Annotated in this window: 93 protein-coding genes, 2 tRNA genes, 1 pseudogene and 1 riboswitch (1 of these 97 cut by a window edge); of the genes and pseudogenes, 38 read left to right on the top strand and 58 right to left on the bottom strand. The window is 64.5% G+C overall.

Annotation, left to right across the window (positions count from 1 at the left end; all coding sequences use genetic code 11):
* The 4 genes from ACVWZ7_RS19655 to ACVWZ7_RS19640 all read left to right on the top strand — a co-directional run.
* A protein-coding gene (locus ACVWZ7_RS19655; protein WP_456508826.1) for a hypothetical protein crosses the window boundary here: on the top strand, nucleotides 1-539 show its end. Its footprint begins 1,198 nt before the window's first position; 539 of the gene's 1,737 nt are visible here — the last part of the coding sequence; its start codon lies beyond the left edge, outside the window; the stop codon is at nucleotides 537-539.
* A 67-nt stretch (nucleotides 540-606) separates the two neighbouring features.
* A complete protein-coding gene (locus ACVWZ7_RS19650) occupies nucleotides 607-852 on the top strand; it encodes a hypothetical protein (RefSeq protein ID WP_456508825.1) in 246 nt (81 codons plus the stop codon).
* A gap of 366 nt (nucleotides 853-1,218) precedes the next feature.
* Nucleotides 1,219-1,428, top strand: coding sequence for a hypothetical protein (locus ACVWZ7_RS19645; RefSeq protein ID WP_456508824.1), 210 nt, complete (start codon nucleotides 1,219-1,221; stop codon nucleotides 1,426-1,428).
* Nucleotides 1,429-1,436: 8 nt separating this feature from the next.
* Nucleotides 1,437-1,676 (top strand): hypothetical protein, encoded by a 240-nt coding sequence (locus tag ACVWZ7_RS19640; protein WP_456508823.1) that lies wholly within the window; start codon nucleotides 1,437-1,439, stop codon nucleotides 1,674-1,676.
* A 192-nt stretch (nucleotides 1,677-1,868) separates the two neighbouring features.
* Here the strand turns inward: ACVWZ7_RS19640 and ACVWZ7_RS19635 are convergent, their stop codons facing one another.
* On the bottom strand, nucleotides 1,869-2,216 hold the full coding sequence (locus ACVWZ7_RS19635; protein ID WP_456508822.1) for a hypothetical protein: 348 nt from the start codon (nucleotides 2,214-2,216) through the stop codon (nucleotides 1,869-1,871).
* Here ACVWZ7_RS19635 and ACVWZ7_RS19630 point away from each other — a divergent pair.
* The 6 genes from ACVWZ7_RS19630 (at nucleotide 2,207) to ACVWZ7_RS19605 (ending at nucleotide 8,491) form a co-directional block, all read left to right on the top strand.
* A complete protein-coding gene (locus ACVWZ7_RS19630) occupies nucleotides 2,207-2,359 on the top strand; it encodes a hypothetical protein (protein WP_456508821.1) in 153 nt (50 codons plus the stop codon). The genes ACVWZ7_RS19635 and ACVWZ7_RS19630 overlap by 10 nt on opposite strands.
* 833 nt (nucleotides 2,360-3,192) lie before the next feature.
* Complete coding sequence (locus tag ACVWZ7_RS19625) at nucleotides 3,193-4,665, top strand: hypothetical protein (protein WP_456508820.1); 1,473 nt, start codon at nucleotides 3,193-3,195, stop codon at nucleotides 4,663-4,665.
* A gap of 383 nt (nucleotides 4,666-5,048) precedes the next feature.
* A complete protein-coding gene (locus ACVWZ7_RS19620; protein WP_456508819.1) occupies nucleotides 5,049-6,692 on the top strand; it encodes a hypothetical protein in 1,644 nt (547 codons plus the stop codon).
* A gap of 994 nt (nucleotides 6,693-7,686) precedes the next feature.
* On the top strand, nucleotides 7,687-7,890 hold the full coding sequence (locus tag ACVWZ7_RS19615; RefSeq protein WP_441426953.1) for a hypothetical protein: 204 nt from the start codon (nucleotides 7,687-7,689) through the stop codon (nucleotides 7,888-7,890).
* The gene (locus ACVWZ7_RS19610) at nucleotides 7,887-8,048 is read left to right on the top strand and encodes a hypothetical protein (protein ID WP_456508818.1); all 162 of its coding nucleotides are present in this window, start codon (nucleotides 7,887-7,889) and stop codon (nucleotides 8,046-8,048) included. Before ACVWZ7_RS19615 ends, ACVWZ7_RS19610 begins: the two co-directional genes overlap by 4 nt.
* Nucleotides 8,048-8,491, top strand: a complete 444-nt coding sequence (locus ACVWZ7_RS19605) for a hypothetical protein (RefSeq protein WP_456508817.1) — start codon at nucleotides 8,048-8,050, stop codon at nucleotides 8,489-8,491. Before ACVWZ7_RS19610 ends, ACVWZ7_RS19605 begins: the two co-directional genes overlap by 1 nt.
* 354 nt (nucleotides 8,492-8,845) lie before the next feature.
* Here the strand turns inward: ACVWZ7_RS19605 and ACVWZ7_RS19600 are convergent, their stop codons facing one another.
* Nucleotides 8,846-9,685 carry a protein NO VEIN domain-containing protein gene (locus ACVWZ7_RS19600; RefSeq protein ID WP_456508816.1) on the bottom strand — a complete coding sequence of 280 codons (840 nt, stop codon included), beginning with the start codon at nucleotides 9,683-9,685 and terminating at the stop codon, nucleotides 8,846-8,848.
* Between the two features lie 191 nt (nucleotides 9,686-9,876).
* Here ACVWZ7_RS19600 and ACVWZ7_RS19595 point away from each other — a divergent pair, with 191 nt between their 5' ends.
* The 4 genes from ACVWZ7_RS19595 (at nucleotide 9,877) to ACVWZ7_RS19580 (ending at nucleotide 13,037) form a co-directional block, all read left to right on the top strand.
* Entirely contained in the window at nucleotides 9,877-10,737 is an 861-nt protein-coding gene (locus ACVWZ7_RS19595) for a hypothetical protein (protein ID WP_456508815.1), read from the top strand.
* Between the two features lie 161 nt (nucleotides 10,738-10,898).
* Nucleotides 10,899-11,540 (top strand): hypothetical protein, encoded by a 642-nt coding sequence (locus ACVWZ7_RS19590; protein ID WP_456508814.1) that lies wholly within the window; start codon nucleotides 10,899-10,901, stop codon nucleotides 11,538-11,540.
* Between the two features lie 409 nt (nucleotides 11,541-11,949).
* Entirely contained in the window at nucleotides 11,950-12,168 is a 219-nt protein-coding gene (locus tag ACVWZ7_RS19585) for a hypothetical protein (RefSeq protein WP_456508813.1), read from the top strand.
* An 83-nt stretch (nucleotides 12,169-12,251) separates the two neighbouring features.
* Nucleotides 12,252-13,037, top strand: coding sequence for a hypothetical protein (locus tag ACVWZ7_RS19580; protein WP_456508812.1), 786 nt, complete (start codon nucleotides 12,252-12,254; stop codon nucleotides 13,035-13,037).
* Between the two features lie 253 nt (nucleotides 13,038-13,290).
* Here ACVWZ7_RS19580 and ACVWZ7_RS19575 read toward each other — a convergent pair whose 3' ends face one another.
* From ACVWZ7_RS19575 to ACVWZ7_RS19550, 6 genes and pseudogenes are all read right to left on the bottom strand, one after another.
* Complete coding sequence (locus ACVWZ7_RS19575) at nucleotides 13,291-13,800, bottom strand: hypothetical protein (protein WP_456508811.1); 510 nt, start codon at nucleotides 13,798-13,800, stop codon at nucleotides 13,291-13,293.
* Nucleotides 13,801-13,959: 159 nt separating this feature from the next.
* Entirely contained in the window at nucleotides 13,960-14,355 is a 396-nt protein-coding gene (locus tag ACVWZ7_RS19570; protein ID WP_456508810.1) for a hypothetical protein, read from the bottom strand.
* 734 nt (nucleotides 14,356-15,089) lie between these two features.
* Nucleotides 15,090-15,275, bottom strand: a pseudogene (locus tag ACVWZ7_RS19565) (Helicase associated domain protein); the annotation flags it as partial.
* A gap of 245 nt (nucleotides 15,276-15,520) precedes the next feature.
* A complete protein-coding gene (locus tag ACVWZ7_RS19560) occupies nucleotides 15,521-15,847 on the bottom strand; it encodes a helix-turn-helix domain-containing protein (RefSeq protein ID WP_456508809.1) in 327 nt (108 codons plus the stop codon).
* A gap of 3 nt (nucleotides 15,848-15,850) precedes the next feature.
* Nucleotides 15,851-16,900 (bottom strand): SHOCT domain-containing protein, encoded by a 1,050-nt coding sequence (locus ACVWZ7_RS19555; RefSeq protein WP_456508808.1) that lies wholly within the window; start codon nucleotides 16,898-16,900, stop codon nucleotides 15,851-15,853.
* Nucleotides 16,901-17,711: 811 nt separating this feature from the next.
* Nucleotides 17,712-18,599 (bottom strand): zinc-ribbon domain-containing protein, encoded by an 888-nt coding sequence (locus tag ACVWZ7_RS19550; protein WP_456509156.1) that lies wholly within the window; start codon nucleotides 18,597-18,599, stop codon nucleotides 17,712-17,714.
* Nucleotides 18,600-19,406: 807 nt separating this feature from the next.
* Between ACVWZ7_RS19550 and ACVWZ7_RS19545 the strand changes: the two genes are divergently transcribed.
* The gene (locus tag ACVWZ7_RS19545) at nucleotides 19,407-19,577 is read left to right on the top strand and encodes a hypothetical protein (RefSeq protein WP_456508807.1); all 171 of its coding nucleotides are present in this window, start codon (nucleotides 19,407-19,409) and stop codon (nucleotides 19,575-19,577) included.
* A gap of 146 nt (nucleotides 19,578-19,723) precedes the next feature.
* On the opposite strand, the gene ACVWZ7_RS19540 is transcribed toward ACVWZ7_RS19545, so the two are convergent.
* From ACVWZ7_RS19540 to ACVWZ7_RS19530, 3 genes are all read right to left on the bottom strand, one after another.
* Nucleotides 19,724-20,764: a TniB family NTP-binding protein gene (locus ACVWZ7_RS19540; RefSeq protein WP_456508806.1), complete on the bottom strand. Its 1,041-nt coding sequence runs from the start codon at nucleotides 20,762-20,764 to the stop codon at nucleotides 19,724-19,726.
* Nucleotides 20,761-22,881, bottom strand: coding sequence for a Mu transposase C-terminal domain-containing protein (locus ACVWZ7_RS19535; protein WP_456508805.1), 2,121 nt, complete (start codon nucleotides 22,879-22,881; stop codon nucleotides 20,761-20,763). Before ACVWZ7_RS19535 ends, ACVWZ7_RS19540 begins: the two co-directional genes overlap by 4 nt.
* Before the next feature lie 295 nt (nucleotides 22,882-23,176).
* Nucleotides 23,177-23,938, bottom strand: a complete 762-nt coding sequence (locus ACVWZ7_RS19530; protein WP_456508804.1) for a hypothetical protein — start codon at nucleotides 23,936-23,938, stop codon at nucleotides 23,177-23,179.
* On the opposite strand from ACVWZ7_RS19530, the gene ACVWZ7_RS19525 reads away from it, so the two are divergent.
* The 4 genes from ACVWZ7_RS19525 (at nucleotide 23,937) to ACVWZ7_RS19510 (ending at nucleotide 31,477) form a co-directional block, all read left to right on the top strand.
* Nucleotides 23,937-24,140, top strand: a complete 204-nt coding sequence (locus tag ACVWZ7_RS19525) for a hypothetical protein (RefSeq protein ID WP_456508803.1) — start codon at nucleotides 23,937-23,939, stop codon at nucleotides 24,138-24,140. The two genes, ACVWZ7_RS19530 and ACVWZ7_RS19525, sit on opposite strands and share 2 nt — an antisense overlap.
* Nucleotides 24,141-26,064: 1,924 nt before the next feature.
* Complete coding sequence (locus ACVWZ7_RS19520) at nucleotides 26,065-27,093, top strand: DUF3800 domain-containing protein (protein WP_456508802.1); 1,029 nt, start codon at nucleotides 26,065-26,067, stop codon at nucleotides 27,091-27,093.
* Nucleotides 27,094-27,659: 566 nt separating this feature from the next.
* Nucleotides 27,660-29,738 (top strand): GTPase, encoded by a 2,079-nt coding sequence (locus ACVWZ7_RS19515; protein ID WP_456508801.1) that lies wholly within the window; start codon nucleotides 27,660-27,662, stop codon nucleotides 29,736-29,738.
* Nucleotides 29,735-31,477 (top strand): GTPase, encoded by a 1,743-nt coding sequence (locus tag ACVWZ7_RS19510; RefSeq protein WP_456508800.1) that lies wholly within the window; start codon nucleotides 29,735-29,737, stop codon nucleotides 31,475-31,477. The genes ACVWZ7_RS19515 and ACVWZ7_RS19510 overlap by 4 nt, the downstream gene beginning before the upstream one ends.
* Nucleotides 31,478-31,816: 339 nt before the next feature.
* Here ACVWZ7_RS19510 and ACVWZ7_RS19505 read toward each other — a convergent pair whose 3' ends face one another.
* The 4 genes from ACVWZ7_RS19505 to ACVWZ7_RS19490 all read right to left on the bottom strand — a co-directional run bounded on the left by ACVWZ7_RS19505 (nucleotide 31,817) and on the right by ACVWZ7_RS19490 (nucleotide 37,294).
* Complete coding sequence (locus ACVWZ7_RS19505; RefSeq protein WP_456508799.1) at nucleotides 31,817-32,266, bottom strand: hypothetical protein; 450 nt, start codon at nucleotides 32,264-32,266, stop codon at nucleotides 31,817-31,819.
* 314 nt (nucleotides 32,267-32,580) lie between these two features.
* Nucleotides 32,581-32,718, bottom strand: a complete 138-nt coding sequence (locus tag ACVWZ7_RS19500; RefSeq protein ID WP_456508798.1) for a hypothetical protein — start codon at nucleotides 32,716-32,718, stop codon at nucleotides 32,581-32,583.
* Between the two features lie 551 nt (nucleotides 32,719-33,269).
* A complete protein-coding gene (locus tag ACVWZ7_RS19495; RefSeq protein WP_456508797.1) occupies nucleotides 33,270-35,561 on the bottom strand; it encodes a GmrSD restriction endonuclease domain-containing protein in 2,292 nt (763 codons plus the stop codon).
* Nucleotides 35,558-37,294: a DUF262 domain-containing protein gene (locus tag ACVWZ7_RS19490; protein ID WP_456508796.1), complete on the bottom strand. Its 1,737-nt coding sequence runs from the start codon at nucleotides 37,292-37,294 to the stop codon at nucleotides 35,558-35,560. Before ACVWZ7_RS19490 ends, ACVWZ7_RS19495 begins: the two co-directional genes overlap by 4 nt.
* A gap of 372 nt (nucleotides 37,295-37,666) precedes the next feature.
* Here ACVWZ7_RS19490 and ACVWZ7_RS19485 point away from each other — a divergent pair, with 372 nt between their 5' ends.
* The 8 genes from ACVWZ7_RS19485 to ACVWZ7_RS19450 all read left to right on the top strand — a co-directional run bounded on the left by ACVWZ7_RS19485 (nucleotide 37,667) and on the right by ACVWZ7_RS19450 (nucleotide 56,465).
* On the top strand, nucleotides 37,667-37,987 hold the full coding sequence (locus ACVWZ7_RS19485) for a hypothetical protein (protein WP_456508795.1): 321 nt from the start codon (nucleotides 37,667-37,669) through the stop codon (nucleotides 37,985-37,987).
* Between the two features lie 131 nt (nucleotides 37,988-38,118).
* Nucleotides 38,119-42,342: a BREX system serine/threonine kinase PglW gene (gene pglW / locus ACVWZ7_RS19480; RefSeq protein ID WP_456508794.1), complete on the top strand. Its 4,224-nt coding sequence runs from the start codon at nucleotides 38,119-38,121 to the stop codon at nucleotides 42,340-42,342.
* Nucleotides 42,339-45,905 (top strand): BREX-2 system adenine-specific DNA-methyltransferase PglX, encoded by a 3,567-nt coding sequence (gene pglX, locus ACVWZ7_RS19475; protein WP_456508793.1) that lies wholly within the window; start codon nucleotides 42,339-42,341, stop codon nucleotides 45,903-45,905. The genes pglW and pglX overlap by 4 nt, the downstream gene beginning before the upstream one ends.
* Nucleotides 45,902-49,681 carry a DUF6079 family protein gene (locus ACVWZ7_RS19470; protein ID WP_456508792.1) on the top strand — a complete coding sequence of 1,260 codons (3,780 nt, stop codon included), beginning with the start codon at nucleotides 45,902-45,904 and terminating at the stop codon, nucleotides 49,679-49,681. Before pglX ends, ACVWZ7_RS19470 begins: the two co-directional genes overlap by 4 nt.
* Complete coding sequence (gene pglZ / locus ACVWZ7_RS19465; RefSeq protein ID WP_456508791.1) at nucleotides 49,678-52,434, top strand: BREX-2 system phosphatase PglZ; 2,757 nt, start codon at nucleotides 49,678-49,680, stop codon at nucleotides 52,432-52,434. Before ACVWZ7_RS19470 ends, pglZ begins: the two co-directional genes overlap by 4 nt.
* A complete protein-coding gene (gene brxD / locus ACVWZ7_RS19460) occupies nucleotides 52,427-53,779 on the top strand; it encodes a BREX system ATP-binding protein BrxD (RefSeq protein ID WP_456508790.1) in 1,353 nt (450 codons plus the stop codon). The genes pglZ and brxD overlap by 8 nt, the downstream gene beginning before the upstream one ends.
* Nucleotides 53,776-55,908 (top strand): DEAD/DEAH box helicase, encoded by a 2,133-nt coding sequence (locus tag ACVWZ7_RS19455; RefSeq protein ID WP_456508789.1) that lies wholly within the window; start codon nucleotides 53,776-53,778, stop codon nucleotides 55,906-55,908. Before brxD ends, ACVWZ7_RS19455 begins: the two co-directional genes overlap by 4 nt.
* A 260-nt stretch (nucleotides 55,909-56,168) precedes the next feature.
* The gene (locus ACVWZ7_RS19450) at nucleotides 56,169-56,465 is read left to right on the top strand and encodes a type II toxin-antitoxin system Phd/YefM family antitoxin (protein ID WP_456508788.1); all 297 of its coding nucleotides are present in this window, start codon (nucleotides 56,169-56,171) and stop codon (nucleotides 56,463-56,465) included.
* A gap of 131 nt (nucleotides 56,466-56,596) precedes the next feature.
* Here the strand turns inward: ACVWZ7_RS19450 and ACVWZ7_RS19445 are convergent, their stop codons facing one another.
* The gene (locus ACVWZ7_RS19445) at nucleotides 56,597-57,331 is read right to left on the bottom strand and encodes an NUDIX hydrolase (RefSeq protein ID WP_456508787.1); all 735 of its coding nucleotides are present in this window, start codon (nucleotides 57,329-57,331) and stop codon (nucleotides 56,597-56,599) included.
* 107 nt (nucleotides 57,332-57,438) lie between these two features.
* Between ACVWZ7_RS19445 and ACVWZ7_RS19440 the strand changes: the two genes are divergently transcribed.
* Nucleotides 57,439-58,500, top strand: a complete 1,062-nt coding sequence (locus tag ACVWZ7_RS19440) for an SPFH domain-containing protein (protein ID WP_456508786.1) — start codon at nucleotides 57,439-57,441, stop codon at nucleotides 58,498-58,500.
* Nucleotides 58,501-58,509: 9 nt separating this feature from the next.
* Complete coding sequence (locus tag ACVWZ7_RS19435) at nucleotides 58,510-59,409, top strand: hypothetical protein (protein WP_456508785.1); 900 nt, start codon at nucleotides 58,510-58,512, stop codon at nucleotides 59,407-59,409.
* Nucleotides 59,410-60,173: 764 nt separating this feature from the next.
* Here ACVWZ7_RS19435 and nrdF read toward each other — a convergent pair.
* The 8 genes from nrdF to ACVWZ7_RS19395 all read right to left on the bottom strand — a co-directional run bounded on the left by nrdF (nucleotide 60,174) and on the right by ACVWZ7_RS19395 (nucleotide 69,537).
* Nucleotides 60,174-61,148 (bottom strand): class 1b ribonucleoside-diphosphate reductase subunit beta, encoded by a 975-nt coding sequence (gene nrdF / locus ACVWZ7_RS19430; RefSeq protein WP_091253615.1) that lies wholly within the window; start codon nucleotides 61,146-61,148, stop codon nucleotides 60,174-60,176.
* Nucleotides 61,149-61,237: 89 nt separating this feature from the next.
* Nucleotides 61,238-63,358: a class 1b ribonucleoside-diphosphate reductase subunit alpha gene (gene nrdE / locus ACVWZ7_RS19425; RefSeq protein ID WP_456509155.1), complete on the bottom strand. Its 2,121-nt coding sequence runs from the start codon at nucleotides 63,356-63,358 to the stop codon at nucleotides 61,238-61,240.
* Nucleotides 63,359-63,420: 62 nt separating this feature from the next.
* A complete protein-coding gene (gene nrdI / locus ACVWZ7_RS19420; protein ID WP_456509154.1) occupies nucleotides 63,421-63,843 on the bottom strand; it encodes a class Ib ribonucleoside-diphosphate reductase assembly flavoprotein NrdI in 423 nt (140 codons plus the stop codon).
* A gap of 147 nt (nucleotides 63,844-63,990) precedes the next feature.
* Nucleotides 63,991-64,236, bottom strand: coding sequence for a glutaredoxin-like protein NrdH (gene nrdH, locus ACVWZ7_RS19415; protein WP_018773329.1), 246 nt, complete (start codon nucleotides 64,234-64,236; stop codon nucleotides 63,991-63,993).
* 456 nt (nucleotides 64,237-64,692) lie between these two features.
* Nucleotides 64,693-65,931, bottom strand: a complete 1,239-nt coding sequence (locus ACVWZ7_RS19410) for a class I SAM-dependent methyltransferase (RefSeq protein WP_456508784.1) — start codon at nucleotides 65,929-65,931, stop codon at nucleotides 64,693-64,695.
* Nucleotides 65,928-67,349, bottom strand: coding sequence for a class I SAM-dependent methyltransferase (locus ACVWZ7_RS19405; protein ID WP_456508783.1), 1,422 nt, complete (start codon nucleotides 67,347-67,349; stop codon nucleotides 65,928-65,930). The genes ACVWZ7_RS19410 and ACVWZ7_RS19405 overlap by 4 nt, the downstream gene beginning before the upstream one ends.
* The gene (locus ACVWZ7_RS19400) at nucleotides 67,346-68,077 is read right to left on the bottom strand and encodes a DUF1365 domain-containing protein (protein ID WP_456508782.1); all 732 of its coding nucleotides are present in this window, start codon (nucleotides 68,075-68,077) and stop codon (nucleotides 67,346-67,348) included. The genes ACVWZ7_RS19405 and ACVWZ7_RS19400 overlap by 4 nt, the downstream gene beginning before the upstream one ends.
* Complete coding sequence (locus ACVWZ7_RS19395) at nucleotides 68,074-69,537, bottom strand: NAD(P)/FAD-dependent oxidoreductase (protein WP_456508781.1); 1,464 nt, start codon at nucleotides 69,535-69,537, stop codon at nucleotides 68,074-68,076. The genes ACVWZ7_RS19400 and ACVWZ7_RS19395 overlap by 4 nt, the downstream gene beginning before the upstream one ends.
* A 351-nt stretch (nucleotides 69,538-69,888) precedes the next feature.
* Between ACVWZ7_RS19395 and ACVWZ7_RS19390 the strand changes: the two genes are divergently transcribed.
* Both ACVWZ7_RS19390 and ACVWZ7_RS19385 read left to right on the top strand, forming a co-directional pair.
* Nucleotides 69,889-70,809 (top strand): LysR family transcriptional regulator, encoded by a 921-nt coding sequence (locus ACVWZ7_RS19390; protein WP_344366151.1) that lies wholly within the window; start codon nucleotides 69,889-69,891, stop codon nucleotides 70,807-70,809.
* Nucleotides 70,810-70,859: 50 nt separating this feature from the next.
* Nucleotides 70,860-71,081, top strand: coding sequence for a hypothetical protein (locus ACVWZ7_RS19385; RefSeq protein ID WP_344366155.1), 222 nt, complete (start codon nucleotides 70,860-70,862; stop codon nucleotides 71,079-71,081).
* 14 nt (nucleotides 71,082-71,095) lie between these two features.
* Here ACVWZ7_RS19385 and ACVWZ7_RS19380 read toward each other — a convergent pair whose 3' ends face one another.
* The gene (locus ACVWZ7_RS19380) at nucleotides 71,096-72,505 is read right to left on the bottom strand and encodes an aldehyde dehydrogenase family protein (protein ID WP_456508780.1); all 1,410 of its coding nucleotides are present in this window, start codon (nucleotides 72,503-72,505) and stop codon (nucleotides 71,096-71,098) included.
* Nucleotides 72,506-72,604: 99 nt separating this feature from the next.
* On the opposite strand from ACVWZ7_RS19380, the gene ACVWZ7_RS19375 reads away from it, so the two are divergent.
* A complete protein-coding gene (locus tag ACVWZ7_RS19375; protein ID WP_344366161.1) occupies nucleotides 72,605-73,111 on the top strand; it encodes a DUF2004 domain-containing protein in 507 nt (168 codons plus the stop codon).
* Between the two features lie 165 nt (nucleotides 73,112-73,276).
* Here the strand turns inward: ACVWZ7_RS19375 and metE are convergent, their stop codons facing one another.
* Both metE and ACVWZ7_RS19365 read right to left on the bottom strand, forming a co-directional pair.
* On the bottom strand, nucleotides 73,277-75,610 hold the full coding sequence (gene metE / locus ACVWZ7_RS19370) for a 5-methyltetrahydropteroyltriglutamate--homocysteine S-methyltransferase (protein WP_456508779.1): 2,334 nt from the start codon (nucleotides 75,608-75,610) through the stop codon (nucleotides 73,277-73,279).
* A 44-nt stretch (nucleotides 75,611-75,654) separates the two neighbouring features.
* Nucleotides 75,655-76,656 (bottom strand): methylenetetrahydrofolate reductase, encoded by a 1,002-nt coding sequence (locus ACVWZ7_RS19365; protein ID WP_344366166.1) that lies wholly within the window; start codon nucleotides 76,654-76,656, stop codon nucleotides 75,655-75,657.
* 427 nt (nucleotides 76,657-77,083) lie between these two features.
* Between ACVWZ7_RS19365 and ACVWZ7_RS19360 the strand changes: the two genes are divergently transcribed.
* Complete coding sequence (locus tag ACVWZ7_RS19360) at nucleotides 77,084-77,287, top strand: hypothetical protein (protein ID WP_456508778.1); 204 nt, start codon at nucleotides 77,084-77,086, stop codon at nucleotides 77,285-77,287.
* 38 nt (nucleotides 77,288-77,325) lie between these two features.
* Here the strand turns inward: ACVWZ7_RS19360 and ACVWZ7_RS19355 are convergent, their stop codons facing one another.
* The 20 genes from ACVWZ7_RS19355 to ACVWZ7_RS19260 form a co-directional block, all read right to left on the bottom strand.
* On the bottom strand, nucleotides 77,326-78,528 hold the full coding sequence (locus tag ACVWZ7_RS19355) for an ROK family transcriptional regulator (RefSeq protein ID WP_456508777.1): 1,203 nt from the start codon (nucleotides 78,526-78,528) through the stop codon (nucleotides 77,326-77,328).
* Between the two features lie 168 nt (nucleotides 78,529-78,696).
* Nucleotides 78,697-79,872, bottom strand: a complete 1,176-nt coding sequence (locus ACVWZ7_RS19350) for a class I SAM-dependent methyltransferase (protein WP_456508776.1) — start codon at nucleotides 79,870-79,872, stop codon at nucleotides 78,697-78,699.
* A 49-nt stretch (nucleotides 79,873-79,921) separates the two neighbouring features.
* On the bottom strand, nucleotides 79,922-81,049 hold the full coding sequence (locus ACVWZ7_RS19345; RefSeq protein ID WP_456508775.1) for an NAD(P)-binding domain-containing protein: 1,128 nt from the start codon (nucleotides 81,047-81,049) through the stop codon (nucleotides 79,922-79,924).
* 29 nt (nucleotides 81,050-81,078) lie between these two features.
* Nucleotides 81,079-81,438 carry a zinc ribbon domain-containing protein YjdM gene (locus ACVWZ7_RS19340; RefSeq protein WP_344366179.1) on the bottom strand — a complete coding sequence of 120 codons (360 nt, stop codon included), beginning with the start codon at nucleotides 81,436-81,438 and terminating at the stop codon, nucleotides 81,079-81,081.
* Nucleotides 81,439-81,523: 85 nt separating this feature from the next.
* Nucleotides 81,524-82,321 (bottom strand): amino acid ABC transporter ATP-binding protein, encoded by a 798-nt coding sequence (locus ACVWZ7_RS19335; protein ID WP_344366185.1) that lies wholly within the window; start codon nucleotides 82,319-82,321, stop codon nucleotides 81,524-81,526.
* Nucleotides 82,308-82,973 (bottom strand): amino acid ABC transporter permease, encoded by a 666-nt coding sequence (locus ACVWZ7_RS19330; protein WP_344366187.1) that lies wholly within the window; start codon nucleotides 82,971-82,973, stop codon nucleotides 82,308-82,310. The genes ACVWZ7_RS19335 and ACVWZ7_RS19330 overlap by 14 nt, the downstream gene beginning before the upstream one ends.
* Before the next feature lie 36 nt (nucleotides 82,974-83,009).
* Complete coding sequence (locus ACVWZ7_RS19325) at nucleotides 83,010-83,831, bottom strand: amino acid ABC transporter substrate-binding protein (protein WP_344366189.1); 822 nt, start codon at nucleotides 83,829-83,831, stop codon at nucleotides 83,010-83,012.
* Nucleotides 83,832-84,058: 227 nt separating this feature from the next.
* A tRNA-Ala gene (locus ACVWZ7_RS19320) sits at nucleotides 84,059-84,134 on the bottom strand.
* Nucleotides 84,135-84,288: 154 nt separating this feature from the next.
* Nucleotides 84,289-84,361: transfer RNA gene (locus tag ACVWZ7_RS19315), tRNA-Ala, on the bottom strand.
* 167 nt (nucleotides 84,362-84,528) lie between these two features.
* On the bottom strand, nucleotides 84,529-84,930 hold the full coding sequence (rsfS, locus tag ACVWZ7_RS19310) for a ribosome silencing factor (protein ID WP_091253659.1): 402 nt from the start codon (nucleotides 84,928-84,930) through the stop codon (nucleotides 84,529-84,531).
* A gap of 181 nt (nucleotides 84,931-85,111) precedes the next feature.
* Nucleotides 85,112-86,296 (bottom strand): hypothetical protein, encoded by a 1,185-nt coding sequence (locus ACVWZ7_RS19305; RefSeq protein ID WP_344366194.1) that lies wholly within the window; start codon nucleotides 86,294-86,296, stop codon nucleotides 85,112-85,114.
* 7 nt (nucleotides 86,297-86,303) lie between these two features.
* Nucleotides 86,304-87,059, bottom strand: a complete 756-nt coding sequence (gene nadD / locus ACVWZ7_RS19300; protein WP_344366197.1) for a nicotinate-nucleotide adenylyltransferase — start codon at nucleotides 87,057-87,059, stop codon at nucleotides 86,304-86,306.
* 13 nt (nucleotides 87,060-87,072) lie between these two features.
* The gene (locus ACVWZ7_RS19295) at nucleotides 87,073-87,312 is read right to left on the bottom strand and encodes a hypothetical protein (protein ID WP_091253668.1); all 240 of its coding nucleotides are present in this window, start codon (nucleotides 87,310-87,312) and stop codon (nucleotides 87,073-87,075) included.
* 80 nt (nucleotides 87,313-87,392) lie between these two features.
* Nucleotides 87,393-88,787: a glutamate-5-semialdehyde dehydrogenase gene (locus ACVWZ7_RS19290; protein WP_456508774.1), complete on the bottom strand. Its 1,395-nt coding sequence runs from the start codon at nucleotides 88,785-88,787 to the stop codon at nucleotides 87,393-87,395.
* Nucleotides 88,788-88,813: 26 nt separating this feature from the next.
* Nucleotides 88,814-89,989 (bottom strand): glutamate 5-kinase, encoded by a 1,176-nt coding sequence (gene proB, locus ACVWZ7_RS19285; RefSeq protein WP_237563565.1) that lies wholly within the window; start codon nucleotides 89,987-89,989, stop codon nucleotides 88,814-88,816.
* A complete protein-coding gene (gene obgE, locus ACVWZ7_RS19280) occupies nucleotides 89,979-91,565 on the bottom strand; it encodes a GTPase ObgE (RefSeq protein ID WP_456508773.1) in 1,587 nt (528 codons plus the stop codon). The genes proB and obgE overlap by 11 nt, the downstream gene beginning before the upstream one ends.
* A gap of 116 nt (nucleotides 91,566-91,681) precedes the next feature.
* Nucleotides 91,682-91,945 (bottom strand): 50S ribosomal protein L27, encoded by a 264-nt coding sequence (rpmA, locus tag ACVWZ7_RS19275; protein WP_009372867.1) that lies wholly within the window; start codon nucleotides 91,943-91,945, stop codon nucleotides 91,682-91,684.
* 61 nt (nucleotides 91,946-92,006) lie between these two features.
* Nucleotides 92,007-92,315: a 50S ribosomal protein L21 gene (gene rplU / locus ACVWZ7_RS19270; RefSeq protein WP_018773353.1), complete on the bottom strand. Its 309-nt coding sequence runs from the start codon at nucleotides 92,313-92,315 to the stop codon at nucleotides 92,007-92,009.
* Between the two features lie 356 nt (nucleotides 92,316-92,671).
* On the bottom strand, nucleotides 92,672-94,309 hold the full coding sequence (locus tag ACVWZ7_RS19265; RefSeq protein WP_456508772.1) for a bifunctional hydroxymethylpyrimidine kinase/phosphomethylpyrimidine kinase: 1,638 nt from the start codon (nucleotides 94,307-94,309) through the stop codon (nucleotides 92,672-92,674).
* Nucleotides 94,292-94,389, bottom strand: a riboswitch (TPP riboswitch). Its footprint overlaps the gene before it by 18 nt.
* Before the next feature lie 145 nt (nucleotides 94,390-94,534).
* Entirely contained in the window at nucleotides 94,535-97,699 is a 3,165-nt protein-coding gene (locus ACVWZ7_RS19260; protein WP_456508771.1) for an Rne/Rng family ribonuclease, read from the bottom strand.
* 473 nt (nucleotides 97,700-98,172) lie between these two features.
* On the opposite strand from ACVWZ7_RS19260, the gene ACVWZ7_RS19255 reads away from it, so the two are divergent.
* Nucleotides 98,173-98,844 (top strand): vitamin K epoxide reductase family protein, encoded by a 672-nt coding sequence (locus tag ACVWZ7_RS19255; RefSeq protein ID WP_116768431.1) that lies wholly within the window; start codon nucleotides 98,173-98,175, stop codon nucleotides 98,842-98,844.
* A gap of 102 nt (nucleotides 98,845-98,946) precedes the next feature.
* Here ACVWZ7_RS19255 and ndk read toward each other — a convergent pair whose 3' ends face one another.
* The 4 genes from ndk to ileS are packed head-to-tail and all read right to left on the bottom strand — an operon-like array spanning nucleotide 98,947 to nucleotide 104,602.
* Nucleotides 98,947-99,360 carry a nucleoside-diphosphate kinase gene (gene ndk / locus ACVWZ7_RS19250; RefSeq protein ID WP_091253679.1) on the bottom strand — a complete coding sequence of 138 codons (414 nt, stop codon included), beginning with the start codon at nucleotides 99,358-99,360 and terminating at the stop codon, nucleotides 98,947-98,949.
* Nucleotides 99,361-99,412: 52 nt separating this feature from the next.
* Nucleotides 99,413-99,889 carry a DUF4233 domain-containing protein gene (locus ACVWZ7_RS19245; protein ID WP_456508770.1) on the bottom strand — a complete coding sequence of 159 codons (477 nt, stop codon included), beginning with the start codon at nucleotides 99,887-99,889 and terminating at the stop codon, nucleotides 99,413-99,415.
* A gap of 3 nt (nucleotides 99,890-99,892) precedes the next feature.
* Nucleotides 99,893-101,251, bottom strand: a complete 1,359-nt coding sequence (locus ACVWZ7_RS19240) for a bifunctional folylpolyglutamate synthase/dihydrofolate synthase (protein ID WP_456508769.1) — start codon at nucleotides 101,249-101,251, stop codon at nucleotides 99,893-99,895.
* Between the two features lie 3 nt (nucleotides 101,252-101,254).
* Nucleotides 101,255-104,602 (bottom strand): isoleucine--tRNA ligase, encoded by a 3,348-nt coding sequence (gene ileS / locus ACVWZ7_RS19235; protein WP_456508768.1) that lies wholly within the window; start codon nucleotides 104,600-104,602, stop codon nucleotides 101,255-101,257.
* Between the two features lie 444 nt (nucleotides 104,603-105,046).
* Here ileS and ACVWZ7_RS19230 point away from each other — a divergent pair, with 444 nt between their 5' ends.
* Nucleotides 105,047-106,126, top strand: a complete 1,080-nt coding sequence (locus ACVWZ7_RS19230) for an endonuclease/exonuclease/phosphatase family protein (RefSeq protein ID WP_456508767.1) — start codon at nucleotides 105,047-105,049, stop codon at nucleotides 106,124-106,126.
* A 55-nt stretch (nucleotides 106,127-106,181) separates the two neighbouring features.
* Here the strand turns inward: ACVWZ7_RS19230 and ACVWZ7_RS19225 are convergent, their stop codons facing one another.
* Together ACVWZ7_RS19225 and ACVWZ7_RS19220 are read right to left on the bottom strand one after the other, a co-directional pair.
* Entirely contained in the window at nucleotides 106,182-106,970 is a 789-nt protein-coding gene (locus ACVWZ7_RS19225) for an SDR family oxidoreductase (protein ID WP_456508766.1), read from the bottom strand.
* A 27-nt stretch (nucleotides 106,971-106,997) separates the two neighbouring features.
* Entirely contained in the window at nucleotides 106,998-107,387 is a 390-nt protein-coding gene (locus ACVWZ7_RS19220) for a DUF488 domain-containing protein (RefSeq protein ID WP_456508765.1), read from the bottom strand.
* 50 nt (nucleotides 107,388-107,437) lie between these two features.
* Between ACVWZ7_RS19220 and valS the strand changes: the two genes are divergently transcribed.
* On the top strand, nucleotides 107,438-110,056 hold the full coding sequence (valS, locus tag ACVWZ7_RS19215) for a valine--tRNA ligase (RefSeq protein ID WP_344366237.1): 2,619 nt from the start codon (nucleotides 107,438-107,440) through the stop codon (nucleotides 110,054-110,056).
* Between the two features lie 97 nt (nucleotides 110,057-110,153).
* Here the strand turns inward: valS and ACVWZ7_RS19210 are convergent, their stop codons facing one another.
* Nucleotides 110,154-110,447, bottom strand: coding sequence for a putative quinol monooxygenase (locus tag ACVWZ7_RS19210; RefSeq protein WP_116768438.1), 294 nt, complete (start codon nucleotides 110,445-110,447; stop codon nucleotides 110,154-110,156).
* 309 nt (nucleotides 110,448-110,756) lie between these two features.
* Between ACVWZ7_RS19210 and ACVWZ7_RS19205 the strand changes: the two genes are divergently transcribed.
* Together ACVWZ7_RS19205 and ACVWZ7_RS19200 are read left to right on the top strand one after the other, a co-directional pair.
* Nucleotides 110,757-111,236 (top strand): DUF6325 family protein, encoded by a 480-nt coding sequence (locus tag ACVWZ7_RS19205; RefSeq protein WP_344366243.1) that lies wholly within the window; start codon nucleotides 110,757-110,759, stop codon nucleotides 111,234-111,236.
* Nucleotide 111,237: 1 nt separating this feature from the next.
* Complete coding sequence (locus tag ACVWZ7_RS19200; RefSeq protein ID WP_167467810.1) at nucleotides 111,238-111,393, top strand: hypothetical protein; 156 nt, start codon at nucleotides 111,238-111,240, stop codon at nucleotides 111,391-111,393.
* Between the two features lie 443 nt (nucleotides 111,394-111,836).
* Here ACVWZ7_RS19200 and ACVWZ7_RS19195 read toward each other — a convergent pair whose 3' ends face one another.
* From ACVWZ7_RS19195 to ACVWZ7_RS19180, 4 genes are all read right to left on the bottom strand, one after another.
* Nucleotides 111,837-112,454 (bottom strand): mycothiol-dependent nitroreductase Rv2466c family protein, encoded by a 618-nt coding sequence (locus ACVWZ7_RS19195; RefSeq protein ID WP_456508764.1) that lies wholly within the window; start codon nucleotides 112,452-112,454, stop codon nucleotides 111,837-111,839.
* A gap of 70 nt (nucleotides 112,455-112,524) precedes the next feature.
* Entirely contained in the window at nucleotides 112,525-113,814 is a 1,290-nt protein-coding gene (clpX, locus tag ACVWZ7_RS19190; protein WP_091253704.1) for an ATP-dependent Clp protease ATP-binding subunit ClpX, read from the bottom strand.
* Nucleotides 113,815-113,945: 131 nt separating this feature from the next.
* A complete protein-coding gene (locus ACVWZ7_RS19185; RefSeq protein ID WP_116768458.1) occupies nucleotides 113,946-114,605 on the bottom strand; it encodes an ATP-dependent Clp protease proteolytic subunit in 660 nt (219 codons plus the stop codon).
* 38 nt (nucleotides 114,606-114,643) lie between these two features.
* On the bottom strand, nucleotides 114,644-115,282 hold the full coding sequence (locus ACVWZ7_RS19180) for an ATP-dependent Clp protease proteolytic subunit (protein WP_116768441.1): 639 nt from the start codon (nucleotides 115,280-115,282) through the stop codon (nucleotides 114,644-114,646).
* Nucleotides 115,283-115,343 lie beyond the last annotated feature (61 nt).

Below are 115,343 nucleotides of genomic sequence, written 5' to 3'. Positions count from 1 at the left end.
GGTCCGGCATCCAGACCGCTGCCAACGGGCTTGCCGCAGCAGCAGATACGGCACTCAATCTCAACGGCTACACCATCGTCGTTACCTACCCTGCCGCCCCCGCTGCCAAGCCCTCACCCATTCCCGGATTCCCCGCCACACTCAGCGGTAAATGGTGCACCCGCGCCGGGCCGCCGGACTGCTTCAGCGATGCGGAAACCAAGGCTAAGTACCCGGACGTACGGGTGAGCGATCAGCACCCGGCCGACGGGGCTACCGGGGCTGCCGGGGCTGCCGGGGCCACGGACTTCCACCTGTGCTTCCAGATGGACCTTGGCGACACCTGCAGCATGGCCTCAAGCATGTTCCTGCGCTACTACCCGGCCGGGGTCGAGTGGCATTGCGCCAAAGAGGCGGCTGCCGGCATCTACCACTTCCCTGCCTGCGATCCCGACTACACATCCGCCCACGATGTCTCCCAGCCCCGGCTCGTCCGTCTTCCGAACCACCAGCAGAATGACAACTACTTCGACACACCACCGATGTACCGGGTCAAATAGCCGGGCCCGGGATGAAGCCGGGCAGTCCCCGCCGCCGGTTCTAGTACGTCCGCCGCTTCTGGGGTGCATGGTCGGCAAAGCGGCCGCGCTGGCCATCATGGAGGATCCGATGTGGGAACGACACGTCAGCGACTTCCTGACCCTTGCCAGCGTCCTGCGCGCATCCGATCTTCGCGGGGTCGTCTATGGAAAGGCCGACAGGGAGCATCTGGGCAACATGCTTGGCCGGCTGGCCTCGGAACCGCATCTCATCGGGTTCGTCCCTGAAGGCGGCCCCGGGGTCGAACGGCTGCGTATATCGCTGCGGCCCTGACAGCTCAGTTCCGAAGGCTTGCGCCGGCGTGCAGGTTTACCCACTCGTCCAGCGATTCAGGGTAGGCCAATGTCGTCCCCATTCCCGTCCGACGGGTCATTGTCCACGGGTACGAATCGTCGCCGGAGGCAAACTGGTTTCTCTGGCTCAGCAAAGTTGCCCCAACCGCCGGTCGGCTGGGTACACGCTTTTTCGAACGTGTCCCATCGGTAATCAACTAGATCAGCACGCGGTCAGCGGTCCTGTACCTTCATCCGAACTAGGTGATTGAGCTGGACTCTAGACGGCCAGCCCGCCAATAGTGAGCATGTTCCCGCAGAGACGCGAGTCAGGCCCTCCGCGCGGGCATGGCGTACTGTTCGGAGTGTGAGGCCTGAAGCCCGCCACTGGCCGGCCGTCGAAGTCGACGTCTGGGACCGGATCCGCTCCGAATTCGGTCTGTCGACCCAGGAAGAGTTCGAAACGCATGTCGAGACGCTCTACAACGACGCCGCGCCGTTCATGAAGCGGGCGGTGCGGGTTTTCGTCGGTGATGAAACACTCTGCCCGGCTTCCAGGTCGATGACAAGGGCCTGAACCCTACAGTGCTCGCCCTGTTTGAGCAGGCGCTGGAGCTGCAGGTCCCGCATAACGTTTTTGCGGCTTGGATGGTCACTCCCCTGCGCGCGGGCACCCAGCGACCGGTCGACGGCCTAGAACACCCCACCATCCTCGCCGGCGCCCTGGACGATTTCGCACGTGGCAGGCCCTGGGTGCCGCCTTGGGCGTCCGCGGGGCCCGAGCGGCGCCGCCCGGCCGCCGGACCGGACCAATGGGGCACCTAAGTACCGGACCGCGACTAGCCAGGGCCTTTTCGCGGCCCGTAGCGGCCCTACCCACCCGATCCCCTCGGCACCCGGCCCGGTGAGCGTTCCGGAGCCGCTGGGCGCCAACAGGACAGCCGGGGGCTTTCGTCCCTCCCGTCCGGGTCCGCGGCTCGGAAGGCCGACTGAGATGTCAGCGGACCGGCACCTCCGCTAACCGGCCGTGCTGCAAGTATCCCGGACACGTCGCTCAGCGAGCTGGTACTCGTCCAGCAGGCGCATGGCCTCCGCCTGGTCTCTGTCCCTGACCGCGGCCTGGAGGTAGTTGGCGACAAGCGTCAAGTCGCTCTTCAGCGAGTCCGGGGCATTGGAGGCCAGATCGGTGAACTGACCAGTGACTTTGTTCCGGTCCATGGTCAAGGCAGCGCCGGGAACTGAGAAGACAACCGACAGGTCCTGGTATTGCTTGCATACGTCCTTGGCGCTCATCGGTGCCGAACAACCGGTCAGCGCCAGCACTCCTGCGGCCGCCGCGACGGGGGCCAGTACGCATGTTTTCAAAGTTCTCCCCCCAGAATCACGACGCGACTGCGTACCGCCCAGCGTACTGCCAGATTGGAGACCCGCTGCTGGCGCTCGGCAACTGCTGGGCTGCCGCCAACGAAGACATCGACGAGGCCGGTGCGTCCGCGTTCGGCGCCTAGTGGGTCGGGCCGATCACCGCAGCGGCGCTGTGTGTCCGGTCCAGGTGCCGCCGTCCCAATACTCCTGGACATCGCCACGCGGGTAACAGCCGGCGGCGGAGCGGGAATCGACACCGGCTGCCGGGAGGCATCGTCCTTGCCAACTTCGGCCCGTCTCATTCACGTGAAGCATGCCTCGCATTGGAGGGCATCCCCGCCTGGAGGAACAGCAGCAACTTGCCTGGAAGTTCCTACCGGCATGATCGCCGGGCGCGAGACCCGGTCCGCTGGCCGTGGCGGGAGAATGGCCGTCAGGAAAACAAGTAATCAGCACGCTGGCCTCGCGACCTCTTTCTCCCTACTCTTGAGGCAGCCAAACCCCCGCGGGCGCACTTGATCCCGCATCCGGGGTAAGACGCAGACGCGGTCGGGATTAAGAAGGAAATATGCGCCCAGCCCGAAAAGGAATCGTCTTTGAGCGCCTCGCCTTCACTGCGCCCGACCTAGCCGGCGCAGTGAAGGCAGCGATACTCATAACGCCGACGGGTGGCGCGCGGGCAACGCCGGTTCCGCACCCGTCGGCACGTGCGGCCCCACATAGGGTCCGCGCGCCCCCGGCGTTCGTTGTTACAGACCGCAGTAAGCGCCTGTAACAACAAGGCGCCTCAAGCTGATTCGAAGCGAGAAGGTGGGGGTAGTCAAGGCCACTGCCGGTGACCTCCCCCCTGTCGAACCCGGGGTGGCAAGCTCCCTGGATAACACGGAGCTGGTCGCCTTACGTGAACAGCTTGACTCCCTCAAACTGAGGTAGCCATCCCGCCTATGCGGTGCGGATCTGGGAGATAGAAGAGCAAATGAAAGTCACCAAGAAAACTGTTTTCCTGACAGTCGGCGGACTAATGGTCTTGATCGGCTTCATCCAATTGCGAACACCGCACTATGTAAAGGATGAGGGCGGGATGTTCGTGCTGCTTCTTGCCGGCGCGGTTATTGCGCTTTTTGGCGCCAAACGCGGGCCGGCCGGAGCGATTCGGGATGAATTCGACGGCTGGGGCAAGAGCCTTCCTGAACAAATCGGTAGTGTCGAATTCCATGGGACCACATTTGTAGATGGCGATGGCATGATTGCTGCCGCCAGAAAGACCGCTGCAACGCTAAGCGAGGCGTCCAGCAACTTCCGGGTCGAGGACGTCCATACCGATGGCTTGCGCATGAGCATCCGGGGGCCCGGCGGCATCGTCACACAAATGTCATTCGCCATTTCATGGAGGACGGACAACGACGGTAGTTCGAGGATTGACATTTCCGTGGGCCAGTACCTAACGAAACAAAGCACCATCTATGGGTTCATCCCGACAGGGCGGAAGCGGGTCATTGCGCTACCTGCAATGCGGCGCTTCCGGGATAGCTACGTCCGCGAACTGGGGGCATCCCAGACTACTCCGGGGTCTCCAGCTATAGCCGGAAGCCAAACGGCATGGGATCTGCTTCAGGAAAAGGAGGGGGGCGCCCAGTGCGATGACTCGATCGGGTTCCCGCCTAGTCCGGAGCACGTTCCTTCGGCGCACGAGGCATCCGCAGAGGCGACCTCACAGGAGTCCTTTGAGCCATCACTACCTGCTCCCGAACGCTACGAATCGGGTGAACCAACCCTCGACTCCCACAAGGTTGAGGACTATTTCGCTCACACGTCGGGGCAGAAACCGCCTCGAAGCCGGGAGCCAAAACCGGCCTTCAACTTCTCCACGATGAGCCGGAGGACTATCGGCATCACCGCCGGAACCAGCGCCTTTGCTGTTCTCATCCTCGGCATCTTTCTGGGTGCCAACTCGGGGAGACTCTCGGCGCAGGACTCGGTCCCGGCTGCCACCCCAGTTTCCCAGCCGACGGTTACATCCACCGACCAGGCGTCTCTCGAGCCCCCAGCTCCGGCAACAGTAGTCGCTGCACCGCCCTCGGCTCAGCCTGCACCGCCGTCCCCTACTCAGCCTGGGGATCTGGGGCTTACGTCGCCCTTGCGGCCTGTCGATTGCACAGGAAAATTCGCTGTCTTTTACCACTCGTCGATAACACCATCGGCCTATTCACAGGACGTACAAGCCAATCTGGCAAGCCATCCCGGGTCCAAATACCTGCTAACCCTCGGCAGTTGCTCGTCCCTCTACCAGATGTCGAACAAGGGCACGATGATCTACGCCGTCTACGGGGGACCGTTCGATACTTTGGCGCAGGCATGCGTGGCCGCTTCACGGTTTCCCGACGAGGCTTATGTCAAAGTGCTGGACAATTCGACGCCGCCTGACCAAGCTGTGCGGTCCTGCTCATGAGGATCAAGAGTCGTCGATTCTGCGTTGAAGGGGCGCCCTCGAAAGCGTGCGTGGCGGCTTCCCGGTTCCCGGATGAGTCGTACGTGAAGATCATGGACGGCGCCACAGCGCCTGACCAGGCCATGCCTCCCCTGCCAATGAAAAGAAGTAGCGAGCATCAGCGACCGCGGAGCCATGGCTGCTCCCGTCTCTGGATAAATATGACCTGCCTAGCCGTGGCGTGCAGTACGGGGACGCTGGCCGCCTGTACCGGCACCCCTGCAAAACTTAACGCTGAAATCTCCGGGACAGCTTCCGTACAACCCGCTCCTAGCCCTGAAACCCCTTCTGCTCAGGCAAAAGCAAGCGTCAGCTTTCCTGGGGCATCGGGAGTGGAAGCGAGCGTGACGAACCATCCGGAAACACCGGAGATGAAAGATGCGCTCCCGGCCCAATCGTCCCTAGGTCAAGTGGTTGACCTAGACATGAAGACCGGTGCGTTCCCCTCATCGGGCGCGGATCTAACCTTCACCTTGAACGATCCACTGCCGGCAGACAAAGTTGCATTCATCGCCAACTGGGACGCCGGCAGCCAAACCTGGATTCCTTTAGCCAGCGAGACGTCCCCGGATGGAAGGTCAGTCAGGGCGAGATTAAGTCACTTCTCAACCTACGGCTTGTCGTTCTGGAGTAATCTCACGGGGAAGCTTTTGGGCGTCCGTACCAATCCTCCGAACTGCCCCGCACCTCCGGCGCCCCCGAGCTGGGACGACAACTCTGCACCGCAGTACTTCGACGACATCAACGGACCCATCCTCTGGTGTGCCGGCGCAGATCCTGCTAACCCGGACGACCTCGAGATCAAGCTCAAGCTGAACAGAGGGGCGGCAGCGGCCATCACGACTGCCATCAAACCAGTGTGGACGCACAGTGACCTGTGGCAGGATGACACCCCAGAAACCTGGACCCAGATGGTTTTGGCTGTCGGCCTCCAAACAGGCGGACCCAACCCCTTGGTTGACACAGCCGACAGCTACTTCATCCAGCCCACGGGCGAGTACACGTTTCGCTTTGCCAAAGCCGACGTCCTCAACTTTTGGCATGCGGACCGGACAAAGCCGCTGATACAAGTCGACGCCACGATCCCGTACGTTGTCGCAGGTTTGCTTTACGCACAAGCCTCGGACCTCTCAGCCATTCCGGCCCTGCCCTTGGTCACAACCCTGATGGCGCTGAACCAGTGCTCATCAGAGATTCTTAGCACAGGAGTCGACCTCCACTTATCCGCTTCGTCCCAAAAGGCCCTGGCTTCAAAAATCCCCGGACTAATGGCCACGCTTGCAACATGCATGGCTAGTCAGATGGATTCTATCGTTGAATCCGTGGCGAAGTACTGGGCCAAAAACAAGCCGGCGTCGTCTTTACCATTGCTAGAAAAGAGCGCCCGCTTTGCGGGGAAGGGCCTCATGGCAGCGGCGCGTCTCTATGCGTTGCTGCAGGCTCTGGCCCCCGTCGCAGACGCGCTGACAGACTTGCTGCTCGACCCGATCGCACGGCAGTTCATCTTCCAGCCCAGCGACCAAGCGCTCAAGGATTTTTTGAGGCCAAAACCAACTGCGACGGGAGCACACCCGGAAAACGTCGAAGGAAACCAGATCATACTCTCATTGGTAGCCCCAACAGGGCAGGTGGTTGTTCCGTCTGTAATCACCAAGGGCCAGATAGTCGGGGTTACGGCGACAGGTCAAATTTCGTACGGGTACGAGGGAACCTCAGGATGCGCGGGCAATGCCATTACTGATCCAGACGGAAACCGTAGCGTGAGTGGACACGCTTGCACTCCGAAACTAGACCAGTCAGCACCGTTACCGACAGCACCAATCGGGGCTCTAATCGCGAGAGTCGGCACGAGCGGACCGTGGAACCTGATCGGGTCCAAGGGATCGATAACGGCGGCGGCATCTGGAAACCTGTACCTTGCGTATAACGATTCGTACCTCCCAGATGACTCCGGCAGCTACACGCTGCAGCTCCGTTTGCTTCGATGACGGAGACACACAGTCACGAAGTTCTCAAGCGCCTGCAACCCGAGAAGTAAGAATGGCAGCAAAGCCACGACGGCACAGAACGCTCAGGGTCGAGGAAATCGACACCTCTAGACGACCGGAAGCGCTGCACGGGACCTTGGCAGACCCGAGACGCCCCCCAAAAAAAATACGCTCTCCGGGGAAGTCCTGCCGGTCCGTCCCTCCGCATGGTGCGCATCACGACTGACACAGGCAGTCTGAATCAGACAGTGCGGCGTGGGACGTTCGTCCGCCGGGTCCAGACTGTGCGGCCGGACCTTATTCCATCGCAAGGAATGGATCTGACATCTCCAGTCCACGGTACATCGCTTGGATACTTCTGGTTCAGACTGCAACTGCAACAAGCCGGTGGCCAAGTCGAACGAGTGCACGCTTTTTGGTACGCGCCCCATCGAGGGTCTTCTAGCTCCGCACGCAGAAGGGCTTGGGCACCTTCGCCGAGGCCGCGCACCCGTCGCGCCGATACAGGCCGATTCACTTCGGCAACCACACCGAAGCGTCCTTGGCACTGCCCGTACGCTAAGCAATCATTACCGAGCCCGCCCCGGACCTGCAGGTGGCCCGACGGTACGAGGCCGCCTCCTGGGTTCTGGAAGATTACGCCGACCTCGAAATCATGGACCACCCCCTCTGCACGGAAGACCACTGTCACCCTCGGCCAGCTCGGTGACCCGCGCCTGGCGCTGGGCAACTGCTGGGCAGCGACCAACGAGGTAATCGAAGAGAACGGTCCATCCGCTTTTGGCGCCGAATGGGTGGATGAGGTCACGATCGCCCGCAGTATCGGTGGCCGGCACGTCGCCATCTTGGTCGCCGACGCCGACGGATGGTGCGTCGTGGACTGCACGGCCCACTCGGTCAGGATCGACCCACAGGCGAAAAGTGGCCTTACGGGCTTCCCGCATCGCCTTCCTGCATCATGAGGTGAGAGCGAAACGAATGAGAGGGTACCGACATGCAATACTTCATCAACGAACCCATGCCACGCATCGCCCGCCACGACGAGGCCAGCGGCGTGACCGAGGTCTACAACTCCGCCAAGAAGGCGTGGGTGGTGTCCGACACCGTCTACGGCGACATCCTGATGAGCGGCGAATGGGACTTGTCGACCAAGGCCGAGGCCGACGACGCCGTCACCCGCAGGGACGCCAACACATGATGTCCCGGAACCTTACATGGGGTGAGCTGCGCGCCATCCACGTGGAGGCCGCCCAGACCGGCGACGTCCGCTCCGATGGCCTGCTCGCCGACACGGAGTTCGCCAAACTGGCGGGCCCCGATGACGAGCTGGTCTACCCGCCCGAGGAGAACAAGTAATGCTCACCCCAGAAGTGTCCCGGGCCGGGGCGGTCGCCGTGAACGCGACCGAAGACTACACCGAGAGTGAGAAACTGCGCGATGTCCTCATCGCGCTCGATGGGAAGCCGGAAACGATCGGCCGCGACCAGCTCGCCCCACGGCTCCGAGCGACCCTCGGGCTGTCGAGCCCATATCTTCACGCGCAACCGCAATCACCAACACCACCATTGAACCAGACTGAGACTATGGCAAAACCACCTAACGCAATACCGATCGCCCTGGCAAGACCGGGCGGAGACACTATGGCTGAAGTGGTGGCCGGAATCGTATCTCTGGCCGATTCCATCATCGGCACCTCGGCTACGGACGAGGACATAAGTGACGCCTTGCGCGACTACGGCGAACCGGACACATCCGAGAATGTCGCTGCCGTCCGTTCCGCTTTGAGCAGGAACGACTGACACCGCCTTCTTTAGCGCCGGCCTGGTGAGCTGGCTGATCAAAAGAGCGTTGTGTCTCGGAGTGCCAGTTGGCGCCCCCGACGGAATTCAGTGTCCGACAAACGGCCCGACTTCAGTGACTCAGACTGCGAAGAGCAAGACAAACGGGATCGGGTGGGTAATGACGTCCCCGACGCCCAGCTCTCTAGCCGGGATCGAGGCGCTGACCACGACGTCGCCCGGTTATGGTCCGAATTGGTTCCAATCAACGGGGCACCATTGTTCGGGTTCGCCACGGGTGGGCCAGAGTGCTTCCGGCAAGGGGCCGGGCAAGTAGAGTCTGTGCGACTCTACGGGGACCCGGACCGGTCGTCATTACGCCGGGTCGCGGGGCAGTCGCCAGTCGAAGTCACGGGGGCGCAAGTCCTGGTCGTCCGGGCTAAAGGGAAGAACGCTGAACTTGCCCGACCCGCGATCCACGACGCCGTCCACCAGCTTCATGTCAGACCAGACCCCCATGACGCATGCACCGGGGTGCTGCCGCGCGTGATTGACCTCGTTGCGGGTGACGATGACGGAATCCCCTCGGCTCTGGGTGCCTTTGGCTTCGAGGTAGATCCGCTCCGTTCCCTTGTCGGCCACAGCGTCGTAAGGGCGGTTCTGCCGGGTATCGGTGACAGCCCAGGAGCGGTCCCGGAAGTAGCTCATCAAGCGATCCTGGGCAGCATCCTCTATCGCTTTGCGGACCTCAGCGTCCATCTGCAGCCCTTGGCCCGCGGCGCCGGGTCGATCCTCAGTTTCAGTATCCAGCACCACCGATGAATCTGCCTCTATGGGCTCGGCAACGTCAAGGGCCGGGTCATACTGAATGGCGTTCCTGCTCGAGTACACGACCTGCGTTCGCATCAGGGCTTCCCGAACTGGGTGCCCCGCTGGCAGGACGCGGCCGAACAGAGCCTTCTTCGGTGGTGTCGTGCCGGGAAGGATCTCGTATGCCGGTTCCTCAAGTTCCGCGACCAGGACGACCCGGCCCTGATAGTTGAGCGCTGCCCAGCGCTCCGCGGCAATTCTCTCTGCCAATAGTCTCCAGTCCCCGCGGTTGTTCTCCCAGAGTTCGGCTGCTGTCGCCCCGGGGTCGTAGCCGTACCACGAGCGTCCAAGCGGATCATCCGTGTCTGCAGTCTTTCGGTCGCTGAGTTTGATGTGGATAACCATAAATCGAGTATCACCGAACGGAGCCCGGGAACTGTGCACGGCGGCGTCATGGTCGGACACAGCAGCCCGGACATCCCGACCCGCCTTGGTAGAGTCAGGGCCGCGGCAGGCGCCGCCAGGACGATAGGGGGTCGATGGGTTTCGTGACCTGGTTGCGGCAGCGAGGGAAGCGCAAACCTGGATGGCCAGCGATGGCACTCCAGCAGCAACCGACGGAACGGCGCGTCATCTTCCTTTCGATTGGCTACAGTGCCTGCGTGGAGGTCGCGGGTACGACTAGCTTTGCCAAGGATGCCGTTGAAGACCTTGCTGCCCGGGAGGGCCTTGGTGAGCGCGGCTATTACCAGGGAAGTGCCCAACTTCAACGCGAGCCGGAGAACCCGGTCAACCCGCACGCCGTTTCTGTCATCGTGAATGGCGAGAGGGTCGGCTGCCTCCCCTCCTACGCTTCTGAGGACGTGCACCTGCCGGTGGGTGTCAGCCAGCCAGTGCCCTACCAGCTCCACATCCTGCGGGAGCAGAAACTCCGAGCCAAGGCGTACGTGTGGCTTGGTGACAGGGAGCCCGAATGGTCCTACTCCAAGGAGAATCCGCCGGCGCTGACCTCCAGGGAACGGATCGACAGCGCCCACACCGGCCGGTCTGAGATGGTCCGGGAAGCGCTGGAGGGCGGTGGCGCGCGGGCGGCGCCGTTCCGGCGGGGCATGGTCGAAGGTGTCCACTACCTGGAGCTCGTTGAGCCAATCAAGCAGTTGAAACGTGAAGGCCGGCTCGAAGAGGCTCTGGTCCTTTGCTACAAGGCCATCGAGGGTGCCGAAGGCGATGCCGGCGACGGCATTCCGGCGCCCTGGTACACCGAGCAGGCAGCCATCGTCCACCAGAAGCTCCACCAGCGGGACGAGGAGACCGCGGTGTTGAAGAGGTGGCTGACACGGTCGCCGAAGACCCTCCGGGAAGAAGTGGTATCGCCGAACGCCTGGCCAAGCTTGAAACAAAGTAATGCCCGCCGGGGTGCAAGGACCTGCCGGCCGACAGCCGAGGGCCTGGAGTGAGGCCACCAGGGCGCACATGGGCCAGCAACGGCTGTCGGTTCAGTCAAGGCCGAAGAGCCCTCCGACGCCTCTCAGGATCTGGCTGAGCTTGGCCACCACTGGCTGGCGGACACGGTTTCCTGACCGCATTAGAGAACCACCCGATGTGTGGGGAGACCGGCATGGAGCTCTCCGACGGCAATGCGGGGCTAGGATTCATCGAGGCACCAACAACCGACGATGAAAGCAGGACCGTGACGACTACTCTCCCGGGCACATGGCGGGAACCGCACCGCAACGTCGAGATTCCTTTCCCACAGGCCATCGACGAATGGGCGGATGCTGCAGTTCTGGCCCTGGAAGAAGTGGCCACCACGTACGGCGCCCACATCACCTACAAGGAACTGGCCACCCGGCTCTTTGACGCAACCGGAATCCATACCCGCATGCTGGTCCAGAACATGAGCGCACGGCTGCTAAACCGGGTGATCCACCTGTGCCTGGAACAGAACCGGCCGGCCTTGTCATCGCTGGTCGTCACGGCAACAGACGGGACCGTGGGCGCCGGCTTCGACGAGGTGCTGCGCGCCTCCGGCAAGGAAATCCCGGCTACCAGCCTGGACCGCGAACGGGCCGCGGCCGTGGAACGCCTAGCGTGCTACCGGGCCTACGGCGACGTGCCGGCGGACGCCGAGCCGATGCTGACCCCCAAATACGAGGCGCAGGTGAATCCGGTGGTGAAAGCCACGCCGCAGCCGAAGCCGGTTTGCCCGGTGCATGGGATCCAGTTGCCTGCCACTGGTGTCTGCGACGACTGCATCTAAGGAGAATCTAGGCAACTTCCTGTCCATGCATGTACGACGCGTGGTTGCGGGGGTGTAAACCGTGTTGCCCGAGGGAATCCGCTCACCGCACGACCAAGAAGCCGAAGCAAGTACCGACGATCAACGCGGACGGCCACGAGTAGTGGAATATGACAGTGAAGTGGTCGAGCATCCGGACCTTCGCTCCACTCCTAAGGCAGTGAGCGATCGCGGAGCAGGGCATCAAGGACGGCGTGCCGTTCGCGGCCATCGTGAACGGCAAATGCGTCGAGTGCACGGTGTACATTCCACGGTCCGTGGCCTGTGACGGTGTGGCGCTGCAGCCCGCCGACGGCTGACCCGCCAATGTCTACGCATGTTTCACGGCAGAGGCATGCACCGGACCGGTCCTGCCGATAGCAGTCCCGTTTTGCACACCGAATACCAGGCCCGCCCCACCGCCGCACCTCCGAACAATGGAGAAACCATTGATCGCCCTCGCAGTGAATGGGCCAACACGTCCGCCAAGAGCCGCCTCGTCCGCGGGATCATCGTGGGCGTCGCCCTGCTCGTTCTGGCGCTGTCCCTGACCGGTGTCATCGACATCGCGCCCGTCCAGACCGGCGTCACGTCCATCAAAAAGGGCTAATCAGCCGCCTCAGGTAAGGCCCCGCCGGAGCAATCCGGCGGGGCCTTACCGTGTCCCGACGGCCCTGCACCTAAGATCAAGTCATGGGGGATGTCTGGAGGCTGCGTATCGGATGGCTGATTGCCGCCGTCCTCGCGGTCATGGTTGTTGCCGCCGGAGTGTTTGTTCTGCCCGGGCTTTGGCCGGACAGGGCGACAGAGTACCGACCCGCGCCATCCGCCACAGCCGCGGCCCCGCCGTCCACGGCGGATCCGGCCCCCGCCGCGGCATCCATCTCCACGGCAGCCGCCGCCCCGCCGGTCAGTACACCAACGTCTTCGGCTGATGCTCCGTCCTTTGCGGCAGTCCCCGTTCAGCTGCCGCCTGTGGTGCAGGCCCCGGCCTCAGCGGCTTATAGCCCGCCCGCGAAGGCCCCTGTCCGAAGCGCGCCGCCGCAGCCAACCCCGGCGCCCGCGGCCCCGGAGTGCCCGGCCGCCGGCCGGGTGCTGATGCGGCTTAACTCGGTGGCCGTTGGCCCCAGCCCGTTCGGAATCATGGGAACGGCAGGTCTTAACTTCAGCGGCGTCTTCGAAAACACCGGGGACGTTCCGGTCTACATCCAGAGGGCCCAGCTGTTCGTCTACACGGGGGTGAGACCCCAGCAGGACCCCGCGGCAGACGTCACCTTTTTCAACGGCGGCATGCTCCCGGCCCACGGCACGCTGGCGTTCAAGCTGTACCCGGTCATGGACGAGGGCGGCGGCGCGGCCAACGGGCTGCAATGGCACGTGGCCGCCGACAACTACGGTGACGTCCAGTACTCCCTCGCCGACTCGGCCGACGGAGCGGACTGCGGGCCGGTGCCCGAGGGCAGGGCCCTGACCTGGTGAGGCCGGCCTCCGGCCCGCAGTTAGTGCCACAGCGATCCGCGGCTAAGCGGGGGGCTCCTTCCCCCTTGCCCAGGCGGCCTTTGGCGTCCCGGTTGCGGAGGCAGAGACCTACGCCCAATTAAGAGGAGGTTCCGGATTCTATGCGACAGTCGGAGGAAACAGGTTAGGCAGAGTACCGGTGCGGAGGCCGGCCGCTCGAGAGCAGGGCCCGTGTCCTGCAGCGTATCCTGCCGCGGCCGCTGAGCGGCGTAATCTACGGTGAGATCGGCTTGTTAGAGAACATGGTAGCCAGGGCCGCCGCGAGGTGATCAACATATAGTGTTGCATCGGGAAACTCGGTAAACATCCAAGAGTTTCCGGTGAACCAACCCGGTTTTTCGCTGCTGACACAGAACGCGAAACCGTCTTTCGGCGGAGAGTGGAAGCTTATGTACGGATCTCCGTTAGTTTTCTTTTGACCCGGCCCCATGACATACAAGCGCTGGCCCTGAAGTAGCCGTCCATCCGCGGTCACCATCATGCCGCCGCGTTTCTGCGGCAGAACCCAGCCCAACTCTCTTTGGCTGAAGCTTGCGGCACGGCGGTGTCCGATCCAACCCGTCGCCCCCAGGTCCTTGTAGTCCCCAACAGGGATGGGAGCGACGCCGTGGCGACGCATACGGTCGCGAAAGTCTTCCAGAAGAGCAGCAGACCGTTCGCCCGCCGCAGTAGCGACCCGTTCAGCATCCTGAAGTCGCTGAAGCGCCTGATCGAGTTCATTCACGCGAATCATCAAATCCTGTAGCAGCCCGGGAGTCAACTAACGTCGGAGGGGTCTCGCTGTCGAACGAATGAGATTGTTCAACTTCACCCGACAGCACGAGCGAACTGTGAGATAGCACGCCACATAGCAGTGGCATGGCCGCTACCGGCTGCAGCTGCCTTATTTCTCGCCGAGCTTCCGCCGCGATTCCTCGTGGGCGCTGAGTGCGCCGAAGGCAGCCCGCCGGCCCCGCTCAAGCTCCGCATCGCCTGCCGGCCCGGCAGAGGGAACACCGTTCACGCCCTGCAGCGTCCTCAGCTCCTCTTCCTGCTTGCGCATGGCTGCGGCCTGCTGCTCGATCAACTGCTGCTGCTGCCTGATGATGGCCTCGGTCTGCTGTTCAATCAGCTGGTTCTGGCGCTCGACTAGGACGTTCTGCTGCCGTGAGGCGCCCGCTGCCTGCCGGGTTGCCTTGGCAGTCTGCCGGATGTCCCGTTCCACCTTCTCCACTCTGGATCTGTACCCGATCAACCCGCCGGTCAGGCCGATGCTGAATGTCTTGCGGATAAGCCCCATGGTGGTCCCCTCAGTGTCCTAGTGGACAAATCCTACATGCAGAGTCACGCTGGCCAGCGGAGAACCCAGCGACCGCTACCAGGAGCAGGGAGCCAGCGCCAATCCCGAAAGGGGCTGCGACCTAAGAAGTACCCGCCTTTACAAACGTGCCGCATCAGTACCGAAGATGGTCAGTACCTTGGAACCCTTTCCTGAAGTTCCTCAATCCGTCAGATCCCGAACCATCCCTCGAACGTAGCGCGGCCGGTCATGGAGAACCAGGCGTCTGCCGGTGAGAGACGGCTCGATGGCTTCTCGTTGCCGGATGCTGTGCCATACAGATTGGGCGTTGACATTGAAGGGAGAACAGCAGCCACTCATCGTCAGATCTGGCCGGCGACCACGGGCCCTGAAAGTCTGTGGCGGGATCCTCAGCCGACGGGCTCATCATCCTCGGACGAGAGCTTCTCCAGGTGCTTCGCCGCCTGCTCGTACACCCGCTCGATGCACAGCGGCCAGGGAGCGGCACGGGCACCGATGCTCAATCTCCGCCGCCTTGACGGATGAACATGGAAAGCCCCGTAGGAGGGGCTTTCGACTGGTTGCTGGTTGCAATGACTCGCCTAATTCAGTGTCGATTCGCCTCATCCCCGGGCGCTCAAGCACCCATACCAGCCTCGTGTGTCAAAAATATTAGTGACGTTCCCGGCTGACCGTCCAGAGGCTGGCCAGAAGTTCCGGAGGCCCTGCAGACATCAGCGCCGCCACTCCCCAAGCACGTCGAACAATTCCTCCCGTTGCGGGTCCAGCTCCCCTGCTTCGAACCTGAGCCGCTGCTTGTAGAACCAGCGCTGCAGGCCCCTTTCGGGAGTACTGCAGCGTTGCTTTGGAAGGTGGCCTTGCTCGGCGACAAACCGGAAGACGGCCGCGTAGCGTTTATCCCAGGCACGCTCCCCGCCCTACCCGTGGTGACTCATAGTGTGTGGCCAGTCATGGAGCATCAGTCGCCGGTCAAACACAGACGGGTTGACCGCTTCACGCTGCATAATGCTGTACCGGACAGTCTCGGCGTTGGCCCGGCAGTCGGGCGATCTGCGCGAACGTCAGGCCGCGGAGGTAGAACAGCAGCCACTCATCCTCAGGCCTGGCCGGTGGCCAGGGATTTTGAAGGCCTGCATCGGAACCCTCAGCCGAACGGCTCATAATCCTCGACCGGAAGCTTTTCCAAGTTATTCGCCGCCAGCTCGTACATGCGCTTGATGTGTTCCTCAAGCTTCGAGCGTTCCACCTGCCACTGGCCGCGGCCGCCGACCTGGATTGCGGGGAGGTCACCGGAGCGCCCCAAGGCGTATGCCTGGGAGCTGGAAATGCTCAGTTCATCGCAAACGTTGTCAAGCTTGAGGAACCGTGGTGCAGGCGTCGCAAAAGGTTCAAGGACTTCGCCGCATGGCGTTATTGTGCGAAAGGCCCAGCCATAGCCTTCTTCGGTGATTGGCACGTCGCCGAAGGGCAATTTCTAGCCTTCGAGCAGCTTCGCCTTGGCGCTCGTGAACTCGTCGTCGGTGAGTACGCCGTCCCGGTGCAACGCGGCTAGGTCGCGGAGTTGATCGGCCAGTGACGCCGTAGGTGCTGCGGGAGCCACCGAGGCAGGGGACTGAGGTTCTCCGTCTGGCAGCGCACCCGACATGGAGTTCACGAGCACCGCTAGGTCGGTGACGCGATGGGCCGCTGCGGGGTCAGTGGGGACCACCAACTTCCACTGCGGGTGGCTCAGAACGAAGTTCGCGGTCTTCGGGAGCACCGCGCGCACCGCCATTCGTGTCAACGAAGGCTTTGCCAAGGTCGCCGTGTTGCCGCCGTCCTCGACTAATGCTGTGACGTCAGCATCCAGTGGTCTGACTGTGGTCTCAACCAAATCTTTGACCCTTCTCTTGCAGAGGATTCGGTCACTCATCAACGTGAGTTCTTCGCCGATCTCGCCCAAGACTTCGACGTCTCGGCGTAGCCGTCCTGCGTCCATTCGTGCACGGATCTCGGCCGATACCCACTCGCCCGCTGAGGACCCACTGACGGAGGAGGTGATGCGCTCCGACCGCGCAATGGCAAGTTCCTCGCCGATCATGTCGCCCTGTTCGCCGCAGTGCTCGGCGTGGTCCAGGGCCAGCAGGGCCTGTTGACCCAGGTGTGCATGCTTCTCGCCGAAGTTGGGTGCAACCAACGGGATAGAACTCTGGGCCTCCGCGTTGCCTGCGAGTGTCGTCGCGACTGCTTCAAGTAGCCGTTTCACCTTTCCGCGATCGGCGGCGGCGCTTGAACCTTGGTACGAGATCCCCTTGATGACGAACGCCGAGACCACGGTTCCGTTGAAGAAGGGCGTCGGCCGGAGTACCCATGATTCGCCGCCCGGAGCGAGGATCGGCACCTTGAAGTCAAAGCGCAGCGCGTCGCCGTCGCGTTTCAGGCGTTTGACGCGCTCGTGCTCAGTGCATGCCGCTTCGAGCACCGACATCACCTCATCGACTGGATGGGCGTACTGATACATCTCAAGTTCGAGTTCATTCGCCATCTTCGCTCCCCTTCAAACTCGCACGCCGGTCATCAGCCCCGATCAGCGGGGTATGGAAAGCCATACTAAGGCTGGCTAGCCATGCTATGCGGCCGATTCGCGGCGCTTGGCTTGATGGGTGCCCAACTCCGCCGATGCGTCACCTGACTTCGAGTCGCTCCGGCTACGTCTGACGCGTAGACCGCAGACGGCGGCAAAAGATTTGCCGCGTAACAAAGCCCCGATCCGCTGCTCTAGCGTGTCGAGCGGCGAGAATCAAAAGAGACGAGGGCTTCGCCAAGGTTGTTCACAGCGTGTCTGCATGCATGACGGCGCCCTTAAGAAAGGGGAATACCGTCGATCGGGACTGCCCCCGGTTCTGTTGACGCCCTGACCTGGTGAGCTGGCGTTCACGGATGGATGCCGATCATGCCCCGGGCTAGCTTGGGGCGGAGTTCCCGCCAGGATATTATCGATGTGAACCTGCCTCACAGGCATTCACGCTCGGGCGACCACTCCAGCTAGCAGGCCCAGCGCTCCGGCGCGTTGGGAGCGCCTCCCTCGCCCGAGATCGCGCTCGTGAAGGTACACGTCTTTTGAGAAGTGCCACATCGAGGGCCAAGTTCGCTTGGACGGAGTCCTGCGGAGTTGCATACCCGGCTGATCAGGGCCATTTCATGTTGCGCGAATTTCGGCGTTCCGCGAACGAATGCTTGTCAATTGACCCGACTATCCTGTTGGCCGTCGGGGACCTATAAGCGGGGTGTTCGATGACGATCTCTTCGGGTGGCGAGCCCCTCATGAGGGCATCACGCCATCGAAGTAGCTGCCCTCAGGAAAGAATGTCGGTTCCAGTACAATCGCCCTCCTTCCGACGAGACTGCACTTTGTTTGGTATGGCCCGATCGCTTGGTAAGCATCTGGTGCATCCCCCGGCCCGGCGTCTGTTCACGACCGACGCGTATTGGGTGTGCCCGGCCGGGCAGGTCCAACAATGTTTGGTGGTTCCGGGGACTATTTCTCCGGGTCCACAGCTGTTGCGGTCGTAGTCCCAGTCCTGAACCAAGAGCGGCTCTCGGGTGGCCAGGTCGGACACCCCGGGGACAAGGATTCTCCCCGTTTCAACGGCACACGTGAGTTTCGGATAGCTGCAGCGGTAGGCCACACTTTCGAAGAATGAGTGGCCATTCTGGCACCGCCACCAGACCTTTTTGTCTGAGCCGGGCTTCACCTGGTCGGGTGTGAGTGTGCCATTGCGGTCGTAGTTCCATTGCGCCGCGACGTCGGGGCGCAAGGTGGCTAGGTCGTTGACCCCTGGTATCAAAATGCGGCCGTGGCAGGTCTGGCAGCGTCCGCCCGATGCGACAAGTTTTGCTGGCGTCCGCGCGAATTGGTGCCCTATTGGGCAGCGCCAAACTATGAGGTCCTTCGCGTTGCCTGCACTGACTTCCCGGGGTGATTTCTTGTTCCCGGCGTCCGGGTCCCACAGTCGCGCAAGCTCGGGGTGTGTGGTGGCGAGGTCGCTGGTGCCTGAGAGCACTTTTCCGAAGCCGCAGTGGGGACAGCCAGATCCCCTTAGGGTGCGATTAGCAAAGGTTGCGTCATAGTGGTGCTTGGCCGGGCAGATCCAGTGCCCCATCCGATTGCTGCCCGGGCGCACGGTCCATGGTGAAGGCCCAGGGCCGGCTTCATGGTCCCATTCGTCGACCAGCCATGGCATTTTGTCGGCCAGCGAGTTGTATCCCAGAATGACCCTATGACCGGAGCAGAGGGAGCAAGAGTACTGGTAGGGGCCGTGCAGGTGTTCTTTCGCCGGGCGCCGCTGCTGCACGTGGCCTTCCGGACAAAGGTAGCCGGGACCCGATGCTGTCTGACTATAGCGGTCATCCCACCATTGTTGGTCGCTACGCCCGGTTGCGCTCATGCAGTCCAGAAAAGTGTGGAAGGGTTGGAGCGGGCCTGAGTAGAGGGGGTGGGGCTGGACAGGCTCGATGAGCGGCGCCGGGTCTTGTGTGTTCCACTCCCCTTCCCATCGGTAGCGTGCCGCTGCTGCTGTCCACCTGAGCATCAGCCATGCCTGGTCTGTTCCGGCGTCGCCGGAGGGGTTACAGGCCCGCTCCATCCTATGGGCAACCACCGTGTACGCGACGCTGTAAGGCTGGTGCGGGTCGCAGACAGCTCGAACAGTGTCGGCGTCCATGACTGTGTCGAGGATCGCCGCCGCTGTGGGAAGGTCTTCCGGCAAAGGCACTCCGTCCCGTTCGTGCCGGACCGCGGATGCTGCCCGCCGCAGGGCTTCCTGGATGACAGGGGTGGTCGCACTGCTGCTATGTATCCGCGCGGCTGCCCTGACGACCCCATCTTCAACGGGCTGGGAATGACTCGGCGAGGGCTGTGGCACCGCCCATAGGGGCCGACGTTGCTTGACCATCGTCGGCCCCGTCCACGTGTGATGATAGGGGCAGACTAGATTTGCGTGCCATGGATGAATGGCGATGACTGTTCCGGCGGTGCACACCAGGCAGGCATGCCATATATTTCTTATGGAATCTCCGAGAACTGCCAGCTGGTCGGCACGGCTGCCTGCCAATTCGTAGCAGAGGGCGAGGGCCTCGCGCTCTGCTACCTCACTGCTGACGTGGCTGCGGGCCGGGAGTCCTTCCCGCTCGCGGTGTGCCGCCACGGCGAGACGCCATAGGTGCCCGACATATCCAGCCGTCGCTGTGTCAATTCGGGCAGCGTAACTGGCGACGGTTTCCCCACTCAGAGGTTCGGGCACGAGCAACAGTGGCAACCGGCCTGTTTGATCAGTCTGCATTTGGGTGCCTTCCGGCGGTCATCGTCTCAACCGGCATTCGCGCGGATTACAGATTTGAAGCGGTTCTCTTCGGCAATCTCGGCGGCTTTGGCCTGTGCAAGGCCCCTGCTGATGACCTCGTTCTCCGGATCGTCAGCGTCTATGAGGTCGAGGGTCACGCGGCTGAGAATTGAGTTCAAGTCGCCGATGCGCCCTTTGGTGAGATCGTGGAGCTCTGCTGCTAAGGCTGCGAGGCCTTGTTGGTTGTTGCCGAAGAGGGGCATGGTGTCGATTAGACCCTTGACGAGCTTCCGCCAGGGTATCGAGTTCTTTCTCTTGTATGAGGCCATCTCCGCTGACCGGTAGCGCTCGTAGATCTGTGCCCCTTCCAGGTCGATGAGTATGTTGGTCCGTTCAAGGGCGATGCCGGTCAGAAGGATGGGACAGTTGATGTCATCGCCGAGGCGCCGGATGGCGGCACTGACTTTGAGTGAGTGGGCGCCTCCGTATTTGAGGTTGTGGACGTCGTCGATCACGAGGAGCTCGGTGCGGCATTGGTTGATCGCGTGCTGGACCATGCCCTCCAGCGTTGCCTCGGTTTCGCGTTTTCCAATCGGCAGGCCATAAAAGTGGCTGATCATTCGGTAGAGCCCGAGAGGAGTTCCCGTGGACGGCAGGTTCACGTACGCCACAGGGACCTCGCCCTGCTGTACGCAGTCGGGCTCATTCCGGAGACGTTGCGTCAGAAGGTCCAGCATGAGGATGCGGGCCACCGTAGTCTTGCCCGTGTAGGAGTCGGCGGAAACGAGGACGCCGTGACCGCCGCCACTGGCATACTGGTGTTCCCGCATCACCCTGACGAGCACAGCCCGCACGTTCAAGTAGGAGTCGTTCCTGACCATCACACCGCGGGTAACAACTCTGCGGCGGGTGTCGTTGTAGGAACTGCGGTCCGCAGGCTGCATGTCCCGGTATTCGTCGATCGAGACCGGGGGCATCGGGCTACCGAGGTCCAACAGATCCTCAATGAAGCCTTTGTGGTGCTTCAGATCCCGGCCATTGCGCACTCGAAGCGGGTAGTCGATCACGGGTTCGCCCCGTTCACACCCTCGAATCCTTCAAGTTCCTCATCCTCGGGTTCGTCCTCGTAGGGGCCGTTGGAATCCCCAACACTTTCGGACGCGTACCCTTCTTCACCGCGGATGGTTGCAATATTGGGATGGATTCCCCGCTGAAGGTCTTGGATGTCGCGCTCGATGTCCATCTTGGCCTGCTTATTCCGCTGGCGCCTCAATTCCTGCAGCGCCACTTCGATGAAGCTCATGGTTGTTTCAGCGGCGGTGAAGGCGGGATCGACTCGACCGTCATCGAGCAGTCGAATTGCCAGGGTGCGCATGTCGCTTGCGAAGGGTATGTCCAGCCGGTCTTCCTTCCATTCGCAATCGATGTAGTTTCCGGTCTCTGGGTCGTATACCCATATGATCCGTGGGTCGGCTGGCATGTAGTGAACTTCCCACTGTCCGTCCAGCGCTGTGCCGGACGTCCGGCGCCGGAGCGTTCCCAGTTCAGGGGCGTCGTACATGTGGTATTCGATCTGGATGCCGTCTTTTTGAATGGTGCGGGTGACTACCGGAAGCAGGCTGATGCGGTCGTTTCGGCTCAAAGGTTTCGGGACGAATCCGACGTAGGGAAACATTGCCATGTACTCCGCGTTCGGACTGAGCAGTGGGCCGCCACCCACCCGGGGATCGCGCAGCCCTTCGGTAGGCATGTTCTGCCAGAAGTGTACGAGCCATCGGTCCAGAAGCCACCAAAATTCCCACAGGGTCAACAGCTCATCCTTCGTCCACTTCCGGTCGCCCCCGCTCGACACCGACCCGCCGGTAAACCCGGGCAATTTGGCGACAAACATGGTCTTGATTGACCCGAACAGACGCTCGGCGATTCCTTTGTCGGTCGGGGTGTACGGCGCTGATCTGACGATAGTGATGCCGAGCTGCCGGCAGGCTGCATCCACCACCCGGGAGGTGTAGTCCCGGCCGTTGTCGGTGAGGATGAGCCTCGGCCGGATCAGCGGCACCATGGCATCGAGGCGGTCTCGTTCCTTGGGGTCGAACATCGCGATCCAGGGCAGGTCCCGACGCTGCATTTCCCAACGGTTCTTAAGCTCCTCCGGCAGATCGTAACGCGGGCGGGGCGTCATTGATTGGGCGATCATGAACGCCAGATCCGCTCCACAGATGTTTCTGGCCAGGGCGAAGGCAGCCGCGGTTCTGGTGGCCCTGTCACTCATCGCGGATAAATCGGGTCTCCTGACCGAGCCGTCCGGGAAGATCAGGTCGATGTCGAGCTTTGTGGAATCCACCTGCATTTCCGATCCCGGCAGCAGCGCCGGACGCGAGCGGAACACCCGGTCGGGAGAATTCGCGGCCGAGCGTCGGTTGGCCGCATCGCCGTCCAGGTACATGCCCTCAGCGAGCTCGTCCAGGATCCGGCTAAGCCTCCGGTCGCCAGGAACACTGAACTGCCGCTCCGGATACTTCTTGTCGATGCGCATCTTGACCGTGGCCACTCGCTGCTTCTTGCTCACCCTTGCCTTGTGCACATGTTCCCCATTGACCCGCGCGCAGATCTTCAGGACCTCGGGTGCCACACCGTCCGTGACCCGATAATTGCGGGTTCTGCGGCCGTCGAGAAGGCTCGCCGGACCCTCTTCCAGGTAGGCCGTGGCCAAGCGAAATAATGTCGCACGGGAGATGGCAAGCTTCTTCGCCAACTCGGGATCTCGGACCTTCAGCTGCTCACCGAGGGCTCTTAGTTCAGCTTCCTTAAGACCGGCTCTGGACCACTGGGAAGAGCCAGGGCCAAAACCTTCCCTGTAGTCTTGGGCGTCGCGAGTCTTACCCAGTGCGACCTCCTCGACGTCCGCAAGCCTGCGATCCACATCCTTCAGGAGGCCGGCCTGACGTTCCGCCGTCTCTCCGGTGCGCTCCGCCTCGAACTCGGCCGTGTTCAAAATCGCCGTGGCCCGGCCGAGCCGGTCTTCCGCGGGATTATCCCGGGCGACCCTGGCTATGGAGGCGGTCACGCGTTCGCCGGTGTCAACGTCGCACAGACCCAGGACAGAGCCGGCGATGTCGGTGATCTCCCAGTCCCGCTTGATGTAGGTCACTCTGTCGCCAGGGCGGAAAGTGTTCACCGTCATTTCTTCACCTTTCCTCACCAGGCGATCCAGATTTTACTGGTGGAAAATTGTTTGACTGGTGGATAATTGCTGGGACCGGGGGCGGGCCCCGTCGACGGCTTTTAGTCTCCGATCCGCGTCCATCAGGCCCTTCTGCCAGTGGCTCCCCTGGGTGCCGCGCCCCTCGACGTTGCACAACAGGACTATTTGCGGCCTGTCCGGTCTCCCCGCCAGACTCTCTTTGGCCAGTGTGGCAATCGAAGGTTCCGGCAATGCAAGTGACTTCCCATTGCCGCCCAACGTAGAGTGTTCACTGCTAACTCCCTTGTTCCGCAATGACCATGAGTCCGGGATAGAACGGCCCAGGCTCGGCGGGAACGACGTGACGATTGAACATCATGTTCGACAGGAGCGCGTATCCGACTCCAAGTTCCATCCGCGGATCCAGCCTGGACGCAGCCTCCTCCATAGTGCGCGGCAGGGCCAGGAATGAAATAACGTCCTGCGACAGCGCAGGGTCGGGTACATACTCGACGTACCGGAATGCGCACATCCACTCCAGGTTCTCCGCTTGCCAACCTCGGCAGCCATGCATCACGCGGTACTCCCACCCCTGAGTAGAGCATGCCTTCTCCGTCGAGACGGCGGCGTGCACAAACTCGTCGCGGGTAGCGAATTCCATGGGCTTAACGTCAATGATCACAGTGCGGCCATGCAGCTGCGCGGCGAAGTCAGGGTAATGGCGGGTACGGTCGGAGAACACGAGGCCGAAGGGTTGAGCGGCGATGTCGTCGATCGCTCCCCCGTGGTCCAACTCCATGAGGCAGACAAGCTCGGTCAGCGATTCGAACATCACCATTCGGTGATCGGCGCCAAACGGGTATTCCCCTGCATAGTTCCGGCGGTGCGGGTAAGTGCTACTACGACGGCACGGGCTGAAGCCGACAGGGTTCAAGTCATGGATGGGACCGTTCAGGAACCACCACAATCGTTCTCCCCCTGTTCCGAGTGTCAGCAACAGCGGATCAGGGCTGTAGTTCACGACGTCACGAAATGGGTCATCTTTCAGTGCGGCCATGCTCATCACCATTCAAACATCGGTGGGATTCATGTCGGTTTCTCGTCTTTCTGGTTCCATCCGCTCCGCCCCATACGCGGGTCACCCAACGCTCAAACAGAATTTCAACGTCCCGGATGCTGAACAGATCAACGTCGTCGTCAGCACGGGAACCACCCTGGCCGGGAAGATTCTTCACGAAAGTGTTCGTAGATTGTGCTGAAGGCCCGCTCTCCCACAGAACTATCGACCGGTGAGAAATTTGTGGTCTTGGTGACGATAATTCCGGATCGGCGGCAGGCCGCCTGGTGGCCCAGAGAGCGGTCCATGCTGTCGTCCGTCGGGATGCTGACGATCCGGACGGAAGCGCGAGGGGCCGCCGCCCGACATCGCTTTGCATCGTCAAGGAACCTAAGCGATGGGAAGTTCATCCGCATAGATATCCGGAGGTTGGACATCCTCCCGCCGTGCACCGTGACGAGTGGGCTAGTAGCTTGCTGGACCAAGTGATCAATGTCTGGATTCCTACCCCTTTGCTGAACGCTTGCCGCCAGGATGAACCCCGTTGCCCTGTTGATCACTATGGTCAGCCTGGCAAATCCGGGTTTCCCATTTGGCATCATGACTCTGACAGAGAATGGAGACGTGGCAAGCTCAGCTTCGCATTCATGCGGAAGGCCCGCGACAGGATAGGTGAGCAGTTCAGGAGAGTTCCTCGCCGAGAAGATGTTTCCAACTTTCCCGGCATCGGATCTGCTCATGAACGTATCGCTTGGATTCCTTACAGTCGGCCTGCCTTTCCGCGATCCATACTCGTCCGCGTTCCATTGTCTGCCGCGCATCGTCGCCCAGACGGCGGCCTTCGATTTCGGTGATCGTCGGTCCGTTCCAGCGGGACGCGAAACCTCAAAGCTCCGTTTGGTTTGGTCCCTCAATATTTCGACCGTCGGCAATTCCTCGTTATTCCGGTCACTGAATGAGTCCGGAGTACAAGGGCCCAGGCTCGAGAGGGACGACCTGCCGGTGGAACAACAGCCCGGTCGGGCCGAACGTCGATCTGGAGCCGTCCGGCTAAGTCCACCGCACTTCGCAGGCTTTCCAGATATGAGAAGCCCTGCCCGGCCGAGAGAACCCCATGCGCCGACTCGTCTATTTTGTACGTAGTTGCCGAGCATGGCTCTGGCAACTTTCCGATTCCTCGCCATCAGGACCAGACTTCGAGAGTAGTTGCAGCACGGTCACAACGACCGGGGAAGAAACCGCAAGATTCGACTTATTGTGTGCGACTCAGGCGCGACGATGCAATCACCCATCGAGTCCAACACGTACTCACCTCGACTGGTGTCACCACTCGTCAACTTCGCACCGGTTCAAACTCACGGCCAGCTTCAATGTCCATCATCCGCCGCGAGTACCCCGCACACAAGCGATTTATAACAAAAAAACCAACACTTATGACCGATAACAGTACACGGTTGACAAAATCCGTCAACCGTGTACTGTGATCGCGGCCAAGTCATGGCTTACAGCCTCGTCACATCCCAGAAGCGTGAGGTCCGAAGCCTCGAGCCTACAGCCAAGGCCGATACCATCCGGGCCCTGGAAGAGATCGGCGCCGATGCCCCCTCACTGCCCACGGTCTTCCGGTGCCTACAGCGCTGCAACAAACAGGACTACCGCGGCACCCTGACCAAGGCCTGCCTGGCTCCGGGATCAAGGGCCGGCCGCAGGCCGTCGCGCAGCGATCGCAGTTGCGACCCTACAGGCCGGAGTGGCGGCCACGGTAACCTGCGCGGCGCGTGGCCAACGACCGTTGACAACAATAGGAGCATCAATGTCCACACCCCAATTTCATCGCTCAAAGAGCCGATTACATCAGCGCCGCATCCTGCCTCGAAGGGATACGGCTCTGGCTTGTTCTGACAAGTTCTCCGCAGCGACATGTCCGCGACGTCTCAAATGCGGCTGATCACGCCGGCATTGAAGGTTTCCGCCTCGGGTTCGCGTCCAACCGACGGGCCTCTGTTGAGTTCGTCAGGCTTCAGCTATCCGCATTGTTCAGAACCGCCGGAACGTGCCGATTTAGTGGCCCCCGCGGACTCTGGCATGCTTGCCTTGATCAAGCCGACGTAAGGACGAAGAACCAGATGACCGCAACCACTAACGTCGCTGAGATTTTCTGTGACGAGTCCGGTCACGACGGCGAGAACCTTATGGGAGGCACCACACCCGTCCTAGCGCACAGCAGCCTTCACATGAATCTTGCCGAGGCAACTGATCTGGTCGTATATCTCCGGAAGAGAACGAAGGCTCAAAGTTCGGAGTTGAAGGCGTCAGATATACTGCGTAACGGCCCGGCAATCGATGAGCTGTTCGGGGCGCAGGGGAAGCTTGTCGGTCATGTCCAAGTCTACGTTGTCGAGAAGGCCAGCCTTGCTGCTGGGAAGATGGTTGACCTGCTCATCGAAGAGAAGGCCTATGCAGAAGGACATGATTTCTACGATGGCACTGCCAGGCGGCTAGTCACGGCTCTGTACGAGCTCGGCCCGGACGGCCTCGGGCAAGAACAGTGGCTCAGCCTGGTTTCCGCGTTTACCTCGCTCATGCGAGAAAAGCAGCGGAAGGGCGACAAGGAGACCATCGACGGCTTTTTCGAGAAGGTCGAGCAAGCCCGTTCAACCGCGACGCACTCGAAGCTGAAGCTCATCCTTAACCTGTTGTCCGATACTAGGCAGCAGGCGGAAGAATTTCAGGCGGACGTAGCCAAAGGCGACCTCACAAAAAACCTAGACCCGCTCCAAACTTCCTTAATGGAGCTGGCTTATGACTGGAGCCATAGGCTCAAGCGACCGATCAGGATCATGCACGATGCTCAAAACGGCCTCACGGAAAAAGTGATGAAGGCGGTCATGACGGCAGCGACCAAGAAGATGCCTGCTGAGTTCAACCTGCCGGACAGGCGCTGCAGTCTCGTCGGAATCACGCACATCGACTCAAAGTCAGACCCGCGCATCCAGCTGGCCGACATCGCTGCTGGATTTACTCGCCAGGTCGCAGAGAGCGCGCTGCAGGGCAGTGCGGACAGAGAACGGTTGACCCAGATCCAGCGGTTAGTGCACATCAATTCAATCTGGGGCGACAACCAATCGTGGGAGCAAATCCGGCCCCGCGACTAGCCACTTAGTCAGTGACCTTGGGTAAGGCAGCAGCCGCAAGAGCATAACCCAAGGCGTCTTCTTTGGGTCGGCTGTGGCAGTCTATTGCAATGGGGCAGACAACAAAGGAACGGGTATCTGACGTAAGCATGTCGGGTATCCTGCACGCGATACCCGACTTGATTCAGTCACAGGGCATCCTCCCCCTTGGTCGCTACAGAACCACATGTGGCCACACTGCCCCGGCTCTCGTCGGAGGTCGAGGAGCTGATCTTCGACTGAGGCCACTGATACAACAATGAACGACCACACAGTTCTCTCGGCAACATACAGCCTGGGGAGTACGAGGCCGGCTATTACGATGAAACCAACCTCCCATCAACCGGTGGGAGCCGCTCACAAAAACAGCGACATGAAGACCCGGGACGGTTCAAAGCACACGCGGATTGAGGGGGCAGGTCAGGGTCTTCCCGGGAGGTGACATAGGAGCTTCCATCCTCGGAGGCTTTCGACCCTCACCCCGGCACCGACGCGCCGACCACCCCACCCACGCTTCATGAGAAAGAGCCTGTTGATAGGAGGCCAGAATGCTCGATTCGGCTCGTCAAAGTGCTTTCGAGATCCTATTTGGGCACGAACCTCCAACCAGCACGGACACGGAGCAGGATGCATCCGACGCCTTGCGCCGAAGCGCTGAGCTACTTGCGCGGGAGTTCGATGCCGTCCGCGAATCACCGCCGGTCCGGGGAGAGTCGGCGGCGGAGACCGGCTCGAGCGGTGACCGAATCCGGGCGGCGGCGCACGTTGCGTTAACGGAGCCCGAGCCGTTGCTGCGGGTTGTTATGCAGGGAAAAACCATGGCGGGCAAGAGCACTCTGCTTGAAGCCCTGAGCTGCGGCGACGGGCGGCGTCGGGGTGAGGGCGCACAGCGGACCAGCCGGGACGTAGAGGAACGCGAACTCACGGAGCTCCCAGGAGTAGTGCTGGTCGACGTACCCGGAGTAGGCGCTGCAGACGGCGAGGATGATCGCGAGAAGGCGTTAGCGCAAATCAGTAGGGCCGACGTCGTGCTCTGGGTTGCGACAAACGAGGCGCCGAAAAATGACACCGCCGATGCACTGCGGCGCATCGCGATGTTGGGCAAACCGGTCATCGTCGCGATCAACTGCCGGCAGAGTCTCGACACGCCGCAGCACCGTGACCGATTTCTTGCGAACCCCGATGCCCTCTTCGCCCAGGCCGGTGAACTCGCCGCGTCAGTCGAGCGTCATCTCAAAGGCGAGGGAAACTCGAGCATTGCCTGGAATGCGTTGCACGCGGACGCTGCATTTCGGGCGATGAGCGGCGGACCTGATGCGGAAGCGCTGCGTCGCTCGAGCGGGATTGACCAGCTTCTGAGCCATCTGGGCGCGCAGCTGGAGGCTTCACCGCAACGTCGCTTCATCCGAAAGGTAGATGCTATCCGCGCCCAGGTCGTCGACGAACTGGCCCGACTCGAGGTGGCGCGAATATTCTATGGGGCTGAGATCGAACGGCGCATCGGTAAGCATGAGGCCCGCAGGGATCGCTTGACGAGAGTACTGGCGGCCCACCAAGAGTCGGTGCAGGCGCAAGTCCGAACCGCCCTCGAACAGCGGCGCCACTGGTACAACACTGTCGACCTGGAGAAGGACGTCGAATTGCTCTGGGATAGCGAAAGGCTCACGCTCCACCAAGAACTGTTGAAGATTCTTGAAGAGTCCGGATGCCAGCTCGCGAATGACCTCAGGGCCGAAGACGCGGAAGTCAGTGCCGATTGGGCGGGAGAGTCGTTTCAGAACCAGCTCACGACGAAGCCGTTGCAGCTCGCAGGGATGGGAAGCGTCTGGGCAAACTGGGGGGCTAAGGCTCTCATTATCGGAACCGGAGTCGCACTTGCCATCCCGACCGGTGGTCAGTCGATGGGGTTGACGTTGCTCCTCTTGGCTAGCTCCACGGTCTTCTCAACTCAGTCGAAGAGGCTTCTGAGGGTTGTGGACCGAAAGCTCCCCAACGCAGCGGAACGAGTTCGGCGGCGGCGCAAAGAACTCGCCCGCACAACTCACGAGGTTCTCGACGAGCTGCTCGCCATCGGGCTCGGCACTGTTGCGGAGCACAAGACCCACATTGAAAAGCATCTTCGGCGCTCACTCGCAGAAGATGAGGAATACATCTGCGAGCTTCAGGGACTACACTCCCAGTGGTCTAACGCCGCTGAACGGGTTCTCGATCAACTAGCCCGGTTCGATCTCATGACGGCCAAGGGCGTCCTTCGTATCGTAGGGCGCCGTCGCGCAGCAGGAGCGGTGGTGCGCGCTTCGAGGTCTCCGCGGCTCGCCATACTTGTTGAAGTTGACGAGCGTTCTTACAGCGAGCTAACACTCTTCCCGCCTTGCACAGTGGAAGCAGTCGTGCCGACACGTGGGGGTGTATCGGTTTCGGCCAGTACCCAGGCGATACTGGCTGCACCCGGGCTCGGACTCGTGTTTGGCAAAGCGAGCGAAGGCTCTGTTGTGCTAATCCAGCCTGAACGCTCAGGCGACGAGGAACTCGAAAAAATGGCTGAACTGCTCACCAGGTTCAGCAGGATCGACGTCAGCGTCGTCGCTGACGGGACGCATGCAAGGCACTACAAGGAGAGTCAATGACCAAGATCCTCATCCATGAGATCCCGGCGGCATCGCATGACCTTGTGATTCGCCTCCGTGCTGTCCTTGGTGAAATCGGCGGAGATGAAGCGGAGCGACTCGCAGGGCGCCTGGACCAGCTTGATCGGCGGAAACCTCGACTTGTGTTGACGGGGCAGTTCAGTAGCGGCAAGTCGACGCTCATCAACGCGCTCACTGACAATCCCTCGATGGCAGAGACAGGTGCCGACGTCACCACAGATCGGGTCACCGAGTACGAGTGGGGACGCGAAGTTCTCGTCGTTGATACTCCCGGCGTCCAATCTGGCCTCCGTGAGCACGATGAGCTTGCGGAAGACGCGATCGCTGGCTCGGACTTGGTGCTGTTCGTGATGACACCAGACCTGCTCGACGACGCAGGCGAGGCTCACCTTCGCGACGTCGCGATCAAGTTCGCGAAATTCGACCAGATGCTCGTTGTCGTTACTATGAAGAACACGATGAGTGCGGACCCCTTGGTGCGCCAGGATGCGGTCGATCGCGCACTCGGCGACGGCCGCAGACTGACGGTTGTCGAGTGCGATGCTGGCGACTACCTCCTTGGAGGTCAGTTCGTCGCAATCTCCGGTGTCGACGAGTTGAGATCTGCGATCAACGTTCTGACAGAGGCATCGGGGCAACTCGCGGTCGATAGGCAGCCCCTCCAGCTGGTGGCTTCGACTGCAGCCGAAGCAGCAGCACTCGTGATCCCGGACCCGCAGGTTAGTGCTCTCCTTCGTCTGCTCGCCTTGCGAAGGAAGGCACTGACGAATCGGTCCGCACGCATAGAGATCGGCCTGAGCGACCTTCGCCAACAGTTCGTCGCACGAGCTGGCAAAGCGGCGGACGAGTTCGCTGACAAACTCGACGAACTCGACGAAGCCGACCTGTCAGGCTCCCATCGGGACACGGAGTTCGACGTCGGCCAGGCCCGCCTTGAGGCTGCGCTCGCTGAGCTGGATGAGTGGTTTGGCACTGCTACCGAGGCAGCGCTGGACGCCCAGTTCGAGGATCTGCAGTCGGAGGTCGCAGAGATAGAACGGAGCCCGCAGGCGAAAGAGGTTGGCGAGTTCACCAGGCCGGTCGTGGAGCTTGGGGAACCTCGACGAATGAGACTTCCGGATCTGATTCGACCAAAGAGCAGGAATCTACCCCTGGGTGGGAAGTTGCCCAACTTTGTCGAGAAGATCCCCGACTGGTCGGCGAAGTTTGTCAACCATTGGGGAGCCGGCCAAGGCAAGGCGCTTTCAGATTCGTCAGGGACGCCTGGACATTTGGCAGTTAAGGGACTTGCCGGAAAGCTCGGTATCAAGTTGGGGCCGTGGCAGGCAGTCAAAACCGCCGATAAAGTGGGCCGCGTCGCGAAGCACGCTGCCAAAGTCGGAACGATCATTGCGATCGTCGACAGCGGTAGGGAAGTGTTCGACGAGATCGCGCAGTTGCAGGCCGAGCGAAAACGGCAGGCTCGACGTCGAACGACGGTAAATGGAATCGCATCTGAGGCGCAAAAAATCGCAAACGACTTGCACTCGTACGTTCGAGCGCAGATTCAAGCTGAGTTCCGGCCCTTCATCCTTGCAATCGACGAACTTCGCCAGCAGGTGCTCGACGCACAAGGGAACCGTGCGGCGGCCTCTCTCGACCTGGAGAGGATTGCCAGTGAGGCGCGGCGAATCCTTGAAGACTCGAGCCCGCATCTAATGGTCGAGGGCCGCACCTAACACCCACTCTCTGCCAGCCGGTCAGCGCTTCACCCGCTCCGTCTTGCGAGCCGTCGCGGTGGCCTGTGAACCGTCCCGGCCGCATCGTCAGAGGACACGACCTCTCCAATGCAGGCATGCCCTGTACCGTCGGCAAACCAGATGCTGGAGCGGCCTGGTGCCGTCGTCGGGGCTGATGCAGACAACTCCACCATGAGCGTTTCGTCAGGGCCGCGAAACACACGACGGATTTGCAGATCTTCCCTCCTCAGCGTCTTGGGCACTACAATTTGCCGGGCAAAATAGGCCGCCGCGAGGAGGGCGGCAATGCCACAACTTTTGGCAACAGCTGTAGCGGCCCTACGCATCGGCGTCGTCATCGGAAGCTTTCAGGCGTTCGTCGATGGCTTTGCGTAATCGCTGTAGTGTCTCCGGAGAAATCCCCTGAAGTTGTCTTGCAGCGAAGTTTCTCACGCGGTTTTCCCGCAGTGTGCGGACTAGTTCGAATTGTGCGTCCACCAAGTCGGGAACCTCGCCGTCGTCGTCCAAGAGGGACCCGGGGTCAACACTGAAGAATTCGGCGAGGTTCTTCAAAAGCTGGGGGTCCGTCGCCATGGAACTGTCACTGGCACGCATGTAGGCCCAGCGGGAGCGAGACAATGGCGTTCCGCGGTCTGACATGTGCTTGCTTATCTGCGGATAGGTCACGGGCGCTGAACCCTGGGCCTCAAAAAGATCCAGGAGGAGATTTAACTTCCGCGCGAGTTTCGCCTGCGGCTGTTCGGGGATCCCAGCGTCGCTGTCGGTCACGGAGTCGTGTCCCCTTTCCATGACAACAATCCTGGCCGTCGATGTCCGGATCCTTCAAACCGGCCTCCGAGATGCTGCTCCGCTTCTCTGAGTACATTCAAATCATCCTGACTCAGTAATTGGGCAAGGTGGAGGTCCACGAACAGTGCGTCCTGGATTTCCACCAACATCCGATGCAGTCGGCGTCTGGGGGCATCGTGGCGATCGATCGCAATTTGAGCCAAATCCAGTCGGATCTCGGATCGCTCAGACGTGATTCGGTCCCAGGCCCAACCAGTCGTTCGACAACGACAGCTGCGGCCCGGGCATCAGACCTACGCTGTAGCCGACGTGCGACGGGCGGAGGCCAGACCCACGCAGAGGAATACCATGGCGCCCACTTCGGCGGGGTCGTAGACGTAGGAGAGGCGCGTCATTGCCTCGAGCTCACCCATGAGATGAAGAACGTCCATCCCCAGCACCGCAAGGACCAACGCCACCCGAGGCCGATGAACACGAAGGCGACGCCAAAGTACGGCTTTGCCATCTCGCCACGGAACCTGAACCAAGTAAAGCCGGTGATGGCCACCACCGCGCCGATGTAGAGGAACGGAACACTCGAATATACGGCCGCCGGCAACTGGCTTCGGTGGCAATGACCGCAACCGAATATGACTCCGGCAAAACGCTCCGTGATTTCGGGGACACTTAGCGGAATGCCTCGACACCTCCGGCCAATCGCTGGCGTTCGTTGACAAACGGATCGGGGCCTCCCCGCGAGCAATCCAGCTGCGCGTGCGCAGGGCTGGCGTAATACCCTCGCTGGCCCCGTCGTTGTCCTCATTCCTCACTGATCCGAAGATTTCCATCACGGCGCTCAGAAGCCCGACACTACGCCAGACACCGCCCCGCGATACCAACCTCCTCACGAGTCCTCGCCAAGGTGCATGTCACTCGAAAACGGGCTCTTCATCAACTCAATTCTCGTCACGCATGAGCCCCCAGCACACTCATGCAGAACAGTTCACAGCCCGATCGCCACGAGCTCCCTAACGAACATTGCGCACTTCTGGATTCGGTCCTCCGTGTCGATGAACTCCCCATCACGATCTGCCTGCGCCACATTTAGGAAGGCAGCGTCAGTTACTCCATGCTTCTCGCACACCAGCTGAAACGCCTTTGCATGCTGCTCATCGAGTGGCGGGTCAAGTTCGAAGCCAGCATTGACACAGCGGATGCCCGTACCGCTTGCCGCGAGCCGTAGCCAGCGAGGGTCAGACTCGTGGCCGGAGAACCATAGAGGACGGGCGGCATCGCCGATAGCGCTCTCTCGCCATATCGTCAGGAGGTACGGATCGCGGTAGAGAGCCCCACCCATAAGGGAGTTGGTGCGGAGCATACACATGGAGTAGCCCCACCGACCAGACTCTGGCAGGTGTTCCCCGTAGTAGACGCCGGTTTCACCGCCACGCATATCTGCGTAGGCCACTAGGTAGTAACGCCAGTCAAAGTGCTCCGACCTGCGTTGCAGGTCGCAGAACTCTTCAGCAACTGCATCCAGGGACGCCCCAGCGTCCGCCTCGCACCAAGAAACATCGTCTAGGAGCGCCGCCAGCGCAGAAGAAAGTTCACCGTTTTTCTCTCGCCCATGATGCGTGAATACCTCGCGCCAGCGAAGCTCCTGCCCCTCGTCGGCAGTGCCGTACTGATAGGCACGCCGGGCGATTCGATACCCATAATCACCCTTGGCCAATAGAGCCGCGGTCAGTCGGGGCCAACACTCCTTCATAGTGATCGAAGTGAATGCGGCTGCACGTCTCGCCAGCGTGCCCGCATCTAAATCGAATGCGAAAACCCGGCCGCGCAATAGCGGATGGTCCTCGAGCTGATAAAGGTCCTGCTTCTGGTCTGGCTGCGCCGCAAGGAAGTCCCGTTTCAGTTGCTCGTCACTGACGCGGTCTGCGTTGAAGCCCTTGAGACCCTCGATGGCACCTTCACGGATAAGGCGTTCAACGCCGTCGATGAGATCGACCATGCGGTTGTCACGAATCTCATCTGATCGATCCGTGAGGTTTCGGAGTATCCGAAGCCGACCCTGCACGTCATCAGTTGCGAACTGTCGATGGACGAGGACAGCGAACAAGAGCAGTGTCTCGGACAGCGAGAAAAGACGAGCTTTTCCGTTCATCTGTCCATATCGGCGGCAGCACACTTGAAACAGATTGACGTTTCGGGTGTCGAACAGGGTTACTCGATCTGTGTCTACGAATCCGGTAGTAGTGGCACTCCTGAAGTGCCTCGCGAAAACAGTATCGATGTCCGTCGAATCCCAAGTGTCGAAGGCATGGAACAAGAAGTCCAGGTTGCGCTGCGCGTTCGGATTCTGACGCCGGAAGACACGTTCCGCTCGTTCGAGCAATCTGCCTCCGAAGCCACCGCCGTCTCGCCATTCGCAGACCTCGATGACGAATTCGAGGTAGCGTAGGAACTCGTCATCGACTATGTGGTCACCGCCGTGGTATGGCCATAACACGTCAGACCATGCGCCATCAAACTTATGGACAATCTCGTTGAATCGCTCCGAAGTCAAGGCCTCGGCGAGGATTCGCTCGAATCGAGCCTTAAAGTTCTCAAACTCGGTGAGTGGCTTCCCTCGTGAGTTCATTTTGATGTATAGCTCTTCGCCGGACGGCATGTCATCGATCGGAAGGAAGTGGAAGGATATCGCGGGGCTCGCGTTATCCGTAAGTCGAACCCACGCCGCGTCAAAGTCGATGCCGTTGGCGGAGAGCCGCTCGTGGATCGCGTCGAGCATCACGAGCATCGACTGGACACTCGGATCGTGACGCCACGCGAAGAGATACCACGCCTGGTTCGTTATCCAGGCCGAGGGGATACCGAAGTCGACGGACGGAAAGTGCTCTGGCTTCGCAAGCTGGCGACAGAAGAGTTCGGCAGTCGGACGTGTCGCGTAGGCAAATTCCAGCCACTGGCCTGTTTCAATCAGCCGCCCGGAACGCGCGGCGACGTACCAGTGGACAAGAAATAGCGTTGTCAGCCGCTGCTGCCCATCAAGTGGACGAAGTGTGCCGTTCTCGATCTCGCCGTAAACGAAGTCAAGGTCGACATGGTCACCACCCCTGATAGCGGTGACGAGCACGTCCAAAAAGTCACGACGGATCACCTGCACAGCCGCGTTCTCGCGCCCCTGGGCATAGTCTCGCTGGATGAGCGGGATCTCGACACGCTTGACGCTCGGCATCCCGTCGACCCGCGGCCCGAACATGCTGACAAATGAAGTCTTGAAGCCCCTCAAGCGAGCACCTCCGCTGGCATAAGATACGGTCTCACCGCTGACTCAATAGCCTTCAAGTAGGCACTGCGATCGGCGGCGCCCCAGTAGTGAATCTGCTGCGCGTTCGAATCGGTGTAGTACTTGAGGAAAACGTTACGGCTGCAAGCGGGGATATATGAGCCATCCTTGTCGCGCTGGATCATCTCGCGGCGCTTGACTTCGAAGGTCGAGTTGCTGAGTGCGCTGTTGTCACGGCTCGCCAAAAGAGCCAGGTTAGCGATCGAATGGACACTGTCGTCGGCGCCCCAGCTGGAGTCGGACAACGCGGTTTCCACCCGAGCTTTGATCGTGTCGAACCGGGTCCCAATGCCAAACGTCCTAGCGTCGGCGATGGCCGCAAGAATCTCGTCTATCTCCGACGTGATCTCATCCCTGAGTGTGTGCTCCAAGTGGTGCACGCCTACGAGCGCATCTCGATGGAGCTGTAGCCATTCCCGCCAAAGTTTCTCGTCTCGCTTCATCTCCTTCGCATTCTGCGCGTGTATATGTTCCAGCGACCATGCGCCGCGAGCGTGAGCACGGAACGAGTAACGCTCCGAAGTATCAATCCGACGGCGCACAGTCTCCACGTTCATGAGCAGGAGCACCTCAGTGCACTTTCCGCTCTTCGTCTCGTAGTCAAGGTCGGCCACTTCAGCGCTGGTCAGCTTGAGCCGCATACGAATTCGAGCGTCAAGCGCGTCGTGGAGCTCACGTTTCGTCAGCCCCGACGCAATCTCCACAAGCTCCGTGAACGAATCATCGAGCGCGACCAAGTAACCAACTTTGTGGAAGAGATCTCGGTCCTCATACCAGCCGATGATCAGCGAGTGGAGACCGACGACTTCGTCCCAGAAGACCTGCGCGTCCTCCTCGATCCACGTACGGAGCTTTTCGAAGGTGTGGTACCGGGGGCGGTGTCGACCTTCTAGCCGTCCGCCTCTCCGATCGGCAAGGGTATCTAGCAGCAACCCAATGTGCGTCGCTTCATCCTCGTGCTTGCCAGTGATGAAGGACCAAACCTCAGGGACACGGAGTTCACGTTCGAAAGCATCCCATTGCGCGGCAATCTGCTCGCTCTTGTCAGCAAACCCTGGACGCTCGCGGCTCTTCGCGAGGACGAGTGCCTTGACCAGTTCCGCGTCGGTGAGCGGAATGCGGCCAACGTTCAGTCTCGTGAAGAGAGCGATCGAATCGATGTCGGGCGAAGCCACGTACCAGATGACCTTAACGGTCTCGAACAAGTAGCCGTAAAGCTTATTCGCGGCCCACTGCTTCCGGTGGCCATGGGCGTCAAACCATTTTCGGATGTGCTCATAGGCACCGTAGATGTGGTGGAAATCGATGTTCGCATTGCGCTGTTCCTCATCGGGCGATTGAAGGAACACCTGACTACCTGCTCGAGTCTCATACTCTAGCGTGAAGCCAGCGCCCGCGTTCTGAAGGCCGGCATCCTGCATGACCAGGAATATCAGGTACAGGGTAGTAAAGCGCTGTTGCCCGTCGATGAGCTCCCAGCGACCATCCCGCCTTGACTTCACGACAACCGGCTGGAGATAGTACGGCCCCCCTTCGCTCGTCCAGATGTCATCGAGAAGTCGCTCGACTTCTTCCTTGCCCCAGCGGTAGCCGCGCTGATACGCAGGAACATAGAACGCACCAGTGATATCGCCGACGATTTTCGGCTCGAGAACCGTTTCATTGCTTCTGCTCACGGTGCACCGTCAGTCGATCTGTTGGGGCAATTGACCATCTAACGACTCTCCTCTACGCCCAGGTGGACTCTTGTCCATGCCTCAGCGTACCGGCGCCGACCGACACGCAGAGCCAGGCCGCCCATCCGCCAATGAATCAAGATCTTGCGGGAATCAAGGATCAGATACGTGAGCACCCGAGCCCGCGAAACACGAGGAGAGATTTACGCAAGAGTATTCAATAGGCAAGAGCCGGAACCGCATGCCAAACAGAAGGGACGGCCTCATTGACCGCACCTTCGTCTGGGTCTTCAGTGGGTGCATTAACCGACCGCCGGCTCCAATAAAATGATTCCTTCACCACTCCAACCGCCCCGAGGAAACGTCCGCGACATGACTCATGAGGAACCAGGTCTCTTCGACCTGCCGGAGGCAGCACCCATATCTCCGGTCATCGAAGACACTCCGATCACGCCCGAACAGATCGCGAGCATCCGCAACGCCTTTGACAGCGCGGGAATCGCCGACATGGCCGAACGCCAGGAGATCATTCAGAGCTGCGTGATCCGCAAGATCTCGAACATCAGGGAACTGCATTCACGCGACGTGCGCCAAGTGCTGGCGCGAATCGAACGATGGGGTCACAAGTCCGAAGCCCCCTCCGGCTCAGCCTGGGACAACCGAGAAGAAGACACCTGGATCGACAAGCTCTAGACTCCGCCGGACCGAAGCCCAGAACTCGCCGGTCACAGAGCGTGCCATGACCCGAAACTCCCACCGCAACGTTGGTAATGTAGACCAGTGGTGTCTCAAAGTATGGTTGCAAGTCTCATGGGGGAACTGGTGTGGAGCAAGACCGCTGGATCGAAGTAAGCGATTCGCAGTTCCCGCATGAGATCGAGGGCCTCGCCTACCTCAAGAGCAAGATCCCGGCGCAGAGCCCCTACCGGGTATGGAGCAACTTCGAGTTCCGGGACGGCCGCGGTGGCTGGCACGAAGTCGACGCTCTGTTACTCGGCCGAGGCGGCCTGCACCTCCTCGAGCTCAAGTATTACTCCGGCCGACTGACCGGGAATGACACGCAGTGGCTCCGTGACGGAAGACGCGCGGAACCGTCACCACTGTTGCTGGCCCGACGTAAAGCCCAGTACCTGGCCTCAAAGCTCAAAGACGCATTGGCTGACTGGGCGCGCGAAAAAGGCGTCCACATTGAAGACGAGCGCAGCATCGTCCCCTTCGTCAGCCAGGCAGTCTTCCTTCACCACCCAAGGTTTGTCAGCGAACTCCCGCCGTCCTCGGCCCTTGGTCTCTATGGACTCGATGAAGCGGAAGCTGCCAGCCATCTTCCCAGCATCAGCGACCTCATCGGTCAGGAACCACGTGCCAATGCCGCCATCGGCCAGAACCAGGAAGCGATCCTCGTAGACCTCATGGCCCGCATCGGCCTGGTCCAGCGTCGCGAGCGGGAGGCCGGGTCGTGGATCATCGAAGATGGGGCCCTCGACGAGGGCCCAGGTTGGCAGGACTGGAGTGGCTATCACAAAGTCTCCAAGCAGGAAACGGTCCGGATCCGTTTCCAGGTCACGCCGCCGGGAACATCGCAGTCCGTAGCCAGCCGTAACTACAAGATCGCCGAACACGAGTTCCGGCTCATGAGCCGGCTGTCGCACGATGGGCTCTTGCGGCCCCGCGATCTGGTCGATTCCGAACTCGGTGTCGGATTGGTTTACGACTATTCCGATGGCATGCAGCGGCTGGACCTCTGGCTCGCCGGGCAGCCTAACGGGCTCCCTCTGGATCAGCGCTTGTCCATTATCCGTCAGCTGGCAGAAGCACTCGACTACGCGCACCGCAACCAGGTGGTCCACCGCGGCCTGAGTCCGAAGGCCGTCTGGGTCACGACGGTTCACGGACAGCCCAAAGTCCTTATTGGCGACTGGCAGAGCGCCGGCTTGGCCTCAGGCCAGGTCCTCACCGGCCAAGCCGCCGACGGCGTCACTTCACTGCTGGACCGCAGGCCAGACCCCAATCAGGCAGACGCGTGGCTTACTGAAGCCTTTGAAGCCCCAGAGGGACGCTGGCAACCGGAATCAGCAGATCGTATCCGGGTGGACGTCTTTTCTCTTGGCGCCCTGGCCTACTTCATCCTCGCGTCGCAACGTCCCGCTGATTCATCGCTGGTCCTTGCGGAGCGGCTGCGGAATCAGCGTGGCCTAGACCTGTCCCTCGAACTGCCCTCGATCTCGCCGAGCATTCGCGAAGCCGTGCTGGGTGCCACCAGGCCCGCCCCCAGCGAGCGGGTCGACGGCGTCGGTAAGTTCCTGGACGCATTGTTCGATTCCCCGGCGCCATCCGCAGTCGCAAGCGAGGACGTCGACGCCGTAGACGCTGCTCCAGGCACGGTTTTGGCTGACGGACGATTTACTGTCCTTCGCCGGCTCGGGCGCGGTTCGACTGCCGTCGGGCTGCTGGTCAAAGACTCGGACGACGACGGCGCGCAGCGGGTCCTGAAGGTCGCGGTGGACTCCAAGGCTGCCCACCGGCTCCACGAAGAGGCCGCGGTGTTGCATGCACTCTCCGGCCCACGTCTGGTCAAGATCCTCGACGGGCCCATTGCCCTGGGCGACCGCTCAGCCCTGTTGTTGGAGAGCGCCGGCGATCAAACGCTCAGCGAGCTGCTGCGCGAGCGTAAGCGCCTTTCGCTGGACCTGTTGGAAAGGCTGGGTCGGGACCTGCTGGAGGCACTGGTCCAGCTAGACAAGGACGGTGTTGATCACCGGGACATCAAGCCGGGTAACTTGGGCGTTCGTGCGGAGCGCAGTGGCAAACACCTCGTGCTCTTCGACTTCTCTCTGTCCCGGGCTGCGGCATCGGACATCGCTGCCGGCACCCCTCCATATCTGGATCCGTTCCTTGGCGGTCTTCGGAGCCGTTTCGATTCCGCCGCGGAACGATACTCGGCCGCCGTCGTGCTGTTCGAAATGGCAACCGGCCACACGCCGTTCTATGGCGATCCGCTGGCCAACCCCGCATCCGTGCCAGACGAAGCCAGCATCGAGGCCCACGACTTCGACCGGGCCATCGCACCACGCCTCGTCTCCTTCTTCCGCACGGCGCTGGCCCGCGAGGCCAAGCGACGCCATGACACCGCTACGGAGATGCTGGAGAACTGGCGGGCTGCGTTCCCGACGGACGCCACCACCGCCCCGGAGAACTCGGACGAACTCGCAGCCGTGGCAACACCGGCCACGCCGCTGGAGCAGTCGGGCCTTTCTGCCCGCGCCCTCTCCGCTCTGGAACCGCTTGGCGTCAGCACCGTCGGGGAACTCACGGCGGTTGATCCGGTCCGGCTGAACGCCCTGCGGGGGGTAGCCCATGCCACCAAACGCGAGGTGTCCACCCGGGCCTTGGCGTGGCGGGAGAAGTTCGGCGAAAAGGCCAAGCAAAGGACCCCAGGCACCGCCCCGCTTCCCTCAGTGCTTGCCCTTGCCGAAAGGCTCATCGAGGCCGCCGGCACACGAAAGGCACTTCAGTCCCGCGCGGCCGCCGGCCTGATCCTCGGCACGTACGGCGACGTGGACGCCTTTGCCACCCAGGCACAACTGGGCGCCCACCTTCCGAACCCGGTCACCGCCGCCGGCGCCAACCAGCTCGTTGGGAAACTCCAGACTTCCTGGGCCGAGGACAAACCGGTGCTGGACTTCCTTCGCCACCTATCCACCGTGGTGAACCAGCGCCTGAATGCGCTCGGTGGGGCCGCCACCATCGATGAACTCGCCAAGGAAGTACTGGCCCAGACCACGGTCGAGTCCGAGCGCACTGGCGAGAACGAACGCATAGCCCGCGGTCTGCTGCGGATAGTCGTGGACCGCCAGCGCGCCCTGAAGCGCGCGGACTCCAACGATGATCCACTGGAGCTGCGCCGCCGGGACGGCAAAGTGATGCTGATCGCTCGTGAGACCCCACTGCTGGATGCGGCAGAACGACTGGGCCGCGAAGCCGACTCACTGCTCGCTGAGTCGACGGCGCAGCCCGCCGTAGTTCCTGCCGAACGCGTCCACCAGCGGCTGTCCGCCATCCTCGACGCCGCGGGTGTCGACGACGCGTTACTGCGCGAGCGGGTCCGGCTGGCGCGTTTGGCGGCCGGGTTGTCCCGCCAAGCGGCCGCGTCCGGCAGCGGCGAACTGCACGACAGGGACCTGTCCCAGGTCGAGGCGCTTGGGCTGGCACTGAGTGGGGTTGCGGGCCCGCAGCGCCTCTCGCCCCGCGAAATCGCTGACCGCGTCCGCGTCCGCTTCCCCGCCGTGCCGGCTCTTCCGACGTCGGGACGCCTCGCGGAGCTGCTCCGCGAGGCCGGTCTGGAGCTGGCCCACGACCCCGCATCCGGGACCTACGGCGCCCCCACCATCGCGGAGCCGTCCCAGGGCAGTTCCTCCCGTCTGGGCACGGGAACGCATACAGGCGGCCTGTTCGCGAGCGAACCCACCCCGGAGTCAAGGCTGCGCGATAGCATCAGCCAGCGCTCCTTCCTAGCTTTGGGGGCAAGAGCCGACCTTTGCGACACGCTGGCCATACGGCTGCAAAAGGAGTTCCATGCCCAGCGGATCGATGTCACCGCCCTACTGTTGGATGAGTTGAAGTCCCTGAGCCTCCAGGAAGGTTTCCCGTCTTGGGAGGCTCTGGTGCGCGCGGACGCACAGCCCGAGAACGACCGGGCTACCCGCGGTGTGGCCGCAGCGGTGAAGCTGGCCATGCCCGTTGTCGAGGCGGCCATCGCAGGGGCGGCTGCCGACATTCCCGGACGGGGACCCCGGCCGGTCGTTATCGTCGAAGCCTCTCCCCTGGTCCGCTATGGACATGCTGACTTCATCCGGCATTGGAGCGATCTGGCCACCCCGCGCGGCCAGGCGGTGTGGGTTATCCTGCCCCAGGTCCGAGCGAACCAGGGACCGCTGCTCGACGGCGTCTCGGTTCAGACGTCCCCCAACCAGTATCTTCGTGTCGATACCGCCTGGATTGACGCCCAGACAGACCTCATTCCGGCAGCCGTCGAAGGAGCCACCGCATGACCATTGGCAAGAGCCTCACCCCCAAGCTGCAGAAGCTGGTGCTCCGGGTCGAAGACGACCTGCGCACCCGGCTGGACGAAGATCCGGAGCTCAAGGCCCGATGGCAGTCCGAGCACGCGGACGCGCTGCGCGCCGAACGCACTTCTTCCGCCTGGGTCAGCTGGCGCGACGACCGCATCACACAGGCCGCAGTCGGCTGGGTCCTGACCACGGTGTTCCTGCGCTTCTGCGAGGACAACGCGCTGCTCTCCAAGGTCTGGATCGCCGGTCCCGGCGCCCGCCGGCAGGAAGCGTTCGACGCCGAGAACGCTTATTTCCGCGCCCACCCGGAAAACACCTGGCGTGAGTGGATTCTGGAAGGCGTCACCCACCTGCAGTCCTTCCCGGCCACCACCGCTCTGGTCGACGAGCACGCCGCACTTTGGCAGGTGTCTCCGTCCGGCGCCATGGCGAAGGAAATCCTGGATTTCTGGCGCGCCACCGACGAAGCCGGCGTTCCACTCTACGACTTCCAGGACAGCGGGCTCTCCACCCGCTTCCTCGGCGATCTCTACCAGGACCTCTCCGAGTACGCGAAGAAGACATTCGCCCTGCTCCAAACCCCCGAGTTTGTCGAAGAGTTCATCCTCGACCAGACTCTCACCCCTGCGTTGGCCGAGCGCCCGCTGGAGGGCTTCAAGCTCATCGACCCGACCTGCGGATCCGGACACTTCCTCCTGGGCGGATTCCAACGGTTGCTGGACGAGTGGAGCGCCAAGGCACCCAATATGGAAACCCGCGAGCGGGTGCAAAAGGCCCTCAACGCCATCCACGGCGTTGACTTGAACCCCTTCGCCGTGGCCATCGCCCGCTTCCGACTGACCATCGCCGCACTACAGGCAACCGGAGAACTCGATCTGGAACGCGCCCCCGACTTCAGCTTCCATCTGGCCGCCGGCGACTCGCTGTTACATGGCCAAGTGCAGCGCGAGTTCCAGTTCGAAGGCTTCGACGCCGACGCGGAGTTGTCCGGATTCGCCTATGCCACCGAAGACCTTGAGCAGCTCAAGCGCCTCCTAAAGCCGGGCCAATACGATGTTGTGGTCGGGAACCCGCCCTACATCACAGTCAAAGACAAGACACTCAATGCCGCCTACCGCAACCTATACGAGACGTGCAAGGGAACCTATGCCTTGACCGTGCCGTTCATGGAGCGCTTCTTCGGTCTGGCGAGACACGCCACCGATTCACAGCCCGCGGGATGGACTGGGCAGATTACCTCAAATTCCTTCATGAAGCGCGAGTTCGGGTCCAAGATCATCGAGGAGTACCTCACCCGTCAAGATCTGCGCCTGGTCGTCGACACTTCGGGCGCCTACATCCCCGGCCACGGCACGCCGACCGTCATCCTCATCGGCAAGCACCAGCGACCCACCAGCCAAAGCGTCCGCGCCGTTCTTGGAGTACAAGGCGAGCCAGGACGGCCGGAGGACCCCGCCTCCGGCCTGGTCTGGCGGGCGATCACTGATCACCTAGATCAGCCTGGCTACGACGACCAGTGGATCTCTGTCACCGACCTCGATCGACAGCGACTGGCAACTCATCCATGGAGCCTTAGCGGTGGAGGTGCTTCGAGTCTCTTGACGGTCCTCAATAAGAACAGATCCCACCTCTCCGACTGGTCCGCCAGTATTGGTCGGACGACTGTGGTCGGCGAGGACGACGGCTGGTTCACAACCGACTCGCGTGCTAGATCACTCGGCCAGCTTGACCATGTTCGTACCATTGTCGTTGGGGAAAACGTTCGAGATTACGGTCTCACAGGCGGAGCCCTCATCTGGTGGCCGTACGACGATGTTTTCAAACCATCATGGATTCCTGAGTCGCACCCTGTCGTAAAGAGTTGCTTGTGGCCATTGCGCTCCGTGCTGTCTCAACGTGTCATTTTTGGGCAATCCTTGACGGACAGAAAGCGGCCTTGGTACGACCATCTCGAATGCTACTCGTCGAAAATGCGGACGCCCCTGTCGATCACCTTCGCTGAAGTCGCGACGCATAACCACTTTGTGCTCGACCGGGGTGACAAGGTCTTCAAACAGACAGCCCCTGTAATCAAGCTTCCCGAGGGCGCCTCCGAGGAAGAGCACGTTGCATTGCTCGGCGTACTCAACTCATCGACTGTTTGCTTCTGGTTGAAGCAAAACTGCTACCCGAAGGGCGGGGACCCCGTTGGCGCTGACGGAGCAAGAGTGTCACAACAACCGTGGTCAGACAGGTATCAATTTAATGGAGCTAATGTTTCTGACGTCCCCCTGCCAGATCGTCTGCCGATCGAATCTGGGCGCCAACTAGACAGCCTTGCGCGTTCCTTGTCAAGGACATCGCCCTTTTCGGTAGTGGACAGCTCGCTACCTTCTGCGTCTGCCCTGTCGGCCGCAGAGCGGAAGTCACAAATGCTCCGTGGGCAAATGGTGGCGACTCAGGAGGAACTGGATTGGGAGACCTACGGCCTCTACGGCCTGATCGATGACGACCTCACGTACAAGGGTGAGTCATTGCCAGAGGTCAAGCTGGGACAGCGCGCCTTCGAAATCACGCTCGCACGAGGAATCGACATTGGCACCTCCGACTCCACTTGGTTCACCCGGCATGGCTCTCCGCCCCTCACCGAGATCCCGGTTGAATGGCCAGAGGACTACCGGGCACTCGTCCAGCGTCGGCTCGATGCCATCGAGTCAAATCCGAGCATCCGCCTGCTGGAGAAGCCCGAATTCAAACGACGCTGGGCAACCGATCAGTGGGACAAACAGCAGGACCAGGCACTGCGTCGCTGGCTGCTGGACAGACTCGAGGACCGCTCGTACTGGTTTGACGCGCACGACCGCCCGGTCTCTCGCAGCATCTCACATGTCGCTGACATGGTCTCCCGCAACCCGGATCTGGTCAGTGTCCTTGCACTCTGGGACCGCACCGTCGACGTCGACGTCACCAAGGCCCTCACCAAACTGTTGACCGACGAGGCCGTTCCCTACCTCGCTGCCCAGCGACTCAAGGACTCCGGTCTGCGGAAGCGCGAAACGTGGGAGGAAACGTGGGAGCTGCAACGCCGCGAAGACAACGGCGAGGACGTGGGTAAGATCCCGGTGCCGCCCAAGTACGCCACCGCCGATTTCCGGAAGGCGTCCTGGTGGCAGGCCCGCGGGAAGCTTGACGTGCCCAAGGAACGCTTCATCCTGTACCCGGACGCCGGGCGTTCCACCGACCCGACGCTGCTTTTGGGCTGGGCCGGCTGGGACCACGCCCAGCAGTTCCTTGTCCTGGCCACCATCATGGACGAACGGATCACCGAAGGCGCTGATGACAGCCAGCTGGTTCCGCTCATTGCCGGCATGGCCGAAGTACTGCCCTGGGTTAAGCAGTGGCATGCCGATCTGGACCCAACCTTCGGCATGAGCATGGCCGACTTCTGTTCTGCACAGCTAGAAGAACGGATGACCCAACTCAACGTTTCGACCACCGACCTGAAGGCCTGGCGTCCCGCCCCGGCCACCCGCGGCCGCCGCGCCATCAAGGAGAACGCATGACCATCCTGCTTCGCGACGTCTTCGACATCCCCGAACGCGCAGGCGTCGAGGACTATGTCCTCCGCCTCACCGACGCCGTCAGCGGCGACGGCGCCCGGCACGCCCTCGACGACTACGTGGTCACTCCGTCACTCGTCGACGCTTTCGATTCCGCGCTGGGGCTGGTGTCCGATGCGCTGACCACCGGAATCAACCGCGGATCGTTCCTGACCGGGTCCTTCGGCTCCGGTAAGTCCCACTTTATGGCTGTCCTCCATGCCCTGCTGCGCCACGATCCGAAAGCCCGATCTGTCGTTGAACTCCAAGAGACCGTCGCCCGGCACGACGCTGTGCTGTCCGGCAGGAACATACTGCCGTTGGCTTTCCACTTCTTGGACGGCCAGTCCATGGAACAGGTCATCTTCGACGCTTACGTCCGTCATATCCAGGCCGCGCACCCGGACGCTTCCCTGCCGGCGCTCTTCGCCTCCGATGCCCTCCTTGAGGGTGCCGAGAATTTACGTCTCCAATTTGGAAATACCGCGTTCCTCAAGGGGCTCGGCGGCGAAGGGGCCGACGACGAGTTCGATGAGTTCTCTGGCTTGCTCGGCGCCACTGGCTGGAGCCTTGAGCGCTACCAGGCTGCCCGCACCTCCCCGGCGCAGAGTGCGGAACGACTGTCGCTTGTCAGCTCTCTGATGGGAACGTACTACAAGGACGTCGTTCGGTCCGGCCAGTACGTGAACTTGGATACCGGCCTGTCCATCATGTCATCACACGCCAAGGCGCTCGGGTACGACGCCGTCGTTCTGTTCCTCGACGAATTGGTCCTCTGGCTCGCCTTCGGCATGCACGAGCCCGAGTTCTTTCGCCGTGAATCCCAGAAATTGACCAAACTGGTGGAGGGCTCCTACGGCAGCCTCGACGCTCCCCTGGTCTCCTTTGTGGCCAGGCAGATGGACCTGCGCAAGTGGTTCGCAGACGCCGGTGCAAACGGTGTCCAGCAGGAGGCGCTCGAATCCGCGTTCCGGCACCAGGAGGGACGCTTCGCAAAGATTGAACTGGGTGATGACAATCTCCCGTTCGTCGCCAGCAAGCGCCTCCTGAAGCCCACGGACGACACCGCCAGGCAGTCCGTCGACGATGCTTTCACCCGGCTGGACCGCAACCCCAAGGTCTGGGACGTGCTGCTCGACGGGGTCAACTCAGATGACCAGCACCGTGGTTCGGATGAGAAGGCCTTCCGGCTGACCTACCCCTTCGCTCCCGCCCTGGTCTCCACCTTGCGTTCCCTGGCCAGCGTCATGCAGCGCGACCGCACGGCGCTGAAGGTCATGCAGCAGATGCTGGTTGACCGCCGGAACACGATGAGCATCGAGGATGTCATCCCCGTTGGGGACAGCTTCGATTACATCGTTAAGGGTCAGGCCGGGGCGGCCCTTGACGCGCAGGCTGCGGCGCTCTTCCGCTCTGCCACCCAGCTGTACCAGGACAAGCTGCTGCCCAAGATTCTCTCCACCCACCACCTTGCCGCCTCCGATTTGCAGGATCCGTCCCGGCTGACCCTCGCATTTCGCGCGGATGACCGGCTCGCCAAAACACTGCTGCTCTCAGCTGTCGCCCCCAACGTCCCCGCGCTGAAGGCGCTGACCGCGGCCCGGCTCGCCTCGCTCAACCACGGCTCGATCGCGTCCCCGCTGCCCGGTGGTGAGGCCAACATCGTGCTGGCCAAGGTGAAGAACTGGTCCCGCGAGGTGCCCGAAATACATGTGGGCTCTGAACCGTTGAACCCCATCATCCGGGTCCAGCTGTCCAACGTGGACTACGAATCGATCGTAGAAAAGGCCAGGGGCGAGGACAACCCCGGGCGCCAACGCGAACTGATTCGCAAGCTGGTCGCCGAAGGGCTCGGCCTTGAACTCGGCAACCCCGACGCCTGGAACGTTTACCGGCATCCCGTCGTGTGGCGTGGTTCCAAGCGCGAGGTTGAACTGGTCTTCGGCAACGTGCGCGACGCCGGCTGGCTCACGGATGAGCATTTCCGTTCCGGGGCCGGCGCGTGGCGCTTCGTCATCGACCACCCCTTCGACGAAGAACAGCACACTGCCACCGAAGACATCGAGCGCATCGAGAATTTGCGCGCCCGCAATTTCACCGCACGCACTGTGGTCTGGTTGCCGCGTTTCCTCTCCGCGGAATCCATGCGCGACCTGCGTCGGCTCGTCGTGTTGGACTGGCTTCTGGAGGGCACCGGAGACCGTTGGAACAGCCACGCGAACCACCTCAGTGAGATCGACCGCCAACAGGCCCGCGGCATCCTCGAATCTCAGCAAGCGGCCCTTCGCGAGGGATTGCTTCGCATCATCCAGCAGGCTTACGGCGCGGCGACACCCGCACCCGGGACCCTGCTCGAGGATCCCGCGCATGTGGAGGTCCTGTACTCCCTGGATCCTGAATACGTGCCGCAGCCGCCCGTCGGGGCCACCCTCGGGGCAGGCTTCAGGCAGTTGGTGAATCGAGCTTTCGAATCCGCTTATCCTGGTCACCCCCGCTTCGAACCGGAGGACACCGAGCTCCGCATCGCTGACCTCAAGGCCGTAGCCGCCGCAATCGAGGCCGCGGCCGCAGACCCGGAGGGCCGCGCCCCTTACCCAGGCGACGCACGGACGGTCCGCCGGATCGCCAACCCGCTCGAAGTTGGGCTCGCAGGAGAAACCCACTTCCTCTTCGGCGACGGCCGCTTCGGTCCTTGGGGCGCCGCGCTTGAGCAAGGGCTCTCGCGTGCGGACATCGGCAACGACGATGCTGTCACGGTTTCGAAGTTGCGCGAAATCATCGCCGATGTCGAACCGGCCCACGGGCTTCGCAACGAAGTCTCCGACCTGATAGTGATTGCGTGGGGTCTGCTGCGCCAGCGTGCCTGGTTCAACCACGGTGGTGCGCTGGCGTCGGCTCCTTCGCCGGGATCGCTCCAGCCAAGCATGGAACTGCGGCCGCAGCCCATGCCGACCGAACAGGAGTGGGAGGCGGCCCGCGCAACCGCGGGCCGCGTATTTGCGATCGAAGCCCCCAAGTACCGAACCCCTGCAGCAGTCGCCACCCTTGCTGAGGCTACGCGCACGTTTGCACGCACGCGCGTCGTCGAGGCGGATGCGCTGGTCAATGCTTTGCGGTCTGCCGCCACGCGGCTCAAAACACATGGGGGCGCCCGTTTGGTCCTCGCCGACGGGATTGCGAAAGCCCTTGGTGCCTTGCAGCACCAAAATGGCGTGACGCTGATCCAGACCCTGGCCGGGCTTAACCTCTCGGCCACGCCGGAGGAAGCTTCGGCGTCACTGACCCGGGCCAAGGACGTTGTCGCGGCCCTGTCGGACTTCTCATGGAACCGGCTGACGCCAATCCGCGCGGCCGCCGCCGACCAGGGTGAACGCGCGGATGCCGCGCAAGACATCCTCGACCATCTCACCACCGCTCTGAACGGCCATGAGCACGCCTACCCATGCACGAACGCGCTCAAGACCGCCGAAGATAGAATATTCGAGTGGCTTGCCAGCACACGCGTGCCGCCGGCGCGCCCGGTGGTTGGCCCGGATCCCCTCGTCCCCCCACCGGCAGTCGTTCCAGATCCGATCAAACCCGACGATGTCTCGCTTCCGAAGACTGACCCGCCCGTGGATAGCCAGCCGGGCGGAGCTTGGCGGACCGCCAATGCCAATACCGCGATGGGTGAGCTCCAAAAGTTCCTGCGGGAGAACCCTGGGAAACGAATCGAAGTGCAGTGGAGGATCGTCGAGTGAATGCGCAGGCGACCGTCTCCGGAACGGTCAGCACCGCCGTCGTCCGTTCCCTTATTGCTGCGACCCGCAAGCACGGCACCCAGCGGGTGATCGGCCTCCGCGCGGTCCCAGACTCCGGCGCTGAACGACGCTTCGCGGATTCCGGTGAACCCGTCCACGTCCTGCCATGCGTCTCCTCGCTGGCCATCCGGGATGCCTTGCGAAACCGCGCCCGTGGGGAATGGCTCGTGATCCTGACCGACCGGCCGGAGGAAGACCTAGGCGCCGGTATTCTGGGTCATTTCGCCCATCAAAGGCTCCAGACGCCGGGGGCCTGGGAGGCCCTTAAAGAGCGTTTCGGCGCCGACCGGATCGATCGGGCGTTATCCTCGCTGAAGCAGCGGTTACCAGTGGCGCAGGGCTTATTGCGCATAACTCCCGACGAGGGATGGCCCGTCGCCCCGGGTGCCGTCTTGACCATCGATCATGCCTTCGGGTCGGTTGCGGAGCGGCAGCTAGCACTGCAGCGAGGTCCGGTGGACGCCCTCAGCGTTCTGGACTGGACCACGAGATCCGATGCCGCGGACCGCATGGCGGACCTGCGCGAATTCGGCGGAAATGAACTCGCCGACGCCGTCCTCCAGTGGCTAACGGATCGTGCGGGGCAGGCAGGCACACCGCTGCTTCGGTTGCTTCTCTCCGACCGGGCCGCCGAGGCGGTCCCGATCGGAATTGTTCTCAATGTTCTGACCGGCACGGCCGGACGGACTGCACACGACCAGCAGCTCACCCATCTGGCACTCGCCAGGCTCGAACACTTGTGGGCTGGTTCCGTCGAAGCGGTCACCCCGCCCATGCTGGCGGCGCTGGGCAAGGTTGCGCGCAGCGTTGTCGAAGCTCAGCTGGACGATCCGGCGCGCTGGCAGGAAGGCCATGCCGCGCTGCAGGCCGCTGATCGCTTGCTGGGCAAGGTCCAAGCGGCCAACTTGGGAAGCGATTCGCAACTGCTCCCCGCCGGGCTCAGCGCGTCGCTGCACCGGCTCGCGGAAGCGCTCCGGTCCTTCCCATCATCGGGAATCGACGCCGTGGAGGAGGCTTGGTCGAGGGTGGAAGCCCATCGCCTGGCGTATCCGTTACGAGGGAACGCCCGGGATCCCCGAGTGGATCCGTTCCGTGCCGCCGTCCGGCTGGCCCGCTGGCTCAGCCGCGATGACGTGCTGCCGGACAGTTTCGCCGCCGCGGTGCAACTGCAAGCCCGCGACCATGCATGGGTCGATGCCGCGTATAACGATGCGTTGGGCGGCGTCAGCGATCAGCGTCTGGGTGAAGGTCTCGGCGCCGTCTTGCGACTCACGGAGCAACGACGCCACGGCCACGACCGGGCCTTCGCACGCCTGCTGGCCGCGTCAGTCGCCTCGGACGAGGGCCGGACGACGGGCCGTTTGGACGGCGCCGGAGACCAAGTCTGGCACCTGGAGCGTTTGCTGCCCTCGGTAGTGCTACCGCTGGCGCGCGCGAAAAACACCCTGCTGCTGGTCCTCGACGGCATGAGCGCAGCCACCGCCACGGAGCTGACCTCCACCGTGTTGCACGGCAACGAGGGCTGGTCCGAGGCCATCCCAGCTGCCGCAGAACGTCGCGGGTCTGCCGTGGCCGTGCTGCCGACACTCACGAACCTCAGCCGCGCATCCCTGTTCAGCGGCGAACTGACCTCAGGCGGACAGTCCCGTGAATTGTCAGGCTTCGCCGCAATGGCGAACGCCGGCGGGATCTCCCAGTCCGTGCTGTTTCATAAGGCTCCCCTGGATTCGTCGCGTCCAGGATTGGCTCTGCAAGACGACATTGCCGTTTCCATCGCCGACCCACAGACACAGCTCGTGGCCTGCGTTCTGAACACCATCGACGACGCCCTCGACAAGAGCGACCCGGCCGGAACCACGTGGACGCCTGACACCATCCGGCACCTGCGACCGCTGCTATCCGCCGCGATGGCCGCCGGACGCAACGTGGTCATGACGTCCGATCACGGGCACATCGTGGAGCGCCGCCGCGGGGAACTGCGCGCGTTCGGTGAAACGAGTAGCGCACGGTCCCGAACACCGGAACCTCCCGCCGGTGACGACGAGGTGCTGGTCCAGGGCCGCCGTGTCCTTGCCGAAGGCGGCAGCGCAGTACTCGCCGTGGACGAAACCCTGCGCTATGGACCGATCAAGGCCGGATACCACGGAGGCGCTTCCCCCGCGGAGGTCGTGGTTCCAGTCGTTGTCTTGGTTCCCGGCGATAACGTCCCCGACGGGTGGAAGCTGGCGCCGTCACAGAAACCACTGTGGTGGTCGGTCGCAGCCAGCGGCGCCGCGGCCCGCCCGGCAAGTACCGGTGCCGGACTGACGAAGGCAGCCAAGGACAACACCCCATCGCTGCTCGACATCCTCGACGCCCCCAAGCCGGTCTCCGCCGCGCCGCGGATCGGCGCCGCCGTCGTATCTTCCGGCACGTTCAAGGCGCAGAAAGCCATCGCCGGCCGACTCGCCGTTACCGAAAGCCAAGTGGCTGCGCTGCTGGATGCTCTGGCCTCCGTGCCGGGGACCCGGCTGGTCAAGGAGACGGCCGCCGTTGTCCTTCAGGTAGCCCCCACGCGCATGGATGGGGCGGTGGCCCAACTGCAGCAGCTGCTCAACGTCGAAGGCTACGGGGTGTTGCGTGTCGACGGCTCTATGCTTGTCCTGGACGCACGCCTGCTCCGTGAGCAGTTCGGGGTGACAGATCGTGGCTGAAGTCTCGCCCCGCAGGCGCCGTGAAGTGATCGACGCCCTGCGGCGTGGCACGGTCCCTTCCAACGGACTTGACCTGCTCGCGGTCGGTCTGGATCGTTTCCAGCGCGCCGTCGACGAGGAACTTGAGACAGTCGCGGGTGGTGGTGCCGTGGTCAAGGCAGTTCGCGGTGAGTACGGTACGGGTAAGACCTTCTACACCCGCCATCTTGCGGAGAAGGCTCTCAGAAAGGGTTTCGCCGCCGCCGAAGTGCAGATTTCCGAGACCGAGACCCCGCTGCACAAGCTTGAAACCGTCTACCGACGGATTACCGAATCGCTGCGCACCGCCTCGGTGGCGCCGAGCGCGTTCCGTTCCGTCCTGGATGCCTGGCTGTTCACCCTCGAGGACGATGCCATCGCCGCAGACCCCGAGCTGGCTACCGCTTCGGCGGGCGACTTGGCGGCCGCCGCGGATGAGCTGCTGGACCGGCGTTTGGCCGAGGTGAGTGCGAAGACTCCTGCCTTCGCCCAGGCACTCCGCGGTTACCGGGCAGCCGTAGCCGCTGGAGATGCTGCCGTTGCGGACGGGCTTGCCGCATGGCTCGGTGGCCAGCCCCATGTGGGCGCTTCGGCCAAGCGCGGGGCCGGAATCCGCGGCGATCTTGACCACTTCGGCGCCTTGGGATTCCTGCAGGGTCTGCTGCTGATCCTGCGCGACGCTGGGCATCCCGGCTTGCTGGTGGTTTTGGACGAGGTCGAGACCCTGCAGCGGATGCGCTCGGATGTGCGGGACAAAGCCCTCAACGCGCTGCGCCAGCTCATGGATGAAGTGGATTTCGGTCGGTTCCCAGGGCTGTATCTGGTCCTGACCGGGACACCGGCTTTCTTCACCGGGCCGTCGGGGGTGCCGCGCTTGGCGCCCCTGGCACAGCGTCTGGCGACGGATTTCGGCACGGATTCGCGCTTCGACAACCCTCGAGCCGTACAGATCCGTTTGGCAGGCTTCGACCGTGAAGCGCTCGAGGCGTTGGGCATCAAGGTACGGGACCTTTATCTTTTGGGCGCCGACGCTCCTGACCGTATCCGCCAGCTCGTCGACGATCCCTACGTTTCTGATCTGGCCGGCGCGGTGACCGGCGGTCTGGGCGGCAAGGTCGGCATTGCGCCGAGAATCTTCCTGAAGAAACTCATCGGTGACGTGTTGGACCGGGTTGACCAGTTCGCTGACTTCGCCCCCCGCGAGCACTACGCCTTGACCCTCGCCCGCGAGGAACTAAGCCCCGAGGAACGCAACGCCGTTGGCGGCCCCGTCGGAGTGGCCGGCGGCTATGCGGCGACCGCGGACGACGTCGAACTCAACCTATGACTCAACCAGCGGGTTTCGACGCGCTCAACACAGTGGTCCAGCACCACATCGCCAACACCCTGGGCTGGGGCAGTCTGCGCCCGCTGCAGTCTGAATCCATCGGCCCGCTCCTGCGTGGCGACGATTGCCTGATGTTGGCTCCGACTGCCGGCGGTAAGACAGAGGCAGCGTTGTTCCCGTTGCTGACCCGCATGGCAGAGGAGGGATGGACCGGTACCTCGGTACTCTACGTGTGTCCGCTGCGCGCGCTGCTGAATAACTTGGAGCCTCGGATCGCTTCCTACGCCGGCTGGCTCGGGCGCACCGGGGCGGTACGGCATGGCGACACCACCGCAGGAGTTCGCAGACGCCAGATCTTCGAGCGTCCGGACATCCTGCTGACCACCCCCGAATCGCTCGAATCCATGCTGGTGTCCACTCTGGCGGACCCTCGGACGCTGTTCGCGGACGTGAGGGCCATCATCGTCGATGAGGTCCATGCCTTTGCCGGGGATGATCGCGGCTGGCACCTACTGGGAGTTGTGGAACGCATTTCTAAGCTGGCTGGCCGCCCGCTCCAGCGGATTGGACTGTCCGCGACAGTAGGCAACGCCCCGGAGCTCTTGACTTGGCTGCAAGGCAGCAATCGGATCTCAGAGATACCTGCCTCCGTCATCGCTCCGGACGGGGGTTCGGCGGTTGTCCCGGAGATGCAGCTCGATTTCGTAGGCAGCGATCTAAATGCAGCCAAAGTGATCGCTGCCCTGCATCGCGGCGAAAAGCGGCTCGCCTTTGCCGATTCGCGGCGAACGGTGGAAAAGGTGTCGCTCGGGCTGCGCGACCTTGAGGTGGAGACTTTCGTCTCGCACTCCTCCTTGTCCGTGGATGCTCGCAGGCAAGCGGAAACAGCGTTCTCGCAGGCCCGCGACTGCGTCATCGTGTCGACCTCCACCTTGGAACTCGGCATCGACGTAGGCGACCTCGATAGGGTCGTCCAGATCGGCGCACCCCGCACCGTGGCCTCGGTATTGCAGCGGCTCGGTCGGACCGGCCGCAGACCTGGGACCGAGCGGAACATGCTTTTCCTGTCCACCGACGACGCGCAGTTCCTTCGCGCCTGCGGCCTGCTGTTGCTCTGGTCTGAGGGCTATGTTGAACCGGTCATTCCCCCGCCGTCGCCGTTGCACGTGGCTGCACAACAACTGCTGGGGTTAACCCTGCAGGAGAGGCGGGTGGGCGCCAATACCTGGCACGAGTGGTTCTCCGGACTGGAACTCGCCTCGCCGGGCGAGTGGCAAGAGATCGCCACGTGGCTGGTGGAAACAGGACACCTCGATTCGGACCAGGGGATGCTCTTCATGGGGCCGGCAGCTGAGCGAAAGTACGGCGGTATCCACTACCGGGACCTCATGGCCGTTTTCACTGCGGACCCGCAGGTAGTCATTCTGCACGGTCGCGAGGAAATCGGCTCTGTTGACCCAATGGTGCTGCAACGCAAGGTCGACGGTCCTAGGCTTCTTACCCTCGGAGGCAGAGCATGGCAGGTGAACTACGTCGACTGGAAGCGTCACCGCGCCTACGTTGAACCGTCGGCAAACGCCGCGGACTCCAAATGGTCAAGCATGCCGCAGCCCGAGTCCTATGCCCTGAGTGATGCAACGCGGAGGGTGCTGCTCGGGGCCACTCCCGCCGGCGTGCTGCTGTCCAAAAGGGCTCTGACCAAGCTGGACGAACTCCGGGAGGAGTATTCGCAGCGGGTACTGGATGGTTCCACAGTCCTGGTCCGTGAGCCGAATGGGAGACTTCGCTGGTGGACTTGGGCGGGTGCCCGCGCGAACGCCGTCCTAGTCGCGGGGCTGCTTGACTTGGCGCCGGAGTTGCTGGATGAATCGCGGGCCTACAACAATTGGCAAATCGGATTGCGGGGCGACACCACCACTCCGGCCCTTGCTGAGGCCGTGTGCGAGATCCGGGATATGCTCAAAGACGAGCCAAAAAGGCTCCTGCCGCAGGTTGATGAGCGTGCGCTCAGAACACTGAAGTTCGCAGAACTCTTGCCCGCTTCATTGGCCGTGAGCACCCTCGCCGAGCGAAACAGCGATCATGTCGGTGTTTCGGTGGTCGCCGCAAGATCCGTCGCTTCCGTCTAGTTCGAGATTCGGGGAGTCGAACCCAGCTATCCCCGAAGGCCATGCGGCGCCTATATGCTCTCCGTATGCCACGCGCAATCTCCAACGACAGCACTGTACGTTTCCTGGTCACGACAGCTACGGGAAGCGAATACTTCGCCAATCTAGATGATCGAAGTGTGAGTCATGCATGCTGGAATTCGAGCACCGGGTCTTGGAAACCAAACGGTCCCGGCCCCAAATGCTGCAGCACAATCATGTACAAGCGGTAAAATTATGCGATGACAAACGTCGGCCTACGCGAGTTGCGGAACAACGCCGCAGACCTCGTCGCACGAGCCCACGGCGGCGAAGACATCGTCATCACCAACCACGGAGTGCCATCGGTGCGGCTCGTCCCCGTAGACCCGCAGTCCAAGCCATGTCTGACCAAGGCAGACCTGCTGCAGCACCCGCTGGCCGACCCGGTCCTCCGCCATGATCTCGTGGAACTTGTCGGAGACACGCCGACGATCTCGGCACCGTCCAGTAACGGGCTCCCGAGCACTTCTCGACACCAGCGTCTTCAAGGCCTTTGAATGCACGCGCCCTCTGAGCTCGGCCAGATTGCCCGAAATCGGCTCCCTACCGTCAACGTCGATGGCTGGTTACGGATAAGAATGAAACATCGATGACCAATCCCCGTACCCAGGCACGATTGCATGTGGCGTCAGTCATGCGGGCGCATGAGTGGCGGGTTGAGTACGGCCCGCATTGTCTGGCCCGTTGTCGGGCGAGCTGCCGCGGCGAGCCGAAATAACGCCGCGGGGCGGCCGGCGTCTCCCGCCGTCATCCGCCCGGTATCTTCCAGGAAGCCCGGTGTTCCTGTGGCCTTGCGGTGGAAATTCCGGGGGTCAAGACGCGTTCCCCAGACGGCCTCGTACACGGCGCGGAGCTGGGCGATGGTGAACTCCTCACCGCAGAAGGCCGCCCCCAGCGGCGAATATTCGAGCTTTGACTTCGCCCGCTCCAGTGCGTCACCGAGGATGCGCTCATGGTCAAAAGCGAGCTGCAATTCGCCATTTTGAATCTGACTGACCGGATACCATGCGGCGTGCTCGGCGTCGCTCCCGGCGGACAGTACGGGGAAATTGGGCGCGAGCAGCAGGTGGGCCACGGTGAGCACATCCCCGCGCGGGTCACGCCCTTTCGGGCCGTAACTCCCCAACTGTTCCAGATGCCCGGCGATCTGTTCGACACCGGTTTCCTCCGCCAGCTCGCGGCTCGCAGCCGTCGCCAGATCTTCCCCTGCCAGCACAAACCCGCCCGGCAGGGCGAGCCGGCCGCGGAAGGGCTCGATGAGGCGCGTGATGAGCAGGACCTTCAAGGTGTCCTCGGACACGGTCAGGGCAACGATGTCGACGGCCACCGGAAAGCGCGCTGGCGCCGGATGGGATACAGGCATGAACCCATCGTAGGTATTTATCGTCACCTTGACAATAAATTGAATCGAGTTCTACTGTTTAGTTATCGTCAACTTGACGAGAATATAGAACAAGTTAGGTGAATCCCATGGCCAGCATCAAGCGCTACCCTTGGATCAGCCACCTCCTGGGCAGCCCCACCGGCTACGTCGTCCACCTGCAGAAGGGCGAGGTCAAGCACCAAGGAGTTGGCCAGGCCTTCTGGTTCCGGCCGGCGAACTCCGTGCTCAGCGAGGTTCCCGTGGATGATCAGGAACTTCCCACGCTCTTCCACGCCATCACCCGTGACCATCAGGACGTGAGCGTTCAAGCCAACGTGACCTACCGCTTCATCGACCCAGTGGCAGTCTCCAGCCGGCTCGACTTCGGACTCCAGCCGGCCGGTGCGGCGCCGGCGACCGGCAAGGAGCAGGTGGCCACGATCATCGGCCAGCTGTGCCAGAGCCACGCGATCGACCAGATCGCCACGACCACGCTTGCCGAAGCCTTGGAATGCGGAGTCAGCCAGCTGCGCAACATCCTTACCGGGGCCTTGGGCACAGACACCCGGCTCCTGTCCACCGGCATCGAGATCCTGGGGGTGCAGGTCCTTGCGGTCCGGCCGGAGTCCGACGTCGAACGGGCGCTGCAGACTCCGGTCCGCGAACAGCTCCAGTCCGAAGCAGACCGGGCCGTCTACGAACGCCGGGCAGTCGCCGTCGAACGCGAAAGGACCATCTCCGAGAACGAAATGGCGAGCCAGATCGAACTCGCCACCAGGCGCCAACACTTGGTCGCCCAGGAAGGCGCCAACGCACGGCGCGAGGCCGAAGAAAGGGCCGCCGCAGGACTCATTCAGGCACAGGCATCGGCCGAACGCCAAGGCATCAGCGCAACGGCCGAAGCGAACCAGATCCGGCTCGTCGGCGAGGCAGCCGCCGCACGCGAGGCCGCCAACATGGAGGTCTACCGGGGCATGGAACAGGCCACCCTGCTGGCACTGGCCCTGCGCGACGCGGCCGGATCCCTGCCCAACATCGGCAACCTCACCATCACCCCCGATCTTCTCAGCGGGGCACTATCCAGGCTGTTCCAAGAGCCTGTGCTCGACGCGGCTCCCGCCGATGGGCCTAGGACCGCAGGCGGCCCCACCGGCCGCGCCGGCAATTAGGATCCGGTTGTGGCAAACCCCCGCCTCGTCATCGTCCACCGTCGGACCGAGCTCCAGGAACTCCTGGACCGTCACGCCACCCGTGGCCAGGCCGAATTCTTCCTCCGCACACGCGGCCGCTCCATCCAAGATGTGCAGGAACACCACGACCGGCTGACCGCCGCCCTGGCGACCATCCGCGCCGCGGTTCCGGCCGAGTGGCGTCACGCCGAGGTGGAACGCAGGGACCTTAGCAGGTTCCTGCTCACACCTGAGGACATTATCGCCGTGGTGGGCCAGGACGGTCTCGTGGCCAACGCGGCGAAGTACCTCAACGGGCAGCCCGTCATCGGCATCGATCCGGATCCGGGAACGAACCCGGGCGTCCTGGTCCGACACGCGCCCAACGCGGCAGCAAGAATGCTGCAGGAAGCCGCCATGAGCGGGCCGGTGGAGCAGCTGCCGTGCCAGGAACTCGCCACTGTGACGGCACGGCTCGACGACGGGCAGGAACTCTCAGGACTCAACGAGGTCTTCATCGGGCACGCCTCACATCAGTCGGCCCGGTACCAGCTCACGGCCCCCGGCGGCAAGTCCGAACATCACTCCTCTTCGGGCCTGATCGTTTCCACCGGCACCGGCGCCAGCGGCTGGTGCGCATCCATCGCCCAGGAACGCGGAGGTCGCGCGTTGCCCGCACCCACGGACTCCTGGCTCGCATGGTTCGTCCGCGAGGCCTGGCCCTCCCCCATCACCGGAACCTCCCTCACCGAGGGCGTACTGCAGGCAGGCGAAACACTCCGCATCACTGTTGCATGCGACCAGCTCGTGGTGTTCGGCGACGGCATGGAAGACGACCGCCTCACCGCATCTTGGGGCCAGGAAATCACGGTCCAGTTGGGCGAACGGCCACTGCGGCTTGTCAGGTAGGAGCCCAACGAGGCCCTCTCGACTACTGGACTCCGATCGTCTCCGCCCAGAAGCCAGCCAAGCGAGTTTGCCTTCTCTCGCGCCCGATCAGAGCCCCGGGAAGTATAAAAGGTATAAAGGCATATAAAACTGCAGACTCTATAGCTCGTCGTTCGGACGCGCTTGAATGCCGGCAAAACGTCCGATTCGGTCGTAAGGGTGCGTGCCGATCGTTCGGCCGTGGCGGTGATGCAGGACGGGCATGGGCCTGTTTGAGCACGGATTTGTTCTGAATTCCGTTGATTCTAAGAGCGCTTGCGCCTACTGTCCTAGCTTCCGTCAGCGCCCCCATTGGGACCAATTCAAGGCGCTGATCCCTGCCGTGGTCGAAACTGGCCCCTATTGCGCGCATCGTCCTCGCGTCGCCGGTCGGGCGTGTTCGACAAACTCAAATAGGTCCTCGTGTTGGGTGCCTCGTATGCCAAGATCGCCGATGGCCGCTGCCCGGCATATTGGTGACACCTCCGTGGCTACCCCGACAGCCGATAGGCCCCGCACGTTAGCTTAGACGCGCGGGACCTGCCCTCGTTGACAGCCGAAGGACCAACTACGTTGACCATAGACCAACTAGGTTGTCAAAAGGACCAAGTTGGTTGGCAATCAGCAATAAGCCTTAGAACCCGACAGCTTCGAAGGTCGGCCTACTTGCAAGACTTGCAGATAGGCCGTCGAGTTCTTGCAAATAGATGCCCGTTCTTGCACTTAGGGTGACACCTCTCAGCGACCTAGAAGTCCCAGTCCTCATCCTCAGTATTGACAGCCTTGCCAATCACATAAGACGAACCCGAACCCGAAAAGAAGTCGTGGTTCTCGTCCGCGTTAGGCGACAGGGCCGACAGGATGGCCGGGTTCACGTCGGTGACCGAAGCCGGGAACATGGCCTCGTAGCCCAGGTTCATGAGCGCCTTGTTGGCGTTGTAGTGCAGGAACTTCTTGACGTCCTCGGCCAGGCCGACGGAATCGTAGAGGTCGTGCGTGTACTGGACTTCGTTTTCGTAGAGCTCGAAGAGCAGTTCGAAGGTGTAGTCCTTGATCTCCTGCCGGCGCTCCTCGGAGACCTTCTCCAGGCCCTTCTGGAACTTGTAGCCGATGTAGTAGCCGTGCACGGCCTCGTCGCGGATGATAAGGCGGATGAGGTCGGCCGTGTTCGTCAGCTTGGCCCGCGAGGACCAGTACATCGGCAGGTAGAAGCCCGAGTAGAACAGGAAGCTCTCCAGCAGCGTGGAGGCCACCTTGCGCTTAAGGGGGTCGTCGCCCTGGTAGTAGTCCATGACGATCTGGGCCTTCTTCTGAAGGTTCTCGTTCTCGGTGGACCAGCGGAATGCCTCGTCGATCTCTTTGGTGGAGGCCAGCGTGGAGAAGATGGAGGAGTAGCTCTTGGCGTGCACGGACTCCATGAACGCGATGTTCGTGTAGACAGCCTCTTCGTGCGGGGTGAGGGCGTCCGGAATCAGGGAGACGGCGCCGACGGTGCCCTGGATGGTGTCCAGCAGGGTCAGGCCCGTGAACACGCGCATGGTGAGCTGCTGCTCGTCCGGGGTGAGCGTCGCCCACGACTGGATATCGTTGGACAGCGGCACCTTCTCCGGCAGCCAGAAGTTGTTGACCAGGCGGTTCCAGACATCCACGTCCTTGTCGTCCTGGATGCGGTTCCAGTTGATCGCCTCGACGTGGCTAAGCAGCTTGACCTTTTCGGTCATGTCATCCCCTAAAGGTTGGGTTCTTCGTTAAGTTAAGCGTACGACGGCGGGCGGGCGCCCGCCGTCGTACAGTCACGATTGAGTTGAAGCTACAGCATGCAGCTGACGCAGCCCTCTACCTCGGTCCCTTCCAGCGCGAGCTGGCGGAGACGGATGTAGTAGATGGTCTTGATGCCCTTCTTCCAGGCGTAGATCTGGGCCTTGTTGATGTCGCGCGTGGTGGCGGTGTCCTTGAAGAACAGCGTCAGGGACAGGCCCTGGTCCACGTGCTGCGTGGCGGCGGCGTACGTGTCGATGACCTTCTCGTACCCGATCTCGTACGCGTCCTGGTAGTACTCCAGGTTGTCGTTCGTCAGGTACGGCGCCGGGTAGTACACGCGGCCCAGCTTGCCTTCCTTGCGGATCTCGATCTTGGACGCCACCGGGTGGATCGAGGAGGTGGAGTTGTTGATGTAGGAGATCGAGCCCGTCGGCGGAACAGCCTGCAGGTTCTGGTTGTAGATGCCGTGCTCCATGACGGAGGCCTTCAGCTCGCGCCAGTCATCCTGGGTGGGGATGTGGATGTTCTTGAACAGCTCGGCGACCTTGGCGGTCTGCGGGACCCATTCCTGCTCGGTGTACTTGTCGAAGAACTCGCCGGTGGCGTACTTGGACTTCTCGAAGCCGCCGAAGGTCTGGCCGGTCTGGATGGCCAGCAGGTTGGAGGCGCGGACCGCGTGGTACACCACCGAGTAGAAGTAGATGTTGGTGAAGTCCAGGCCCTCTTCGGAGCCGTAGTGGACCCGTTCGCGGGCGAGGTAGCCGTGCAGGTTCATCTGGCCGAGGCCGATCGCGTGGCTCTGGTCGTTGCCGCGGGCAATCGAGGGCACCGAGGTGATGTTGGACATGTCCGAGACGGCCGAGAGCGAGCGGATGGCCGTCTCGATGGTCTGGCCGAAGTCCGGCGAGTCCATGGTCTTGGCGATGTTCAGCGAGCCCAGGTTGCAGGAGATGTCCTTGCCCGTGTGGTCGTAGGACAGGTCATCGTTGTACGTGGTGGGCTGGGAGACCTGGAGGATCTCGGAGCACAGGTTGGACATGATGATCTTGCCGTCGATCGGGTTTTCCCGGTTCACGGTGTCCTCGAACATGATGTACGGGTAACCGGATTCGAACTGGATCTCGGCGAGGGTCTGGAAGAACTCGCGCGCCTTGATCTTGGTCTTCTTGATCCGGGAATCGTCCACCATCTCGTAGTACTTCTCGGTGACCGAGACGTCGGAGAACGGCATGCCGTAGACCTTTTCGACGTCGTACGGGGAGAACAGGTACATGTCCTCGTCCCGCTTGGCGAGCTCGAAGGTGATGTCCGGGATGACGACGCCGAGCGAGAGGGTCTTGATGCGGATCTTCTCGTCCGCGTTCTCGCGCTTGGTGTCCAGGAAGCGGTAGATGTCGGGGTGGTGCGCGTGCAGGTACACCGCGCCGGCGCCCTGGCGGGCACCGAGCTGGTTGGCGTAGGAGAAGCTGTCCTCGAGGAGCTTCATCACGGGGATGACGCCGGAGGACTGGTTCTCGATCTGCTTGATCGGCGCGCCGACCTCGCGGATGTTGGTCAGGGCGAAGGCCACGCCGCCGCCGCGCTTGGACAGCTGCAGGGCGGAGTTGATGGACCTGCCGATCGACTCCATGTTGTCTTCGATGCGGAGCAGGAAGCAGGAGACCAGCTCGCCGCGCTGCTTCTTGCCTGCGTTCAGGAACGTCGGAGTGGCCGGCTGGAAGCGGCCTTCGATGATCTCGTCGACCATCTGGGTGGCGAGCTTCTCGTCGCCGCGGGCCAGGTGCAGGGCCACCATGCAGACGCGGTCCTCGTAGCGCTCCAGGAAGCGCTTTCCGTCGAACGTCTTCAGCGTGTAGGAGGTGTAGAACTTGAACGCGCCCAGGAAGGTCTCGAAGCGGAACTTCTTCTTGTACGCGCGGTTGAAGAGCTCGCGGATGAAGTTCATCGTGTACTGGTCGAGGGTTTCTCGCTCGTAGTACTCGTTCTTGACGAGGTAGTCGAGCTTTTCCTCGAGGTCGTGGAAGAACACGGTGTTGTTGTTCACGTGCTGCAGGAAGTACTGGTGCGCGGCCTCGCGGTCGGCCTCGAACTGGATCTCGCCGTTGGGGCCGTAGAGGTTCAGCATGGCGTTCAGCTCGTGGTAGCCCAGGCCCTTGTACGCGGCCGGCATCTCGTGCTTTTCCTGCTTCTCAAGAGCCGTGGCCGTGCCCCCGTGGGAGCCTGTGCCCCCGGTTACTGTTTTGTCTGCGACAGTCGTGTCCAAAACTCTTCCAATCCTTGTTGTACACGGGAGACGTCTTCCGGCGTGCCCATGAGTTCGAACCTGTATAGGTGGGGGACGTTGCATTTTGCGGCGATGATGTCCCCCGCCATGCAGTAGTTATCCCCGAAATTCGTGTTGCCGGCCCCGATCACTCCGCGGATCAGCTTCCGGTTGCCCGGGTCGTTCAAAAACCTGATGACCTGCTTTGGAACAGATCCCTCTCCCCCGGTGCCGCCGTAGGTCGGCACCACCAGAACGTACGGTTCCCGGGCCGCCAGCGGGGCGTCCTTCGAATAGAGGGGGATCCTGGCGGCTTCGACGCCCAGTTTCGCAACGAAACGTGCGGTGTTTTCCGAGGTGGAGGAAAAGTAGATGAGGCGGCTGTGGGTGATCTCGGGAGCCGCTGTGCTGACCGCTTCCCCGCTGTCAGCCGTGGCGGCCGCCCGATCTTCAGTAGTTGCCCGATCTTCAGTTGTCACAACCACTGGACTCACCTCATCTACCGTCAAATCCTGCCTGGTAGCGGCGTCCGGAGCGCTTCAGGCTACAGCGACGGCGGCGGCCTGCGCCAGTTCTTCGATCTTGTCCGGGCGGAAACCGGACCAGTGGTCCTGGTCGGTGACGACGACCGGGGCCTGCATGTAGCCCAGGGACTTCAGGCGCTCGAGGGCCTCCGCGTCCTGGGAGATGTCGACGCTCTGGTAGGCGATGCCCTTCTTGTCCAGCGCGCGGTAGGTCGCGTTGCACTGAACGCAGGCCGGCTTCGTGTAAACCGTAACGGTCATGGTCCTTGTCCCCTTTGTTGAAAGTCTTGTTCGGAGCGCTTCCCCGGCTCCGACTGCCCCGCGCTGATGCTCTGCTGGAACTGTATGTCGATACTACATGTAGTGCAAGAGCCTCACGTGGACCCCAAGATGATGTATTACAAGTATGTCATTTAACCCACCGATAATCCACAGGAGGGGGCCCGCCAAATGTCCGGAATTCAGCTGTTTTGGCGGACGAAATCCACACCCTGTGGAGTAGTTAGCCACATTAATCACCCCCGCGTGTCGCACCGCAGACGGCGTGTCGCGCACGTTTTTCGGGGGTGCCCGGGGGTGTCCCGTGGTGGTGCCGGCCACTACATCTGGTGTCCGGGAACACGAATGAGGCGGACACCGTGGTGTCCGCCTCATCGGATCGTGATTGTTCTAACACCCCGCGTTCCAACACTCCGCAGTGACCGGCGCCACGGGTACCTACCCAAGCGACTCCGGCCGGCTGAGGAGAATCTGGTCGACGCCCATCCGGGCCTCGGCGAAGCTGCGCAGCGCGCCCACGAGGTACAGCCGCCAGACCCGGGCGATTTCCTCGCCCATCATGGCGACGGCGGCGTCATGGTTCTCCTCGAACCGGGCGTACCAGGCCTCCAGCGTCCGGACGTAGTCCCGGCGCATGCCCTGCACCCCCTCGATCTCGAACCCTGCATCCTCCAAAAAGCCGAGGGTCTCCCCCACCGGGCGCATGTGCATGTCCGGGGCGATGAAGGACTCGATAAACGGGCCGCCGCCGGGGTGCTTGCCGTTCCGGGACATCTGCTGCACCAGGACCCGGCCGCCGGGCCTGACGTTGCCGAACAGGGCGGCGGCGTAGACGGGGTAGTTGCGCTGGCCGACGTGCTCGCCCATCTCGAGAGAGGCGACGGCGTCGAACGGCCCGTCCGGGATCTCGCGGTAGTCCTGGACCCGGATCTCGACGCGTCCTTCCAGCCCGCGCTCCCTGATGCGGGCGTCAATGAACGCCTTCTGCTCCACCGAGAGGGTGACCCCGACGACGTCGACGCCGTAGTGCTGCGCGGCGTGCAGGCTCAGCGAGCCCCAGCCGCAGCCGACGTCGAGCATCCGCATCCCCGGGGCCAGGCGGAGCTTTTGGCAGACGAGGTCCAGCTTGTCCCGCTGGGCGTCCTCAAGTCCGTACCCGGGTGAGCCGTCCGTCCAGTAACCGCTGGAGTAGGCCATCTGCGGGTCCAGGATCAGGGCGTAGAAGTCGTTGCTGAGGTCGTAGTGGTGGCTGATGGCCGCCCGGTCCCGCATCAGGCTGTGCAGCCGGCCCCTGACCCGTGCCTGACTGGCCGGGGGCTGGGGCGGGGCGCCCAGGGCGCCGGCGGTTTTGGCGATCCGTCCGACGCCGGCCAGCAGGGCCGGCGTCGGACGGATGCCTGAGAGGCCGCGGTCACGGACCACCTTCCACAGGTGCTCGAGCGTGGCATTGAGGTCGCCGTCGACGTCGAGTTCACCGGTGACGTACGCCTGGGCGGCCCCCAACTCCCCCGGCGCCCACAACAGGCGGCGTATGGCGTCGGGCGAGTTCAGCCGGACCACCGGCGCGCCGGACGGGCCGGTCTCGCTGCCGTCCCAAACGACGAGCCGGACGGGCAGTTCCCCGCCGACGACGGGCCGCAGGACCTCGGCGATGGTGTCAGCGAGCGCCGCCGTCATGCGGCCGCGCCCTTGGACGAGGCATGATCCAGCACGATCTGCTGCACGTCGAGGTAGCCCGTCTCGAAGCCGGCCCGGGAGTAGCACAGGTAGAACAGCCACATCCGCTGGAAGATGGCGTCGAAGCCCATGGCCCCGACCTCCTCGGCCCGGCCCATGAACCGCTCCTCCCAGAGTCGCAGGGTCTGGGCATAGTGCTCGCCCATGGCGAGGCGTTCGCGGACGCGCAGTCCGGTCTGTTTCTCGGTGATGTCCTCGATGGCCCGGACGGAGGGAATGACGCCGCCGGGGAAGATGTACTTGTGCACCCAGGTGTAGCTGGTGCGGGTGGCCATGAGGCGGTCGTGGGCGATCGTGATGGCCTGGATGGCCACCTTGCCGCCGGGGGCCAGGACGCGCTCGATCGTCTGGAAGTACGTGGCCCAGTATTCGAAGCCGACGGCCTCAATCATTTCGACCGAGACGACGGCGTCGTACTCGCCCTCCACGGCACGGTAGTCCTTAAGCTCGATCGTGACGGCATCAGCGTAGCCGGCGTCGGCGACGCGCTGGCGGGCCAGTTCCTGCTGCTCGCTGGAGAGCGTGACCGAGTAGACGGTGGCGCCGCGGGCGGCGGCCCGCAGGGCGAGTTCGCCCCAGCCGGTGCCGATTTCCAGGACTCGGGTGCCTTCCTTCACGCCCGCCTTGTCCAGCAGCCGGTCGATCTTGGCCTGCTGGGCGGCGGCGAGGCCGTCCCAGGCCACGCTCCGCAGGGCGTCGCCGCTTTCCGGGAACAGCGCGCTGGAGTACGTCATGGTGCGGTCCAGGAAGGAGGCGAAGAGCTCGTTGGAGAGATCGTAATGCCGCGAGATGTTGGAGCGGGTGTTCTTTTCGGTGTTGCGTTCCTTGCGCGGCTGCCGCGGCAGGTAGAGGCCGCGGAGCTTCTGCAGCGGTTCGGGAACCAGTGTGCCGACGCGGGCGGCGAAGACCTCCATGACGGCGGTGAGGTCGTCGGCGTCCCAGTCACCGGCCATGTAGGACTCGCCCAGGCCGATCAGGCCGCCGTCGCCCAGCCGGGCGGCGAACGCCTCGGGCCGGTTGATGGTCATCACGGGGTATGCGGTGCCGCCGGGCGCCTGGCCAAGGGAGGCTTTGCCCAGCACTGTGCCGTCCGGGTAGCGGACGGCCAGCGGCAGCGAGCGCACGGCGGCCTTGAAGATGGCGTCCGCGGCGCGTCCGGCCACGCGGGCCTTGAGGCTTGTGGGCACGGTGGCGATGCTGGGCCAGATTGCCGGGTCGATGGTGACGGGCGCCTGCGGAACCGTGTACGGCACAGTGGCCGTCACAGCACTGGTCACCGCTCCCGCGGTGTTGGCGCTGGTGCGCGTGGTGCCCTCTGTCCGTCCCGTACCGGATCCGGTCGCTTCGGTCATTGTCACTGAACTGCCTCCTGTGAAGGGTGGTGTGGTCTTTTGATGATGGGCAGGCGGCGCGCCCACAGTTTGATGCCCTGCCAGCGGATCTGCGCGGTGACGCGCAGCGGGGCCAGGGGTACCGCCAGCGCCGCGGACAGGATGTTCCGCAGGGTCGCTTCGTGGCGGACGCCGTCCATGGTGGCGATGAAGGGCTGGTGGCCTTCCCGCTCCAGGACGATCGAGACGGCGAGGCGGTCGCCGGGTTCGGGGAGCTTCATGCGGTACTGGCCGTCGACGTCGTTGAACGGCGAGACGTAAAAGGCTTTCGGCACGCTCGCCCGGCCGGTGCCGTCCGTTTCGAGGAGGTAGCAGTGCCGTTCGCCGTAGGTGTTGTGGACCTCGACGACGACGCAGCGCAGCGCCCCGGCCGCGTCATGGCACCAGAACACGCTCAGCGGGTTGAACACGTGCCCGAAGACCCGGGCGCTGGCGAGCATCGTGATGCGTCCGCCGTCGAGCTTGATGCCCTGGGTGGCGAGGTAGCGTTCCACGTTGCCGCGCAGGGTGCCATCCGGGTCGCCCAGGTGGTCCTCCACCCGGAAGCCGGCCAGCGGCCGGAGCGGCCGGGGCAGCTGCGGGAGGTGGTCGACGTCCACGTACCAGCTGTAGCTGCGGTAGGTGAAGGCATTGTGCAGCGGGGTGCGCCGCACGTGGGAGATGGACGTGCGGTAGATCGCTGCCCGTTCGCTCATGGCGCCTCCACTGTGGCCGGCTGAACAGCGGCCGGCTGAATAGCGGCCGGCTGGAGGTCCGGGTCCACGGCCGCCGTACCGGTATTGACAGCGCCGATGTTGACCGGACGCTCGTCCCAGTCGCGGCCCAGCCGGGCGGCGGCCCTGAGGCCGGACAGGGCGCCGTCCTCGTGGAATCCCCACCCGTGGTAGGCGCCGGCGAAGGCCAGGCGTTCGTCGCCGAGCCCGAGGATCCGTTCCTGGGCCCTCAGCGAGTCCGGCGTGTACTGCGGGTGTTCGTAGACCATGCGGTCCAGGACCGTGGTGTGGTCGATCAGCTCCGATTCGCCGAGGCTGACGATGTACCGGCCGCCGTCCACGGGCTCCAGCCGCTGCAGCCGGGTCATGTCGTAGCTGACCAGGACCTTGTCCGGGCGGGCGTCGCAGGACGGCAGGCGGTAGTTCCAGGAGGCCTGGGCGTTGGGGCTGGCCGGCAGCACGGCGGCATCGCGGTGGAAGATTGTCTGGTTCACCGAGTACGGCATGCCGCCCAGGGCGTCCTTCTCGGCGGCCGAGGCATCGGACAGCATGCGCAGAGCCTGCGCCGGGTGGGTGGCGATCACGACGGCGTCAAAGGTTTCGGTGATGGTGTCGCCGCCGGTGCTGTCCGCGCTCGGTGCGTATGTGACGCCGACGCCGCCGGCGTGCCGCTGCACGGATGTGACGGGGCTGGAGAGCCGGATGTCCGGCAGGGTCCCGGCGACCTTGTCGACGTAGCTGCGCGAGCCGCCGGTGACGGTCCGCCACTGCGGCGAGCCTTTGACGCCGAGCAGGCCGTGGTGGCCCAGGAACGTGAACAGGTAGCGGGCCGGGTAGGCCAGGGCGGTGGTGGGGTCGCAGGACCAGACGGCGCTGACCACGGGGGTCATGAAGTGCGAGATGAAGTAGCTGCTGAACTTCTCCCGGGCCAGGAACTCCCCCAGGGTCAGCTCGTGCCCCGTCCCGGCCGCACCCGGGCCGGCGGGGGTTGCCGGTTCCGCCAGCAGGGCGCGGGCCCGGCGGTGGAACCGGGTGACTTCCAGCAGCATGCGCAGGTAGCGGCCGCGCAGCAGCGTGGACGGCCGGGGAATGATGCCGCTCGCGTTGGGACGGGCGCCGGCGTATTCCAGGCCGCAGCCGTCGCAGCGGACGGACATGCTCATTTCCGAATCCTGGGTTTCGACCCCGAGCTCGGCGAACAGGCGCAGGAGAGTGGGATAGGTCCGCTCGTTGTGGACAATGAAGCCGGTGTCCACGCCCAGGGTGGGCCCGCCCTGCTGCGGAACATCATGGGTATGGGCGTGCCCGCCAAGCCGGGAGTCCGCCTCGAAGAGAGTCACCCGGTCCTGCCCGTTCAGCACATACGCGGCGGTCAGCCCCGCCACGCCGCTGCCGATGACGGCAACCCGCCGGCCTGCCGGAATCCCTGCTGCTTGTGCCACTGGTCTGCTCCTGTTGTCTCGCCAAAAAGGTCTTACGGGCAATTCGTCGCCGCCGGGGCGCCGGATGAGTATGAGTTCGGCATTTTTTCGGCTCCTGTGACGGCGTCCTCCCGGGGCCCGCCAGCTGTGCCGTTGGTATCTGAAAACTTGGCCTGACCCCACGGATTCTCCTGCATCGGCACCCCCGGGCCGCGCAGACATTCCGGACGGGCCCCGCCGGGAAGCCGCGGACCCTGCGGGGAGGGAACCCGCGCCCCCGGCAGGGCCCGGTGTGCCACAATGAAGCGGGATTTCCGGTCCCGCCATTCCGTTCCCGTTGCAGTGGACCCGCTACCAGGCGAAGGGCAGCCCTTGATCAACCCCGTTCATCTGCGGACCCTTGTGGAAGTGATCCGGTTGGGATCGTTTGCCGCCGCCGCGGCGCGTCTCGGCTACACCGCCTCGGCCGTCTCCCAGCAAATGTCGGCGCTGGAACGTGACACCGGCGTCACGCTCTTCCATCGCTCGGCCCGCAGCATCCAGCCGACGGAAGCCGCCGTCGTCATGACGCGGCACGCGGCCAAAGTGCTGACGGACATCGAGACGCTCATGGCCGCCGCGTCACGGGCACAGGACAGCACCAGCCAGGAGCTGCGGCTGGGCATCTTCCCCAGCCTGGCCACCTATGTGTTGCCGCCGATCCTGCGGAACCCGGCCTGGAAGAAGCTCGGCATCGACCTCCGGGTCTCGGTCGCGGAACCGGCCCAGACCATCCAAGGCCTGCGGACCGGGGGTGAACTCGACGTCGCCCTGGTGTACCAGGTGGGGCAGTCGGGCCTCGCCTGGCCGCACACGGTGGACCGGCAGTGGATCGGCGACGACGACTTCCGGGTGGTGCTGCCTGCGGCGTGGGGCATCGGTACGGATTCCAAGGTGGCCGCCCCGCACCTCTCGGACATGCCGTGGATCATGCACCACCCGGGCACCTCCGACGCCACGGTGATCGAACGCCTCTTCGCCAGCTGCAACCTGCACCCCCGGGTGGTGGCGTACAGCGATGACTTCCACGCGAGCCTGGAGATGGCGGCCGCGGGCCTCGGCGCCGCACTGGTCCCCGAGCTCGCCCTGCTGCACCGGCCGGCCGGCGTCGTGGTCCTCGACGTTCCGGAGATCCGGCTCGCCCGGAATGTCTTCGCACTGCTGCTCAACGAGAAGCGGACCGCCCAGGTCCAGCTGTTCGTGGAACTGCTGGGCGAGACGATGCACAAGCTGGAGACCGCGCGCAAGGACTGAGGGCGCCGCAGGGGTTCCCCTGCGGCGCCCGATGGATGAGGATGGGGTCCATGAGCCAAACCTATTCAGCCTCACGTCCCGTTGCCTCCGACAACCCCGAGGAAGTCGCCGCGGCTGTCCGCGCGGCCACCGAGGAGCTCCGCGAAACCCTCCGCGGGCACGGGATCGAGGCCAGCTTTGACGACATTGCCCTGCTGGGGCACACCGAGTCCTGGGACGATGAAGGCCAGCGCTGGGTCAACGTCGACTGGGAGGGCGAGCCGGCCGGGTAGTCCGGCGGCGCGACTCAGCGCTTCGGGGCCGGTTTTCGGACTTGCTTTCGGACCGGCGCCACCAGCGCGTTGATGATCCCCTGCTTGGCCCGGGTGTACGGCGGGTAGATCAGTTCCAGAGTGTCGGGCCTCAGCGGCTTGTCCAGCGTGGGACGCTCATGCGAGAACGTCCGGACCGAATGTTCCCCGTGGTAGGCGCCCATGCCGCTGCCGCCGACGCCGCCAAACGGCAGCCCGGGGACGGACAGGTGGGCCGCCGGGACGTCGAAGCACAGGGCTCCGGACGAGGTCCGCTCGGCGAAGGCACGGCGCGTCAGCGGGTCCTTGCTGAACACGTAGAGCGCCAGCGGTTTGGCGCGTCCGTTGACCAGCCCGATGGCTTCGTCCACCCCCTGCACGGGAACCAGCGGCAGAAGCGGACCGAAGATTTCCTCCGCCATGACGGCGTCCCCCGGCGCCGGCCGGAGCAGGGTGGGCGCAAAGTAGCGGCTGGCGGCGTCGCGTTCTCCGCCGTGCACGACGGTGCTGCCGTCGGCCAGGGCAGCGAGGCGGGCGAAGTGACGGTCATCGACAATCCGGCCGTAGGACGGGCTCGCTGCCGGGTCAGTGCCGAAGAGCGCCGTGACGGCCTTGATCAGCTCGGCCTGCAGCGGCTCCAGGACCTCCTCCGCGGCCAGGACATAGTCCGGGGCCACACACGTCTGGCCGGCGTTCATGAACCGGCCCCAGGCGATCCGTTTCGCCGCCGTCGCCAGGTCCGTGGACGCATCCACGTAGGCCGGGGACTTGCCGCCGAGCTCCAGCGTCACTGGAGTCAGGTGTTCGGCCGCCGCGCGCATCACCACCTTGGCCGCGGTCTCTCCGCCGGTGAAGAAGATGTGGTCGAAGCGTTCGGCCAGCAGTGCCGTGGTTTCCGGGATACCGCCCTCGACCACCTCGGCGGCGCCGGCCAGGTACTCCGGAATCCACCGGGCCAGCACCGCCGAGGTGGCCGGGGCGTGTTCGCTCGGCTTGAGCACCGCGGTGTTGCCGGCGGCCAGGGCCCCGGCCAGCGGGGCGAGCAGCAACTGCAGGGGGTAGTTCCACGGCCCGATCACCAGCACCACGCCCAGCGGGGTGAGTTCGGTCCAGGCCCGGGCCGGCTGCACGGTGAGCGGCACCGGCACGGGCCGGGGCCGGAGCCAGTCTTCCAGGTGCCTCGCCAGGTGGGCGGCCTCTGCGGCAACGAAGCCGATCTCCGTCAGTTGCGCCTCGGTGTTGTGCTTGCCCAAATCCTTGGCGAGGGCAGCGGCGAAGTCCGCGTGGCGGTCCGCGAGCATGCGCCGCAGGCTGCTTAGCTGCTCCAGCCGCCAGGCCAGCGGACGGGTGGTGCCGGCGTCGAACTGGGCCCGGGCGCGGGCAACGGAAGTGGCTACGGTCTGCATCCGATCAATGTACAGTCCCCAGGCCGCTCCACCGGTCCGGTAGCGGATAAAAGCCTGCCAATGCTGGAATGGTCCGGTTTTCAGGACTATGTTGAAGATATGAACAAGGTAGCGAGCAAGCACTTCGGCGAGGTCGAGCTCAACCACGGAAGGGACCATAATCTCACCGCCACGCATGAGCTGGCGGGCCAGACCGTGGAGCTTGACCTGAATGTCAACGCGCATGACCACTTCGATGAAGCCGCCATGCACAAAGTTGACTACCGCTTGCGCTTCCTGCCCGAACTCGTGGACCAGGTCCGCGAAATGATCGCCGAGGAACTATCGCAGGAGGGCACCAGCCCGCAGGAATACCGCCACTTCCACTGCAACGCGATCAAGGACGAGCACCTTAAGAAAGTCTTCGGCGTCGAGGACAAGAGCCAGCTCACCGACGAGGTCTTCCTCAAGGCACTCAAACTCGGCCACGTGGGCATCTACCCCGGCCAGCCGGAACGCTACTTCGTCCTTGACTTCACCCTGGGACAGCACTTCACCGACGAGGTCCTGGTGGCCTCCGCGGATGAGGACGGCGTAGTCGACGACGAAATCCTCTGGGAATCCTGAATCGTTCGGGAAATTCCGAATCGACTCCTCCGTAACGGCCCTTTTGGGGGCTCAAAGCGGCGGTTGCTCAGCAGTCGATGAGCTGAAACGTACGACGCCGGCCGGTCACTTGCGAGGTGACCGGCCGGCGTCGTTAATTCAACTGGTTTTCAGTTCAGCCGGCTGCTACTTGGCTGGTTCCAGCAGTTCGGCGCGGACCGTCTTGGTGGCCGTGACCAGGTTGCGCAGGGACTCTTCGGTCTCCGCGTAGCCGCGGGTCTTCAGGCCGCAGTCCGGGTTGACCCAGAGCTGGCGGGACGGGACGTGCTTGACGGCGGTGCTGAGCAGCTCGGTGACTTCCTGCTCGCCCGGGACGCGGGGCGAGTGGATGTCATAGACGCCCGGGCCCACGCCGCGGCCGAAGCCGTGGGATTCGAGGTCGTGCACAACCTCCATGCGGGAGCGGGCGGCCTCGATCGAGGTGACGTCGGCGTCGAGGCCATCGATCGCGTCGATGATGGCACCGAATTCGGAGTAGCACAGGTGCGTGTGGACCTGGGTGGCGTCCGCGGCACCGGCGGTGGAGAGGCGGAAGGACTTCACGGACCAGTCCAGGTACGAGGCCTGGTCTGCCTTGCGCAGCGGCAGGAGTTCGCGCAGGGCGGGCTCGTCCACCTGGATGACCTTGATGCCGGCGGCTTCGAGGTCGGCGATCTCGTCGCGGAGGGCCAGGGCCACCTGGTTGGCGGTCTCGCCGAGCGGCTGGTCGTCGCGGACGAAGGACCAGGCCAGGATGGTGACAGGACCGGTGAGCATGCCCTTCATCGGCTTGTTGGTCAGGGACTGCGCGTATTCGGCCCACTTCACCGTGATGGGGGCGCTGCGGGTGACGTCGCCCCACAGGATCGAGGGACGGGTGCAGCGCGAGCCGTAGGACTGGACCCAGCCGTGCACGGTGACGTCGAAGCCTTCAAGGTTCTCGGCGAAGTACTGGACCATGTCGTTGCGCTCGGGCTCGCCGTGGACCAGGACGTCAAAGCCGAGCTCCTCCTGCAGCTCCACGACGCGCTTGATCTCATCCTTCATGAGCTGCTCATACTGCTCCGTGGTGAGGTCACCGCGGTTGGCGCGGGCCCGGGCGGTGCGGATCTCGGCGGTCTGCGGGAAGGAGCCGATGGTGGTGGTGGGCAGCGGCGGCAGGTGTAGAGCCTTCTCCTGGGCGGCTTCGCGGACCGCGTAAGCGGAACGGTTGAAGTCTGCGTCGGTCAGGGCGGCGGTGCGGGCCCGGACGTCGGTGCGGCGGACGCCCTCTGCCTCGGCGCGGGAGGCGATGACGCGGGTGGCCTCTTCGATGGCCGGCTGGACGGCCGCGGGGTCGGTCAGCAGTCCGGCGAGGGTGACCACCTCGGCCGTCTTCTGGTCGGCGAAGGCGAGCCAGCTGCGCAGCTGCGCGGAGAGCTGGACCTCCTCTTCGACGTCGTGCGGGACGTGCTGGGTGGAGGTGGAGGTGCTGACGGCCAGCTTGGCGACGGACTGCTTCAGCTCGGCGATCTTCTTCGCGGAGGCCGCGAGGTCGTTGCGCCAGATGTTGTGGCCGTCCACGACGCCGGCGACGAGAGTCTTGGTGCCCAGCGCGGCGAGGGCCGCGGCGGAGGGAACCTCGCCCTTGAAGACGTCCAGGTGCAGGGCGTCGATGCCGGTGGCGGCGAGGGTGCCGAGCTGGCCGTTGAGCGCGCCGTACGGGGTGGAGACGAACAGCTGCGGGCGCTTGGCGGCGGAGGAGAGGACCTCGTAGGAGCGGGCGACGGCGGCGTGGATTGCCTCGGCCGGGGTGTCCTGGTCCACCACGAGGGCGGGCTCGTCGAGCTGGACCCAGCTGGCGCCGGCGGCGGCAAGCTTCTCCAGCAGCGCGGTGTAGACGGGGAGGACGTCCTCGAGGCGGGACAGCGGGCTGAAGCCGGCGGGGGCGTCGTCGGATGCCTTGCTCAGCAGCAGGAACGTGACCGGGCCGACGATGTACGGGCGGGTTTCCACACCGTTGGCGAGGGCGTACTCGAATTCTTCGACGATCCGGCTGGAGGTCAGCGCGAAGCTGGTCTCCGGGCCGATTTCCGGCACGAGGTAGTGGTAGTTGGTGTCGAACCACTTGGTCATTTCCAGCGGCTGCTGGTCCTTGTTGCCGCGGGCCAGGGTGAAGTAGCCGTCGATGTCCAGCTGGCCCTCGGCGTTGAGGAGGTTGCCGAAGCGGGCCGGCACGGCGCCGAGGTGGGCGGCGGCGTCGAGCACCTGGTCGTAGTAGGAGAAGGTGCCGGGGACGGCGGCGGCTTCGGTCAGGCCGAGGCCCTGGAGACGCTTGGCAGTGCCGAGCTGGATCTCCTTGGCGGCAGCGTCCAGGGCGGCGGCGTCGATCTTGCCGGCCCAGTAGGCCTCGATGGCCTTCTTGAGTTCGCGGCGGCGGCCGATGCGGGGGTAGCCGAGGATCGAGGCGGACGGGAAGGGGGTGGCGAGCTGTTCAGTCATGGAAAGTCCTTGAAGTGGTCGTTGAGATGACGAAGTAGGGGTGGTCAGCTGGCGAGCTGGCGGGCGGCGGCACGCCGGGACGCGTTGATGCGTCCGCCGCTGTGCCGGTTTCCCCCCTGGCGGTTGCCGCTTCGCGGCCGGGGCAGTGCGAGTTTGTCCAGCACGTCCAGGGCGGCGGCGTGCTCGTTGAACGTGTAGAGGTGGATGCCGGGTGCTCCGGCGTCCAGGGCGGCATTGGCGAGGTCCACCGTGGCGCTGACGCCGATCCGGGTGCGTTCGGCGTCGGTATCGGCAGCGGCGAGGCGTTCGATGAGTTCCGGCGCCGGTTCCACTCCGGTCAGTTCGCCGAGGCGGGCGAGCCGGCGAAGGCTGATCAGCGGCATGACACCGGGAATGATCGGGATCGTCACCCCGGCCCGGCGTGCCCGGGTCAGGAGGTCCGCGTACTGCTCGGCGTGGAAGAAGACCTGGGTGATGGCGAAGTCGGCGCCGGAGCGCTGCTTGGCCAGTAGGACCTCGACGTCGTGCGCCTCACTCGGGGATTCCGGGTGCCGGGTCGGGTAGGCGGCGACGCCGACCGCGACTTTTCCGGCGCACAGCAGCGCCGACCGGCGCTGCTCCACGCGGCGGATGAGTTCGATCAGGTCCTGGGCGTACCGGAGCGATCCCGGCGGCGGGGTTGCCCCGTCCTTCGGCTGGTCGCCGCGCAGGGCAAGAATGCCGCGGACCCCGACGTCGAGCAGTTCGCCGATAATCTCCGCCAGTTCCTCCGGGGAGTTCCCCACGCAGGTCAGGTGGGCCAGGGGCCGCAGCGTGGTTTCCTGCACGAGCCGGTTGATGAGCTCGACGGCGGTGCTGCGGTTGGAGCCGCTGGCGCCGTACGTTACCGACACGTAGTCCGGGTCCGTGGCTTCGAGTTCCCCGATGGTGGTCCAGAGCGATTCGGCGGCCGCGGCCGACCGCGGCGGGAACAGCTCATAGGACAGCGCGACGGGAGCCGGGCCGGCCAGATTCGGATGGGGGTCAATAAGGCTAGGTGGTGACATTTGCGTCCTTGGCTGTGAACACTGCCGGAAGTGCCCGGAAAAGGGTCCTGCCGCCAATGAATGAGTTTGGGGAACACGGAGGAAACTTCTGCAGGGCGCAGTCGCGACTGGTACGCCTGATACGAAGCTGTCCGTGAGCAAATGTCAGGCCCACATGGGGGCACCCACACCCTCCTGGGCTGCCCGTGAAATTTTTCCAAGGGCCGGCCTTCAGCGGAGGATCGCTGACACGTTACTGAGGTAACTTGTATAGAACTCTAAGGGCCCGGCACGGCCCGCTTCAAGTCGGCGTCCGAATTAAGACGCACCTTTACGGCTAATTTCCGGGCTGGGTAGAATAAAGTTCGCCGGAGAGGCTGATTCCGTTGCTGCGCGGCCCTGTCCTGCGGCCCTCCCCATCGACCCTGCTCAGGACTATCCTTTTGCCATGATTCAGCTACCAGCCAGCTACCAGGAGTATCTCGCCGGCAAGAGCGAGAGCTTCATCAACACCGTCCGCCCCGTCCTCATGCAGTCGGCCGCGAAAAAGACGCACGGGGTGCGGGTGTCCTACAACCGCGGCCCGACCGGCCACCAGGCGCATCTGGACGAGACCATCCCGTTCGGGACAGTTATCGAGGATATCGACTGAATCCTGGCCGGCACGCCGGCGTTCAGCCCCCGAGGGCGTCAGCCCTCCAGGAGGAGCCGTTGCGAGCGGGGTGCCAGGGTGTGCTCCAGCACAAGGCAGGCTGCCCCGACGGCGCCGACGTCGTCCCCGACGCCCGTGCCCACGACCTCAATGCCGTGGATCTTCCGGGTGGCGCTGTTGGCCTCGACGAGTCCGGGAATCTGTTCCAGATAGGCCGCCGACAGGCACGCCCAGAACGGACCGCCGAACACCACGCGGTCCACGTCCAGGGCATTCGTGACGACCGAGACTGCCCGGGCCACGAGCACAGCGGAGCCGGCGATGATGTCCATGGCTTGTTGGTTTCCGCCGTAGGCGAGTTCGCACAACTGGGCGAACTGCTCCTGGACCGCCGGCGCACTCCGGTCCTCGCGCGAACCGTCCAGCACTCCGGCCGCCTCGGCCTGCGCCACGAGGACCTGCGGAATGGCGGAGACCTTCACACAGCCACGCTGCCCGCAATCGCAGAGGGCGCCGTCCGGGTCCACGACGATGTGCCCGATTTCCCCGGCGTTGCCCGAGGTTCCGCGGACGACTTCGTCATTGAGGACGATCCCGCAGCCGATCCCGGTCCCCATGTACATGAAGATGAAGCTGCCCTCGCCGCTCGGGCCGCCGGCCCAGGTTTCTGCCACGGCTGCGCTGGTGACGTCCTTGTCCATCAGGGTGGACAGGCCGGTGGCTTCGGCGAGGGCGTCCCGGAGCCGGACGTTGTCCCAGCCGGGCAGCAGGGGCGGGTCCACCACCGCGCCGTCGTTGAGGTCGATGGGGCCCGGGGAGGCAATCCCCAGTCCGGCGATCCGGGCCGGGTCCACGCCGGATTCGGTAATGAGGCCGTTGATTTCGGCGGCGATGGTGTCAATGACCGCCCGGGGATCGCTGCCGGGCGGGGTGGCGATCCGGGAATGCCTGACGACGGCGCCGAGCAGGTCCAGCAGGACGAAGGTGACCACAGCCGGGTCCAGGTGGACGCCCACGGCGTACATCCCGGCGGGATTCAACCGGAGCATGGTCCGCGGCTTGCCCGGGCCGGTGCCTTCCTTCCCGGCCTCGACGATCAGGTGCTGGTCCAGCAGCCGGCGGGAAATATTGGAGATGGTCTGCGGCGATAGTCCGACGATCTGGGCCAGCTCCACACGGCTCATGCCGCCCGGCGCGCGCCGGATGGCGTCCAGGATAACCGTGAGGTTGAAATCACCCATCTTGGGGAGGTTGGTCCCTCGCCTCGACGAAGGTTGCCGGATCTCGGTCACTGATACCTCAAAACGTCATTGGCCCAATACAACAGTTATCTACAGCAGTTGTCAGAATCGTACGTTAAGTGCAGGCGTGCGCCCACACATCCGCCTTTCGGACACAATGTTTCACCTTCACGGCCGGCGGGTGCTGGCCGTCACGGTGAACTTTGGATTCCTGCCGACCTCGCGTGTCGGACCGATCAGCCGTTCGAGTGCCGGCCGGTAGTGCAGGTGGCTGTTGAACACGGTCCAGAGCTCCCCGCCGGGGGCGAGCACCGTGCCGGCCGCTTCGATCAGCTTGATCCCGGCGCCGGAGTGGACGGCCGCCTCCAGATGGAAGGGCGGGTTGAGCAGGATCAGGTCCGCGCTGCCCGCCGGCAGGGAGCTCATCGCGTCGTCCTGGAGCACATCGATCCGGTCCTCCAGGCCGTTGGCGCGGGCCGTGGCGAGGGCGGAGTCGACGGCGGCCGCGGACCGGTCCGTGGCGGTGACGCGGGCGCCGGGGTTGGCGCGGGCGTACATCGCGGCGAGGATTCCGGTGCCGCAGCCCAGGTCCACCGCATGAGCGGCGTGCGGCATCCGGGGCAGGAAGTCCAGCAGGAACCGGGTCCCGATGTCCAGCCCCGTGCCGGCGAAGACGGCGCCCCGGGCACAGACCGTCAGCCCGAGTTCCTCGTTCACCTCGGTGACCGGGAACGGCGGGGCGTCCGCGACCGGCTTGGGGCGCCGGGCCAGCAGGAGCCGTGACTTCTGCCGGGCCAGCTGGGGCTGGACGTCCTCGAAGTAGCGCGCCAGCACCGCGTTCATGCCCAGGCTCATGTGCTTGACGCGCCCGCCGGCCAGCAGCACGACGTCGGGCGCCGCGTAGCGGGCGACGGCGTCGGCGATTTCCTCCAGTTCGGCCAGGGACCGGGGCAACTGCAGCACGACGAGAGAGGCGCCCTCCAGGAGCCGTTCGCCCAGCGGGAGCTGTTCAAAACCGGTATCGAGGTCCAGCGCCCCGGCGTTGGCCCGCAGCGCCCGCTCACCGGTGATGAGGTCCTGATGGACGCGGACGGCTGGCGCCACCGTCCCCACGGAGTCCAGCGTCAGGGCACCCAGCGTGAGGGCACCCAAGGTCAGGGCACCGTACCGGTCCCCCACAACCGCAAGCCGTCCCCCGGGCTGCAGCAAACCGGACGCCTGCATCTCACGGACAGTGTCCAGCAGGAGCCTGTCCGTGGCGTCCCAGGCCTGCAGGTTGGCGGCCTCGACATCCGGGAATCGTCTCAGCCGGGCAAAGAGGGAGTCGAAGTTGGTGTCCGCCACGCGCGTTGTGCCGCCGTTTCTTCTCGGTCTTGGGTCATGAGCTTCCACGTTATCCCGAACCGGCCAGCAGGGTGACGATCCCGGCGACGGCGGCCCGGCCGGCACGGTTGGCGCCGATGGTGGATGAGGACGGACCGTAGCCGACCAGATGGACCCGGGGCTCGGCCGCGACCCGGGTGCCGTCCATCGCGATGCCGCCGCCTGGTCCGCGCAGGTGCAGCGGGGCGAGGTGTTCAAGTTCGGCCCGGAATCCGGTGGCCCACAGGATGACGTCGGCGGCCAGGAAGCTGCCGTCGGCCATCCGGACGCCGTCGGGCTCGATTGCGGTGAACATGGGGTGCCGGTCCAGGACGCCGCGCGCCGCGGCGGCGCGCAGGGCCGGCGTCCAGATCAGGCCCGTCACGGAGACCACGCTCTGCGGCGGCAGGCCTTGGCGCACCCGCTCCTCCACGAGGGCGACGGCGTCGTGCCCGGCCTGCCGGTCGAACGCCGCCTCGCGCCAGACCGGTTTCCGGCGGGTGAACCAGGTGGTGCCGGTGACCCGGGAGATTTCGTCGAGGAGACCGACGGCCGAAATCCCGCCGCCGACCACAATGACATGCCGGCCACGGAATTCGTCGGCGGAGACGTAGTCCGCGACGTGCAGTTGGCGGCCGCGGAAGCTGGCCTGGCCCGGGTAGATGGGCCAGAACGGCCGGGTCCAGGTGCCGGTGGCGTTGATGACGGCGCGGGAGGACCACGTGCCCCGGGAGGTGGTGATGGTCAGCCGCCCGGCGGGATCCGTGTCCTCCCGGCTCACCGACTGCACTTTCACGGGCCGCTCGATCGCGAGGCCGAGGTCGTGTTCGTACCCGCCGAAATAGCGGGTGAGGAAACTGGAACTGGCCTCGGCAGGATCGACGTCGGGCTGCGGGAGGCCTGGAAGGTCGCTGATGCCGTTGACCGTGGCCATGAGAAGGCTCTTCCAGCGGTGGCGCCAGGCCCCTCCCGGGCCGTCCTCGGCGTCGAGCACGATGTACGTCCCGGCGGGCCGGGCATCCGCCGCAGGCACGCCGGCTCCGCCGCGGGCAGAGCCCGGGCTGGAGGCAGCCGCGACAAAGCCGCGGCGCTGCAGGTGGTACGCCGCCGACAGCCCGGCCTGGCCGGCGCCGATCACGACGACGTCGGCCGGGCGCACCGTCCCAGGGGTAATGGTCCCGCCCCCGGTCAGATCTTTTTGACGACGCTGGACTTGAGTTGCATGGGGCCCACACCGTCCACCTTGCAGTCGATGTCGTGGTCGCCGACGCCGTTCACGAGGCGGATGCCGCGGACCTTGGTGCCGACCTTGATGACCGTGGAGCTGCCCTTGATCTTGAGGTCCTTTACCACCGTGACGGTGTCGCCGTCGGCGAGGACGTTGCCGACGGCGTCCTTGATGACGGCCTCGGCCGGGGTTTCGGCGTCCGAGTCAGTCTCCGCGGACGCGGACCATTCGTGCGCGCACTCCGGGCAAACCAGGAGCGCCCCCATCTCGTAGGTGTATTCGCTGGAGCATTCGGGGCACGGGGGCAGGGAGTCGTTCACGTCCCTAAGTTTAGTCGGCTCTTTCGGTCCGCTCTTTCAGCCGGCTCTTCTTGTCCGCTCTTTGGTCTCCCCCGGGAGCGCTGCCTTAGAACGGGTTCAGCAGCCGGTCCACGAACTGCCGCGTGCGTTCCTCCCGCGGGTTGCGCAGCACGGTGTCCGGGTGGCCGCGTTCAACCACGACCCCGCCGTCCATGAAGATGACCTCGTCGGCCACCTGACGGGCGAACGCGAGCTCGTGGGTGACCACCACCATGGTCCAGCCTTCTTCCGCCAGTTCTTTGATGACGGCCAGGACTTCGCCGACCAGCTCCGGGTCCAGGGCCGACGTCGGCTCGTCGAAGAGCAACAGCTGCGGGCGCAGGGCGAGCGCACGCACAATGCCCACGCGCTGCTGCTGGCCGCCGGAGAGCTCGAACGGATAGCTGTTCTCCTTGCCCGCCAGTCCGACGCGGGCCAGGAGGTCGCGGGCTTCCTGAACCGCCTCGGCCTTGGGCCGCTTCTGCACCTGGACCGGGCCTTCGATCACGTTCTCGAGAACGGTCTTGTGCGGGAAGAGGTTGTAGTGCTGGAAGACCATGGCGCTGCGGTCCCTGAGCCCGTAGACCTGCTTTTTCGCCATCGGCGTGGAGAAGTCGACGGTCAGTTGTCCGGCGAACTCCGCGACACCGGCGTCGGGCACCTCAAGGCCGTTGAGGCAGCGCAGGACAGTCGTCTTGCCCGACCCGGACGGCCCGATCAACGTGACCACTTCGCCGCGGCGGACGTCCAGATCGATGGACTTCAGCACTTCGTGGTCGCCAAACGACTTCCGTAAACCTCTGACGGTCAGCAGGGCGGCGTCGGGGACGGCCTCGACCGGGAGCGGGGATTCAGTGGGCGACATAGCGGTCCAATCTCTTCTCCAGTGCGGATTGTCCGCTGGCAAGGACGAGGCAGATGATCCAGTAGATCACGGCCGCCTCCAGATAAAGCAGCATGAACTCCTGGCTGAAGGCCGCCACCTGCTGTGCGACGCGGAACAGTTCGGTGACGAGGATCAGCGACGCCAGCGAGGTGTCTTTGACCAGGCTGATGAAGGTGTTGGACAGCGGCGGGACCGAGACCCGCGCGGCCTGCGGCAGGATAATCCGCACGAGGGTCTGGCGGCGCGACATTCCGATGGTGTGGCCGGCCTCCCACTGTCCCTTGGGAACGGACAGGATGGCCGCCCGGATGACTTCCGCGGCATACCCGCCCACGTTCAGGGAGAACGCGATGATCGCACTCGGCCAGGGGCTGATGGTAATTCCGACGGACGGGAGCCCGTAGAAAATGACAAACAGCTGGACCAGGAGCGGGGTTCCGCGGATGACGGAGATGTAGATCCTGGCGACCGCGGAGACTACGCGATTGCGGCTCAGCCGCATGAGGGCTACCAGCAGGGCCAACAGGAGGCCCAGGCTGAACGACGCCAGCGCCAGCGGAATGGTGCCGGCGATCGCACCCGTCAGGAGGGGGCCCAGGGATGACCACACGAGGTCCCAATTGATATTCATGCCGGGACGCGGCCTTCCTCAACGGCTGCCATTGCGTTACTTCGAGACGTCGGCGTCGAAGTACTTCTGGGAAATCTTCGCCAGCGTGCCATCGGCCGCGAGCTCGCCGAGGGCCTTGTTGATGGCGTCGGTCAGGCTGGTTGATCCCTTGCGCAGGGCGAAGGCGCTCAGCGACTTGTCCGTGGTTTCAGCGGCAATCTTGATGGTGTCGTCGTGGGACGTCTTCTGGGAGTCGAGGTACGTCAGTTTGTCATTGATGGTGGCATCGACACGGCCCTGCTTGAGCAGCGTGATCGCCTGCGCCCACCCCTCCACGGCCTCGACGTTCGCGCCGCTCTGCTGCGCCAGCTTGTACCAGTTGCTCGTCAGGGACTGCGCCGTCGTCTTGCCCTGCAGGCTGTCGAAGGACGTAATGCTGTTGTTGTCGGCCTTGGTGACAATGACGCCCGTGCTCACCGTGTAGGGAGTGGAGAAGTCGTACTTCGCCTTGCGTTCGTCCGTGATGGAAATCTGGTTCGCGACGACGTCGAACCGTTTGGCGTCGAGGCCGGCGAAGATGGCGTCGAACTGCGTTTCCTGGAAGGCCGGCTTGACGCCCAGCTTGTCGGCGACGGCGTTGATGATCTCCACGTCATAGCCGGTCAGTTCGCCGCTGCCGTTGGCGTGGAACGTGAACGGCTTGTAAGTGCCTTCCGTGCCGACCTTGAGCACGCCGGCGCTCTTGACGTCACTCAAGGAGGTGTCTGCGCCGGCCGCCGGCGCCGAGCTGGACGGGGCTGTGGACGCCGACCCGCACCCCGCCAGGGCGAGTCCTGCTGCGGCAATGAGGCCAATTACGGAAAGTCGTGTGCGCTTCATGATGGTCCTTCGTCGTGGAGCCGGAAAAGGCCTTCCAGCTAAGCTGCGGGGCGGCCGTCTCCTAGCGACGATAGCAAGGACCGGCCCGGGGTGGAGACCCTAAATGACGGTATGTGACGAGCGTTCATGAGACGGTCTTGACGGATACGGCCGCTACGGGCTTTGAAGCTATCGGGGGTAAAACGGGTACAAGAAAGGGAACCACCGTTTCCGGTGATTCCCTTAGTTGGTGGAGCTGAGGGGACTCGAACCCCTGACCCCCTGCATGCCATGCAGGTGCGCTACCAGCTGCGCCACAGCCCCTCATTTGCTTCGCAAGTTCCGTCCTCGCTGAAGCAACCTGAATAGCCTAAACCACAATCGCCGTCCGCGCCAATTGGCGCGCTGAACCGTCATATTTCTGCCCGGAGGCATAAAAAAATCCGCCGGAATCTTTCGATTCCGGCGGATTCTCCGGTGGAGCTGAGGGGACTCGAACCCCTGACCCCCTGCATGCCATGCAGGTGCGCTACCAGCTGCGCCACAGCCCCGAATTTTCGCTGCTCCGACCACCTCTACCGAGGTGTAAAGTTCCGGTTTCTTTGTCCGGATCTCTCCGAAGCAACTCAAATATCTTAGAACAGCCCTTCCGAAAATTCCAAATCGGGCATATTCGGCTCTGTTGAGCTTCCGGCGGCCTGGCCGGTGCGCGGGGTTGCTACTCGGCGTCGGTGGCTGCGGTGGCCTTGGCGGACGCGTCGTCGCCGAGCTGGAGGTCGACGACGGGGCAGTCCTTCCAGAGGCGTTCGAGGGCGTAGAAGACGCGGTCTTCCTCGTGCTGGACGTGGATGACGACGTTCGAGTAGTCCAGCAGCACCCAGCGCCCGCCGGAGCGGCCTTCGCGGCGGACGGGCTTCTGGTCAAACTTGGCGAGCTCGTCCTCAATGCCGTCCACGATCGCGTTGACCTGGCGTTCGCTGGGTGCCGAGGCGATGAGGAAAACGTCGGCCAGGGCGAGCCGTTCGCTGACGTCCAGGGCCACGATGTCCTCGGCAAGCTTCTCCGAGGCAGCGCGGGCTGCGTGGCGGGCGGTGGTGATGGATGAATCGGTTGCAGTCACGGGACTCCTTGTAGTGATGAAAATTCTTGTGATGAAACTTTGTAGTCAAAAGCTGAACTGAAAAATCCGGGCTGAGGAAGCGCCGGTGGTGGAGGCTGCATTCGAACGCTGCCGCGGACAACGGGCCTCGTGGCTGGAACGCTCCCCTGCGCTGACGGCCTCGCGCGAACGGCACCGGCTCCTAGTGGGCCAGCCCGGTGACAATCAGCGTGATGCCGGCGATGAGCGCGACGATCCCCAGGGCCAGGACGCCAAGCTGGATCATGCGGAGGCGCCGGGCCCGGCCCAGTCCCGCGGTCGCCGCATCCAGGGGATCCAGGCCATAGGCGGCGTTCGCGGCCACGGGCTCCCCGCCCACCAGGCTCTCGTCGGTCTCCCCCGCAGCATTCGCAGCCGCGGCTGATGGCTTGACGGTTCCTGCCTTGGCGGCTGCTTCCGCCCGGGCCAGCACGCCTGCCCGGCCGGCGGCAGGACTGGCGGCCCGCTGGCGGGACAGTCCGGGGCGCCGGAGGCCGGGTTTCCGTGGTGCGTCCACCCGGGGACCCGGGTTGGTGACCACCGGAACATACGACGTGGCAGGGCGCTTCATGACGGGCCGCTCCACGCCGGGAACCTTCTCGAATTCCAAAGGTGTGACCATGGCCAGATTGTTGGCCGTGGTGGGATCGTTGCGAGGCGCCGCGGGCTGGCTGTTTTGTTCTGCGAGCTTCTGCTTGGCGGCGGCACGGCGGTTAAGGATCGCGACGCGTTCGGCCAAGGCGATCTGCTCGGCCAGAACGGCCGGATCGACGGCGTCGGGATCCGTGGCCGTGATGTGCTCCATCTTCGCCATCTGGTTCAGGGCCTGCGCCGCGAGGAGCTCGCGCGCGGCCAGCGCCTGCTCCACAGTCATGCCGTCGGGCGTCTTGCCGCCGGCGCCCTTAGGGGCGGCGTCTTTAGGGGCAGCGTCCTTCTGCTGGGCGGCGTCCTTCTGAGCAGCATCCTTGCCGGACGGGGAAACCACCGGGGTGGCCCGGGTCCGCGGTGAGGCCGGGACAATGGTGTTGGCCTGGGTGGCCGGGGCGGTTTCGGCGGCCAGCTGCAGGAGCCGCAGCTGGCGTCGCGTGGGCGGTCCGCCCCCGGCGAGGTGGCCTTCCTTTTCAGCGAGTTCCTTGATGGTGCGCAGCGCGGCACGGTCCCGGGCGCGGACCTGGGAGGACCGCTCCTCGCCGGCGCCCACAGAGTCCACGGGAGCGTCGGCTACCCGGCGGATGCGGCCGGTGGTTTCGGCCTCTGTCGGCTCGTCCGGTGCCGCGGTGTCCAGGCGTTCATCTCTGGCCTGCCGAAGTTCGCGGCGGCTGCGGATGGGAGGCTGTTCCTGACTCATGGCAAACTCATTCAGTGCTGGCTGGTTGGGTTATCTCGAGGGCTGAATCATGCTGTGCCGGGTCAAGCCCTGCCGCGTCGTTTCCGGCATTGTTAGTCCCAATGTTGTTGGTTCCAGCGTTGCTGGTCCCGGCGTGTCGGCTGTCGAGGCGGACCGCCTCGCGGGGAGCGTCATACAGGCCATACTTTGCGATGTATTGGACCACCCCGTCCGGCACGAGGTACCAGACGGGATTTCCTTCGGCCACCCGGGTGCGGCAATCCGTGGAGGAAATGGCCATGGCCGGAACCTCGAGGAGGCTCACGTCCTTGCGGCCCATGCCGTCCAGGACGTGTCCGGGACGGGTTACGCCCACGAAATGCGCGAGGGACCAGAGTTCATCGATGTCTTTCCACGACAAAATCTGGGCCAGCGCGTCCGCACCGGTGATGAAGAAGAGATCGGCATCGGGGCGCAGCGTGCGGAGGTCGCGCAGGGTGTCGATCGTGTAGGTCGGGCCCGGGCGGTCCACGTCCACGCGGCTCACGGTGAAACGGGGGTTCGAGGCCGTGGCGATGACAGTCATGAGGTACCGGTGCTCGGCTTCGCTGACTTTCTTGGCCATCTTCTGCCAGGGCTGGCCGGTGGGAACAAACACGACTTCGTCGAGCTCGAACTTCGCCGCGACCTCGCTGGCCGCGACAAGGTGTCCGTGATGGATGGGATCGAACGTGCCGCCCATCACACCCAGACGCAGGCGGCGCTGGGCGCCGCGCTGCCTCATGGTGGCGGAAATATTAGTGACCCTGGCCGTGGTCGTGCTTGTTCGGGTGCTGGCGGTGCGGATCCGAGTGCTCCTCGACGGCCTCGTGGCGACGGCCCAGGTTGGAGTAGGACAGCGTGATCAGCAGCAGGACCACCAGGACGGCGAACATGGAGCCGCCAATGACGAACGGCGGTGCGATGAGCGGCGCGAGCTCCTCGTTGGCTGATGCGCCGGCTGCGGCGACGAAAGTGGCGATCTGCTGCGACAGCATGTTCTCCCCTAGTGAGTTCAAAATGTGACGACGGCGGAGGTGTCCGCCGTCCCGGTCTTCCGTTCCATGTTACAGCGTCGCTAGCCCCGGATCTGGCCCTCGCCCTGCACGATCCACTTCGTGGTGGTCAGCTCGGTCAGTCCCATGGGGCCGCGGGCATGCAGTTTCTGGGTGGAAATCCCCACCTCGGCGCCGAGGCCGAGCTCTCCGCCGTCAGTGAAGCGGGTGGAGGCGTTCACGATCACGGCCGCCGAGTCGACGTCGGCGATGAAGCGTTCGGCGTTGGCGAGGTCGTTGGTCAGGATCGCTTCCGTGTGGCCCGTGGACCATGTGCGGATGTGCCGGACGGCTTCGTCCAGGCTGTCCACCATGGCCACGGCCAGGTCCAGGTCCATGTACTCGGTGGCCCAGTCTTCGTCCGTGGCCGGGACGGTTTCGATCGACGCCGGCAACGCGGCGCGGACGCGCCGGTCCACGTGCAGGGTGACCCCGGCGGCCCGCAGGGCGGCGGCGACGGCGGGCAGGACGGTGGACTTGGAGTGCACCAGAAGCGTTTCGACGGTGTTGCAGACGCTGGGCCGCTGGGTCTTGGCGTTGAGGAGGATGTCCACGGACATCTCCTCGCCGGCGGACGCATCCAGGAAAATGTGGACGTTGCCCTCACCGGTTTCGATGACCGGCACGGAGGAGTTCGTCACCACGGCCTGGATGAGCTCGCGCCCGCCGCGGGGAATGAGGACGTCCACCCGGCCGCGCGCCCGCATGAGCGCGTTGGCGCCGTCGCGGCCGTACTGGTCCACGGTCTGGACGGCGTCGGCGGGCAGGCCTACCGATTCCAGGGCATCGCGGAGGATCGTGACGAGAGCCGCGTTGGTCGCAGCCGCAGCGGAACCGCCGCGCAGGATCACGGCGTTGCCGCTCTTGAGGGCGAGGCCGGCGATATCGACCGTGACGTTGGGGCGGGCCTCGTAGATCGCGGCCACCACACCCATGGGCACGTTGATCTGGCGGAGGCGGAGCCCGTTGGGCAGCGTCTGGCCGCGCACCACGTTCCCTACGGGGTCCGGCAGCGTGGCGAGGTTCTCCAGTGCCGCAGCCAGGGCCGTGATGCGTGCATCGCTCAAGGTCAGGCGGTCCAGGAGGGCGGCACCGGTGCCGTTGGCCCGGCCGGCCGCGACATCCTTGGCGTTGGCGGCCAGGATCTGGTTCTTGTGCTCCAGCAGAGCCTTGCCGATGGCGCGCAGGCCGCGGTCCTTCCACGCCCGGTTCGCGTGCGCCATCTTGCGGGCAGCTTTACGTGAACGGTCGGCGATCGCATGGACGGCAGCTTCGACGTCCGCTGCCGTGGCCGGGGCTCCTGCGGGTGCCGGATCCGGCACCGCGGCGAACCCCTGGGCGGGCACGGTGGTGCCGGCAGTGTTCTCGGAAGGCAGGTCGTCAGAAGGCAGGGCGGCGGAAGTCAGGGCCTCAGTCATACGTCCAGTTTAGGCGAGCGGTGAACCTAGACCAGCACCAGGTCGTCAACATGAACAACTTCGCGGTCATATCCGCGGCCCAGTGCCTTGCCCAGCTCGCGCGTGGAGCGGCCCAGCATTTGGGGCAGTTCGGCGGCGGAATAGTTCACGAGCCCGCGCGCAATCACGGTGTTGTCGGTCGAGACCATCTCCACGGCATCGCCGGCCTCGAAATGGCCCCGCACGGCGGCGATCCCGGCCGGCAACAGTGAGGTGTGGCGGTCGCGGACGGCCTTGACCGCGCCGTCGTCGAGCACCAGCGTGCCCTGCACGGACGCCAGGTGGGCCAGCCACAGGAGCCGGATGGGTTTGCGGGAGCCGTTGACGGAGAACCATGTTCCCACGTCCTCCCCTGCCAGCGCGGCGGCCGCATTCCGTGTGGAGGTGACGAGGGCGTGGATGCCCGAACCTGCGGCGATGCTGGCGGCCTCGACCTTGGTGACCATGCCCCCCGTGCCCACGCCGGCTTTGCCGGTGCTGCCGATCGAGATGCCGTCGAGGTCGTGCGGGCCGGAAACGTGCGGAATCCGCTTGGCGCCGTGCGACGGCGGGCCGTCGTAGAGGGAGTCGACGTCGGAGAGCAGCACCAGCGCGTCGGCGCGGACCAGGTGCGCCACCAGGGCGGCGAGGCGGTCGTTGTCGCCGAAGCGGATCTCATGGGTGGCCACGGTGTCGTTTTCGTTGACCACCGGGACGACGCCAAGGTTCAGCAGCCGGTCCAGCGCGCGGAACGCGTTGGTGTGCTGGCTGCGCCGCATGAAGTCATCAGCGGTCAGAAGCACCTGGCTGACGGTGACCCCGTGCGCCCCGAACGCGTGCGTGTAGCGGGCCATCAGCAGGCCCTGGCCCACGCTGGCGGCGGCCTGCTGGGTGGCGAGGTCGCGCGGGCGCTTCTCAAGTCCCAGCGGCGCGAGCCCGGCCGCGATCGCACCGGAGGAGACCAGGATGATCTCCGCGCCCGCATTGCGCTTGTGCGCCAGGGCGTCGGCGAGGCCGGTCAGGGCCTCTTCCGAGATCCCGCCCTTGATGGACGTCAGCGAGGACGAGCCCACTTTGACGACGATCCGGCGGGCCCCGGACAGCGCGGTACGGTCGGGGGCCTTGAGGGTCTGAGCTTTGAGGTTGTGAGGCGTGAGGTGCCCGACGACGGTCTTACTCGTCATCGGCTTCGCCCAGCCCACTCTCCTTGAGCGGCCGCGCCCGGCGGCCGCTGACGGATTCGGTCCAGATACCGGCCTTACGCTCGGCTTCGAGCTCGGCGCGGGCGGCAGCCTTGGCGTCGCGGCGCTCCTGCTGCTCGTCGCGCTTCTGGCCGCGCGTCGGGCGGTCGCCGATGTCTGCGAAGCGCACGTCGGTGCCGCGCGGCGAGGCGAGCAGTTCGGCGCCGGCCATCATGGTCGGCTCCCAGTCGAAGACGACGCCGTCGTCCTCGCCGATCACCACGGTGTCCCCAGGCGTGGCGCCCTGCTTGAAGAGTTCGTTTTCGACGCCGAGCTTGGCGAGGCGGTCGGCGAGGTAGCCGATCGCTTCCTCGTTCGTGAAGTCGGTCTGCTTGACCCAGCGCACGGGCTTGTCGCCGAGGACGCGGAAGAGCGGCTCAAGGTTCTTTTCTTCGCGGCGGATCGTGAACCCGGATTCGTTGACGGCGCGGGGGCGCAGCACGGGGGCCTGCACCTTCGGCGGGGTCGCCGCGACGGCGTCGCGGGCGGCCTTGACGATTTCGGCCATGGCGAAGCCCAGCTGGCGGAGGCCCTCGTGGCTTGTTGCGGAGATCTCGAAGACCTTGTAACCGCGGGATTCCAGTTCCGGGCGGACGAACTCGGCCATGTCCTTGCCGTCAGGCAGGTCGACCTTGTTCAGCGCCACGAGGCGGGGGCGGTGGTTCAGCGGGACCACTGCGCCGTCGGTGCCGGCGTAGCTCATGTCCACGGCGTACTTCTCGAGCTCGGCTTCGATGATGGCGAGGTCGGAGAGCGGGTCGCGGTCGGCTTCGAGGGTTCCGCAGTCCAGCACGTGCACCAGGGCGGCGCAGCGCTCCACGTGGCGCAGGAAGTTGTGGCCCAGGCCCTTGCCTTCGCTGGCGCCCTCGATCAGGCCGGGGACGTCGGCGATCGTGAAGCGCACCTCGCCGGCCTGGACGACGCCCAGGTTGGGGATCAGGGTGGTGAAGGGGTAGTCGGCGATCTTGGGTCGCGCGGCGGACATCGCGGCGATGAGGCTGGACTTGCCGGCGGACGGGAAACCGACCAGGGCGATGTCGGCGATGGACTTCAGTTCCAGGACGATGTCGCTGGATTCGCCTTCGATGCCGAGCAGCGCAAAGCCCGGGGCTCGGCGCTTCTGCGAGGACAGCGCAGCGTTGCCGAGTCCTCCGATGCCGCCGGCCGCTGCGATGTATTCGGCGCCTTCGCCCACGAGGTCGGCGAGGACTTCGCCGGTCTTGGATTTCACGACGGTTCCCTCGGGAACCGGAAGAATGAGGGTCTCGCCGTTCTTGCCGCCGCGCCAGTCGCCCATGCCGGGACCGCCGTTGGTGGCGTGCCGGTGGGGGGCGTGGTGGTAGTCCAGGAGCGTGGTGGTCTGCGGGTCGACGCGCAGGATGACGTCGCCGCCATTGCCGCCGTTGCCGCCGTCGGGACCGCCGAGGGGCTTGAACTTCTCACGGTGAACGGAGACACAGCCGTGGCCGCCGGTACCGCCGGATACGTGCAGTACTACCCGGTCTACAAAGCTAGCCACGTGGATCTCCTCAGTGCTGTTCCCCGGACCTCAAAAAGGCCCAAGTTGATTGTAATGCGGTTAAAACACCGGTGGAGCGGACCTAATGGCCCGCCCCACCGATTTAGAACTTGTTGTTACTCTGCAGCTGCAGCAGCCACGATGTTCACAACGCGACGACCACGGCGGGTGCCGAACTCGACAGCACCGGGGGTCAGGGCGAACAGGGTGTCGTCCCCGCCGCGGCCGACGCCGGCGCCCGGGTGGAAGTGGGTTCCACGCTGGCGGACGATGATTTCGCCTGCGGAAACTACCTGGCCACCGAAGCGCTTCACGCCGAGGTACTGGGCGTTGGAGTCACGACCGTTGCGAGTGGAACTCGCGCCTTTTTTATGTGCCATTTGAAATGCCTGCCTTCAAAAATTCTGGGGAATCTGCTGGAACCTGAACAGTAACGAAGAGTTACTTGATACCGGTGATCTTGACCTTGGTCAATTCCTGACGGTGGCCCTGGCGCTTCTTGTAACCGGTCTTGTTCTTGAACTTCTGGATGACGATCTTCGGACCACGAAGGTCTTCGAGGATCTCAGCCGTAACCGTTACCTTGGCCAGGTCCGCAGCAGCAGACGTGACCTTGTCACCGTCCACCAGGAGCAGTGCGGGCAACTCAAAGGTGCTGCCGGCTCCACCGGGGACGCGGTTCAGGGTAACGAAGTCTCCAACGGAAACCTTCTCTTGGCGGCCGCCTGCGCGGACAATCGCGTACACCACTGGGGAACTCACTTCTCTCGACGTTTATTACTAGATTTGCGTGCGGAACCTGGGGCCAAATTGTTTGGACCGGCTCACGCTGTGCCTCAACGCCGGTGGATTCCCCGGGGGAACCCATGAGCTACCCCCGGAACAAATCCACGAGGAATTCCATGTGGATAGTTCTCAGGGTCATAACCCAAGTGTTGGCGTAAGCACCGAAGATCTAGAATACGCTAATTTTGCCTTCGGCCGCAAATGAGGCTGGTTCCGGCGGGTAGTCCGTGATAGGCGCCACTACGTTTTTACGCAGTGTTGCCGCAACGACTTCCGGAACCGTGCCCCACCATCCTAGCGGGTGTGCGGGGCGGGTTGGGTCAGGCGTGCAGTCTCGGCGCGTCGAAGAAGTGCACTTCGTAGCGTGAGGACTGCCGGAAGGCCAAGGCCATGGCCTCCCGCTCGCCGGCGGAGGCCTGCCGGGCCGCCGCGTCGGTGTACGCAATCGCCTGCCGGGTCGCGGCGGCAAAGTCCTCATCGGCGTACGTCCGCAGCCAGTCGGCGTAAGGGTGCGCCGCGGGGGCGCCGCCGGCCAGGAATTCCCGGTGCAGGGTGGCCCCGACTTCGGCGTAGAGCCAGAAGCACGGCAGGGCTGCCGCCACGAGCACGCCGTAGCTGCCCGAGACGGAGGCGGCCAGCAGGTGGTCCACGTAGGACTTCGTGACCGGGCCCAGGCCGGCCGCCGCGGGGCGGGTGCTGAGCCAGGAGCGGTGGAGCTCGGACTCGACCTCAAGGCAGGTCTGCGCCGAGCGGGCCCAGAACAGTTGTTCGGCCTCGGTGGGGGCGACGGCGGCGGCGCGGGCCAGGACCCGGGAGTAGCCGTTGAGGTAAATGGCGTCCTGGGCCAGGTAGTAGGCGAACTCGTGCTCGGGCAGGGTGCCGTCGGCGAGTCCGCGGATGAAGTCCAGGGCATAGATGGCGTCGAGATCGGCCGCGGCGCCATCGCGCAGGGCCGCGGCGAACTCGCCCTCCGCGGGGGTCTCCGCCGGCCCCTGGCTGTGCTGGCTGTGCTGAGAGCTCGTGCGGTCCTGCACGTGATGGAAGTGATGGACCGGGCCGTTGCCGGTGCCGACGTCCAGGGCCGAGGCTTCGCGGAGCGCACCCAGCAGCCACGGCTTGACCTCCCGCAGTGCGGCTTCCCAGTTCCCCACCCGCGCCTGCACCGTGGCCATGGCCGAGGACAGGGAGCAGCCGGTGCCGTGGCTGTTGCGGGTGGCGATCCGCTCCCCCGGCACCACCACGGTCTCCTGCCCCAGCAGCCCTACGGTGTTGACCAGCGCATCCGGGCAGCCGTCCCCGGCAATATCCCCGGCACCATCCCCGCCGGGGAGGTGTCCGCCCTTGACCAGGACGGTGGTGCCGCTCAGGGCGGCCAGGCGCTTGCCCTGCTCCAGGGCTTCCGCCCAGTCTGCCGCGACGGGTTCCTTAAGCAGGATGGCCAGCTCGGCAAGATTCGGCGTGATGAGGTCCGCCAGCGGCAGGAGGGCTTGCAGTGCGGCCTCGGCGGATTCCTTCAGGAGCCGGTCGCCGCTGGTGGCCACCATTACCGGGTCCAGGACCACGACGGCGGGTCGCACCTTTTCCAGCCAGGTGCGGACGGCGTCGATTACCGCGGCGTCACCCAGCATGCCGATTTTCAAGGCGTCGATGCCGATGTCGTCGCTGATGGCGTCCAGCTGCGCCGTGAGGAACTCTGCCGGAGGAACGTGGACGGCGCGCACGCCCCGGGTGTTTTGCGCCGTCAGGGCCGTGATGGCGGCCATGCCGTAGCCGCCGTTCGCAGCGATGCTCTTCAAGTCCGCTTGGATTCCTGCGCCGCCGGATGGGTCCGAGCCGGCGATGGCCAGCACCCGGGGAATGCGCAGCGGCGCAGACGGCGCGGAGGGCAGAAAATTGGGAGGTAGAAAAGCGTCGGGCAGAAATTCAGACGGATTCACTGTTGCGGACAAGTCAGACATCCCTTCGCCGGTGCTAACCGGACAGGTTCAACGGGTCTGGATCTCAGCCGGCCCGATGCGCGGCACCCCGTGTCAGTGGTCAAGCCTAGCCGCTGTCCCGGCGCTGCCCTGTTAACGGCGAAGCGGGCCCGGGCCGGAGCGGACGTATTGTTACGCCCGCTCCGGCCCGAACCCGCAATTTACACTTCAGCCGGATCAGTGGCGGAAGGGGTCAGCCGTAAAGGACTACAGCTCCGATGCCGGCACGCCGACTCCGAGGATGATCGGCTCGTTGCCGGCCGGGATGGCCGGCCTTGCCGCCGCGGGTGCCTTGGCCTCGTGAACCGAGCCGGCGGCGGCTGGCCGTGTTGCCTCGCGGTGCTCCACGGAGGTCTCGTTGGCTGCACCCTGGGCGCGGCTGGCGCTCCGGTTGCGGCGGCCGCGGCGGCCACGCGTCGTCGTGGTCTCCGCTGTCCGTGCAGCCGGTGCCTCGACGCGCGCAGGCTCGGGTGCCGTGGCTTGAGTCTCGTGCTGGGCCTGGGTGGCCGCCTGCCTGTTGGCCTGCGCCTCAGCCTCGCCCAGGTTGGCGAAGGCCTCGGTCAGCAGGTCCAGGGTCAGGGACGGCTCCGGCGTGCCCTCGGCGTGCTCGACGAACGGCAGGGCCACCTGCTCACCGCCGAACGTCAGCACAGCCGCCGGACGGCCTGCTGCCTCTTCCGTGGCGGCAAGCTTCGTGACGGCGTCGACGGCGGCCTGGCGGGCCCCGGCGTCGCTGGCAGCGGCCGCTTCACCGTCGTGCAGGTGCGCGGCGTGGGCCGCGGCGGCGACCTTTGCCAGCGCGGCACGGGTGGCTTCAGCCTTGGCGTGGCTTTCGGCCTCGGTGGGCTCGGCGTGGACGGCGGCCGGTGCGGACGGTGCGGACTCCGGGCCCTGGCCCCGGCCGCGGCGACGGCTCTTGCGTTCGGTGCGGGCGGCAGGCTGGGCCTCGGCGCGCGGGACGTAGTGCTCGGCAGCGACCGTGTTGGCCCTGCGGTGCTCGACGGGTTCGTCGTGGGTGACGATGCCGCGGCCCGCGCAGGCTTCACACTGTTCGCCGAAGACTTCCAGCAGCCCGGTGCCCATCCGCTTGCGGGTCATCTGCACGAGGCCCAGCGAGGTCACCTCCGCCACCTGGTGTTTGGTGCGGTCCCGGCCCAGGCACTCCACCATGCGGCGCAGCACAAGGTCGCGGTTGGATTCGAGCACCATGTCGATGAAGTCGATCACGATGATGCCGCCGATGTCGCGCAGCCGCAGCTGCCGGACGACTTCCTCGGCCGCTTCCAGGTTGTTCTTGGTGACGGTTTCTTCGAGGTTGCCGCCGGAGCCGGTGAACTTGCCGGTGTTGACGTCCACCACGGTCATGGCCTCGGTGCGGTCGATCACGAGGGACCCGCCGGAGGGCAGGAAGACCTTCCGGTCCAGGGCCTTGTGGATCTGCTCGTCGATGCGCCAGGCCGCGAAGATGTCCGTGTCCTTGGTCCACTTCTCGAGCCGGCCCACGAGGTCAGGCGCCACGTAGGTCACGTAGGCCTCGATGGTGTCCCAGGCTTCCTCGCCGGAGACGATCAGCTTGGAGAAGTCCTCGTTGAAGACGTCGCGGACCACCTTGATGGTGAGGTCGGGTTCGCCGTAGAGCAGCTCGGGGGCGAGGATCTTCGTGGAGGTCGACTGGCTCTCGATGCCTTCCCACTGCGCGCGGAGCCGGTTGATGTCGTGCGTCAGCTCTTCCTCCGACGCCCCTTCGGCCGCGGTGCGGACAATGACGCCCGCGTCCTCGGGCAGGCGGTCCTTGAGGATCCGCTTGAGGCGGTTGCGTTCGACGTCGGGCAGCTTGCGGGAGATGCCGGTCATGGAACCGCCGGGCACGTACACGAGGTAGCGGCCGGGCAGCGAGATCTGGCTGGTGAGCCGGGCACCCTTGTGGCCGACCGGGTCCTTGGTGACCTGGACCAGGACGGAGTCGCCGGACTTGAGCGCGTTTTCGATCCGGCGCTGCTTGCCTTCGAGGTTCACTGCATCCCAGTTCACTTCGCCGGCGTACAGGACGGCGTTGCGGCCGCGTCCGATGTCCACGAAGGCAGCTTCCATGGAGGGCAGCACGTTCTGGACCTTGCCCAGGTAGACGTTGCCGATCAGGGAGTCCTGCTGGGTCTTGGAGACGAAGTGCTCGGCCAGGACGCCGTCTTCCAGGACGGCGATCTGGATTCTGTCGTCGCGCTGGCGGACGATCATCTGCCGGTCCACGGATTCACGGCGGGCCAGGAACTCGGCTTCGGTGATCACGGTGCGGCGGCGGCCGGTGTCGCGGGATTCGCGGCGGCGCTGCTTCTTGGCCTCGAGGCGGGTGGAACCCTTGACCGAGGTGACGCGGTTGTTGACCGGGGCTTCGCTGATGGCCCGCGGCGCGCGCACGCGGGTCACGGTGTTGGGCGGATCGTCGTCTCCCCCGCCGGTCAGTTCCAGGTCCTGGTCACCGCGACGGCGGCGGCGCCGGCGGCGCGAGGTCACGCCGTCCTCGAGCGTCCCCTCCTGGCCCTCCTCGCCCTCTTCCTCGGTGCCTTCAACGTCGATCTCGGACTCGGCGGAGGTGCGGGTGCGTCCGCGGCGGCCGCGGCTACGGCGACGACGGCGGCTGCCGGCGTCCTCGTCCTCGTCGCCTTCTTCTTCCTCGGGCTCCGCTGCTGCAGCCGCCGGGGCCGGACGCACCACGGTGCTGAGGTCCGGGGCCTGGAAGATCACGGAGGTGAGGGCACCCGGTTCCAGGAAGAGCGATGCGGCAGGGCTTTCAGCCGGCTGCTCGTCTGCCGTGACGGGCTGTGCAGCCTGTGCCTGTGTTTCGGCGGGTGCGGCGGCCGCTTCTTCGGTTGCTTCTTCGGTTTCTTCTTCCGCCGCAGCTACTGCGTGGACCTCGTCGACCTTCGGAGCGGCCTTGGCGCGGCTGGCGCGGCGCCGGACCGGCTTTTCCGCAACGGCGGACTCTGTTGATTGTGCTGTTTCGGCGGGAGCTTCCGCGGCGGCGGCGTTGGCTTCGGGTTCGTCGGCGAAGGCCGGCAGGGGCTCCGGTGCGGCAACCGGCTTGCGGGCACGGGTGCGCCGTGCGGGGGCTTTTGCCTTGGGTTCGGGGGCTGCGGCCCGTTCGGCGGCGGCGAGCGGCTCATCCGAGGCGGTTGCTGCGGCCAGGGCCGCGGCTTCGGCCACAGCTTCGGCGGCCGCCGCGGGGTCGACCTTCGCGACGGGTGCCTTGCGGCGGGTCCGGACGGCCCTCTTCGGCGCTACCGGAGCCTCTGCTTCCGCATTTACGGCTGTTTCTTGCTTTTCCTCGGCAACAACTAGTTCTTCGTTACCGGCTACAACCTGATCATTATCCATATGTGGCGACACTCCTGCCCCTGATGCGCCGCCACATTCGGCGCCCGTTGGGGCAAATATGCGTCAACACCCGCAGGCATTGACAGAAGTCAATTGGATACCCTCAGGTTCGCACCGGCAGTGGGGTGCGGCAGCCCTGGAGGGCCGGCGAGATTGTTTTGGAACCCGTTGACCTACACGCCACAACCAGGTGCCGTCCAATGGCATTGCGGGACAGCTGGAATCAGAGGATCCGCAGCTCCCTGCTCATCATTGGCGGTCTTGAAACAAAATCGCCGGACCGGAATCCGGATGTGGATCGGGTTCCAGCCACGATCATTGTCTCACAAGAGCCGTCAAAGCTGGCGTAGGCAAGGCCGGAAGTGCCCCGGCTGCGGGCCGCGACGGGACAGACAGAGGCGTTTCCCGGCGCCGTCCAGCCCGCGGCGTTACAATCGGGGCCAGAAGCACCCGATCAAAAGGACTCATATTCCATGCCCAGCATCTCCAGCACTGCCGGTGACGCGACCGCGCACCAACCGGGCTCCGGACCGGCCCCCGCGGACCGGCCCCTTCCCACCATGACCCGCGACCGGCCGTTCGCCTGGCTCCTGCTGATCACCGGCGTGATTGGCTGGCTCGCATCCGGCGCCCTGGTGCTGGAGAAGCTCGAGGTCCTGAAGAACCCCAACCACGTCACGATCTGCGACGTGAACCCATGGATCTCCTGCGGCCAGGTCATGCAGACGCCGCAGAGTTCCGTGTTCGGCTTCCCGAACATGTTCATCGGAATCGTCGCGTTCGCGGTGATCATCACCACAGCCATGGGCATCCTGGCCGGCGCCAGGTTCGCCCGCTGGTACTGGCTGGGGCTTCAGACCGGCGTGAGCCTGGGCTTCGTGTTCGTGGTCTGGCTCTGGTCCCAGGCCCTGTACTCCATCCACATCCTCTGCCCGTTCTGCATGATCGTCTGGGCCATAATGATCCCGATGTTCGTCTGGGTGACCATCCGGAACATCTCCCACGGCGTGATCGCCCTGCCCGCCGGCCCCACCAGGGTCCTGGGCGAGGCCGGCTGGATCATCACGGCGCTGCTCTACGTCGCCGTCATCGCCACGATCTTCTTCGCCTTCATCCAGGTTTTCATCGGGACCTCCGGGTATTAGGAACCGCGCCCCGGGAAAACGAGCTGACAGAAAAGGCCAATGTTCTTCGCGAACATTGGCCTTTTCTGTTACCCCGGTGCGGAGTAAACCCGGAAATGAGGGCTAGAACCAGATCTTGATCTCGCGCTCGGCGGACTCCACCGAATCCGAACCGTGGACCAGGTTCTGCTGCACGGCCAGGCCCCAGTCGCGGCCGAAGTCGCCGCGGATGGTGCCGGGCGCCGCCGTCGTCGGGTCCGTGGTGCCGGCGAGGGAACGGAAGCCCTCGATCACGCGGTGTCCCTCGAAGATCGCGGCGACAACGGGGCCGCTGAGCATGAACTCAACCAGCGGCTCGTAGAACGGCTTGCCGACGTGTTCCTCGTAGTGCTGCTCCAGCAGCTCCCGGCTCGCATCGACTTTCTTGAGCTCGGCCAGGGTGTAGCCCTTGGCTTCGATCCGGCTCAGGATGGCGCCGGACAGGTTGCGGGCGACGCCGTCGGGCTTGATCAGGACGAGGGTGCGCTCAATGCTCACAGCTGCTCCAATGTGTTGGGGTGGGGTTCGGGTCAAGTCTACGGGGTTCGGACTACGTGTTCCGGGCGTCGGCGCCGGGGGTCTGTTCCGGCCCGCTGCCCGCGGGATGGGACGCTTCCCATTCAGCCTGTTCGCGTTCCCGCTGGGCCGCCTCCCGGTCAATCCGGATGCCGGTGCGGATGCCGTACCACCAGGACACGGCGAAGAGGGCGCCGACGAGGTACATGGCGGGCTCCACGAGGCCGCCCAGGATGAGCACCAGCTGCAGGATCCAGCCCAGGGCCACTCCCCACGGTTTCGAGAGGACCGCGCAGGTCAGGACGAACACGAGGCACAGCCCGATCCCCACCGAGAAGACCAGAGCCGGCGGGAACTCGTTCCGGTGGAGCCCAAAGACGGCCAGCGTCCCGAACAGCACCACAAACGCTTCCAGCAGCAGGACCGTGGAGGCGAACATGACCTTGGTTGAACGCCGCTTTTTGGGCATGCCCGGGCGCCATTCGCGCTGGGCTTTGGTGAGTTTGGCCATCGCTTAAGCGTCCGCCTTTCCGAGCAGGATCCGGGCATCGGCAACAAGCGTGATAGACCCGGTGACCAGGACGCCGCCGGCGAGTTCGTCGTCGGCTTCGGCGCGTTCCACGGCCCATTCCAGGGCGTCGTCGAGCTTCGCGGCGACATGGATGTTGTCCTCGCCAAAGCCCAGATCCATCGCGATCTCGGCAAGGTCCTCGGCCGGGACGGCCCGGGGCGAGTTGGACTCGGTGAAGCAGTATTCGGTGGCGAGCCCGCCCAGGGATTCCTTGAGCTGGCGGAGGATCTCCTCGGCATCCTTTTCCCGCAGGACGCCGACCACCACCACGAGCTTGGTGAAGTTGAAGGCCTCGTGGATGGCCTCGGCGGAGACCCGGATGCCTTCCGGGTTGTGGGCCGCGTCCACGATGATGGTCGGCGCGGTGCGGACCACCTCGAGCCGGCCCGGGGAGGTGACGGAGGCGAAGGCCTCCTGCAGGATCTCGGCGTCGATCGCCTTTTCCGCGCCGAAGAACGCTTCCAGCGCGGCGATCGCGACGGCGGCGTTCTCGGCCTGGTGTGCGCCGTGCAGCGGCACCAGCAGGTCCTCATAACGGCCGGCGATGCCCTGGATGGTGACCATCTGGCCGCCGACCGCGACAGTGCGGGATTCGACGCCGAACTCCACGCCTTCGAAGCGGAACGGCACGTTGACTTCCTTGGCCTTTTCCAGCAAGACCTGGGCCGCGTCGACCGGCTGCGCCGCGCTGATGAGGAAGCCGCCGGGCTTGATGATGCCGGCTTTCTCGTAGGCGATGTCCCCGGTGGTGTCGCCGAGCAGCTCCGTGTGGTCCAGGGAAATTGGGGTGACCACGGACACCTGGCCGTCGCCGACGTTCGTGGCGTCGGTGATGCCGCCCAGACCCACCTCGATCACGGCGACGTTGACCGGCTGGTCCGCGAAGACCGCGAAGCCCAGGATGGTCAGGCACTCGAAGTACGTCAGCCGGGGCTGGCCCTCGGCCTCGAGTTCGCTGTCCACGATCTGCAGGTAGGGGCGGATCTCGTCCCAGATCCGGACGAAGGTCTCATCCGGCACCGGGGCGCCGTCGATGCTGATCCGTTCGGTGACCTTGGACAGGTGCGGGCTCGTGTAGCGGCCGGTGCTCAGGCCGTGGGCCCGCAGGCCGGCTTCGATCATCCGGGCCGTGGAGGTCTTGCCGTTGGTGCCCGTGACGTGGATGATCGGGAAGGCCTTGTTCGGCTCCCCCAGGATCTCCATGGCACGGAACAGCGGGGCGAGCCGCGGCTCCATCTTGTTTTCGGGCGCCCGGCCCAGGAGCTCGGCGTACACGCTTTCTACGGAGAATTCGTCGGTCATGGCTTAGGCCCCTACTTCTGCAGCGGTCCTGGCAACACTGACCTGCGGTTCTTTGACGTCGGCCGGGACGGTGTCCAGCCGGACCGTCAGGGTTTCGGTCGTGACGAGCGCCGCGTTGGCCAGGAGGGCATCGATGATGTCCTGCTTGGCGGTGACGGTGGTGTGGATGCGGTCGCTGACGTTGAGTCCGGCGTCCTTGCGGGCCTGCTGGATGGCGCGGACCATGTCGCGGGCCGCACCTTCGGCTTCCAGTTCCGGGGTGACTTCGGTGTTGAGAACCACGAAACCTCCGCCGGGCAGCACGGCCGCTGCGCGGGATCCCTCGCCTTCGGCGGCCTCGGCCACGACGGTTTCCAGGGTGTATTCCTGCGGCTCGAGCTCGAGCCCGCCGGCGGTGACCACACCTTCGTCGCTGACCGACCAGTCGCCGGACTTGGAGCCCTTGATGGCCTGCTGGACGTTCTTGCCCAGGCGCGGGCCCGCGGCGCGGGCGTTCACCACGAGCTTCTGCTCGATGCCGAACTCCTCCGGGGAGGCGTTCTCGGCGTCGAGCAAGCGGACCGAGCGCAGGTTCAGTTCATCGGCGACGACGGCGGCGAAGCCTTCCAGCGCGTCCGCGCCGGGTGCCACGACGGTGAGTTCCTGCAGCGGCAGCCGCACGCGGAGGTTCGCGGCCTTGCGCAGCGAGGAGCCGGTGGAGCAGATCTGCTGGACCCGGTCCATCGCCTCGACGAGGTCGGCGTCGGCCGGGAACAGGTCGGCGTCCGGCCAGTCGGCCAGGTGCACGGAGCGGCCGCCGGTGAGGCCGCGCCAGATTTCCTCGGTGACCAGCGGCAGGAGCGAGGCCGCGACCCGGCAGACCGTTTCCAGCGCCGTGTAGAGCGCGTCGAAGGCGTCGACGTTCTCGTCGAAGAAGCGCTGGCGGCTGCGGCGGACGTACCAGTTGGTGAGCATGTCCAGGTAGCCGCGCAGTTCGTCGCAGGCGCCGGAGATGTCGTAGTTGTCCAGCTGGGCGGTCATGTTCCGGACGAGGTCCCCGGTGTTGGCCATCAGGTACTGGTCCAGGGTGTCGGCGTAGCCGTCGTAGCGGAGTTTGGCGTCGTAGCCTGAGCCGCCGGCAGAGGCGTTCGTGTACAGCGTGAAGAAGCTGTACACGTTCCACAGCGGCAGGATGACCTGGCGGACGCCGTCGCGGATGCCCTGCTCGGTGACCACAAGGTTGCCGCCGCGCAGGATCGGGCTGGACATCAGGAACCAGCGCATGGCGTCGGAGCCGTCGCGGTCCAGGACCTCGGAGACGTCCGGGTAGTTGCGCAGGCTCTTGGACATCTTCTGCCCGTCGGAACCCAGGACGATGCCGTGGCTGATGACGTTGCGGAAGGCCGGCCGGTCGAACAGCGCAGTCGAGAGGATGTGGAGCATGTAAAACCAGCCGCGGGTCTGGCCGATGTACTCGACGATGAAGTCCGCCGGGTTGTGGGTGTCGAACCATTCCTCGTTCTGGAACGGGTAGTGGACCTGGCCGTAGGGCATGGAGCCGGAGTCGAACCAGACGTCCAGGACGTCCTCGACACGGCGCATGACGGACTGGCCTTCCTCAGGGGTGCGGGGGTCGTCCGGGTTCGGGCGCGTGAGGTCGTCGATGAACGGCCGGTGCAGGTCCACCTGGCCGTCATTGTTCAGCGGCAGGCGGCCGAAGTCGGCCTCGATCTCTGCGAGCGAGCCGTAGACGTCGGTGCGCGGGTAGTCCGGGTCGGTGGACTGCCACACCGGGATGGGGCTGCCCCAGTAGCGGTTGCGGCTGATGGACCAGTCGCGGGCGTTGGCGAGCCACTTGCCGAACTGGCCGTCCTTGACGTTGCCCGGGATCCAGTTGATCTCCTGATTGAGCTCGGACATGCGGTCCTTGAACTTGGTGACCTCGACGTACCAGGAGGACACGGCGCGGTAGATCAGCGGGTTGCGGCAGCGCCAGCAGTGCGGGTAGCTGTGCTCGTAGCTGGCCTGGCGGACCAGGCGGCCCTGGGCGCGGAGCACCTGGGTGATGGGCTTGTTGGCCTCGAACACCTGCAGCCCGGCGATTTCGGCGAGGTCGCCGTGGCCGAAGAGCGGCAGGAACTTGGCGCCCTCGTCGACCGACAGGACGACGGGGATGCCGGCCTCTTCACAGACCTTCTGGTCGTCTTCACCATAGGCGGGAGCCTGGTGGACGATGCCGGTGCCGTCGGTGGTGGTGACGTAGTCGGCCACGAGGAAGCGCCAGGCGTTCTCGGTGCCGTACTTCTCGGCATCGTGGAAGTAGTCCCAGAGCGGCGCGTACGTCAGCCCTTCGAGCTCGGCGCCGGTGTGGCGGGAGGTGACGGCGGCCTCGGCGGCAGCCACGCCCTCGGCGCCGTCGCCGTAGCCGAGGTCCTTGGCGTAGGCGCCCAGGAGGTCCGCGGCGAGCAGGAAGCTGCCCGTCACGGGGGCCTCGGCCGCGGCGGCCTTGATCCCGTGCGGGCCGGCCGGCAGCACCACATAGCTGATGGCGGGCCCGACGGCGAGCGCCAGGTTAGTGGGCAGCGTCCAGGGCGTGGTGGTCCAGGCGAGCGCCTGCACCCCGGCGAGCTGCCTGGACAGCTCCGACTCCCCTGCCGTGATGGGGAAGGTGACCGTGACGGTCTGGTCCTGGCGGTTCTTGTAGACGTCGTCATCCATGCGCAGTTCATGGTTGGACAGCGGCGTCTCGTCCTTCCAGCAGTACGGCAGCACGCGGTAACCGTTGTAGGTCAGGCCCTTCTCATGCAGCTGCTTGAAGGCCCAGAGCACCGACTCCATGTACTCGACGTTGAGCGTCTTGTAGTCGTTCTCGAAGTCCACCCAGCGTGCCTGGCGGGTGACGTAGCTCTTCCACTCGTCGGCATACTTCATCACGGAGGCGCGGCAGGCGTCGTTGAACTTGTCGATGCCCATGGCCTCGATCTGGGTCTTGTCCGTCATGCCCAGCTGCTTCATCGCTTCCAGCTCGGCGGGCAGGCCGTGCGTGTCCCAGCCGAAGCGGCGCTCCACCCGGCGGCCGCGCTGGGTCTGGTAGCGGCCCACGAGGTCCTTGGCGTAGCCGGTCAGGAGGTGGCCGTAGTGCGGCAGGCCGTTGGCGAAGGGCGGGCCGTCGTAGAAGACGAATTCGTTGCTGCCGTCTTGGCCGGCATCGCGCTGGTCGATGCTGGCCTGGAAGGTGCCGTCCCGGTCCCAGTACTTGAGGATGCGCTCTTCGATCTCCGGGAACTTCACAGAGGCGGATACGCCTGAGGCGCTGGAAGCGGAGGTGGTGGAACCGGCGGGTGCGGCTGAGGCCTTGGGGTAATGGGTCATCTCGACATCCTGGGTTGAGCGGCGAACACATGTATTCATTCAGGATGCGAGGACGGCTCCTGCACTGTCTTTCGACAACACCGGCACCGCGGTACCACCTCACTTACCGCCACCGGGCCCGCACCCTTTCCGGAAAGGGGCTGCGCCGGCGTCGGCCGCTCATTACTGCTGTGACGGGCTTACCCGTCCGGTTCTACTGGCCCGCACGCGCCGCCGCGACTTCGTCGCCACCGCACGCGGGGGTGTTCTTCCGGAAGCTCACCGGTGATGGCCGGGTCAAAGCTGCTACGTCGATGTTACTGCAAATCGTCGCCCCAAATGGAGCGGCCGGCAGTGACAGGCAGTGACACCGCCCGGCAAACGTGCGCTCAGGGGCGACGCGAACGGCCGGACTGCTTAGACTCTTGCCATGACCGACCCCCGGCCGCCTCGGGCCGACCCGTGATGAGCCGCCGCGCGAGCCGCCGCTGGCAAGTGTCCTCGGCCCTGTGCGCCGCGCCCGTGGCCGTGGTGTCCGTGTTCCGGGCGGTCCCGGCGCCGTGGCCGTCGCCGGTGGTGCAGCTCGTGGCCTTCACGCCCTGGCTGGTGCTTCCGGCCGGGGCCGCCTTCCTGCTGGCGCTGCCGGGACGCCGTCCGTGGGCGGTCCTGCCCGCCGGCGCCTTGCTGGCCCTCCAGCTGCTCTGGCTGTTCCCGCCGGACCGGTTAGCGGACCGGCTCCTGGCTGCGCAGGCTGATCCACTGCAAGGCGGGCAGCAGGGCGCAGGGCAGGAAGCGGGCACGGGACAGCCGCCCGCCACCGAACTGAAGGTCATGACATTCAATGCGTGGAAGGGCCAGGCGGACGCCGCGGAGGTGGTGCGGCTGGTGCGCGAGAACGGCGTCGAGCTGCTTGCCGTCCAGGAACTCTCGCCCGCCCTGGAAAGACGGCTGGATGCCGAGGGGCTGGGCACGCTGCTTCCGCACCGGATCAGCCGGGCGGTCGAGGGCGCGGGAGGAGGCGGCGTGTACTCCTCCCGCCCGATCGCTCCGTTGGACTCCGTGGACGGTTCCGCTTTCCATATACCCACCGTGCGGATGGACCTTGGCCCGGCTCCGGCCGGGGACCCCAACGGACGGCCGGTCTCCCTCGACGTGACCAATGTGCACACCAAGGCTCCGGTGTGGGGCCGGGCCGGGCAGTGGCGGAGCGAACTCGCGGCTCTGGGGCGCGTCGCGGTCCGTCCGGGCAACGTGCTGCTGCTCGGCGACTTCAATGCCACCCTGGACCACGCCGAGTTCCGCCGGATGCTGGCGGGCGGCGAAGGCGGGGCCGGCCCCGCCGGCCCCCTCGTCGACGCCGGGGCCGCGGCCCTGGCCCGTCTGGTTCCGACCTGGCCGCAGGCCGGACCGCCCCTGCCGGGCGTGGTGATCGACCACGTCGTGACCAGCCCGCAGGTGCGCAGTTACGGCTATTCCGTGCTGCCCGTGGTCGGCTCGGACCATGCAGCAGTACTGGCCACACTGAGAGTCCCCGCCGGCGGCTGACCGCAGCACCGCCGCTGCCCGGGCAGCGCAGGCGCCCCGCAGCCCGGTGTCCTTCTCAGGCCTTGCGGATCACCTTGAAGTTGGAGGCCTGGGCTACCGGGCGGATCACGATCTCGTCCAGGTTGACGTGGTGCGGGACGGAGACGGCGTAGCGGACCACGTCCGCAACGTCTTCGGCGGAGAGCGGCTTCTCGACCCCGGCGTAGACCTTGGCGGCCGCGTCCTGGTCGCCGAGGCGGTTCAGTGCGAACTCTTCGGTGTAGACCATGCCGGGGGCCACCTCGATCACGCGAACGTTGTGCTCGGCCTCTTCGAGCCGCAGGGCGCCGGTCAGGGCGTGCTGGGCGAACTTGGCCGCGTTGTAGCCGCCGCCGCCCTCGTAGGCCGCGTATCCGGCGGTCGAGGTCAGGTTCAGCACGGTGCCTTCGCCGCAGGCCCGCAGCATGGGCAGGAACGCACGGATCAGCTTCATGCTGCCCAGCACGTTGACCTGGTACATCCATTCCCAGTCCCCGGTCTTGGCCTCGGCGACTTTGTCGGCGCCGCGGGCCCCGCCCGCGATGTTGACCAGGGTGTCGATGCCGCCGGCCCGGGTCACCTCGTCGAGGAGCCGGGCGACGTCGGCGTCGTCGGTCACGTCGGCCGGAAGCGCGACGGCGCCGGTCTCGGCAGCGAGCGCTTGGAGCCGGTCCGCGCGGCGGGCGACCGCGAACACTGTCCAGCCTTCCTTGCGGAGCGCCCGCACGGTGGCTTCGCCGATCCCGGTGCTGGCGCCGGTGACCACGGCTGCCTTGGCCGCTGTTGCCGGGGCTAGTTTTGCGTTGTTGTCGATTCCCTCAGTCATGGCACCACCCTAACGGCAATGCCGGGCTCAGTTCCCGCTGTGGCCGCCGTGCTGAAGGAACTCCTTGAGCACCCGGGCGTGGTTGGTCTCCGGGTCCCTCGCCCCGAACAGGAGCGTCACTTTCCCATGTTCCGCCGCCAAGGCGTACAGCGTCTGCACGGCCGGGTTGGTTTCGAGCTCGGCCTCGTAGGCCGCCCGGAACGCCGCAAACCGTTCCTGCATATGTCCGAACTCCGTGCGCAGCGGCGGGGAGGGCGCCACGTCCTTGAGCCAGAGGTCCAATCGGGCCCGTTCCCTGCTGACGCCCCGCGGCCAGAGCCGGTCCACCAAAACCCGGCAGCCGTCGTCGTCCGCGGGGGCGTCATAGACGCGCTTGATCACGAAGTTTCCGGCACCGCTTTCCGGAGAATTGTCCATTTGCGCATGCTACTGCAGGTCGGCGCTGCGGGCCGTGGAAGAATTGACCCATGGCTGAAGACAATCAGGGTACAGACACGCCCACCACCACCCCCATCAACGTTCCGGACAAGCCCGCCCTGGAGGGGCTGGAAGGCGCCCTGACCCGGCGCTGGCTTGACGAAGGGACCTACAAGTTCAACCCGGACACCACCCGGGAGCAGGTCTACTCGATCGACACTCCCCCGCCGACGGCGTCGGGTTCCCTCCACGTAGGACACATGTTCTCCTACACGCAGACCGACGTCCTGGCCCGCTACCAGCGCATGACCGGCAAGAATGTCTTCTACCCCATGGGCTGGGACGACAACGGCCTGCCCACCGAGCGCCGCGTGCAGAACTATTACGGCGTGCGCTGCGATCCGGCGATCTCCTACGACGCCGGCTACCGCCCCCCGGCCGAGCCCGCCAAGAACCAGCGCGACTTCGACGTCATCTCCCGCAGGAACTTCATCGAGCTGTGCGAGGAGCTCGCGGTCGAGGACGAGAAGGTCTTCGAGCACCTGTTCCAGACCCTGGGCCTGTCCGTGGACTGGAACTTGACCTACCGGACGATCGATGACAAGTCCCGCGCGATCTCCCAGCGGGCCTTTCTGGCCAACCTGAGTGCCGGCGACGCGTACATGGCCGAGGCGCCCACCCTGTGGGATGTCACCTTCCGCACCGCGGTGGCCCAGGCCGAGCTTGAGGACCGCGAAGTCGCGGGCGCCTACTACCGCTACCCGTTCTTCACCGCCGAGGGCGAGAAGATCTTCATCGAGACCACCCGCCCCGAGCTGCTGGCCGCGTGTGCCGCGCTGGTGGCGAATCCCGACGACGAGCGGTACCAGCCGCTGTTCGGCAAGAAGGTCACCTCTCCCCTGTTCGGCGTCGAGGTGGAGGTCAAGGCCCACCCGCTCGCGAAGGCGGACAAGGGCTCGGGCATCGCCATGGTCTGCACCTTCGGCGACCTCACCGACGTCACGTGGTGGCGCGAACTGCAGCTGCCCACCCGCGCGATCGTGGGCCGCGACGGCCGTATCATCGGCGAGACCCCGGAGTGGATCACCACCGAGGAAGGCCGCGCCAACTTCGCGGCAATCGCCGGCAAGACCGTCTTCAGCGCCAAGGAGGGCGTGGTGGAACTCCTGGCCGCCGCGGAACTGCTCGACGGCGAGCCCAAGAAAATCATGCACCCGGTGAACTTCTTCGAGAAGGGCGACAAGCCTCTTGAGGTCGTGACGTCCCGCCAGTGGTACATCCGCAACGGCGGCCGTGACGAGGACCGGCGCGAACGGCTGATCGGCCGAGGCAACGAAATCGAGTTCCACCCGTCCTTCATGCGCTCCCGCTACGAGAACTGGATTTCGGGGCTCAACGGCGACTGGCTCGTGTCCCGCCAGCGCTTCTTCGGTGTCCCGGTACCGGTCTGGTACCCGCTGGACGCCGACGGCAACCCCGACTACGACGCCCCGATCCTGCCCGCGGACGCGCAGCTGCCGGTGGATCCGGCCGCCGACGCCGCGCCCGGTTACGAGGAAGCCCAGCGCGACGTGCCGGGCGGCTTCACGGGCGACGCGGACGTCCTGGACACCTGGGCCACGTCCTCGCTGACCCCCCAGATTGTGGGCGGCTGGAGCACTGACGAGGCACTCTTCGCCAAGGTCTACCCGTTCGATGTGCGCCCGCAGGGTCACGACATCATCCGGACCTGGCTGTTCTCCTCCGCCGTGCGCGCCGACGCGCTGCAGAACACGGCGCCGTGGAAGCACGCAGCCATCTCCGGCTGGATCCTGGACCCGGACCGCAAGAAGATGTCCAAGTCCAAGGGCAACGTGATTGTTCCCACGGACGTGCTGGATGAATACGGCTCCGACGCTGTGCGCTATTGGGCCGCGTCCGCCCGGCTCGGTGCGGACACGGCGTACGAGATCGCCCAGATGAAGATCGGCCGCCGCCTGGCCATTAAGCTTCTGAACGCCTCCAAATTCGTCCTGAATCTGGGCGCCACGGAGGACTCGGTGGTTTCCGGCGACCTGTCCGTGCTGAGCAACCCCCTGGACCGCGCCGTCCTGGCCCAGCTCGCCGACGTCGTCCAGCAGGCCACGAAGGCGTTCGAGGGCTACGACTACGCCCGGGCCCTGCAGATCACGGAGAGCTTCTTCTGGAACTTCACCGACGACTACGTCGAGCTCATCAAGGACCGTGCCTACGGTGCCGCCGGCGAGGAGCAGCAGGCGTCGGTGCTGGCCGCCCTCGCGACGAGCCTGGACACCCTCCTGCGGCTCTTCGCCCCGTTCCTGCCGTTCGCCACGGAGGAAGTCTGGAGCTGGTGGCGCACCGGTTCCGTGCACCGCGCCCAGTGGCCGTCCGCAGTCGAGATCGACGGCGACACGAACCTCCTGGGGACGGTCGGCACCGCGCTCAGCGGCATCCGCAAGGCCAAGTCCGAGGCCAAGGTCAAGCAGCGCACCGAGGTGCTCTCTGCCGCCATCACGGCACCGGAGTCGATCATCACCCAGCTGAAGGCAGGCCTGGCCGACCTCAAGGCCGCGGCAAATGCGCGTGACATCTCGCTCGTGGCCGGCGACGGCGAGTTGGCCGTCAGCGGAGTCGTGCTGGCAGCTCCCGAGGAGCCCGCCCAGGCGTAGCGGCAGCGGCGTAGTCCAGCCAACCAGGACGAGGGCCCTCCGCCCGGCTCAGGCCGGGCGGAGGGCCCTCGCTGCGTTTGTCCTGGTTTGGCTTTCCTCAGACCTCGAAGGAGGTCTCGAAGTGGGTCAGGACCGGCGGGGCGGCCAGGAGTTCTCCCAGCCCGCTCGCGCCGTCGCCCGCGCGCCAGGTGCGATAGGCGGCGTCGTGTTCCAGCGACGCCCACTGTTCGACCACGAGAAAATGTGCCGGATCGTTGCTGTCGACGAGCACGTCGACGCCGAGGCAGCCGTCAAAGGCCCGTGTGTCAGTCAGAATTTCGCGGAGTACCGCCGGTGCTGTGGGCACGGCTTCCGGTTTAAGTTTCAAGTCAAGGTGGGCTGTGACGGGCATGGCGCTCCAATGTTCGCAGGTGGGCACAGGACACAACCGGGCCGGATGCCCGGAAATGACGGCACGGGGACCGCTGCCCCTACCTTGGAGGCAACAGCCAGGGCGCCGGGCATGTTCCCTCTGCCTTGTTTCTTCGGCGCTGGACCAGCGTCTTCTTCCGCGGCCAAACGCCCGAACGCCGGCTATACCGACCCCCTGCGAGAGGTCACCCGGTGCGGGTGAGGCGCCGCCCCTCCCCGGGGGCACAGAATGAAGCTGCGGCGGTCCGTCGGATCGCATACTACCCAAGGAGAAATGGAGGTCATACTCATGGCTGACACATTCGATGAACTGGGGCCGGTGGACTGGCTCGTCGTGGAGTTCCCGGGTCCCAACTTCGGCAATGGCCAGGTCGCCCCGTTCCTGGAGGACCTGGTCCAGCGCGACCTCATCAGGGTGCTCGACATGGTGTTCCTGAGGAAGACCGAGGACGGCACCCTCGAGACGGCGGAGATCTCCGACCTCGACCCGAGCGAGCTCGGCGAGGTGCGCACGGCCGAGGCCGACCTGGCCATGGTGCTCTCAGAGCAGGACGTCATGGACCTGGCCGAGACGATCGCGCCCGGCCACTCCGCCGCGGTGCTCGTCTGGGAGAACCAGTGGGCTGCCCCGTTCGGCACGGCCGTCCGCAAGGCCGGCGGCCAACTGGTGGCCAGCGGCCGGATCCCGACCCAAGCCGTCATCGCCGCCTTCCAGGCCGACGCCGACGCCGAAGCCGAGTCCTCCGAAGAAACGAAAGAAGGAGCCTGACATGCCACTGGCAGCACGACGCAGGCGCAGGACCGCCGCCGCCGTCGGCGGGGCCGTTGTGGTCGCCCACGGGATCAACCGTCGCGGTGACCGACGTGAGGACCGCCGTGATGACCGCGGCGACCGCCGGGAAGATCGCCGCGACCGCCGCGACTGACACCCGCAGGTGCGTATGACCCTTCCGGGGTCATGCGCACCGTACACGACAATCAAATTTTTTGGGCCCTGTTTTTGGGCAGCCCTTATTTTTGGGCAGCCCTTATTTTTGGGAAGCCCCTATTTTTGGGCAAAGGGGAAGCCCCATCAGCGTTAGCCGTTGGTGGGGCTTCGACTTTTCGATTGTCACGTGACGTCTTAGACAATCTGGCGGGATCCTTAGATTTCCAGGTCTTCCTACCTCGTCACTGGTAGCCATCATCTGACTTTGCCGAAGGCTGCGTCGGATAAGTGTCACTGGATCTTTGGTTCCTGCGTCCCTCTTCTTTCGAAGTGGGTAAGCTCTATTGTTCTCCTCGGCGCCGCCATGCACAAGAGGCCGGCAAGAATTACATCGCAGTAATTCTTGCCGGCCTCCGGAGGCTTGCCGTGGCGGCGGAGGGCTCAGTCGAAGACGGGGCTTTCGGTCCGGCTTCGCTTGATTTCGAAGAAGTACGGGAAGGATGCCAGGGTGACGGTGGCGTCCCAGAGGCGTCCGGCCTCTTCGCCGCGCGGGATGCGGGTCAGGACGGGGCCGAAGAACGCGGTGCCGTTGAAAGCTACTACCGGCGTGCCGACGTCCTGGCCCACCAGCGAGATGCCGGCCTCGTGGCTGGCGCGCAGCTGCGCATCGAATTCCTCCGACTGGCCCGCCGCGGCGAGTTCGGCCGGCAGTCCGGCCTCGGCCAGGGACTTGGCGATGACCTCGTCGATGTCTTTGATGCCTTCGTTGTGGATCTTCGTGCCCATGGCGTCGTAGAGGGGCTTGATGTACTCGGCACCGTGCTCCTCGGCGGCGGCCGTGATGACGCGGACGGGGGCCCACGCCTTCGCCAGGAACTCCTTGTACTGCTCGGGCAGTTCCTCTCGGCCCGGGTTCAGCACGGCGAGGCTCATCACATGCCACTCGGTCTTGATGTCGCGGACGTCTTCCACTTCGCCGATCCAGCGCGACGTGACCCAGGCGAAGGGGCACATCGGGTCGAACCAGAAATCGGCCTTATTGGGAGCGGTTTCAGACACAGGCGGTCTCCTCAGGAAAGTCTTCGGGGCATGGCGCACTCAGGGCGCACCAATGACGTGTAGCGATGAACTAAGCGGATTTATTCCGGCGCTTGGCCACGACGTCGTGGGCGATCATCGTGGGCTGCGACTTCTTGGCCACCACATCGGCCGTGATCACGACGCTGGCGATGTCGTCGCGGCTGGGGAGGTCGAACATGACCGGAAGCAGCACTTCCTCCATGATGGCCCGGAGCCCGCGGGCCCCCGTGCCGCGTTCCAGCGCCTGGTCCGCGATCAGGTTCAGGGCCTCTTCGTCGAAGATCAGCTCCACCCCGTCGAGCTGGAACATCTTCTGGTACTGCTTGACGAGAGCATTCTTCGGAGTCGACAGGATCTGGATGAGCGCTGCACGGTCCAGGTTCGACACCGTCGTGATGACGGGCAGCCGGCCGATGAATTCGGGGATCAGGCCGAACTTGAGCAGATCCTCGGGCATGACCTCGCCGTAGGAATCCGTGGTGTTCTTGACCTCGTTCAGCGGGGCGCCGAAGCCGATGCCCTTGCGTCCGGAGCGTGAGCCGATAATGTCCTCGAGACCCGCGAAAGCACCTGCCACGATGAACAGCACGTTGGTGGTGTCGATCTGGATGAACTCCTGGTGCGGGTGCTTGCGTCCGCCCTGCGGCGGGACCGAGGCGACGGTACCCTCGAGAATCTTCAGGAGCGCCTGCTGCACGCCCTCGCCCGAGACGTCCCGGGTGATGGACGGGTTTTCGCTCTTGCGCGAGATCTTGTCGATCTCATCGATGTAGATGATGCCCTGCTCGGCCTTCTTGACGTCATAGTCGGCGGCCTGAATGAGCTTGAGGAGGATGTTCTCGACGTCCTCGCCGACATAGCCGGCCTCGGTCAGGGCCGTGGCGTCGGCCACCGCGAACGGGACGTTCAGGCGGCGTGCCAGGGTCTGAGCCAGGTACGTCTTGCCGCAGCCAGTGGGGCCGATCAGGAGGATGTTGGACTTGGCGATCTCGACGTCGTCGTGGTGCACGCCGTCGGCGAGGCTGCCGCTCTTCGGCGCGTGGCCGGCCTGGATCCGCTTGTAATGGTTGTAGACCGCGACGGCGAGCGAGCGCTTGGCGGGTTCCTGTCCGATCACATATTCCTGCAGGAAATCAAAGATCTCGCGGGGCTTGGGCAGTTCGAAACTGCCCAGGTCAGCTACTTCCGCGAGTTCTTCTTCGATGATCTCGTTGCAGAGTTCGATGCACTCGTCGCAGATGTAGACGCCGGGCCCGGCAATGAGCTTGCGAACCTGCTTCTGGCTCTTTCCGCAGAAAGAACACTTCAGCAGATCAGTGCTCTCGCCAATCCGAGCCATGTGTGAACCCCTTTAGTAGCTTGCTGCTGGCTGTGACATGTTCCACTCTAGGTCACTTTGGGCCTGTTGGGTGGAATGCGGACGCCGGTGCGGCCATGTGAAGGTGCCGCACCGGCGTCGCGTTGTGTTGATTAGCGCGTGATGGCCTGGGGCTTGATCTTGCGGGAATCCAGCACCTGGTCAATGAGGCCGTACTGCATGGCCTCGGCGGCGGTGAGGATCTTGTCCCGCTCGATGTCGTTGTTGACCTGTTCCGGCGTCCGGCCGGAGTGCTTGGCCAGCGTGTCCTCGAGCCAGGAGCGCATGCGCATGACCTCGGCGGCCTGGATCTCCAGGTCTGAGGCCTGCCCACCCTGCCCGCCGGAGAGCGACGGCTGGTGGATCAGGACCCGGGCGTTCGGCAGCGCGAGGCGCTTGCCCGGCGTGCCGGCGGCGAGGAGCACGGCGGCGGCACTGGCTGCCTGGCCCAGGCAGACGGTCTGGATCTCGGGCCGGATGTACGTCATCGTGTCATAGATCGCGGTCATGGCGGTGAAGGAACCGCCCGGGGAGTTGATGTAGAGCGTGATGTCGCGGTCCGGGTCAGTGGACTCGAGGACCAGGAGCTGGGCCATCACGTCGTCCGCCGAGGCGTCGTCGACCTGGACGCCCAGGAAGATGATGCGGTCCTCGAACAGCTTGGTGTACGGGTCCTGGCGCTTGAAGCCGTAAGGGGTGCGCTCTTCGAACTGCGGCAGCACGTAGCGGCTGCCCGGCAGGTTACCGGCAGTCGAACCGAAGTTGTAGTTCATGTTCATTGCTCCTGAATTCATTGCTGTCTACGTGCCGGTCAGTTCTCGGTGGCTGTCGCAGCGCCGCCGCCGTTGCCGGAGCCATTGGCGTTGGTTCCGCCGCCGCCGGCCACGGAACCTGCGTGCGCGGCGATCTTGTCGAAGAAGCCGTATTCCAGGGCTTCCGGGGCCGTGAACCACTTGTCGCGGTCGTTGTCCTTGAGGATGGTGTCCACGGTCTGGCCGGTCTGGTCTGCGGTCAGCTCGGCCATGACCTTCTTCATGTGCAGGATCAGCTCAGCCTGGATCTTGATGTCCGACGCCGTGCCGCCGATGCCGCCGGAGGGCTGGTGCATGAGGATGCGGGCGTTGGGGGTCGCATAGCGCTTGCCCTTCGTGCCGGAGGAGAGCAGGAACTGGCCCATGGATGCGGCCAGGCCGGTGGCCACGGTGACAACATCGTTCGGGATGAACTGCATGGTGTCATAGATGGCCATGCCGGCGGTGACGGAGCCGCCGGGAGAGTTGATGTAGAGGTAGATGTCCTTTTCAGGGTTCTCCGCCGAGAGCAGCAGGAGCTGCGAGCAGATCGCGTTGGCGTTCTCGTCGCGGACCTCGGAGCCGAGCCAGATGATGCGCTCTTTCAGCAGGCGGTTGTAAATGTAGTTATCCTGGGCTGCCGGATCGACCGTGGCCATCCGGGGTGCCCCTGCGTGCTGTGACATATGTACTTACCTCTCGCTGGCGACGGTGACGTCA

Source organism: Arthrobacter sp. TE12232 (assembly GCF_054062615.1).
This window is presented reverse-complemented; position numbering and strand designations above follow the sequence as displayed.

Coding starts and splice junctions, on each gene's coding strand:
- ACVWZ7_RS19650 (WP_456508825.1), top strand. CDS start 607: ATGGTCGGCAAAGCGGCCGCGCTGGCCATCATGGAGGATCCGATGTGG.
- ACVWZ7_RS19630 (WP_456508821.1), top strand. CDS start 2,207: ATGTTTTCAAAGTTCTCCCCCCAGAATCACGACGCGACTGCGTACCGC.
- ACVWZ7_RS19625 (WP_456508820.1), top strand. CDS start 3,193: ATGAAAGTCACCAAGAAAACTGTTTTCCTGACAGTCGGCGGACTAATG.
- ACVWZ7_RS19615 (WP_441426953.1), top strand. CDS start 7,687: ATGCAATACTTCATCAACGAACCCATGCCACGCATCGCCCGCCACGAC.
- ACVWZ7_RS19610 (WP_456508818.1), top strand. CDS start 7,887: ATGATGTCCCGGAACCTTACATGGGGTGAGCTGCGCGCCATCCACGTG.
- ACVWZ7_RS19605 (WP_456508817.1), top strand. CDS start 8,048: ATGCTCACCCCAGAAGTGTCCCGGGCCGGGGCGGTCGCCGTGAACGCG.
- ACVWZ7_RS19600 (WP_456508816.1), bottom strand. CDS start 9,685: ATGGTTATCCACATCAAACTCAGCGACCGAAAGACTGCAGACACGGAT.
- ACVWZ7_RS19595 (WP_456508815.1), top strand. CDS start 9,877: ATGGCACTCCAGCAGCAACCGACGGAACGGCGCGTCATCTTCCTTTCG.
- ACVWZ7_RS19590 (WP_456508814.1), top strand. CDS start 10,899: ATGGAGCTCTCCGACGGCAATGCGGGGCTAGGATTCATCGAGGCACCA.
- ACVWZ7_RS19580 (WP_456508812.1), top strand. CDS start 12,252: ATGGGGGATGTCTGGAGGCTGCGTATCGGATGGCTGATTGCCGCCGTC.
- ACVWZ7_RS19570 (WP_456508810.1), bottom strand. CDS start 14,355: ATGGGGCTTATCCGCAAGACATTCAGCATCGGCCTGACCGGCGGGTTG.
- ACVWZ7_RS19555 (WP_456508808.1), bottom strand. CDS start 16,900: ATGGCGAATGAACTCGAACTTGAGATGTATCAGTACGCCCATCCAGTC.
- ACVWZ7_RS19550 (WP_456509156.1), bottom strand. CDS start 18,599: ATGCCATGGCTGGTCGACGAATGGGACCATGAAGCCGGCCCTGGGCCT.
- ACVWZ7_RS19545 (WP_456508807.1), top strand. CDS start 19,407: ATGCCATATATTTCTTATGGAATCTCCGAGAACTGCCAGCTGGTCGGC.
- ACVWZ7_RS19535 (WP_456508805.1), bottom strand. CDS start 22,881: ATGACGGTGAACACTTTCCGCCCTGGCGACAGAGTGACCTACATCAAG.
- ACVWZ7_RS19525 (WP_456508803.1), top strand. CDS start 23,937: ATGCTCATCACCATTCAAACATCGGTGGGATTCATGTCGGTTTCTCGT.
- ACVWZ7_RS19530 (WP_456508804.1), bottom strand. CDS start 23,938: ATGGCCGCACTGAAAGATGACCCATTTCGTGACGTCGTGAACTACAGC.
- ACVWZ7_RS19520 (WP_456508802.1), top strand. CDS start 26,065: ATGACCGCAACCACTAACGTCGCTGAGATTTTCTGTGACGAGTCCGGT.
- ACVWZ7_RS19515 (WP_456508801.1), top strand. CDS start 27,660: ATGCTCGATTCGGCTCGTCAAAGTGCTTTCGAGATCCTATTTGGGCAC.
- ACVWZ7_RS19510 (WP_456508800.1), top strand. CDS start 29,735: ATGACCAAGATCCTCATCCATGAGATCCCGGCGGCATCGCATGACCTT.
- ACVWZ7_RS19500 (WP_456508798.1), bottom strand. CDS start 32,718: ATGGACGTTCTTCATCTCATGGGTGAGCTCGAGGCAATGACGCGCCTC.
- ACVWZ7_RS19485 (WP_456508795.1), top strand. CDS start 37,667: ATGACTCATGAGGAACCAGGTCTCTTCGACCTGCCGGAGGCAGCACCC.
- pglX (WP_456508793.1), top strand. CDS start 42,339: ATGACCATTGGCAAGAGCCTCACCCCCAAGCTGCAGAAGCTGGTGCTC.
- ACVWZ7_RS19470 (WP_456508792.1), top strand. CDS start 45,902: ATGACCATCCTGCTTCGCGACGTCTTCGACATCCCCGAACGCGCAGGC.
- ACVWZ7_RS19455 (WP_456508789.1), top strand. CDS start 53,776: ATGACTCAACCAGCGGGTTTCGACGCGCTCAACACAGTGGTCCAGCAC.
- ACVWZ7_RS19450 (WP_456508788.1), top strand. CDS start 56,169: ATGACAAACGTCGGCCTACGCGAGTTGCGGAACAACGCCGCAGACCTC.
- ACVWZ7_RS19445 (WP_456508787.1), bottom strand. CDS start 57,331: ATGCCTGTATCCCATCCGGCGCCAGCGCGCTTTCCGGTGGCCGTCGAC.
- ACVWZ7_RS19440 (WP_456508786.1), top strand. CDS start 57,439: ATGGCCAGCATCAAGCGCTACCCTTGGATCAGCCACCTCCTGGGCAGC.
- nrdF (WP_091253615.1), bottom strand. CDS start 61,148: ATGACCGAAAAGGTCAAGCTGCTTAGCCACGTCGAGGCGATCAACTGG.
- nrdE (WP_456509155.1), bottom strand. CDS start 63,358: ATGCCGGCCGCGTACAAGGGCCTGGGCTACCACGAGCTGAACGCCATG.
- nrdH (WP_018773329.1), bottom strand. CDS start 64,236: ATGACCGTTACGGTTTACACGAAGCCGGCCTGCGTTCAGTGCAACGCG.
- ACVWZ7_RS19410 (WP_456508784.1), bottom strand. CDS start 65,931: ATGACGGCGGCGCTCGCTGACACCATCGCCGAGGTCCTGCGGCCCGTC.
- ACVWZ7_RS19400 (WP_456508782.1), bottom strand. CDS start 68,077: ATGAGCGAACGGGCAGCGATCTACCGCACGTCCATCTCCCACGTGCGG.
- ACVWZ7_RS19385 (WP_344366155.1), top strand. CDS start 70,860: ATGAGCCAAACCTATTCAGCCTCACGTCCCGTTGCCTCCGACAACCCC.
- ACVWZ7_RS19380 (WP_456508780.1), bottom strand. CDS start 72,505: ATGCAGACCGTAGCCACTTCCGTTGCCCGCGCCCGGGCCCAGTTCGAC.
- ACVWZ7_RS19375 (WP_344366161.1), top strand. CDS start 72,605: ATGAACAAGGTAGCGAGCAAGCACTTCGGCGAGGTCGAGCTCAACCAC.
- metE (WP_456508779.1), bottom strand. CDS start 75,610: ATGACTGAACAGCTCGCCACCCCCTTCCCGTCCGCCTCGATCCTCGGC.
- ACVWZ7_RS19365 (WP_344366166.1), bottom strand. CDS start 76,656: ATGTCACCACCTAGCCTTATTGACCCCCATCCGAATCTGGCCGGCCCG.
- ACVWZ7_RS19360 (WP_456508778.1), top strand. CDS start 77,084: ATGATTCAGCTACCAGCCAGCTACCAGGAGTATCTCGCCGGCAAGAGC.
- ACVWZ7_RS19355 (WP_456508777.1), bottom strand. CDS start 78,528: ATGGGTGATTTCAACCTCACGGTTATCCTGGACGCCATCCGGCGCGCG.
- ACVWZ7_RS19335 (WP_344366185.1), bottom strand. CDS start 82,321: ATGTCGCCCACTGAATCCCCGCTCCCGGTCGAGGCCGTCCCCGACGCC.
- ACVWZ7_RS19330 (WP_344366187.1), bottom strand. CDS start 82,973: ATGAATATCAATTGGGACCTCGTGTGGTCATCCCTGGGCCCCCTCCTG.
- ACVWZ7_RS19325 (WP_344366189.1), bottom strand. CDS start 83,831: ATGAAGCGCACACGACTTTCCGTAATTGGCCTCATTGCCGCAGCAGGA.
- ACVWZ7_RS19305 (WP_344366194.1), bottom strand. CDS start 86,296: ATGAGTCAGGAACAGCCTCCCATCCGCAGCCGCCGCGAACTTCGGCAG.
- nadD (WP_344366197.1), bottom strand. CDS start 87,059: ATGAGGCAGCGCGGCGCCCAGCGCCGCCTGCGTCTGGGTGTGATGGGC.
- ACVWZ7_RS19295 (WP_091253668.1), bottom strand. CDS start 87,312: ATGCTGTCGCAGCAGATCGCCACTTTCGTCGCCGCAGCCGGCGCATCA.
- ACVWZ7_RS19290 (WP_456508774.1), bottom strand. CDS start 88,787: ATGACTGAGGCCCTGACTTCCGCCGCCCTGCCTTCTGACGACCTGCCT.
- proB (WP_237563565.1), bottom strand. CDS start 89,989: ATGACGAGTAAGACCGTCGTCGGGCACCTCACGCCTCACAACCTCAAA.
- rpmA (WP_009372867.1), bottom strand. CDS start 91,945: ATGGCACATAAAAAAGGCGCGAGTTCCACTCGCAACGGTCGTGACTCC.
- ACVWZ7_RS19265 (WP_456508772.1), bottom strand. CDS start 94,309: ATGTCTGACTTGTCCGCAACAGTGAATCCGTCTGAATTTCTGCCCGAC.
- ACVWZ7_RS19260 (WP_456508771.1), bottom strand. CDS start 97,699: ATGGATAATGATCAGGTTGTAGCCGGTAACGAAGAACTAGTTGTTGCC.
- ACVWZ7_RS19255 (WP_116768431.1), top strand. CDS start 98,173: ATGCCCAGCATCTCCAGCACTGCCGGTGACGCGACCGCGCACCAACCG.
- ACVWZ7_RS19245 (WP_456508770.1), bottom strand. CDS start 99,889: ATGGCCAAACTCACCAAAGCCCAGCGCGAATGGCGCCCGGGCATGCCC.
- ACVWZ7_RS19240 (WP_456508769.1), bottom strand. CDS start 101,251: ATGACCGACGAATTCTCCGTAGAAAGCGTGTACGCCGAGCTCCTGGGC.
- ileS (WP_456508768.1), bottom strand. CDS start 104,602: ATGACCCATTACCCCAAGGCCTCAGCCGCACCCGCCGGTTCCACCACC.
- ACVWZ7_RS19230 (WP_456508767.1), top strand. CDS start 105,047: ATGAGCCGCCGCGCGAGCCGCCGCTGGCAAGTGTCCTCGGCCCTGTGC.
- ACVWZ7_RS19225 (WP_456508766.1), bottom strand. CDS start 106,970: ATGACTGAGGGAATCGACAACAACGCAAAACTAGCCCCGGCAACAGCG.
- ACVWZ7_RS19220 (WP_456508765.1), bottom strand. CDS start 107,387: ATGGACAATTCTCCGGAAAGCGGTGCCGGAAACTTCGTGATCAAGCGC.
- valS (WP_344366237.1), top strand. CDS start 107,438: ATGGCTGAAGACAATCAGGGTACAGACACGCCCACCACCACCCCCATC.
- ACVWZ7_RS19210 (WP_116768438.1), bottom strand. CDS start 110,447: ATGCCCGTCACAGCCCACCTTGACTTGAAACTTAAACCGGAAGCCGTG.
- ACVWZ7_RS19205 (WP_344366243.1), top strand. CDS start 110,757: ATGGCTGACACATTCGATGAACTGGGGCCGGTGGACTGGCTCGTCGTG.
- ACVWZ7_RS19200 (WP_167467810.1), top strand. CDS start 111,238: ATGCCACTGGCAGCACGACGCAGGCGCAGGACCGCCGCCGCCGTCGGC.
- clpX (WP_091253704.1), bottom strand. CDS start 113,814: ATGGCTCGGATTGGCGAGAGCACTGATCTGCTGAAGTGTTCTTTCTGC.
- ACVWZ7_RS19185 (WP_116768458.1), bottom strand. CDS start 114,605: ATGAACTACAACTTCGGTTCGACTGCCGGTAACCTGCCGGGCAGCCGC.
- ACVWZ7_RS19180 (WP_116768441.1), bottom strand. CDS start 115,282: ATGGCCACGGTCGATCCGGCAGCCCAGGATAACTACATTTACAACCGC.